This is a genomic window from Pseudomonas sp. JAI111, assembly GCF_024809425.1.
GTDB lineage: Bacteria > Pseudomonadota > Gammaproteobacteria > Pseudomonadales > Pseudomonadaceae > Aquipseudomonas.
Map to the genome: position 1 here is coordinate 1 of NZ_JANUCB010000006.1, position 114762 is coordinate 114762.

Annotated in this window: 107 protein-coding genes and 3 pseudogenes; 48 read left to right on the forward strand and 62 right to left on the reverse strand. The window is 59.5% G+C overall.

Translation table 11 applies throughout. The features are described from left to right. The first annotated feature begins 496 nt into the window (after window positions 1-496). Window positions 497-1471 carry a D-glycerate dehydrogenase gene (locus tag HNR03_RS19055; protein ID WP_259155180.1) on the forward strand — a complete coding sequence of 325 codons (975 nt, stop codon included), beginning with the start codon at window positions 497-499 and terminating at the stop codon, window positions 1469-1471. A gap of 39 nt (window positions 1472-1510) precedes the next feature. Here the strand turns inward: HNR03_RS19055 and HNR03_RS19060 are convergent, their stop codons facing one another. Then, entirely contained in the window at window positions 1511-2413 is a 903-nt protein-coding gene (locus HNR03_RS19060) for a DMT family transporter (RefSeq protein WP_259155181.1), read from the reverse strand. A gap of 292 nt (window positions 2414-2705) precedes the next feature. On the opposite strand from HNR03_RS19060, the gene HNR03_RS19065 reads away from it, so the two are divergent. After that, window positions 2706-3587, forward strand: a complete 882-nt coding sequence (locus HNR03_RS19065) for a helix-turn-helix domain-containing protein (RefSeq protein WP_259155182.1) — start codon at window positions 2706-2708, stop codon at window positions 3585-3587. Between the two features lie 125 nt (window positions 3588-3712). Here the strand turns inward: HNR03_RS19065 and HNR03_RS19070 are convergent, their stop codons facing one another. The 5 genes from HNR03_RS19070 to HNR03_RS19090 form a co-directional block, all read right to left on the reverse strand. Further along, window positions 3713-6142, reverse strand: a complete 2430-nt coding sequence (locus HNR03_RS19070; RefSeq protein WP_259155183.1) for a TonB-dependent receptor — start codon at window positions 6140-6142, stop codon at window positions 3713-3715. 214 nt (window positions 6143-6356) lie between these two features. Beyond that, the gene (locus HNR03_RS19075; protein ID WP_259155184.1) at window positions 6357-7346 is read right to left on the reverse strand and encodes a FecR family protein; all 990 of its coding nucleotides are present in this window, start codon (window positions 7344-7346) and stop codon (window positions 6357-6359) included. Beyond that, the gene (locus HNR03_RS19080; protein WP_222589844.1) at window positions 7343-7906 is read right to left on the reverse strand and encodes an RNA polymerase sigma factor; all 564 of its coding nucleotides are present in this window, start codon (window positions 7904-7906) and stop codon (window positions 7343-7345) included. Before HNR03_RS19080 ends, HNR03_RS19075 begins: the two co-directional genes overlap by 4 nt. A gap of 326 nt (window positions 7907-8232) precedes the next feature. After that, on the reverse strand, window positions 8233-8640 hold the full coding sequence (locus tag HNR03_RS19085) for an HPF/RaiA family ribosome-associated protein (protein ID WP_222589843.1): 408 nt from the start codon (window positions 8638-8640) through the stop codon (window positions 8233-8235). Between the two features lie 213 nt (window positions 8641-8853). Continuing rightward, the gene (locus HNR03_RS19090; protein ID WP_090188243.1) at window positions 8854-9801 is read right to left on the reverse strand and encodes a LysR substrate-binding domain-containing protein; all 948 of its coding nucleotides are present in this window, start codon (window positions 9799-9801) and stop codon (window positions 8854-8856) included. Window positions 9802-9937: 136 nt separating this feature from the next. On the opposite strand from HNR03_RS19090, the gene HNR03_RS19095 reads away from it, so the two are divergent. From HNR03_RS19095 to HNR03_RS19105, 3 genes are all read left to right on the forward strand, one after another. Beyond that, window positions 9938-11314, forward strand: coding sequence for an L-serine ammonia-lyase (locus HNR03_RS19095; RefSeq protein ID WP_259155185.1), 1377 nt, complete (start codon window positions 9938-9940; stop codon window positions 11312-11314). A 59-nt stretch (window positions 11315-11373) separates the two neighbouring features. Further along, complete coding sequence (locus HNR03_RS19100; RefSeq protein ID WP_259155186.1) at window positions 11374-12675, forward strand: serine/threonine transporter; 1302 nt, start codon at window positions 11374-11376, stop codon at window positions 12673-12675. A 215-nt stretch (window positions 12676-12890) separates the two neighbouring features. Next, window positions 12891-13208, forward strand: a complete 318-nt coding sequence (locus HNR03_RS19105; protein ID WP_090188252.1) for a DUF3509 domain-containing protein — start codon at window positions 12891-12893, stop codon at window positions 13206-13208. Here HNR03_RS19105 and HNR03_RS19110 read toward each other — a convergent pair. Then, window positions 13205-13705 (reverse strand): phosphate-starvation-inducible protein PsiE, encoded by a 501-nt coding sequence (locus tag HNR03_RS19110; protein WP_222589840.1) that lies wholly within the window; start codon window positions 13703-13705, stop codon window positions 13205-13207. The genes HNR03_RS19105 and HNR03_RS19110 overlap by 4 nt on opposite strands. Window positions 13706-13973: 268 nt before the next feature. Here HNR03_RS19110 and HNR03_RS19115 point away from each other — a divergent pair. Further along, a pseudogene (locus HNR03_RS19115) lies at window positions 13974-14228 on the forward strand (YebG family protein); the annotation flags it as partial. Between the two features lie 167 nt (window positions 14229-14395). Here the strand turns inward: HNR03_RS19115 and HNR03_RS19120 are convergent. The 4 genes from HNR03_RS19120 to HNR03_RS19135 all read right to left on the reverse strand — a co-directional run bounded on the left by HNR03_RS19120 (window position 14396) and on the right by HNR03_RS19135 (window position 18729). Beyond that, window positions 14396-15505, reverse strand: coding sequence for a dihydrolipoamide acetyltransferase family protein (locus HNR03_RS19120; protein WP_259155187.1), 1110 nt, complete (start codon window positions 15503-15505; stop codon window positions 14396-14398). A 27-nt stretch (window positions 15506-15532) separates the two neighbouring features. After that, window positions 15533-16522 (reverse strand): alpha-ketoacid dehydrogenase subunit beta, encoded by a 990-nt coding sequence (locus tag HNR03_RS19125; protein WP_259155188.1) that lies wholly within the window; start codon window positions 16520-16522, stop codon window positions 15533-15535. Beyond that, entirely contained in the window at window positions 16515-17609 is a 1095-nt protein-coding gene (gene pdhA / locus HNR03_RS19130) for a pyruvate dehydrogenase (acetyl-transferring) E1 component subunit alpha (RefSeq protein ID WP_259155189.1), read from the reverse strand. Before pdhA ends, HNR03_RS19125 begins: the two co-directional genes overlap by 8 nt. A 100-nt stretch (window positions 17610-17709) precedes the next feature. Then, entirely contained in the window at window positions 17710-18729 is a 1020-nt protein-coding gene (locus HNR03_RS19135) for a Glu/Leu/Phe/Val dehydrogenase dimerization domain-containing protein (protein WP_259155190.1), read from the reverse strand. Between the two features lie 186 nt (window positions 18730-18915). Here HNR03_RS19135 and HNR03_RS19140 point away from each other — a divergent pair, with 186 nt between their 5' ends. Continuing rightward, on the forward strand, window positions 18916-19719 hold the full coding sequence (locus HNR03_RS19140) for a SirB1 family protein (RefSeq protein WP_222589834.1): 804 nt from the start codon (window positions 18916-18918) through the stop codon (window positions 19717-19719). A 549-nt stretch (window positions 19720-20268) separates the two neighbouring features. Here HNR03_RS19140 and HNR03_RS19145 read toward each other — a convergent pair. The 4 genes from HNR03_RS19145 to hmgA form a co-directional block, all read right to left on the reverse strand. Then, complete coding sequence (locus tag HNR03_RS19145; protein WP_259155191.1) at window positions 20269-20469, reverse strand: hypothetical protein; 201 nt, start codon at window positions 20467-20469, stop codon at window positions 20269-20271. Window positions 20470-20848: 379 nt separating this feature from the next. Beyond that, the gene (maiA, locus tag HNR03_RS19150) at window positions 20849-21484 is read right to left on the reverse strand and encodes a maleylacetoacetate isomerase (RefSeq protein WP_259155192.1); all 636 of its coding nucleotides are present in this window, start codon (window positions 21482-21484) and stop codon (window positions 20849-20851) included. Window positions 21485-21496: 12 nt separating this feature from the next. Further along, complete coding sequence (gene fahA / locus HNR03_RS19155) at window positions 21497-22801, reverse strand: fumarylacetoacetase (protein ID WP_259155193.1); 1305 nt, start codon at window positions 22799-22801, stop codon at window positions 21497-21499. A 3-nt stretch (window positions 22802-22804) separates the two neighbouring features. Beyond that, window positions 22805-24109 (reverse strand): homogentisate 1,2-dioxygenase, encoded by a 1305-nt coding sequence (gene hmgA, locus HNR03_RS19160; protein WP_259155194.1) that lies wholly within the window; start codon window positions 24107-24109, stop codon window positions 22805-22807. Between the two features lie 165 nt (window positions 24110-24274). On the opposite strand from hmgA, the gene HNR03_RS19165 reads away from it, so the two are divergent. After that, window positions 24275-25081 (forward strand): IclR family transcriptional regulator, encoded by an 807-nt coding sequence (locus HNR03_RS19165; protein ID WP_259155195.1) that lies wholly within the window; start codon window positions 24275-24277, stop codon window positions 25079-25081. Window positions 25082-25093: 12 nt separating this feature from the next. Here the strand turns inward: HNR03_RS19165 and HNR03_RS19170 are convergent, their stop codons facing one another. The 9 genes from HNR03_RS19170 to HNR03_RS19210 form a co-directional block, all read right to left on the reverse strand. Then, on the reverse strand, window positions 25094-27505 hold the full coding sequence (locus tag HNR03_RS19170; protein WP_259155196.1) for a dermonecrotic toxin domain-containing protein: 2412 nt from the start codon (window positions 27503-27505) through the stop codon (window positions 25094-25096). A 199-nt stretch (window positions 27506-27704) separates the two neighbouring features. Next, window positions 27705-30260: a LuxR C-terminal-related transcriptional regulator gene (locus HNR03_RS19175; protein ID WP_259155198.1), complete on the reverse strand. Its 2556-nt coding sequence runs from the start codon at window positions 30258-30260 to the stop codon at window positions 27705-27707. Between the two features lie 140 nt (window positions 30261-30400). Beyond that, window positions 30401-31768: a DUF1329 domain-containing protein gene (locus HNR03_RS19180; RefSeq protein WP_259155199.1), complete on the reverse strand. Its 1368-nt coding sequence runs from the start codon at window positions 31766-31768 to the stop codon at window positions 30401-30403. 23 nt (window positions 31769-31791) lie between these two features. Continuing rightward, a complete protein-coding gene (locus tag HNR03_RS19185) occupies window positions 31792-33585 on the reverse strand; it encodes a DUF1302 domain-containing protein (protein ID WP_259155200.1) in 1794 nt (597 codons plus the stop codon). A 586-nt stretch (window positions 33586-34171) separates the two neighbouring features. Next, window positions 34172-35083, reverse strand: coding sequence for an SDR family oxidoreductase (locus HNR03_RS19190; RefSeq protein WP_090188297.1), 912 nt, complete (start codon window positions 35081-35083; stop codon window positions 34172-34174). A gap of 111 nt (window positions 35084-35194) precedes the next feature. Continuing rightward, window positions 35195-36097 (reverse strand): alpha/beta fold hydrolase, encoded by a 903-nt coding sequence (locus HNR03_RS19195; RefSeq protein ID WP_259155201.1) that lies wholly within the window; start codon window positions 36095-36097, stop codon window positions 35195-35197. Continuing rightward, a complete protein-coding gene (locus HNR03_RS19200) occupies window positions 36097-36879 on the reverse strand; it encodes a class II aldolase/adducin family protein (protein WP_222589823.1) in 783 nt (260 codons plus the stop codon). The genes HNR03_RS19195 and HNR03_RS19200 overlap by 1 nt, the downstream gene beginning before the upstream one ends. Window positions 36880-37010: 131 nt before the next feature. Then, window positions 37011-37697 carry an LrgB family protein gene (locus tag HNR03_RS19205; RefSeq protein ID WP_222589822.1) on the reverse strand — a complete coding sequence of 229 codons (687 nt, stop codon included), beginning with the start codon at window positions 37695-37697 and terminating at the stop codon, window positions 37011-37013. Then, window positions 37687-38073 (reverse strand): CidA/LrgA family protein, encoded by a 387-nt coding sequence (locus HNR03_RS19210; protein ID WP_259155202.1) that lies wholly within the window; start codon window positions 38071-38073, stop codon window positions 37687-37689. Before HNR03_RS19210 ends, HNR03_RS19205 begins: the two co-directional genes overlap by 11 nt. A gap of 96 nt (window positions 38074-38169) precedes the next feature. On the opposite strand from HNR03_RS19210, the gene HNR03_RS19215 reads away from it, so the two are divergent. Then, the gene (locus tag HNR03_RS19215) at window positions 38170-39066 is read left to right on the forward strand and encodes a LysR family transcriptional regulator (protein WP_259155203.1); all 897 of its coding nucleotides are present in this window, start codon (window positions 38170-38172) and stop codon (window positions 39064-39066) included. On the opposite strand, the gene HNR03_RS19220 is transcribed toward HNR03_RS19215, so the two are convergent. Further along, window positions 39047-39502, reverse strand: a complete 456-nt coding sequence (locus HNR03_RS19220; RefSeq protein WP_259155204.1) for a flavodoxin — start codon at window positions 39500-39502, stop codon at window positions 39047-39049. The two genes, HNR03_RS19215 and HNR03_RS19220, sit on opposite strands and share 20 nt — an antisense overlap. Before the next feature lie 100 nt (window positions 39503-39602). Here HNR03_RS19220 and HNR03_RS19225 point away from each other — a divergent pair. Together HNR03_RS19225 and HNR03_RS19230 are read left to right on the forward strand one after the other, a co-directional pair. After that, window positions 39603-40080: pseudogene (locus HNR03_RS19225) on the forward strand (PAS domain-containing protein). A 54-nt stretch (window positions 40081-40134) separates the two neighbouring features. Then, window positions 40135-40740 carry a hypothetical protein gene (locus HNR03_RS19230; RefSeq protein WP_222589818.1) on the forward strand — a complete coding sequence of 202 codons (606 nt, stop codon included), beginning with the start codon at window positions 40135-40137 and terminating at the stop codon, window positions 40738-40740. A 3-nt stretch (window positions 40741-40743) separates the two neighbouring features. Here the strand turns inward: HNR03_RS19230 and HNR03_RS19235 are convergent, their stop codons facing one another. Then, complete coding sequence (locus HNR03_RS19235; RefSeq protein WP_259155205.1) at window positions 40744-41703, reverse strand: MerR family transcriptional regulator; 960 nt, start codon at window positions 41701-41703, stop codon at window positions 40744-40746. A gap of 209 nt (window positions 41704-41912) precedes the next feature. On the opposite strand from HNR03_RS19235, the gene HNR03_RS19240 reads away from it, so the two are divergent. The 11 genes from HNR03_RS19240 (at window position 41913) to HNR03_RS19290 (ending at window position 50575) form a co-directional block, all read left to right on the forward strand. Next, a complete protein-coding gene (locus HNR03_RS19240; RefSeq protein ID WP_259155206.1) occupies window positions 41913-42485 on the forward strand; it encodes an antibiotic biosynthesis monooxygenase in 573 nt (190 codons plus the stop codon). Window positions 42486-42566: 81 nt separating this feature from the next. After that, window positions 42567-43277 carry a dihydromonapterin reductase gene (folM, locus tag HNR03_RS19245; protein ID WP_259155207.1) on the forward strand — a complete coding sequence of 237 codons (711 nt, stop codon included), beginning with the start codon at window positions 42567-42569 and terminating at the stop codon, window positions 43275-43277. 21 nt (window positions 43278-43298) lie between these two features. Beyond that, window positions 43299-43874 carry a GTP cyclohydrolase I FolE gene (gene folE / locus HNR03_RS19250; RefSeq protein ID WP_259155208.1) on the forward strand — a complete coding sequence of 192 codons (576 nt, stop codon included), beginning with the start codon at window positions 43299-43301 and terminating at the stop codon, window positions 43872-43874. 2 nt (window positions 43875-43876) lie between these two features. Further along, a complete protein-coding gene (gene folX, locus HNR03_RS19255; protein ID WP_046045886.1) occupies window positions 43877-44248 on the forward strand; it encodes a dihydroneopterin triphosphate 2'-epimerase in 372 nt (123 codons plus the stop codon). 96 nt (window positions 44249-44344) lie between these two features. Further along, complete coding sequence (locus HNR03_RS19260; RefSeq protein WP_090175413.1) at window positions 44345-44641, forward strand: DUF1244 domain-containing protein; 297 nt, start codon at window positions 44345-44347, stop codon at window positions 44639-44641. Continuing rightward, entirely contained in the window at window positions 44634-44972 is a 339-nt protein-coding gene (locus HNR03_RS19265) for a HopJ type III effector protein (RefSeq protein ID WP_259155209.1), read from the forward strand. Before HNR03_RS19260 ends, HNR03_RS19265 begins: the two co-directional genes overlap by 8 nt. Window positions 44973-45142: 170 nt before the next feature. Further along, entirely contained in the window at window positions 45143-46393 is a 1251-nt protein-coding gene (locus tag HNR03_RS19270) for an aspartate aminotransferase family protein (RefSeq protein WP_259155211.1), read from the forward strand. 180 nt (window positions 46394-46573) lie between these two features. Beyond that, the gene (locus HNR03_RS19275) at window positions 46574-47548 is read left to right on the forward strand and encodes an amino acid ABC transporter permease (protein WP_259155213.1); all 975 of its coding nucleotides are present in this window, start codon (window positions 46574-46576) and stop codon (window positions 47546-47548) included. 69 nt (window positions 47549-47617) lie between these two features. Next, complete coding sequence (locus HNR03_RS19280) at window positions 47618-48346, forward strand: amino acid ABC transporter ATP-binding protein (protein ID WP_222590340.1); 729 nt, start codon at window positions 47618-47620, stop codon at window positions 48344-48346. Between the two features lie 45 nt (window positions 48347-48391). Then, the gene (locus HNR03_RS19285) at window positions 48392-49225 is read left to right on the forward strand and encodes a transporter substrate-binding domain-containing protein (protein WP_405046063.1); all 834 of its coding nucleotides are present in this window, start codon (window positions 48392-48394) and stop codon (window positions 49223-49225) included. Window positions 49226-49291: 66 nt separating this feature from the next. Then, a complete protein-coding gene (locus HNR03_RS19290) occupies window positions 49292-50575 on the forward strand; it encodes an FAD-binding oxidoreductase (RefSeq protein WP_259155214.1) in 1284 nt (427 codons plus the stop codon). A 183-nt stretch (window positions 50576-50758) separates the two neighbouring features. Here HNR03_RS19290 and trxB read toward each other — a convergent pair whose 3' ends face one another. Beyond that, window positions 50759-51721 carry a thioredoxin-disulfide reductase gene (gene trxB, locus HNR03_RS19295; RefSeq protein WP_259155215.1) on the reverse strand — a complete coding sequence of 321 codons (963 nt, stop codon included), beginning with the start codon at window positions 51719-51721 and terminating at the stop codon, window positions 50759-50761. Window positions 51722-52036: 315 nt separating this feature from the next. Here trxB and cysZ point away from each other — a divergent pair, with 315 nt between their 5' ends. The 3 genes from cysZ to HNR03_RS19310 all read left to right on the forward strand — a co-directional run bounded on the left by cysZ (window position 52037) and on the right by HNR03_RS19310 (window position 55810). After that, on the forward strand, window positions 52037-52792 hold the full coding sequence (gene cysZ, locus HNR03_RS19300; RefSeq protein ID WP_222589807.1) for a sulfate transporter CysZ: 756 nt from the start codon (window positions 52037-52039) through the stop codon (window positions 52790-52792). A gap of 105 nt (window positions 52793-52897) precedes the next feature. After that, complete coding sequence (locus tag HNR03_RS19305) at window positions 52898-54538, forward strand: glycoside hydrolase family 20 protein (RefSeq protein WP_259155216.1); 1641 nt, start codon at window positions 52898-52900, stop codon at window positions 54536-54538. A 72-nt stretch (window positions 54539-54610) separates the two neighbouring features. Further along, window positions 54611-55810 carry a glycosyltransferase family 1 protein gene (locus HNR03_RS19310; RefSeq protein ID WP_259155218.1) on the forward strand — a complete coding sequence of 400 codons (1200 nt, stop codon included), beginning with the start codon at window positions 54611-54613 and terminating at the stop codon, window positions 55808-55810. 116 nt (window positions 55811-55926) lie between these two features. Here HNR03_RS19310 and HNR03_RS19315 read toward each other — a convergent pair whose 3' ends face one another. The 3 genes from HNR03_RS19315 to HNR03_RS19325 form a co-directional block, all read right to left on the reverse strand. After that, a complete protein-coding gene (locus HNR03_RS19315) occupies window positions 55927-57030 on the reverse strand; it encodes an NADH:flavin oxidoreductase (protein WP_259155220.1) in 1104 nt (367 codons plus the stop codon). A 161-nt stretch (window positions 57031-57191) separates the two neighbouring features. Beyond that, window positions 57192-57674: a glutathione peroxidase gene (locus tag HNR03_RS19320; protein WP_208669973.1), complete on the reverse strand. Its 483-nt coding sequence runs from the start codon at window positions 57672-57674 to the stop codon at window positions 57192-57194. A gap of 122 nt (window positions 57675-57796) precedes the next feature. After that, window positions 57797-58282 carry a peptidylprolyl isomerase gene (locus HNR03_RS19325; protein ID WP_208669974.1) on the reverse strand — a complete coding sequence of 162 codons (486 nt, stop codon included), beginning with the start codon at window positions 58280-58282 and terminating at the stop codon, window positions 57797-57799. On the opposite strand from HNR03_RS19325, the gene HNR03_RS19330 reads away from it, so the two are divergent. From HNR03_RS19330 to HNR03_RS19340, 3 genes are read left to right on the forward strand one after another with little or no spacing between them, the layout of a single operon-like run. Continuing rightward, window positions 58251-58589 (forward strand): DUF3565 domain-containing protein, encoded by a 339-nt coding sequence (locus HNR03_RS19330; protein ID WP_259155221.1) that lies wholly within the window; start codon window positions 58251-58253, stop codon window positions 58587-58589. The two genes, HNR03_RS19325 and HNR03_RS19330, sit on opposite strands and share 32 nt — an antisense overlap. 60 nt (window positions 58590-58649) lie before the next feature. Continuing rightward, a complete protein-coding gene (gene pta, locus HNR03_RS19335) occupies window positions 58650-60749 on the forward strand; it encodes a phosphate acetyltransferase (protein WP_090175429.1) in 2100 nt (699 codons plus the stop codon). Then, the gene (locus HNR03_RS19340; protein ID WP_259155222.1) at window positions 60750-61655 is read left to right on the forward strand and encodes an acyltransferase; all 906 of its coding nucleotides are present in this window, start codon (window positions 60750-60752) and stop codon (window positions 61653-61655) included. It abuts the gene before it with no gap. A gap of 169 nt (window positions 61656-61824) precedes the next feature. On the opposite strand, the gene cysN is transcribed toward HNR03_RS19340, so the two are convergent. The 4 genes from cysN to HNR03_RS19360 form a co-directional block, all read right to left on the reverse strand. After that, window positions 61825-63723, reverse strand: coding sequence for a sulfate adenylyltransferase subunit CysN (gene cysN, locus HNR03_RS19345; RefSeq protein WP_259155223.1), 1899 nt, complete (start codon window positions 63721-63723; stop codon window positions 61825-61827). 53 nt (window positions 63724-63776) lie between these two features. Further along, a complete protein-coding gene (locus HNR03_RS19350) occupies window positions 63777-64118 on the reverse strand; it encodes a four helix bundle protein (protein WP_259155225.1) in 342 nt (113 codons plus the stop codon). Between the two features lie 103 nt (window positions 64119-64221). Continuing rightward, window positions 64222-65139: a sulfate adenylyltransferase subunit CysD gene (cysD, locus tag HNR03_RS19355; RefSeq protein WP_090175435.1), complete on the reverse strand. Its 918-nt coding sequence runs from the start codon at window positions 65137-65139 to the stop codon at window positions 64222-64224. A 156-nt stretch (window positions 65140-65295) separates the two neighbouring features. Then, window positions 65296-66054: a Nif3-like dinuclear metal center hexameric protein gene (locus HNR03_RS19360; protein WP_222589800.1), complete on the reverse strand. Its 759-nt coding sequence runs from the start codon at window positions 66052-66054 to the stop codon at window positions 65296-65298. Between the two features lie 102 nt (window positions 66055-66156). On the opposite strand from HNR03_RS19360, the gene algW reads away from it, so the two are divergent. Next, complete coding sequence (algW, locus tag HNR03_RS19365; RefSeq protein ID WP_222589799.1) at window positions 66157-67317, forward strand: Do family serine endopeptidase AlgW; 1161 nt, start codon at window positions 66157-66159, stop codon at window positions 67315-67317. Window positions 67318-67438: 121 nt separating this feature from the next. Here the strand turns inward: algW and hisC are convergent, their stop codons facing one another. The 10 genes from hisC to HNR03_RS19415 form a co-directional block, all read right to left on the reverse strand. Next, window positions 67439-68491 (reverse strand): histidinol-phosphate transaminase, encoded by a 1053-nt coding sequence (gene hisC, locus HNR03_RS19370; protein WP_259155226.1) that lies wholly within the window; start codon window positions 68489-68491, stop codon window positions 67439-67441. A 1-nt stretch (window position 68492) separates the two neighbouring features. Continuing rightward, window positions 68493-69818, reverse strand: a complete 1326-nt coding sequence (hisD, locus tag HNR03_RS19375; RefSeq protein WP_259155227.1) for a histidinol dehydrogenase — start codon at window positions 69816-69818, stop codon at window positions 68493-68495. Window positions 69819-69942: 124 nt separating this feature from the next. Next, window positions 69943-70578 carry an ATP phosphoribosyltransferase gene (hisG, locus tag HNR03_RS19380; protein ID WP_007901570.1) on the reverse strand — a complete coding sequence of 212 codons (636 nt, stop codon included), beginning with the start codon at window positions 70576-70578 and terminating at the stop codon, window positions 69943-69945. A gap of 141 nt (window positions 70579-70719) precedes the next feature. Then, window positions 70720-71985 carry a UDP-N-acetylglucosamine 1-carboxyvinyltransferase gene (gene murA / locus HNR03_RS19385; RefSeq protein WP_222589796.1) on the reverse strand — a complete coding sequence of 422 codons (1266 nt, stop codon included), beginning with the start codon at window positions 71983-71985 and terminating at the stop codon, window positions 70720-70722. 22 nt (window positions 71986-72007) lie between these two features. After that, complete coding sequence (locus tag HNR03_RS19390; RefSeq protein ID WP_008070578.1) at window positions 72008-72247, reverse strand: BolA family protein; 240 nt, start codon at window positions 72245-72247, stop codon at window positions 72008-72010. A 114-nt stretch (window positions 72248-72361) separates the two neighbouring features. After that, window positions 72362-72667, reverse strand: a complete 306-nt coding sequence (locus HNR03_RS19395; protein ID WP_222589795.1) for a lipid asymmetry maintenance protein MlaB — start codon at window positions 72665-72667, stop codon at window positions 72362-72364. Beyond that, the gene (locus HNR03_RS19400) at window positions 72664-73317 is read right to left on the reverse strand and encodes a phospholipid-binding protein MlaC (protein WP_222589794.1); all 654 of its coding nucleotides are present in this window, start codon (window positions 73315-73317) and stop codon (window positions 72664-72666) included. The genes HNR03_RS19395 and HNR03_RS19400 overlap by 4 nt, the downstream gene beginning before the upstream one ends. Before the next feature lie 11 nt (window positions 73318-73328). Continuing rightward, entirely contained in the window at window positions 73329-73796 is a 468-nt protein-coding gene (mlaD, locus tag HNR03_RS19405; protein WP_222589793.1) for an outer membrane lipid asymmetry maintenance protein MlaD, read from the reverse strand. Then, window positions 73796-74593, reverse strand: coding sequence for a lipid asymmetry maintenance ABC transporter permease subunit MlaE (gene mlaE, locus HNR03_RS19410; RefSeq protein WP_090175460.1), 798 nt, complete (start codon window positions 74591-74593; stop codon window positions 73796-73798). Before mlaE ends, mlaD begins: the two co-directional genes overlap by 1 nt. After that, a complete protein-coding gene (locus tag HNR03_RS19415) occupies window positions 74593-75402 on the reverse strand; it encodes an ATP-binding cassette domain-containing protein (RefSeq protein ID WP_017336546.1) in 810 nt (269 codons plus the stop codon). The genes mlaE and HNR03_RS19415 overlap by 1 nt, the downstream gene beginning before the upstream one ends. 277 nt (window positions 75403-75679) lie before the next feature. On the opposite strand from HNR03_RS19415, the gene HNR03_RS19420 reads away from it, so the two are divergent. From HNR03_RS19420 to HNR03_RS19465, 10 genes are all read left to right on the forward strand, one after another. After that, window positions 75680-76654, forward strand: coding sequence for a KpsF/GutQ family sugar-phosphate isomerase (locus tag HNR03_RS19420; protein WP_222589792.1), 975 nt, complete (start codon window positions 75680-75682; stop codon window positions 76652-76654). Continuing rightward, window positions 76654-77178, forward strand: a complete 525-nt coding sequence (locus HNR03_RS19425; RefSeq protein WP_090175466.1) for an HAD family hydrolase — start codon at window positions 76654-76656, stop codon at window positions 77176-77178. The genes HNR03_RS19420 and HNR03_RS19425 overlap by 1 nt, the downstream gene beginning before the upstream one ends. Before the next feature lie 7 nt (window positions 77179-77185). Continuing rightward, entirely contained in the window at window positions 77186-77758 is a 573-nt protein-coding gene (gene lptC / locus HNR03_RS19430) for an LPS export ABC transporter periplasmic protein LptC (RefSeq protein WP_208669982.1), read from the forward strand. Beyond that, window positions 77745-78293 carry a lipopolysaccharide transport periplasmic protein LptA gene (gene lptA, locus HNR03_RS19435; RefSeq protein ID WP_222589790.1) on the forward strand — a complete coding sequence of 183 codons (549 nt, stop codon included), beginning with the start codon at window positions 77745-77747 and terminating at the stop codon, window positions 78291-78293. Before lptC ends, lptA begins: the two co-directional genes overlap by 14 nt. Beyond that, complete coding sequence (gene lptB, locus HNR03_RS19440) at window positions 78293-79018, forward strand: LPS export ABC transporter ATP-binding protein (RefSeq protein WP_090175473.1); 726 nt, start codon at window positions 78293-78295, stop codon at window positions 79016-79018. Before lptA ends, lptB begins: the two co-directional genes overlap by 1 nt. Before the next feature lie 184 nt (window positions 79019-79202). Then, window positions 79203-80696, forward strand: coding sequence for an RNA polymerase factor sigma-54 (locus HNR03_RS19445; protein ID WP_090175476.1), 1494 nt, complete (start codon window positions 79203-79205; stop codon window positions 80694-80696). Between the two features lie 74 nt (window positions 80697-80770). Further along, on the forward strand, window positions 80771-81079 hold the full coding sequence (gene hpf / locus HNR03_RS19450) for a ribosome hibernation-promoting factor, HPF/YfiA family (protein ID WP_095190855.1): 309 nt from the start codon (window positions 80771-80773) through the stop codon (window positions 81077-81079). Window positions 81080-81091: 12 nt separating this feature from the next. Beyond that, window positions 81092-81556 carry a PTS IIA-like nitrogen regulatory protein PtsN gene (ptsN, locus tag HNR03_RS19455; protein WP_259155234.1) on the forward strand — a complete coding sequence of 155 codons (465 nt, stop codon included), beginning with the start codon at window positions 81092-81094 and terminating at the stop codon, window positions 81554-81556. A 2-nt stretch (window positions 81557-81558) separates the two neighbouring features. After that, on the forward strand, window positions 81559-82416 hold the full coding sequence (rapZ, locus tag HNR03_RS19460) for an RNase adapter RapZ (protein ID WP_259155235.1): 858 nt from the start codon (window positions 81559-81561) through the stop codon (window positions 82414-82416). A 15-nt stretch (window positions 82417-82431) separates the two neighbouring features. Beyond that, a complete protein-coding gene (locus HNR03_RS19465; protein ID WP_259155236.1) occupies window positions 82432-82707 on the forward strand; it encodes an HPr family phosphocarrier protein in 276 nt (91 codons plus the stop codon). Window positions 82708-82814: 107 nt separating this feature from the next. On the opposite strand, the gene pmbA is transcribed toward HNR03_RS19465, so the two are convergent. After that, on the reverse strand, window positions 82815-84161 hold the full coding sequence (gene pmbA, locus HNR03_RS19470) for a metalloprotease PmbA (protein ID WP_222589787.1): 1347 nt from the start codon (window positions 84159-84161) through the stop codon (window positions 82815-82817). Between the two features lie 108 nt (window positions 84162-84269). Between pmbA and yjgA the strand changes: the two genes are divergently transcribed. Further along, window positions 84270-84794: a ribosome biogenesis factor YjgA gene (gene yjgA / locus HNR03_RS19475; RefSeq protein WP_007901505.1), complete on the forward strand. Its 525-nt coding sequence runs from the start codon at window positions 84270-84272 to the stop codon at window positions 84792-84794. Between the two features lie 50 nt (window positions 84795-84844). Here yjgA and tldD read toward each other — a convergent pair whose 3' ends face one another. The 8 genes from tldD to mreB all read right to left on the reverse strand — a co-directional run bounded on the left by tldD (window position 84845) and on the right by mreB (window position 96197). Then, window positions 84845-86287 carry a metalloprotease TldD gene (gene tldD / locus HNR03_RS19480; protein WP_222589786.1) on the reverse strand — a complete coding sequence of 481 codons (1443 nt, stop codon included), beginning with the start codon at window positions 86285-86287 and terminating at the stop codon, window positions 84845-84847. Between the two features lie 18 nt (window positions 86288-86305). Further along, window positions 86306-87154, reverse strand: coding sequence for a carbon-nitrogen hydrolase family protein (locus tag HNR03_RS19485; RefSeq protein WP_259155238.1), 849 nt, complete (start codon window positions 87152-87154; stop codon window positions 86306-86308). 179 nt (window positions 87155-87333) lie between these two features. Next, window positions 87334-91137 carry a YhdP family protein gene (locus HNR03_RS19490; RefSeq protein WP_259155239.1) on the reverse strand — a complete coding sequence of 1268 codons (3804 nt, stop codon included), beginning with the start codon at window positions 91135-91137 and terminating at the stop codon, window positions 87334-87336. Window positions 91138-91212: 75 nt separating this feature from the next. Continuing rightward, complete coding sequence (rng, locus tag HNR03_RS19495) at window positions 91213-92670, reverse strand: ribonuclease G (protein WP_090175503.1); 1458 nt, start codon at window positions 92668-92670, stop codon at window positions 91213-91215. Between the two features lie 57 nt (window positions 92671-92727). Beyond that, a complete protein-coding gene (locus HNR03_RS19500; RefSeq protein WP_259155240.1) occupies window positions 92728-93324 on the reverse strand; it encodes a nucleoside triphosphate pyrophosphatase in 597 nt (198 codons plus the stop codon). Window positions 93325-93370: 46 nt separating this feature from the next. Continuing rightward, window positions 93371-93862, reverse strand: a complete 492-nt coding sequence (gene mreD / locus HNR03_RS19505; protein WP_222589782.1) for a rod shape-determining protein MreD — start codon at window positions 93860-93862, stop codon at window positions 93371-93373. Then, on the reverse strand, window positions 93862-95016 hold the full coding sequence (mreC, locus tag HNR03_RS19510) for a rod shape-determining protein MreC (protein ID WP_259155523.1): 1155 nt from the start codon (window positions 95014-95016) through the stop codon (window positions 93862-93864). The genes mreD and mreC overlap by 1 nt, the downstream gene beginning before the upstream one ends. Before the next feature lie 143 nt (window positions 95017-95159). Further along, window positions 95160-96197, reverse strand: a complete 1038-nt coding sequence (mreB, locus tag HNR03_RS19515; protein WP_002555108.1) for a rod shape-determining protein MreB — start codon at window positions 96195-96197, stop codon at window positions 95160-95162. A gap of 210 nt (window positions 96198-96407) precedes the next feature. Between mreB and gatC the strand changes: the two genes are divergently transcribed. The 6 genes from gatC (at window position 96408) to HNR03_RS19545 (ending at window position 101629) form a co-directional block, all read left to right on the forward strand. After that, window positions 96408-96695, forward strand: a complete 288-nt coding sequence (gatC, locus tag HNR03_RS19520; RefSeq protein ID WP_007901429.1) for an Asp-tRNA(Asn)/Glu-tRNA(Gln) amidotransferase subunit GatC — start codon at window positions 96408-96410, stop codon at window positions 96693-96695. A 16-nt stretch (window positions 96696-96711) separates the two neighbouring features. After that, on the forward strand, window positions 96712-98163 hold the full coding sequence (gatA, locus tag HNR03_RS19525; protein WP_259155306.1) for an Asp-tRNA(Asn)/Glu-tRNA(Gln) amidotransferase subunit GatA: 1452 nt from the start codon (window positions 96712-96714) through the stop codon (window positions 98161-98163). A 10-nt stretch (window positions 98164-98173) separates the two neighbouring features. Then, window positions 98174-99619, forward strand: a complete 1446-nt coding sequence (gatB, locus tag HNR03_RS19530; protein ID WP_222589780.1) for an Asp-tRNA(Asn)/Glu-tRNA(Gln) amidotransferase subunit GatB — start codon at window positions 98174-98176, stop codon at window positions 99617-99619. Between the two features lie 148 nt (window positions 99620-99767). After that, window positions 99768-100142, forward strand: coding sequence for a septal ring lytic transglycosylase RlpA family protein (locus HNR03_RS19535; RefSeq protein WP_259155307.1), 375 nt, complete (start codon window positions 99768-99770; stop codon window positions 100140-100142). Between the two features lie 51 nt (window positions 100143-100193). Continuing rightward, window positions 100194-101252: a calcium/sodium antiporter gene (locus HNR03_RS19540; RefSeq protein ID WP_259155524.1), complete on the forward strand. Its 1059-nt coding sequence runs from the start codon at window positions 100194-100196 to the stop codon at window positions 101250-101252. 41 nt (window positions 101253-101293) lie between these two features. After that, window positions 101294-101629, forward strand: a complete 336-nt coding sequence (locus tag HNR03_RS19545) for a carboxymuconolactone decarboxylase family protein (protein ID WP_405046066.1) — start codon at window positions 101294-101296, stop codon at window positions 101627-101629. 138 nt (window positions 101630-101767) lie between these two features. Here the strand turns inward: HNR03_RS19545 and HNR03_RS19550 are convergent, their stop codons facing one another. The 5 genes from HNR03_RS19550 to kdgD all read right to left on the reverse strand — a co-directional run bounded on the left by HNR03_RS19550 (window position 101768) and on the right by kdgD (window position 108420). Then, window positions 101768-102709: an AEC family transporter gene (locus tag HNR03_RS19550; protein ID WP_259155309.1), complete on the reverse strand. Its 942-nt coding sequence runs from the start codon at window positions 102707-102709 to the stop codon at window positions 101768-101770. Between the two features lie 185 nt (window positions 102710-102894). Beyond that, window positions 102895-104448: a galactarate dehydratase gene (gene garD, locus HNR03_RS19555; RefSeq protein ID WP_222589776.1), complete on the reverse strand. Its 1554-nt coding sequence runs from the start codon at window positions 104446-104448 to the stop codon at window positions 102895-102897. An 11-nt stretch (window positions 104449-104459) separates the two neighbouring features. Next, window positions 104460-105827, reverse strand: a complete 1368-nt coding sequence (locus HNR03_RS19560) for an MFS transporter (protein ID WP_259155310.1) — start codon at window positions 105825-105827, stop codon at window positions 104460-104462. A gap of 174 nt (window positions 105828-106001) precedes the next feature. Then, window positions 106002-107447, reverse strand: a complete 1446-nt coding sequence (locus HNR03_RS19565) for an aldehyde dehydrogenase family protein (RefSeq protein ID WP_259155311.1) — start codon at window positions 107445-107447, stop codon at window positions 106002-106004. A 61-nt stretch (window positions 107448-107508) separates the two neighbouring features. Then, window positions 107509-108420 (reverse strand): 5-dehydro-4-deoxyglucarate dehydratase, encoded by a 912-nt coding sequence (gene kdgD / locus HNR03_RS19570; RefSeq protein WP_090175535.1) that lies wholly within the window; start codon window positions 108418-108420, stop codon window positions 107509-107511. Window positions 108421-108557: 137 nt separating this feature from the next. On the opposite strand from kdgD, the pseudogene HNR03_RS19575 reads away from it, so the two are divergent. After that, window positions 108558-109010: pseudogene (locus HNR03_RS19575) on the forward strand (phospholipase); the annotation flags it as partial. Window positions 109011-109419: 409 nt separating this feature from the next. Next, window positions 109420-109800 (forward strand): hypothetical protein, encoded by a 381-nt coding sequence (locus tag HNR03_RS19580; protein ID WP_259155313.1) that lies wholly within the window; start codon window positions 109420-109422, stop codon window positions 109798-109800. A 158-nt stretch (window positions 109801-109958) separates the two neighbouring features. Here the strand turns inward: HNR03_RS19580 and HNR03_RS19585 are convergent, their stop codons facing one another. The 4 genes from HNR03_RS19585 to HNR03_RS19600 form a co-directional block, all read right to left on the reverse strand. Continuing rightward, window positions 109959-110705 (reverse strand): FadR/GntR family transcriptional regulator, encoded by a 747-nt coding sequence (locus HNR03_RS19585; protein ID WP_259155314.1) that lies wholly within the window; start codon window positions 110703-110705, stop codon window positions 109959-109961. Window positions 110706-110927: 222 nt separating this feature from the next. Then, window positions 110928-112655: an ABC transporter ATP-binding protein/permease gene (locus HNR03_RS19590; protein ID WP_259155315.1), complete on the reverse strand. Its 1728-nt coding sequence runs from the start codon at window positions 112653-112655 to the stop codon at window positions 110928-110930. A gap of 96 nt (window positions 112656-112751) precedes the next feature. After that, window positions 112752-113312 carry a response regulator transcription factor gene (locus HNR03_RS19595; RefSeq protein WP_007901386.1) on the reverse strand — a complete coding sequence of 187 codons (561 nt, stop codon included), beginning with the start codon at window positions 113310-113312 and terminating at the stop codon, window positions 112752-112754. Then, on the reverse strand, window positions 113305-114567 hold the full coding sequence (locus HNR03_RS19600) for an ATP-binding protein (RefSeq protein WP_259155316.1): 1263 nt from the start codon (window positions 114565-114567) through the stop codon (window positions 113305-113307). The genes HNR03_RS19595 and HNR03_RS19600 overlap by 8 nt, the downstream gene beginning before the upstream one ends. Between the last annotated feature and the right edge of the window lie 195 nt (window positions 114568-114762).

Sequence of the window (114762 nt, forward strand, 5' to 3'; positions counted from 1 at the left end):
GTAATCGGCATACCGCGAGCTCAACCAATGTTGGCCAGAAGCTCAAGACAGCTTCCTCGGACAGGCCTTATACATAAATGCAACCGGGTAGCAGTATTTGAAAAGCAGGTAGTCAGTGTGGGCGAGTCCATACATAAGGGCGAAACCCTAGGTGGCCGTTACCGCAGAAATGGATATGTACACCTGAAAGAAAATGGTCGGCTATCAGGCCGCCTTCGCGAGCAAGCCCGCTCCCACAGGGTTCGGTGTACACCTGCAGGAGACTGGTCGGCTGGCAGGTCGTCATCGCTGGCAGGCCAGCTCCCACAAGGTTCGGTATACACCTGAAAGAGACTGGTCGGCTGCCAGGCCGCCATCGCGAGCAAGCCCGCTCCCACAGTTGGGCCGGGTACATCCAAGAGAACATGGTCGGCCCAAAGGCCGCCACGCAACTCGCACAAAAGCGAAGAACAATGCTAGCGTGCCAAGCATTCAAAAAGCCCCGACGAGCCCCCTCATGAAAAAGACCGTCCTAGCCTTCAGCCGCGTCACCCCCGAAATGGTCGAGCGCCTAAAACAAGACTTCAACGTCATCGTCCCCAACCCGAAAGACGGCGACATCAACGCCCAATTCAACGAAGCCCTGCCCCACGCCCATGGCCTGATCGGCGTCGGCCGCAAACTCGGACGCGAACAACTCCAAAACGCCACCCAACTCGAAGTCGTCTCCAGCGTCTCGGTCGGCTACGACAACTACGACGTCGCCTACTTCAACGAACGCGGCATCATGCTCACCAACACCCCCGACGTCCTCACCGAAAGCACCGCCGACCTCGCCTTCGCCCTGCTCATGAGCAGCGCCCGCCGCGTCGCCGAACTGGACGCCTGGACCAAGGCCGGCCAATGGCAAGCCACCGTCGGCGCGCCGTTGTTCGGCACCGATGTACACGGCAAAACCCTCGGCATCGTCGGCATGGGCAACATCGGTGCCGCCATCGCCCGTCGCGGTCGACTGGGCTTCAACATGCCGATTATCTACAGCGGCAACAGCCGCAAGACCGAACTGGAACAAGAACTCGGCGCCCAGTTCCGCACACTCGACCAACTCCTGGCCGAAGCCGATTTCGTCTGCCTGGTCGTCCCGCTCAGCGAAAAAACCCGGCACTTGATCAGCCATCGCGAACTGGCACTGATGAAACCCAGCGCCATCCTGGTCAACATCGCCCGCGGCCCGGTCGTAGATGAACCCGCCCTGATTGAAGCGCTGCAAAACAATCGGATTCGCGGTGCCGGCCTAGACGTCTACGAAAAAGAACCATTGGCCGAGTCGCCATTGTTCCAACTGAAAAACGCCGTGACATTGCCGCACATCGGCTCCGCCACCCACGAAACCCGCGAAGCCATGGCCAACCGCGCCCTGGACAACCTGCGCAGCGCCTTGCTGGGCGAGCGACCGCAAGACCTCGTCAACCCGCAAGTCTGGAAAGGCTGATTAAAACGGGCAGACGTTTTCAAGCGTCTGCCCATCAAATCAAGCCAACTTGCCATTCCCCTGCACCATCGGCGCCTTGGGTTTACGAAACACCAGCACGTTGCCCAACATCACCAGCACCAGCCCTACCAATGCCGGCGCGGTCCATTGATAGCCTTCGGCAAACGCTGACACATTCAGCGCCACGATAGGGAAAAGCACGGTGCAATACGCCGCACGCTCCGGCCCCATGCGCCCGACCAGTGTCAGGTAAGCGGTGAAACCGATCACCGAGCCCGGGATCACCAGGTACAGCAGCGAACCGACATACCGCGCGCTCCATTCGATGTCGAACGGGATGCCTTTGACCAGACACCATATCGACAACATCGCCGCGCCATAGGCCATGCCCCAGGCGTTGGTGGTCAGCGGTTTCAGACCGGCCTTCTGTTGCAAACTCGACAGCATGTTGCCGGCCGAGAAACACAGGGTTCCCAGCAATGCCAGGCCCAGCCCAAGCAAGGTTTCCGGGCTGGCGGTATGTCCGGCCAGTTCAGGCCAGAACAACAGCCCCAACCCGAACAACCCCAGCGCCCCGCCCATCAATACGTTACGGGCGATTTTCTGACCGAAAAACACCCGCGCATTCAAGGCATTCCACAGGGTGGCGGTGGAAAACACCACGGCGACCAGGCCGCTGGGAATCCACTGGCTGGCGGTCAAAAAGCACATGAAGTTGACGCAGAACAGGCACAAGCCCTGCGCCAGGCAGATCAGATGTCCTCGACGGTTCATCACTTGCAAGCGACGACTGAGCAGCAAAATCACGAACAGCACCAACGCCGCAAGGCCAAAGCGATAGACGATCGACACCGGAATCGCCACCACCCCCAGCTGCCATTTCAGGGCAATCCAGGTGGTTCCCCAGATCAGCACAGTCAGCAAATACAACGACAGGTTCATGGCAAACACTCCTCAATAGGCGTTCAGTGTCCTGCGCCACACCTTTTCGCACTTGCATAAACTTGCGCTTTTGTCGGCCCGGAGGCTGGCACGGCAAGGCCTACGGAGTAGGATGCAAGGCGTTGGAGAGAAGCGATCATGCCCGCACGAGTGTCCTGTCTCTCAAATACGTTCCTCTTGTGACGAGGGGCTGTTGCTGTCAGGCAAGGCGCCGTGACGAGTCATAGCCCGCTATGGCGAGGAGCGGCAACGCAGCATGGCGGCAACAGACACCGTCACAAAGGAACAGTATTTGAGAGACAGGACACTTGAATCACTGCAAGTCTTTCAAGCTCTTAACCGCTCGCCCAATGCTCGCCTTGAGCACAGCGCCGAGCTCGGTGACGGCATGGCTGCAGCCTTGTGGAGCAACCATCACGATGCCCAGGACTATGAAGCTCCGAGCCATCACACCTTGTCCTGTTACATCGCCGGCGGCACCGGTACGTTTCGCCGCGACCAGCCCGGCACCAAGGGCGGCCCGGACAAGCTGTGCATTCTGCCGGCCGAGCATCAATCGGGCTGGGTGATCAATGGCGACATTCGCCTGGCCCACGTGTATTTCAGCCCCGAACAATTCGCCCTCGGCTGCGTCACGCTGCTGGACCGCGAACCGCGCGAACTTCAATTGCGCGAAGCCACTTTCCTCGACGATCCGCTGCAAGCCCGGCGTTTTCGGCACATGCTCACACTCAACTGGGACGAACCCGGCGAACGCCTGCTCACCAGCAGCCTGGCCCATGAAATGCTCAGCCACGTCTTGCTCGGTCAGGTCGGCATGCGCGAGGGGTTGCGGCTCAAGGGTGGATTGGCGGCGCATCAGCGGCGGCAGTTGGTGGAGTTCATCGACACTCAATTGGCCGAGGCCATCAGCCTGGGACAATTGGCGGCGTTGTGCGCGTTGTCCGAATACCACTTTGCGCGGATGTTCCGAGAGAGCTTTGGCTTGCCGCCCCATCAGTATGTATTGGCGCGCAGGCTGAGCCGGGCGCGGGAGTTGTTGCGTTCAACGTCTCAGCCGCTGGGAGAGATCGCACTGGCGTGCGGGTTTGCCAGCGCAAGTCATTTCACCAATCGGTTTCGGCAGGCTCTGGGCGGGACGCCTGGGGAGTACCGGCAGGCGTTTTTGCGGTAATCCTGAAATTTGCAGTGAATGTCAGGCCGCCATCGCGGGCAAGCCCGCTCCCACATGGGATCTGTGGCGCTCATAAATCCTGTGGGAGCGAGCCTGCTCGCGATGAACGATGACGCGGTCTTCGATCAGAACTCCAGCGTGCTGGACAGTGAGATCTGCCGCGAATCCCCCATCGACACAAAGAACCGGCTCGCCGCAGACGTGTAGTATGTGCGATCAAAGAGGTTCTTCACGTTGAGCTGAAACTTGACCTTCTGCCCTTCGACCTTGGTGTCGTAGGTGGCGAACGCGTCGGCCACGGTGTAGCTCGGCAGGTCGAAATCGTTGACTGCGTTACCCGCTCGCTCGCCGACATAACGCGCACCCGCGCCGACCCGCAACTGATCACCGCCCACAATCGTTCCGAAGTCATAGACCGCCGACAGCGAGCCGCTGTTCTTGGCGACGTTTTGCAATTGCTTGCCCTTGTAGAGCGGGTCTTCCGTGACTTCGGCGTCGGTGTAGGCATAGCTGCCGATCATGCTCCAGCGATCACTGAGCTGGCCGCTCACATCCACTTCCAGGCCACGGGAACGCACTTCACCGGCGGCGCTGTAAATCGTCACCGGGCCTTCGGAGTTGGCCACCAGCACGTTGCGTTTCTTGATATCGAACAGCGCGATGTCGCCGGTGATGCGCCCTGGCATGTCGAGCTTGGCCCCGATTTCCCAGGACTTGGCTTCTTCCGGCGCGATGCTGCCATCGAGCACGGTGCTGCTGCCGCTCAACGGTGCGATGGTCGAGTTGGGTTTGAACGATTCGGTGTAGCTGCCGTAGAACGACAGTTCATCGGTGAAGCGATAGACCAGGCCGGCACGCGGCACCCACTTCTGCCCGTTGCCGTCGGTGTTGGCCTGGAACGGCACGCCTTTGCCGGCGTACTGGTCGTATTCCTGGAAGCGCCCGCCAGCCACCAGAATCCATTGATCCGTCAGGTGGATCGAGTCCTGCAGGAAGATCGAGTCGCTGCGCAGTTGATCGGTCTGCGCGCTGTCGGCCGGGCTGACAGTGGTCCCGGCGACTTCGCGGCCATAGACCGGGTTGACGTAGCTGAAGGTGCTCAGGCTTTTCTGGCGGATCAGGTCTTCGCGGTAGATCTTGCGGTACTCGTCATCGATGCCGACCACCACGTCATGTTGCAAGCCCAGCACATTGACGTTGCCTTCGAGACTGGCGGTGGTGAAACGGTCGGTGCTGATCGCATTCTGCGTGCCGTCCATGCTGCGGGTCAGCGTGCCGTTGTTGGTGTCGATGGCCGTAATGCGCACCTGGCTGGCGTCGTAGGTTTCACGGTTCCAGCTGTAGCCGAAGTGGGCTTTCCAGTTGTCATTGAGTTCGTGATCGGCCTCGAAGTGATACAAGTCCGAACGGCCTTCCATGTTGTTGAACGGCTCGTCCAGGCGCTCGTTGCGCGAGATGTCCAACGGGTGGTTGGTACGTGGATCGATGACGGTGCCACGGTCGAACGGGGTCAGGAACTCGCGGTGTTCGTAGGCGAACAACAGCGTGGTGCTCTCGCCGAACCAGGCCAGTGACGGCGCCACCAGCGTCTCGCGGTGGGTGCCGAAATTGCGCCAGTAATCTTCGTCTTCATGGTCCAGCACCATGCGGTAAGCAAGGCAGGAAGTGCCGAGTGCGCCGGTGCTGTCGAGGCCGCCACCGCTGCCGTTCTTGCCGTCGCCGTAGGTCGAACCGCGCAAGTTCAGGGCGTTGTATTGCTCAAGCTCGGGTTTCTTGCTGACCATGTTGACCACGCCGCCCGGGTCTTGAATGCCATACAGCAGCGAAGCCGGCCCCTTGAGCACTTCGACGCGGTCGACGCTCGCATTCATGCCACGGCCCTGCACGATCGGCATGCCGTCGCGCATGATCGAGCCGTTGCGGTTGTCGCCGAAACCGCGGGTCATCACAGAATCCTGGGTACTCGCCAGCGTGTTGCCTTGGGTGATGCCGCTGACGTTGGCCAGCGCGTCATCGAGGTTGCGCGGCGCCTGATCGCGAATGACCTGGGCCGGGATCACGTTGACGGTCTGGGGGATTTCCTGGAGCAAGGCCGATGAGCGCATCACCGAACTGGTCGGCGGCGGTTGGTAGCTTGTGGATTGATCGGCCACCGAGGTAATGGTGGTCGCGCCCAGATTCAACGTGCCGGCGGTGGGCAGCGGTTCCAGTACAAAGGTGCGGGCATCGGTAGGGCGGAAGGTCAAACCCGAACCGCTGAGCAAACGCTGCATGGCCTGCTCGGCGCTCAAAGGGCCATTGATCGCCGGAGCGGTGAGACCGTAAGGCGCTTCATCGGTATAGACGACGCTGATGCCGGTGAGGCGGCTGAAATCGCTCAGGGCCTGAGGCAGCGGTTTGGCGGCGATGGCGAAGCTGAACGGCGGGCGTTGCGGCGTGCCGGTAGCCTCAGCGGCCGACGCGATGCTCAACGGCAGCAACGCCAATGCCGAAAAGCTCAGTGCGGAGGCACCCAACCATTGTTTGACCGAACCCGATTTTGCCCTGGACTTCATTGCTCAATGACCTGTGTAGAACCTACGGAATGCGAATGACTCGCAGTTTCAGTCACTACACGGATGGGGCTCGGGTTTACCTCATCAAAATGTTGAAAATAATTTAATTGAGTGTCGGTGGTGTTGATCAGGCCCCATCGCGAGCAGGCTCGCTCCCACAGGGGAATGCATTCCAAATGTGGGAGTGAGCCTGCTCGCGATGAGGCCAGCCGCCTCAGCGCAAAATAATCAGATGCTCCATCACCTGGGTCTGCTCAAACCCCACAACCCCCTGCAACGAACTCAACACCGCTTGCGGGTCCTTGCTCGGGAAACTGCCACTGACCCGCCGCGCCGCCAGCTCATCGTTGAGCAACACGATCCGCCCCGGGTAATAACGCTGCAGATCCTGCACCACCTCGGCCAGCGTGGCCTTGTAGTAATTGAGCCAGCCCTGACGCCAGGCCAGCTGCGCTTCGCTGTCGACGGCGTGCAGTTTTTCCGCCGAGCCCTCGCCGTACGCCACTTGCTGGCCGGCGGTCAGAATTTGCTGCTCGGCTTGTTTGTCCGCAGTCACGCCGACCCGCCCGGACAGCACTGTGACCCGCGCGCCGTGCGGTTGCAGGCGCACTTCAAACTGCGTGCCCAACACCCGCGCCTGACCCTTTTCGGCGTCGACCACAAACGGATCGCCGGTGTGCGTCACGCTGAAAAAACCGGCACCGCGGCGCAATTGAACGTGGCGTTCACCGCGACTGAAATCCACCGCGATGGCGCTGTCGGCATCCAGCGTGACTTGCGACTGATCGGCTAATGTCACGGTTTTGATTTGCCCCGGTGCCGAGACATAGTCGGCGCCCAGATCGTCGATCCATCGCAACGGCTGCCATCCAACGCCGAAACCGATCATCAGCAACAGACACGCCGCCACGGCCAGCGCGCCCGACCAACGCAGCACGCTGTGGCGGCGAGAAGAATTGATGGCATTGAGGTAACCCTGCAAGGCGAACGCTTCTTCATCGGCCAGGGTTCGTGCCGGCCCTTCACTGAGTTCCCACAGCACTTGCGCCTGAGCATAGGCCTCGGCATGCGCAGGATCGGCCTGTAGCCAATGACTGAACGTGAGCTGGTCGCCGCTGCTGGGCTGGTCGTGCAGCAGGCACAGCCAAGCCAAAGCGGCCTGCTCTTGCGCGGGCGTCGGAGTGACGCGGTCGAATGGGTTCACGGTGCTTTCCCTGGCGTGCGCGTGGGCGGTTCCCGCAGGCTGGCCTTGCAGGCCTCGAGGGCGCGCATCATGTGTTTTTCCACGGCGCTTTGGGACAGGCCCATGGCCGTGGCGATCTCGGCGTATTTACGACCGTGGATGCGGTTGAGCAGAAAGATGTGCCGGGTGCGCTCAGGCAGCGCGCGCAACGCTGCTTCGACATGACGCAAATCGTTGCCCGCCTCCAGGGCGGCTTGCGGCTCACTGCCCTGGCTGTCTGGCGGGTCCGGCGCCCAGCCTTCGTTGACCCTTACGCGCGTGCCTTCGCTGCGCAAGTGATCGATGGCGATGTTGCCGGCGCAACGCAGCAGGTAAGTGCTGAGCTCCTCGACTTGCACCAAAGGTCGACGCCAGAAGCGCAGGAACAAGTCCTGCACCAGATCAGCGGCGGTCGCCTGGCAGCCGACACGCCGGTTCACCAGTGCTTCCATTTGCGAGCGCTGGGACAGGAACACCTGAAGAAAATGCGCGCGGGCACCCCGGTGTTCATCGTCGCGCAATTCCGGGGGGCTGGTGATCATCGGCTTGGCAACTGCGTCAGCGCCGCAACGCGATAGCCGCCCAGCATCCGGCAAGTGACAGCCAGTCGGTAGGAAGCGGAGAGCGTGCTGATCTTGCCTTTCATGCGTCGACCTTGAAACGGTGAGGCCGCGTGAACGTCACGCGGTCAACAAGGCCGCAATACTAATGATAAAAATTCTCATACGCAAAAACTGATTCAATTGCCGGATGCCGTCCTGCGTCGACAGGTGTTGAGCAGCCCCTCTGAACGTTCTCGACACAAACAAAAACGGGCCTGCATAAGCAGACCCGTTTGTCAGTGGAAAGGTAGAAAGTGACTCAGAACTCAGCCGTTTTGTGCAGCCTGTTCGTTTTCGAGAAATTCATCTTCCAGCAGCGCATCGGCTGTGGTTTTCTCGAATGGCACAACAGCGGCACGTGGTTTGCCCCGCAGTTTGCCGAACAGGTGATCCAGTGCATGTTCAAGTTTTTCGGCCGCACCGTCGATTGCTTGCTCCAGGGTGTCGGCTTTATGGGTGACAGAAATCGGTTGGTGGCCTTTTGGCCGCGCTTCCAGCTGGCAGCGCAAATCGTGTGGACCGGGCTTGTCGCCGTTCTCGTCCCTCAGATGAACCTCGACGCGGGTCAGGTTCTCTTCATATCGTTCGAGCGTGCTCTCAATGGTAGTACGTACCCACTCCTCCAGTCGGATGCTGCTTTGAATATGGTTATCACTGTTGACTTGGATTTGCATAGTTCATCCCTTATTTCAGCTAGCTCGCGAGAGGCCCTTCGGCTAGCCCTTGGGCGTCATCACCGTGACCTCTTGGTTACACAATCGGTCTGCTCGCCGAACATTTCAACCCCTAAAAAAAGATAAATCCGGATTCGCAGAAAAAGCCGGACAAGGAGCAAAAGCGCTGTTAAGGTCGGGAGTTGGCTCGCAGCGCTCGTTTGTCATAATTGCTCACATCTGCCGTTCCGCCAGTGGATGCAAGCTGCGAAAAACCGCCGCCTCTTCTACCAACCAGTCATGTACCGCACGCACGCCCGGATGGCTCAGCGCCCCCGGCGCATAGAGCAACACATAGCGCTTGTGATTGGGCACCGCCAGGCCAAACGGCACAATCAATGTCCCCCGCTCCAGTTCATCGTTGAGCAAAGTTCTTCGCGCAATCGCCACGCCCATGCCGGCAATCGCCGCTTCGATGGTCAGGTGATTGCGGTTGAAGGTGTGGCCGCGCCGCACGTCCGCGCCCTCGAAACCGATGGCGTTGAGGTAAAACTCCCATTCCGCGTACTCGTAACTGCCGCGCCAGGCGGTGATGTCGTGCAACAGCGGAAAGTGCACCAGATCCGCCGGACCGTGCAGCGGCGGCCGGCCACGCAACAGGCTCGGGGCACAGACCGGAAAGATCTGCTCGTCGAGCAAGGTTGTGGATAACAAGCCCGGGTAGCTGCCGTCATTCAGATCGATGGCCAGGTCGAAATCACCCTCGTGAAGCGGCACGCTGCTGTCCTCAGCCACCAGACGCAATTGAATGTCCGGAAAGCGCTGCTGCAAGCGCGGCAATCGCGGTGTCAGCCATTTGCTCAGGAATGACGGAATCGAACGCAGCCGCAGAATTCCGCTGATCATTCCCGCGTCCAGTCGTCGCAATTCCGCATCGATACTGCCGTAAGCCTCATTGACCGTGATGGCCAGTCGCTGGCCTTCTGCGCTCAACTCCACGCCCCGAGCGCGACGGTGAAACAGTCGAAATCCCAGCCGCTCTTCCAGTTGGCGAATTTGCTGACTGACCGCACCCGGCGTGATGTGCAGCTCTTCGGCGCAACGGGTGAACGACAAGTGCCGCGCGGCACAGGAAAACACGTGCAGCCAGACGTAAGTCTGGGCGTGCAATTGGCGACTCATTGTTTAGTCCTGCTAAAGGCTGTCTTAGGAAGTTTCGTTGGTCACGTCGGACCGAGGGAGGCAGTATCGCCGACATTGCGCTTGTCCTACAAAACATGGCAGCGATTCCTCTTCCATTGCTTGTATAGGCTTTAGCATGACTATCAGTGTTTTCGATCTCTTCAAAGTCGGCATCGGTCCGTCCAGCTCCCACACCGTCGGCCCGATGCGCGCCGCGGCGACCTTCGCCCAGGCACTGATTGACCAGCATTTGCTGGACGCCGTACGTCGGGTAGAAATCCGCCTCTACGGTTCGTTGTCGGCCACAGGCGTCGGTCACGCCACCGACCGCGCCTGCATCATGGGCCTGATGGGCGAATGGCCGGACAGCATCGATCCGACCACCATCGAAAGCCGAGTCCAGGCCCTGCGCGAAACCGGCGAACTGTCTCTGGCCGGCAAAACCACGATTGCCTTCAACTGGCAACGCGATCTGCTGCTGCTCGACGAGAGCCTGCCCTACCACCCCAATGCCATGTCCCTGACAGCCTTCGGTGAAAACGGCGAGTTGTCGGAGCAAACGTATTACTCGATCGGCGGCGGTTTCATCATTGAAGCGGCCGAAGCCGAGTCCGGTATCGCGCCGACCAGTGACGTGGTGCTGCCATACGATTTTTCCAGTGCCGCCGAATTGCTCAAGCTCTGCAATCAGCACGGGCTGCGGGTTTCAGAACTGATGATGGCCAACGAACTGGCCTGGCGCAGCGAAACGGAAATTCGTCAGGGCCTGCTGCACATCTGGTCGGTGATGCGCGAGTGCGTCGAGCAAGGCCTGCGTCACGAAGGCATCCTGCCCGGCGGTCTGAATGTTCCGCGCCGCGCGGCGAAATTGCACCGCAGCCTGCTGGAAATCGGCAAGCCCAATGTCATCACCTCCACCCTGTCGGCCATGGAATGGGTCAACCTGTTTGCCCTCGCCGTGAACGAAGAAAACGCGGCCGGCGGACGAATGGTGACGGCGCCTACCAACGGTGCGGCCGGGATCATTCCGGCGGTGCTGCACTACTACATGAAATTCAACCCGGATGCGTCGGACGACGACGTCGTGGCGTTCTTTTTGGGCGCGGCGGCCGTCGGCATTCTCTGCAAAAAAAACGCATCCATCTCCGGCGCCGAAGTCGGCTGTCAGGGCGAAGTCGGTTCCGCCTGCGCGATGGCCGCCGCCGGTCTGGCCGATGTGCTCGGCGCCACGCCGGAACAACTGGAAAACGCCGCCGAAATCGGCCTGGAACACAACCTCGGCCTGACCTGTGATCCGGTCGGCGGCCTGGTCCAGGTGCCGTGCATCGAGCGCAACGCGATTGCCGCCGTCAAAGCCATCAACGCCACGCAAATGGCCCTGCGCGGCGACGGCAAACACTTCATCTCCCTGGACCGGGTCATCCGCACCATGCGCGATACCGGCGCCGATATGCACGACAAATACAAAGAGACTTCACGGGGCGGCCTGGCGGTGAGCTGGGTGGAGTGCTGAGGAGCATTCCCTGCCGCAACACGTGAGCCCGAGCAAGAATAATAACGAGGCCAATACCGATGACCGATGTACGTACACCTGCTGCCGATAATCCCGCTGTAGACCTGACACGCCATACCGAAATTGCCCACAAGGGCTGGAGTAAACACGACACCACCTGGATGCTCGGCCTCTACGGCACGGCGATTGGTGCAGGCACGCTGTTCCTGCCGATCAACGCCGGCGTGGGCGGTTTCTGGCCGCTGCTGATTCTGGCCGTGCTGGCATTTCCGATGACCTACTTTGCGCACCGGGGCCTGACCCGCTTCGTGCTGTCTGGTCGCTCCGGTGACATCACCGAAGTGGTGGAAGAACACTTCGGCATCGGCGCCGGCAAACTGATCACGCTCCTGTATTTCTTCGCGATCTTCCCGATTCTGCTGGTGTACAGCGTGGCGCTGACCAACACCCTGAGCAGCTTCATGGAGCATCAGTTGCACATTGCCCCGCCACCCCGGGCGATCCTGTCGCTGGTGCTGATTCTCGGCCTGATGGCTATCGTCCGTTGCGGCCAGGGCGTGATCGTCAAATGCATGAGCGTGCTGGTTTACCCGTTCGTCGCGGCGTTGCTGCTACTCGGCCTCAGCCTGATTCCGAACTGGAACGGGGCATTTTTCGCCACCGCCAGCGAGGGGATGCCGCTGCCGTTGTTCTTCAAGACGCTGTGGCTGGCGATCCCGGTGATGGTGTTCTCGTTCAATCATTCGCCGATCATCTCTGCCTTCGCCGTCGATCAGAAACAGCGATATGGCGAGCAGGCTGAGCGCAAGAGCAGCGGCATCCTCGCCATCGCCCACGCGATGATGGTGGTGACGGTGATGTTCTTCTGCTTCAGCTGCGTGCTGGCGCTGTCCCCGGCGGACCTCGCGGCGGCCAAGGCGCAGAACATTTCGATCCTGTCGTACCTGGCCAACCACTTCCAGACCCCGGTCATCGCTTATGCCGCGCCGTTGATTGCGCTGGTGGCGATCACCAAATCCTTCCTCGGCCGTTACATCGGCGCCAGCGAAGGCTTCCAGGGCCTGATTGTGAAAAGCCTGCGCGGCCGTGGCCGAGTGATGTCATCCGGTTGGCTGAACCGCATCACCGCGCTGTTCATGATTCTCAGCTGCTGGGCCGTGGCCACGTTCAACCCGAGCATCCTGGGCATGATCGAAACCCTCGGCGGGCCAATCATCGCGTGCCTGCTGTTCCTGATGCCGATGTACGCCATCCGCCGCGTGCCGGCCTTGCGCCAGTACTCGGGGCAGGCATCGAATGTGTTCGTGGTGCTGATCGGTTTGATTGCACTGTCAGCGATCATCTACTCGTTCATGCCCTGAAACGGGCAGGCAAAAAGAAGGCGGGACTCAGTGCCCGCCTGTTTTTTGCCGGGTTTATTGTTCGACAATTTTTCCGGCATGCCCCTTGCTACATCACCTGCGAGGCAAAAGGATTTTTGAAACCTCGGCGAGCAATCTGCCAATGGTCTGGTGGGGCGAACCAACCCGATCATGGCCGGTCAACTACTGCACGTTCAATCAGGCGGTGACGCATCATGGACAACCCCTTTCAGCTCATTACCGATGCCTTTGCGCCGGACTATCAGATCAATCTGAGCATTCAAGGTCTGGACGGCAGCATCATGCTGACCCTTTCCAATAGCGGTCGTGTGGTCGCCAAACGGATGATCAGCGCCGAACAACGCAATGATCCCAAGCGCCTCAAGCGCCTGGTGCAAAGCATTCAGTTCGGCATCGCTATCGAACAGGGTCACAGCGCCATGACCATCCTCGAAGCCATGACCGACGGCGACAATCGCAACCTGCCGCCGCCCTCGGTGAAAGGCCAGGCTCGCCCGGCCAGCAGGCTTTAGAGCTCGCCCTTCTCGACTTCGGGATGTTCACTGGACCCCGCACCAATCTTGCGCTGCGGGTGTTCGATCTTCACTGAAGGGAACTGCGACGACGCGTAGCGCACCACCAGAATCGAGAACGCCAGCAGCAAAATTCCGCCGCACAGGTAGATGATGCCGATGTCCGGCGGATTGTGGTGCGAGACGTTGGAGATCAACAGTCGCGTCAGCGCCGTGATCGCCACGTAGATCAGGAAACGCACCGGCATGTGGTTGGTCTTGAAGTAAATCCCGACCATCGCCCCCAGTTCCAGGTAGATGAACAGCAGCAAGATGTCATCGATCTTGATGTGCCCTGCCTCGATCATCCCCAAAAATTCCATCACCGCCGCCCATGCGGTCACGGCACCAATGGCGAATAGCGCCATGTAATGAAAGGTCTCGACGAACAGGTTGCCCAGCGACTCGGCAAGTTGATGCACGTTCTGCCGCAGGTTCTCGGCCCAGTTGATTTTCACGATGATGCTTCCTTAGGTCGGTTCGACCGGATAATGCGGGTTGGACGTGACGGTTGTTCTGCATGCAGAAAAAAGGCCAGAGGCACCTTCGACATGATGGCGATGTGCTCCAGTGCGCGCTCCGTGGCGTTTGGTCGCACCCGCTCCCTGATTTCGGTCTACATTAAAAAGCCACTACCCAAAGACCAGGGATTCGCTTATCCTTTTCGCTGTATATAAATACAGTGGTCGAAACAGACAACTAATGTGAAGGCATGTGAGGTGGTGAATGGCCGTCGAAGTGGTATACCGCAGCAGCCGAGATCTGGAGCGCTTGTTCATGGATAAAGCCGAAGCTGACCGTCATGACAAAATGCTCGAACTGGCCGAATTGCTGGCTGAAGTGTTGCAAAAAGCCGTTCCGTCCCTGAGCGAGCAGCAAGTGGAAGAAGCCGGCATCTACATGGCGAAGAATCGCGATGTGTTTGCCAAAGCGTTCAAGAGCCAGCCGGACGCCCTGTCCGAACTGCTGAACGCACCGGCTGAAGTGGTTGAAAAGGCTGCACCGGTTGAAGCGCCTGCACCGGTTGAAGCAGAGGAAGCTGCACCCGCCAAGCCCGCCAAAGCGGCCAAGGCAACGAAGTAAGCAACGCCCGAATTGAATAGGCCCTGAGTCAAATGGCTCAGGGCCTTTTTCATGCCCGCAAAAAATCAGGCCTCGGGTTGCTCCAGGGCATCGACCAACGCCTTGAAGAACCGCGCCGCCTCACCGCCGGTCACCACGCGATGATCGAAGGTCAGCGACAGCGGCAGCACCGGATGCACCACTACCGCGCCATCGACCGCCACCGGCTCGTCGCGAATCGCGCCAGCGGCGAGGATTGCCACTTGGGGCGGCACCACCACCGGGTTGGCGTAGCGGCCGAACAAAGTGCCGAAATTCGACAAGGTCAGGGTGGCGCCCATCATTTCCTTGGGCGGAATCGAGCGTGCCTGCACGTCGGCGCGCAAACGCATGACGCCTTCTTTCAAGTCCGCCGCCGAGCGTTGGCCAACATCGCGTAGCACCGGCACAAACAAACCGTCCGGGGTGTCGACAGCGATGCCCAGGTCAAGCCGTTCGTGTTGTTTTAGCGACAGGGTCTTGCCGTCAAACGCACTGTTGAGCACCGGTTCCACCGCGCAAGCTGCCGCCATGGCCTTGGCCAGTCGAATCAACGGCTCCCGCGCCTGGCCCCAACGATGCAGGTCTGCGTCACCAAAAATCGTCACCGGCACCACTTCGGCGTGGGAGCGGGCCATGTTCAGTGCCATGCTGCGACGTACGCCGCGCAGCTTCTCGCCGCCGAACCGTTCACGATCGTTCTGGGCTGCGCTTTCCACGTCGCTGCGGATGATCAGCCCATCGTTGCCGGAACCTTTCAACCCGCTCAGTTCCACGCCCAGTTGTTGGGCGAGTTGACGCACGGCAGGTGTGGCTCGAATTGCCAAATGCTCTCGGGTCGAAGGTGCCGCGCCGATAAAAAAAGAATCCTCCTGACTGTTGCCGCCGCCCTCGAGCCGTCCGACCACGGTGCCCGCGTCCGCCTCGCCTTCGTAACCGAGCAGCGGTTCACCGACGTGAATGATGTCGCCCTCGCCCCCATAAAGTTTCGCCACCACGCCGTCATAGGGCGCAGGAATTTCCACAAGGGCCTTGGCGGTTTCCACCGACACCAGCAGTTGATCGGTCTTGACGGTGTCGCCAACGCTGACATGCCAGCGGACAATCTCCGCTTCCTGCAAGCCTTCGCCCAGATCCGGCAATTTGAAATATTTCATCGCGGCCTCCTTGGGTCAGGCGTCTCTTTAGAAGTGGTGCAGCAGGACGTTGTCGCAGGCCTGAAGAATGTCGTCGACGTTAGGCATGTACAGCGATTCCAGCCGGTACAACGGCGGCGGAATGTCCGGCGCGGTGACGCGCTGGATTGGAGCCTGCAATTCAAGCAACGCGCGCTCATACAGGCTCGCGGCGATTTCCGCGCCGACGCCACAGGAGCGCGGTGCTTCGTGGACGATCACGCAACGACCGGTCTTGCGCACCGAGGCTTCCAGGGTGTCGAGGTCCAGCGGTTTGATGCTGGCAACGTCAATTACCTCCGCCGAGACGCCCCGCTCGGCCAGTGCCGTCGCGGCTTGCAGGGTTTCCATGACGCTGGCGCCCCAGCTGATGAGGGTGATGTCGTTGCCTTCGCGCAGGGTGAAACAGCTGTCCAGCGGCAAGCGTTTGCCATCGTCGACCAGGGTTTGCGGGTTCATCCGATAGAGCCGGGTCGGCTCCAGAAACACCACCGGGTCCGGGTTGTCGATGGCCGCCAGCAGCAAGCCATAGGCCCGGGCCGGTGACGAGGGAATGACCACCCGCAGCCCCGGAATGTGCGCGAACAATGCTTCGGTGCTTTCGCTGTGATGCTCCGGCGCGCGAATCCCGGCGCCCATCGGTGTGCGCATGACCATCGGGCAGGTGATCCGCCCCCGCGTGCGATTGCGCATGCGGCTGGCGTGGGACACCAGGTGCTCCATGGCGGCGTAGATGAAGCCCATGAACTGAATTTCCACCACCGGTTTCAAGCCTTGCGCCGCCATGCCGATCACCAGCCCACCGAGCATGGTTTCGGCCAGCGGTGAGTCGATCACCCGCTTGAAACCGAAGCTGTCGCGCAGCCCTTGGGTGGCGCGAAACACGCCACCGTTGACCCCGACGTCCTCGCCCAGAACGATGACGTTGTCGTCTTCGCTCATGGCCCGGTGCAGGGCCAGATTCACCGCTTCCAGCAACGTGAACTTGCCGTTACTCATGGCCCGGACCTCCTGCCCGACGCGCCGCCCGCTCCAGTAACCAGTCACGCTGCTCGGCCAAGGCATCAGGCCAGGTTGCGTAGACGTGATCCAGTATCGATTCAGGGGCCTGAATACCCGCCGCTTCAAAGTTATCTACAGCGCGCTGCACCCGGTCCTGGCATTCGCTGATCAATGCCTGCTCCCGGCTTTCGTCCCACACACCTTGCCCGACCATGAAACGTTGCAGGCGTTTGACCGGTTCCTCGAGCCAGGCGTGCCGGACCTCGTCCGCCGACCGGTAGCGCGTGGCATCGTCCGCGGTGGTGTGATCGCCCAGGCGATAACTCACGCATTCGAGCAACACCGGGCCTTTGCCGTGGCGCGCGCGTTCGAGGGCCGCTTGCACCCGGTCGTAAACGGCGAGCAAGTCATTGCCGTCGACCTGTTCACCGTGGAACCCGGCACCGATGGCTTTCTGCGCCAGGGTCGGCGCGCCGCACTGAATCCGTCGCGGAACCGAGATCGCCCATTGGTTGTTGTTGACCACGAACACCACGGGCAACTGCCAGGCGCCAGCGACGTTGAGGGCTTCGAGGAAATCGCCTTTGCTGGTCGCGCCGTCGCCGCACGTGGTGACCGCGACCCGATGCTCGCCACGGATCTTGAAAGCGCTGGCGACGCCGCAGGCATGCAGGGCTTGCGTGGCGATGGGCACGCAAATCGGAAAGTCCTCGGCCACCGCCGGTTCAGCGAAATCGCTGCCGCGTTCATCGCCGCCCCAGTACAGCAGGATTTCTTCCATGCGCACCCCGCGCATCAATTGCACGGCGGTGTCGCGGTAGTACGGCACCAGCACGTCTTCGGCGTGCATCACGCTGCCAATCGCCACGCCGATGGCTTCCTGGCCCAAGGTCGGCGCATAGGTGCCGATGCGCCCGGTGCGTTGCAGGGCGACGGCTTTCTGATCGAAGAGGCGGGTCAGGACCATTTGCCGATAGAGGCGCGTCAGCAAATTGAAATCGTCGGCCCAGGCTGGAAGTTCGCCGAGCAACTGGCCGTCAGGGGATAAAAACCGGGTGTAGGGCAGCTCAACCTTGTGAAGCATCACAGGGCTCCTGGCACGCGGGGTCGGCGTGCGGTTAACCGGCCCGACGCTTGTGGCGCCGGGCCTGTGGAGCAAGTTTGCCGGGTAGGCTCTCGCCCCTTTATCGATACAAGACTTTCTCCGCCAACTCGTCCGCCACTCGCGCTGGTGAGCGTTTTTCCGCCTGGGCATGGGCGAACACTTCGGTCAGCCGTGAGGCGATTTTCGACAGGTGCGCGGTAATGGTCGTGAGCTCTTCACCCCGGTGTTTGAGCGACACGTAGATCAGCCCGCCGGAATTGATCACGTAATCCGGGGCATACAAAATGCCGCGCCGCTCCAGTTGATCGGCGACCTCCAGGTGAGTCAGCTGATTGTTTGCCGAACCTGCCACCGCCGAGCAGCGCAGTTGCGTCACGCTGTGACTGTTGAGCACGCCGCCCAGGCCGCAGGGCGCAAGAATGTCGCAGGGTGTGCTGAGCAGCGCGTCGTTGGCGATCGGGTGAGCGCCCAATTGCTCCATCGCCAGTTGCACCTTGCCGTGATCGATGTCGCTGACCAACAGTTCGGCGCCGGCGGCGTGCAGTTGTTCCGCCAGGGCATAACCGACGTTGCCCAAACCCTGGATGGCCACGCGCAAGCCTTCGAGGTTGTCGCTGCCCAGGCGGGCCATCGCGGTGGCACGAATACCGGTGAATACGCCCATGGCAGCGTGAGGCGCAGGGTCGCCCGCCGAGGTGGTGCTGGTGACGTGTTGGGTCTGTTGAGCGATGCAATCCATGTCCGCAACCGAGGTACCGCTGTCGATGGCGGTGATGTAGCGACCATCGAGTTCATTGACGCAGCGTCCAAACGCTTCGAACAACGCAGCGCGGCTTTCCACATGGGCGGGGCGAATGATGACGGCTACCCCGCCGCCCTGAGCCAGGCCAGCCAGCGCGGCCTTGTAACTCATGCCTTGGGCAAGGCGAATGGCATCCTCGACCGCTGACTCGTCGCTGGGATAGGCAAGGTAACGACATCCGCCCAGGGCAGGCCCCAGACGTCTGTTATGAATGGCAATGACCGCCTTCAACCCGGTGACCGGGTCGACGCTCAGATGCAGCGATTCAAGGCGAGTGCTTTGCATGAGAGCGAACATCGTAAGGCTCCCGAATCACTTCTTGTAGTCGCCCCAGTATAGGCTTGCGCCCAAAAATTGCAGAAGCGCACCGGAATAAGCAGCGCTGCGATACAGCGCTTTCAGACATAACCCGAAGCCGCCTGTGCGCAGCACTGGACGAATGCCGGAGACGGGGCTAAAACGAGGCATTGCCCGGAGATTTAGATGACGCCCCGCCAATGTTTCTTTGCCTGCCTGCAACGATCACCGCCCGCGCTGTTCGAGGCGGCGCTGTGGATGGCAGCCGAGCACGACAAGGCGCTGAACCCGGAAAAGGTCCTGGCAGACTTCAACGACCTGCAGCAGCGGGTCAGCTATGGCTTGCCGATGTTACCCGTGAGCGAACTGGCCCAGCCGCTGCTTCGGCGCATGAATGACCTGGGGTTCGCCCAAGACGACTTCACGCCGCTGCGCCCGCAGGTGGCGTTGATTCATAAGGTGCTGGAATTGCGGCGCGGCCAGCCGTTGTCGCTGGGACTGATTGCCCTGGAATTGGCCAGACGCCTGGAGATTCCTTTGGTCGGGGTCAATTTCCCCGGGCATTTCCTGCTGCGGGTGCCGGGCGCCGATCATTTGCTGGACCCCTGTGGCGGGCGTCGGTTGTACCCCAACGATTGCCGTGAACTGCTGCAACGCCAGTACGGACCGAACATGCAACTCGGCGCCGACCACTTGCTGACCGCCGACCCGGTGCAGATGCTGCAGCGCCTGTCGCGTAACTTGCGCCAGTTGCACCTCTCCCACGATGACTACATCGGCGCCTTGATCGACGCCGAACGAGTGCTCGAACTGGGCAACGCCAATGCCTCCGATTACCTGGCCCGGGCCAGCCTCTACCAACGCCTGGATTGTCCGAACGCCGAGCGCTTTGACCTGGAGCATGCGTTGCTGCTCAGTGATGACCCGATCCAGCGGCTTCGCCTGACTGAACGGCTGGGGCATCTACCGCCCAACGCAATCGTCCATTAAACGCAGATCCATTGTGGGAGCGAGCTTGCTCGCGATGGCGGTAGTAAATCCAACATCAATGTGTGAGTCAGACCGCTATCGCGAGCAAGCTCGCTCCCACATCGTAATGCTGTTCACTTAAGAACGTTTTGGGGTTGCGGGTTGCGGGTTGGGTACATATCCGTTGCTGCGGTAACGGCGGCTTAGGGTTCCGCCCTGACGGCGGGTTACTTGGAAAAGCCTGCGCGGCCCGACGCCAAGTAACCAAGCGCTTTTGCCCCTGACGTTCGGTGCCTCGCCTGGGCTCGGCATGCCCTCGCTCCGGTCCTGCTCCGTGGGCCCGCCGCCATCGGCCATCCATGGCCGGGGGCGGCTAACCCGGCATCCATGCCGGGTTGCCCACTGCGCAGAACCTCCACTCGGCCTCACGATGGGGCGTGCACTGCCAAAGCAAAACGAGGCGGCCTACCGGCCGGCCTGGTTCTTCAACGCTTGCGCGTCCTGATCGTTCCCCGGAGCGCGCGATCGTTCCCACGCTCTGCGTGGGAATGCATCCTGTGACGCTCCGCGTCACCATTGCGCAAGACTCAAACCTGGCGTTGACGGCGGAACGCAGAGCGTCCCCGGCGGCATTCCCACGCGGAGCGTGGGAACGATCAACAGCAACAGCAACAGCAACAGCAACAGCAACAGCAACAGCAACAGCAACAGCAACAGCAACAGCATCGCGAGCAGGCTCGCTCCCACATTAAGCAGACCAGACCGGCGCACAGCTTTTGCTCCTCACCACTCATCAGGTCGAGCGTTAGCTCGCCTTGCGCTTTTGATCTTGATCGTGATCTGCCCCGTCGGAAGGCCGAACGCAGGTTCTGCGTAGTGGGCAACCCGGCATGGATGCCGGGTTAGCCGCCCCCGGCCATGGATGGCCGATGGCGGCGGGCCCAAGGAGCAGGACCGGAGTGAGGGAATGCCGAGCCACAGCGAGGCACCGTACGTCAGGGGCGCGAGCGCTTGGTTACTTGGCGCTCTTCCAAGTGACCCGCCGTCAGGGCGGAACCATAAGCAGCCGTTACCCAAGTAACGGATATGCCCCCCAACCCAAACCCAAAAACGGTCTTAAGTGAACAGCATTAGCTCCCACATCGGGGCTTTAAGGGGTATCCGGCTGGTTGGCCGGGTGAGCTTTCATGAACGCCGGATGCATCGCCGCCAGCGCCGCCACTCGGCGAATCCGTGGATACGCTTCAAGTGAAATATTGAAGCGCTCGGCTGCGTACAGTTGCGGAATCAGGTAGACGTCCGCCAGCCCCGGATGATCGCCAAGGCAAAACCCCGCCTCCCCAATCAATTGTTCCACCGCCGCCAGGCCCTGGCTGATCCAGTGGCCGATCCACTCCACCACCTGCGGCTCATCGTGTCCCAATTGCCGCAGCTTGTTGAGCACGCTGACGTTGTGCAGCGGATGCACGTCGCAACCAATCAACGCCGCCACACCGCGCTCATGAGCGCGGGCAGCGAGGTCCTTGGACAGCAGCGGCACCTGTGGATAACGCTCCTCCAGGTATTCGATGATGGCCGGTGACTGGATCAGCAGTTCGCCCTCATCCGTGCGCAAGGCCGGCACGCGGCCTTGCGGGTTGATAGCCAGGTACGGCGGCTGACGATGCTCGCCGCCGGGCGGTGCGATCAGGTTGATCGGCAGCGCCTGATAGTCCAGGCCCTTGAGCGCCAACGCGATGCGCACCCGGTAAGACGAGGTCGAACGGTAGTAGGTATAGAGTTCCATGACCCGATCCTCTTAGCGCGCCGCCACGACTTTGCCACGGCACTCGCCGAAGCCGATGGACGCAAAACCATCGCGGCTGCAACGGGCGCGCAGGATGATTTCGTCACCGTCTTCAAGGAATTTACGTACCTCGCCCGAGGCCAGCTCGATCGGCTTTTTCCCGCCTTCGGTGATTTCCAGCAGGCTGCCGAACTGACCGTTCTGCGGCCCCGACAACGTGCCCGAACCGAACAGGTCACCGGCCTGCAATTGGCAGCCGTTGACGCTGTGGTGCGCAACCATTTGCGCCACGGTCCAGTACATGTGTTGGGTGTTGCTCAAGGTCAGGCGATGAGCGGGCAGTTTTTGCTCGCGCAGGCCTTCGGTCAGCAGCAGGACTTCCAGTTCGATATCGAATGCGCCCGTCGCTTGATCGCGCTTGTCGAACAGATACGGCAGCGGCTGCGGATCGCCTTCAGGGCGCGCAGGCTGAGCGCGGCGGAATGGCTCCAGCGCTTCAGCCGTTACGACCCACGGCGAGATGCTGGTGATGAAACTCTTCGAAAGGAATGGCCCCAGCGGCTGGTATTCCCAGGCCTGGATGTCGCGCGCCGACCAGTCGTTGAGCAGGCAGAAACCGGCGATATGGTCAGCGGCATCACCGATGGCGATCGACTCGCCCATCTCGTTGCCCGGGCCGATCCAGATGCCCAGTTCCAGTTCGTAGTCCAGGCGTGCGCACGGGCCAAACGTCGGCTCGGTCTGACCGGCTGGCAAGGTCTGGCCCTTCGGACGGCGAACGTCGGTGCCGGACGGGCGAATGGTCGAGGCACGGCCGTGATAACCGATCGGCACGTATTTGTAGTTGGGCAGCAACGGATTGTCGGGGCGGAACAGCTTGCCGACGTTTTGCGCGTGCTCGATACCGACGTAGAAGTCGGTGTAGTCATTGATCTTCGCCGGCAGGTGCATCGTGCAATTCGCCGCCAGAGGCAAGAGTTTGACACCCTGGGCTTCGATCTTGCCCCGCAGCGTACTGCCCTCGGCGAACAGTTCCAGCAGACGTTCGCGCAGCGCAACGCGAGCCTCGCGGCCAAGTTCGAAAAACCCATTGAGCTGACCGCCACGTGTGGCTTCGACGGCCGTACGAGCGGCGCCATCGAACAGGCCCGCGTCCAGTGCCGCTTCCAGATCAAAGATATGGTCGCCGATGGCAACGCCGCTGCGTGGTGCCGAACCGTTCACGCTGAACACACCCAGCGGCAGGTTTTGCAGCGGGAAATCGGCGTGGCCGTTGGCGGAGGCAACCCAGCTACGAGTGATGGAAGTCTGAGTCATGGGTTATCTCCGGGTCGGGTCGAAAGTGGCGGGCAGCGTGGCCCAGCAGGCATCGTAGTTGGGTTGCAGTTGCGGGCACTCAAGGGCGAACCGGCTCGGGCGCAGTACCTGGCTGGTCTCGAACATGAAAGCCATGGTGTTGTCGATTTTTGTCGGTGCGAGCTCAGCGTTGACCGCTTTGGTGCAGGTTTCACCGTCCGGTCCGTGCGCGCTCATGCAGCTGTGCAACGAAGCGCCGCCGGGCACGAAACCTTCGGCCTTGGCGTCGTATTCGCCTTTGATCAGGCCCATGAATTCGTTCATCAGGTTGCGGTGGAACCACGGTGGACGGAAGGTTTTCTCGGCGACCATCCAGCGCGGCGGGAAGATCACGAAGTCCAGATTGGCCAGGCCGTGGACGCTGGTCGGCGAGGTCAGGACGGTGAAAATCGACGGATCCGGGTGATCGAAACTGACCGTGCCGATGGTATTGAAACGACGCAGGTCATATTTGTACGGCACGTTGTTGCCGTGCCAGGCGACCACGTTCAGCGGTGAATGATCAAGCTCGCAGCCCCACAACTGGCCGAGGAATTTCTGCACCAGGGTGGTTGGTTGCTTGAGGTTTTCGTAGTGCGCGACCGGCGTCAGAAAGTCCCGGGCATTGGCCAGGCCGTTGCTGCCGATGGGGCCCAGGTCCGGCAGGCGCAGCGGCGCGCCGTGGTTTTCGGCGATGTAACCGCGAGCCTGCGGGTCGAGCAGTTCGACGCGAAATTTCAACCCGCGCGGCAGCACGGCAATTTCCAGCGGCTCCAGTTCCAGCACGCCCAGTTCGGTGGCGATGCGCAGGCGTCCCAGTTCCGGCACCAGCAGCAGTTCGCCGTCAGCGTTGAAAAACACGCGCTCCATGGAGCGGTTGGCGCGGTAGCTATAGATGCTGATCCCGGTCGGTTTGTCCGCGCCCGAGTTGGCGGCCATGCTCACCAGCCCGTCGATGAAATCGGTCGGCTCGCTCGGGATGTCCAACGGGTTCCAGCGCAGGCGATTGGGGGTTACTTCACCCAGAGGGCCGCCGGCCAGTTGCCGATCCAGTTTGACGAATGCCGGGTGATTGGCCGACGGCTGAATCCTATACATCCACGTGCGCCGGGCTTCGCTGCGAGCCATGGTGAACGCGGTGCCGGAGAACAGCTCGGTGTAGAGGCCGTAAGGGGCTTTTTGCGGGGAGTTCTGGCCGACAGGCAGTGCGCCGGGCAACGCTTCACTGCTGAATTCGTTGCCAAAGCCTGACTGGTAAGCCAGCGCTGGCGCCGTTGAATCGAGGTTCATGGAGCCTCCTGAACAGGGAGTAGGCAATGGCCTGTCACTCTGTTGCAGAGGTCTCGGCACGCCCGGGTTATTTTTATCGTAATTCGATTACGCATAACGTAATTTGATTGGTATTGACCGTCAAGCTATAAAGACGCCCATTCATCCCCGGATCAGACCACCTTCATGGAAACGCCGCGCAACAACGATAAACAGAAAGTCCGCTCGGCCGAGGTCGGTACCGACATCCTCAAGGCGCTGGCCGAGTTGTCACCTTCGACCTCGTTGTCGCGCCTGGCCGAACACGTGCAGATGCCGGCAAGTAAGGTTCATCGTTACTTGCAGGCCTTGATTGCCAGCGGTTTTGCCGAGCAGAACACGGCCACCAACCATTACGGACTCGGTCGTGAAGCACTGCGCGTAGGCCTTGCCGCGCTCAACAGTATGGACGTGCTGAAAGTCGGCGCCCTGCCCCTGGCCGAGTTGCGCGATGAACTGAACGAAACCTGTTTTTTGGCGGTGTGGGGCAATCAGGGTGCGACCGTGGTGCACATCGAACCGGCCGTGCGCGCGGTGACGGTGGTGACGCAATTGGGCTCGGTGCTGCCGCTGCTTAGCTCATCCACTGGCCTGGTGTTTGGCGCTTATCTGCCGAAACGGGAAACCGTGGACTTGCGTGACCAGGAACTGCGCAACGCCACCGACCATGCCCTGGCGGACGATCAGATCTATGCGGCGTTATGCGAACAGATCCGCAAACGCGGCCTGCATCATGTGCATGGTTTGCTCATGCCTGGGGTCGATGCGTTGTCGGCACCGGTGTTCAATGCTGTCGGGAATGTGGCGGCGGTCATGACTATTGTCGGCCCGGCGTCGTTGTTTCACGCCGATGAAAACGGCCCGGCGGCGCAGCGATTGCTGGCGGCGACGCGGGCCGTTAGTTGGCGGATGGGGTTCGAGCCCCCTCCCGCATCGAGTCCATTCAAGGATTGACCGGCAGTCAGATCAACTTACCGTGGTTTTGCTGCTCGATAAGCCGACCTCGGACAGGACGTCCTCAACAATCTCTTTTAGCACTTCGTGAGGGACGTCTCGGCCCATGGCCTGGGAAACCAGGCCTGCAACTGTCTTCGCATCCCCGGCAAGACTGATCAGTGTTTTCTGGGTGGCGGTGACTGCTTGCTTGCCAAACTCCTTGTATTTGCCATAGCCCAATGAAGCCAGATCAATCAGTGCATCCTTGAAATGAGTGATGGCTTTGTCTTTGTTTCCATCGTGATAAGCCTGTGCACCCTCCAAGATGTTCTTAGTGATTTGAATCGCGGCAACCGCCAGCCCAAGGGGAGGAATAACCAGGCTGATGACTTGCGCGGCCTGGATCACGGCATTGTAGGTCAGGCCTGTAATGATCTCGGCAAGACTGGTGGTTTGCGCATCCACATCCCTGATAACGCGCCGTACGCTGTCATCGTAAGACCTGGCGAAATCCCGGACGCGGCTGTTGTGTTCCAAATCAGGCGGCGGCACGCTGCGAGTCGACGCTTCCAATTCGTCGAAGTATTTGCTGACGGCGAGTCGATCAGTGTAGTGGACTCGCGTCGCGTAATACTCCCTCAAGCCCTTGATACGCACCGATGAAACAAAATGGCCTAGCGGGCGAAACCACGTTCCGTCTGGCGCTTGCGGCGTATACAACCAATCCTCGTTTGTTTTCCCGTTCATAAGCCGGAATACATAGACCCCTTCCACCGGACGTCGTCGACCAAGGTGAAACTGGTAAACACTGTTTTCCATCGCTGGGTAATCGCCCAATGGATCGCGCGTTTGCGAATGCTTGAGGGAACTGATGGAGTTCTGCAAGCCATTGAGTTGTTCAAAGGTCATTCGTTGCTGAAAGTATTCAGACAACGCAGCCCGGTTCATTTCCGCGAACTGACGCTGACGATGGACATCGCGCCTGAACGTGTAGCTCAACTCGGTGGGATCAAGATAAACCGAGTTCAGCATTGCAATGTACTTCTCACCTGGACGCAACGTCCGGGACCACTGGGCAAGGTGCACGATAGTGAGTTTTTTGAGCGAGGGATGCCCAGGTTCCAGTCGATACCTTGGGTAAAGATCGGGTGACGCATTTTCTCTTTCAACTGGATAGAAGACTTTTTCACTGGCAACAACAGAAGTGAGTGTGGCTTTTTCCGAAGGACTGAACTCAATCATAATGAGATCGGGATCAACGGATGCGTGCTCGCCTTGGGACTTTAATGCCTGCTCAAGGGTGTATTTTATTAAGTCATAGGCAAACTGCTGATACGAAATGAACGTATGATCTCGAGCTTCGACGGTATAAAGCGCCTTCAGTTCGGTATTGAGCCGAGCAAACTGCTCACGCCAAAAGACAGGCGCATTACGATAGTTTGCCGGGGCCAACTCAGCTGCCTCGATGGTGTCCCAGCGAATCTGTTCAGACACTACACCGAATAGAGGCTGCCCCGGTTTTGGAGATATAAACTCGCGTAACTTTACATCGTCGTCTTTCCAGAAGCGCTTATTCACCGCAAGCTCACGGAAAAACAGATGAGCGGAGTCTCGATAGCGGACACTCACCTGATCATCAATAAACGCTGGAGACTTGCTTGCCCAATCACCTACGGCATTTCCCATTGCGACGACGTTATTGAAACTGTGCCAGACCTTTCCATCGGGAGCGCCGGGCGCATATAGAATATTTCGACCTTGCGGATTCCCCCGCTCACTGATAACAAACAGGTCTTTCATCGTGGCTGCCGAGCCCGGTAAAATCACTCCGCGTAAAAACAGCGCCGGATCGCCTTGCAGGTATCGCAGAATCCAACGATCATCCAGACGTTCGAAATGGCGTTCGACGTTGGCGCAAAAAAGCGTGAACTCTATCTGTCGAGCCAAATGCTCTTGCATCGCCTCATTGATTGCTGCGGATGCACCGGAAGCCATCATGATCGTAAAGTCAGAACGAATATCTGTCGAAGAGAGCCAGCGTTGAAGGCCGGAACTTGTCAGCCCCGGAAAGACAGTTCCCGAGAAATTCAATTGTTGCAGCGTTGAGCTTTGCAATCCAAAAATAGCAAATTCGGTCAACGTCCTCTTGTCTTCTTGCGCAATCTCCCGACCACCCACGCTGAACTTATGCAGGGACGTCACTACAATCTGATCAGGCTCACACTCGACACCCGCCGAACTTTGTGCCCATGAACGAATACGATGACGTGCATAAGCTTTCAATGAAACTCGTGGCCCCATCGTTTCATTCAACTTGCTTTCACTTTCTACCAAGGCCGACTCAAGGCCCAGAAAACGCTGAACATTTTGTTCACCATAATTTTCACGCCAATAGTCCAGTCGCAACTGCCTCTGACTTGGTAATTCCTTACTTACACTCATCAAAACAATCCTTGTTGATAACGATAATGGCAACACGCCAATTATTCGACCAACAAAAACTAACTTTATTTTCTAAAATTCAAAACCCACAACATCATTCTTGTTATGTAAGTTACGACTCTTCACCCACACGAAAAGACCCGGTTATTTTTAAAAACAATAAAAAGCAAATCCGCACTACAACCAGCCAACCTCCTTTTCAATCAAGCACCCCCAGCTTCTTGGCCTTTGCAACTGCCTGAGTCCTACGCTCCACACCTAACTTTCCATGAATACGCCGAGAATGAGTTTTGACTGTATGTAACGAAATAAACAGCTGCTCTGCAATCTGCTGATTGGAATTGCCCATGGCAATCAACTTGAGCACTTCAACTTCACGCTGACTGAGTGGGTTTACTTCACTAGCGAGCACTGTGTTTTCAAGACAGAAGCCGGAAACGCCCAACGTTGATAGAAGGTCGGGCTGACGCAGTTGCAACTCGCAGAACGCTTGTCGGAGACCGCAACGATCAACCAGGTTCAAGCCCCTTTGCAAAAACTCTCTGGCCCTGACGCAATCACCGCTCAGCCATGCAACTTCAGCCCCCGCGAACAGCAATTCGACTTCCAGCGCCAACATGGCCGACCGTTGCGACTGTTCAAGCAGCGGGGCGAGTTGACTCATCGGGTCCTTGGCCTGGTGCAGATAAACCTGCGCCAATACCAGCAAGTATTCATTCCGTGCAATCAACATTAATGTTGCCGGTGGAGCCTGTCGCGCCAACGGACTACGGTAGTGGCGTAGCACCCGGCTAAGCGCTTCATGGGCCAGTTCGGGGCGCCCCTGCTGTAGCCAGAGTTGACTGCTGACCTGCAACAGCGCACCGCGATAAACGGTGTCGGGAATCTGCCGTTGCTGCATCAAGCGTTCGGCATCGCGCAGATGAACAAACGCTTGAGCATAGTCACGCTTATTGGCTGCTAACTGCGCCAATCCAAGGAAGCCATAAAGCACCCGTTTGTCATGGTTGCGCAGGCAGATCTGCAGCCCTGTTTCGAAATACTCCGAAGCCACGGCATCCAGGCCCTGAGTCAAACTCAACCGGCCACGATGCAAGGCAATCCGCCCCAGTAAAGGCTCGGCTCTTCGATGCTGCCGGGTGAGCAGGCCATGGATGTTGGCGAGCACACTTTCGGCACGTTGAGGGGCCCCGCGTTGCTCCAGCAATTGCGCGTGATCGAGTTCCAGCAGCCCTTCGAATACCAGCGAGCCTTGTGCTCGCGCCAGGCACAACGCATCGCGGTTGATGGCCTGCGCGACATCGAGCTCACCGCGCAGCAAGGCCTGTTGCGTCAAACCCGACAGGCACATCAAGCGCACGGGCCATAGGTCAGGACCGAGTACGCTCAGTGCATCGACAAAGTGCGCTCGCGATCCCTCCATGTGCCCCTGCAAATGCAGTAGCCAGCCTTGCTGGGCCTGCCAGCGCGCAATCAATTGCCGCTGAAGGAATGCCGACGGCTGAGGGGTGAATCGAGACAGATGCTCGATGCAATCAGCGGCTTGCCCGAATCGACCGGCAAACAACAAGGCAGCGGTGATCAGCCCGACCAGTTGCGATGACCCGAGCATCAGCTCTTCGCCCTGTTGTTCATGCAAATGCAACAGCAGCACGACCGTCTGTTCCTCGAACAGGTGCTCGAAACTGAAATGCTGCAACAGGCTGACCGCGACCTCGAACTCTTCAGCCAGCAAGGCATGTTCGAAGGCCGCTTTCCAATCGAGTTCGGCCGCAAACCACTGGCAGGCACGACGATGCCATGAGCGCCCTGCCGGCCATTGTTCAGCGCGCATCAATTGCGTGAGCGGTGGGAAAATCTGCAACCAGTCGTCCGTATCCCTCCAGGGCTCGATAAAACACCCCAACTCTTGCAACGTTTTCAAAAACTGCGCACCTTCACCCGCCCCAAACAGGTGATCGCACAGGCGCGCATTGAATCGCGGAAAATGCGCGAGCACCCGCCAGACTTCCGCCAGCTCCGGGGTCAGGCTGGTGAACAGTTCGTGTTCGAGGTAATCGAGTAACGTGTCCGGTCGGCTGTGCTGCGGATCGTTGCGCGACCAGTCGCATTTTTGCAGCAGCGCAACCCGCACACCGGCGCACCAGCCGCCACTGCGCTGGATGATTTTGCTGGCAGCGGTGCTGGCATCGACCGGTGACAGGTGACGCAACAGCGAAGCGATTTCCGTCTGATTGAACGCCAGCGTGGCGCGCTCGCATTCGTACAACTCGTCATCGAGCAGCAATCGTGGCCAGTTGCATTGCGGGCGACGTCGGCCGCCCAGCCACCAGGTCAGCATCGGACTGCTGACGGCCAGCATGCGGTCCAACAGGTGATCGAGTTCCGGGTTCGGAACGCGGCAATAGTCATCGACAAACAGCCAGGTCGGCGCCTGCAATCGAGCCAACGCACTGAGCACGTCCGACTGTTGCGCAGACGCCAGCCCCAATGTCTGCGCCAGACGCTGGCAAAATTCCGCGGTGCTCAATGTCACGCCTGACAGCGGCAGCCAACACACCCGACACTGGGGCGGTGCCTGTAGCAGGCAATCAGTGAGCAGCGCGGTCTTGCCACTGCCGGCGGGGGCGCAGAGTAATTTCACTCGTGCTGCCGAAGTCAGCAAAGGCTCGGTCAATCGATCACGCGACAGGTGATGCGAAGACAGACGGGGCAGAAATCCAGGACGGTCCAGACACGGGGTCATGGCGGTCATTGCGGCGTGCCTATTTATAATTGTCCGACAACCCTAGCCCTCTGAAGCCCGCTTGTTGAGAAGTATTCAGGGCGCTGATTGGCAGCCATAAAAAAGGCGACCCATGGGTCGCCTTTTGCATTGCCAGTGAATCAAGCCCCTTACCGGACGCCCTCCGCCCGCAGTGCCGATGGCGTGTAATCGGCAGACTTGGCCTCAAAGCCGAACTCGAAACTGTGTTTCTCTTCGTTCTTCATCCCCAGCGCAATGTAGCGACCGGCAATGATGTCGTAGAGCGCTTCAAGCGTGTAGGCCTGGGTCTGGTGATCGTAGTAATACTGGGCGTGACCTTCGGCCACTCGCCACAGTTGGCCACGACCGTCGTAGTGGTCGGCCAGCGCAACTTGCCAGCTGTCTTCGTCGAGGTACATGTGGCGCTTGGCGTAGATGTGGCGCTCGCTCGGCTTCACTGTGCCGATCACTTCCCAGACGCGGTGCAATTCATAGCGGGTCAGGTCCTGGTTGATGTGGCCAGCCTTGACGATGTCGTCGTACTTGAGGCTCGGCGAGTCGAGTTTGTAACTGTTGTAAGGGATGTACATTTCTTTCTTGCCGACCAGTTTCCAGTCGTAACGGTCCGGTGCGCCAGAGAACATGTCGAAGTTATCGGAGGTGCGCAGACCATCGGCGGCGGTGCCCGGCCCGTCGTAGGCCACTTGCGGCGCGCGACGCACACGACGTTGTCCGGCGTTGTAGATCCAGGCCAGGCGCGGCTCTTTCACCTGATCGAGGGTTTCGTGCACCAGCAGCACGTTACCGGCCAGACGCGCCGGCGCGGTCACCGACTGCTTGAAGAAGGTCAGCACGTTGGCGGCCTTTTCCGGGTCCAGGTCTTTCATCAGTTGCGGAACGGCGATCTCTTCTTCGAAGCGGATCGGCGTGTAGCTGCCGTTGGTCTGCGGCGTCACCTGAGTGATGATGCGGCGCAGGTTGCCGCCGTGATAACGGGTGATGTGGTTCCACAACACTTCCACGCCAGTCTTCGGGATCGGAAACGCGTAGTAGCGGTTTCCGGTGAAATTGGCCAGGCCGTTACCGTCGTTGATGCTGTTCACGTTCAGCGCACTGCGTTTGGCCGATTCGTAGATTTCCGGCGGCACGGCCACGGTACGGTGAGTCGGGTAGACCGGGATCTTGTACGTTTCCGGGTAGCGCTTGAACATCGCCACCTGACCTTCCGAAAGTTTGTCCTTGTACTTGTCGACGTTGGCAGGGGTGATCACGAACAGCGGTTTTTCGCTGGCGAAAGGGTCAGCCAGGAAGCCCTTGCTGTCGACCGCACCCGCGTTTTTCGGGATACCACCGGTCCACGCCGGGATCGAGCCATCAGCGTTACCGGCCTTCTCGGCGCCGAGCGGGGTGAGCGAGGTGCCGAGTTTATTCGCTTCTTCGGGCGATACCGCCGCCATCACGTTGGCAGCCAGCAGGCTCAAGGCCAGGGCGCCGCATTGCAGAATCATCTTGCGCATTGAATTCATCCTTCTCAGCCAAATCAGAAGTTCACGCCGAAGCTCAGTGCCAGGAAGTCACGGTCTTCCAGGGTGTTGTAGTTACCGCCGAAGAAATCGGTGTAACTCAGGCTCGCGGTATAGGTGTTGCGGTAGTCGGCATCGACGCCGACGCTGACCGCCTTGGCGCCTTCGTTGAACAGTCCGTTGGGGCCATAGCCCGCGACGTCATGCGACCAGGACAGGTTGGGTTTGAGGTTGACGCCGGCAAAGACGTCGGCATAGTCGAGAATCGCCCGGGCGCGGTAGCCCCAGGAGGTCGAGGTGACGAAGCCGTCGGTGTCGCCGCCAAAACCGTACTGGCCGTAGACCGAGTCGCGGCCGTAACGCAGACGGCTACGCGGTTCCAGACCACCGACGTGAACCACCGCCGCTTCGCCCACCAGCGTCAAGCGCTGGGCGCCCAATACCTGGTCGAAGAACTGTGTGAGGGTGCTCTGGACCTGGGTGATTTCCTTGCGGCGATAGCCTTTGTTGTCAGCGCCAGGAGTAGTGGCAATCGGTGAAGCGGCTCCGCCAGCAATCGGGTTAACCATGGCCAGGGTCAGGTCGTTGGTGTTGACCTGCACCGGAGCATTCGGGCGATAGCTGATCTCGCCACTCCACGCGGTGCCGGTAGGCAAGGTGGTGGAGAAACTCGCGCCGTAGAGACGAATGTCTTCCGGGTATTCGAGGTAGTACTGACCGCGTCCGAGCATCACGCTTTGCGCCAGCCCCGCACCGCTGCCCGGCGCCAGACGGTTGGCCACACTCACCATGCCCGGCAGGCTGGCCAGCGTCGACAGGCCTGCGGTGGTGGTGCCGACAGTCGGTGTGCGGCTGTGGTAGTTCATGAAGTACAGGCCGTACTCGGTGTCATCACCGAGCCAGCGCAACGCCGTGCCCCACTGCCCGGAATCCCGCGCATCGCGGTCGCCACCACGGGGAACGACCACGCCTTCGCGCGTTACCTGGATCGGTTGACCGAAAGCCGATGCCAAAGGCGCCAACGGGGCAATCGCCGGACTGCCGACTGTGTAGTTGTTGTTGCAACCGTCAGCCACCACGTCGTTGCCGAAGAAGGTGCCGCAGTTGTCGACGACGGTCTGGTCCCACTCCAGTTGATAGAAACCTTCCACCGAGAGCTGATCGGTCAGGCCCTGGGAGGCGAACAGCATGTTGACCGGAATCAGCCCTTCCTTGATCTCGGCGCCTGGGCGACGGAACGCGGAGACGTCGATCGGGTTGATGCTGTTGATCGAGTTGCCGATGAAGGTACTTTCACCCCAACTGACCACCTGCTTGCCCGCGCGCACGGTGCCTGGCAAATCGGCGATGGAATAGTTGTGATAAACGAAGGCATCGAGAAGCTCCGTCCCGGAAGACTTGGCGCCTTCCTTGCGGCCACTGTCACTGATCTGCTTGAACTCGCGGTCTTCGTCCTTGAGCTCGAAGTCGTACCAATACTTGCCGCGGACGAACACGCCGGTATCGCCATATTTCAGTTCGAGGTCGTGAATACCCTTGAAGATCTTGGAGAAGGTTTCGCCCTTCTTGAAGTTCAGCCGGCCGTCGTCACCGGTCGAAGACTGACCGGTCCCGCCGTTGACAGTGCCCACCAACGACTTATCAGCATCGCGCATGCCCCAACTCGCGCCGACGGACAGCGAGGAGTCAAACGATCCCTCGATTTCGCCAATGTTGAATGAAACAGCCTGCGCCTGGGCACAGCAACCCAAGGCAACCGCAGCAGCCAGCGCTTGCGGCGTGAAGATGGCGCGCATTGTTGTTTTTGTCATGCGTCTTCCCCGGTGAGTGACAGAAGGCCCCACCCTACTGCCGCACGTTGGGAGCGATAAGCGCACCAAGGAGGTATTCGCGGTGTACCTCTTAAGTATGAATGCCCGGATGGAGCGCGGGTTTGCGCGGTGTATGGATGGGCTGGATGGAGGGTTATCAGCCAGATGCATGAACAAGGGCTGATGCTGGCTATTGCCGACGGTTGCGCTCGACGGCGACTACAGGGGGAATGGCGCGGCGGGAACCGGGACTGTTGCTCAGGCTGCAACACTGCATGTCGCGAATCGCTATTTTTCCTTAGGGCTCAACGGCTTATTCTTGCCGGGCTTTCAAGGTGAACCACCGGAAAGCACAAAGCGATGAGGTGTGATCAATCCACATCATCGCCGACAGAATCCAGATGAATCGATGCTCTTTCGATTGATCGCCCTGAGTACACTGACGTTGATTTGTAGCTCCTTGATCCAACGTCTTGCTTTGGCCGCTGCGTTTGCAGCGGCCTTTTTTATGGGCGATGGTTTTGTAGCGAAGGGAACAAGCGGGGGCATGGCAGGGCTCTGAAAAGCCCTGCGCAACACATCAACGTCAGATCGAATACTTCTGCAAATTCGCCATCATTTCCTTCAGCGCCTCGATGTTGTCCTTCGGATGCGCGGCGCCTTCGAAATCACAAATCTGCTGCCAATGCGCCGCCACATCCTCCGGCGAGAACCCCTCCCGTGGATCAAACCCGGCGCCCAGGCTCCGCTCCCAACGCACTTTGCCCATCCAGCCGCCGCCGACTTCAAACAGCCCGGACGTCTCCTGGCAGGTTTCGCTGGCCAGGTACACCACCAACGGGCTCACCAGTTCCGGCTTGAGTTGCTCGAACACTTGCGGCGGAATCAGGCCTTCGGTCATGCGCGTGCCGCCGGTTGGCGCGATGGCGTTGACCAGAATGTTGTTCTTGCGGCCTTCGATGGCGAGTGTGCGAGTCAGGCCGTAGAGGCCGAGTTTGGCCATGCCGTAGTTGGACTGGCCGAAGTTGCCATAGATGCCCGAGGTCGAGGCGGTGAAGATCACGCGGCCATAGTTTTGCTCGCGCATGTGCGGCCAGGCGGCGCGGGTGACTTTGTAGGCGCCTTCGACGTGGACGCGGTAAACCAGGTCCCAATCGGCGTCGTCCATTTTGTGGAAAGTCTTGTCGCGCAGGATCCCGGCGTTGTTGACCACCACATCGATGCGGCCGAAGGCATCGAGGGCGTGCTGGACGATTTTGTCGCCGTCGGTGACGGAGTCGTGGTTGGCCTCGGCGATACCGCCGGCCTCGCGAATTTCTGCCACGACGCGGTCTGCTGCCGAAGCGTTGGCGCCTTCACCTTGCGCCGAACCGCCAAGGTCGTTGACCAGCACTCTGGCGCCCTGTTTGGCGAACAGCAGGGCGTGTGCGCGGCCCAGGCCGCCGCCTGCACCGGTGACGATCACGACTTTATCTTCGAAGCGCACAGACTCATTCATGGGGAAAACTCCAGCAGGCCAAGGACAATAAGCCCGAGTGTCAGGCACGGCGCTGCTGGTCACAATCAACAAGGGTGGGGCTGAATAGTGCTCGATAAGGCTGGGGGATAATCAGGAACAGGCCACCTTGAGCGGCGGTGAAACCAGCCGATCACGAAACTCGAGGTAATGTTTGAGCACCAGTGCCGGGGCCTCGGATTGCGGGTAATGGCCAATGTCAGGCAACAGGACGGTGTCCGGGTCGGGGATCAGTTCCCGATAGCGCTTGACCATGTGCGCACCGGAAATGGGATCGACCTCACCGTCAATCACTCGCAGCGGCACTTCACCACGCTGCATGGCGCCGACCCAGCGCTCGCGCTGGACACGCCGCTCGGGAATGTAGGTGATGAGTTTGTGCATGATCCGTGGGCCGTGATTGCTGTCGATCAAGCTCCAGAAATCATCCATCTCACTTTCGCTGGGGTGTGTTCTCGGGCCGAATATCTGCCGGAAATTCTTTACCAGTCCGTCGCGTGTAAAGGCTCGTCCGATCATCCAGCCCAAGGGGCTGAGCAAGAGTTTTTGCATCAGCACCGGACGATGGGTTTCAGGAAACAGGCCACCGTTGAGGAACACACAACTGGCGATATCCACGCGGGTCTCGTAATGCCGCGCCAACAACTCCTGGGCCACGCTGTCGCCATAATCATGGGCCAACAGGTGCACCGGCCGTTCGACATTCAAGTGCGCGAGCAAGGCCTGCTGCAGATCGGCCTGCTCCAGCAAACTGTATTCATGGTTGGCCGGTTTGGCGGAGTCACCGAAGCCGAGCATGTCGCAGGCAATCACTCGATAGCGCTGCGCCAGAGGCTGCCACAGGTAATGCCAGTCCCAACTGGCTGTCGGGAAGCCATGAATGAGCAACAGCGGCTCACCCTGCCCGGCTGTCCAGTAACGAATGGTCTGCCCACGAAACACAAACGTCTGGCCGCGTTTACGCCAGACACACAGGGGGATCTCGGCGAGTTGCATTAGAGTTTATAACCCGGGTCTTGTTGATCGAGTTTGCGCAGCAGCGCCGGCCAGGCCAGCGCGCCGCCCATCCCTTGAGCACTTTTGGTAACGCCGGCGATCATCGCCTTGGCGCCCGCCAGAATCTGCGGCTCGATGGCGATCAGTTCAGCGCCACCGCCCTGCGCCAAAACCTGGATATCGCAGGCGCGCTGGAAGGTGAACATCATCAGGAATGTATCGGCGATGGTGCTGCCACAGGTCAGCAGACCGTGGTTATGCAGCATCAGGAAGTTGTTTTGGCCAAGGTCGGCTTGCAGGCGCGCCTTCTCTTCATGGTTCAGCGCAACGCCTTCGTAAGCGTGGTACGCCAGGCTGGACAGCACAAACAACGACTGCTGACTGATCGGCAGAATGCCCTGTTTTTGCGCCGATACCGCAACGCCCGACGCCGTGTGGGTGTGCAGTACGCAGACCACATCGTGACGCACTTCATGCACGGCGCTGTGAATGGTGTAACCGGCCGGGTTGATTTCGTACGGGCTGTCCATCAGCTTGTTGCCGGCCTGATCGACCTTGACCAGGCTTGAGGCGGTGATCTCGTGAAACATCAGCCCGAACGGGTTGATCAGGAAATCTTCGGTACCCGGCACCTTGGCCGAGATGTGCGTAAAGATCAGATCATCCCAGCCATGCGCGGCAACCAGACGGTAGCAGGCAGCCAGATCCACGCGGGTCTGCCATTCGGCGGCACTGACCTGGTTTTTCACATTGTTGGGTGATTGGACGGGGGCAACATTCAAGGCAAGGACTCCTGTTCTTATTGTTCTACTGTCGTCACAGCAGTCTAGTCAGCCGTTGGATCTCGCGTAGTTGCATTAGCAGCCAGCTTGATGGCCTAACGAGTCAGTTCAGGCCAAGATCTGGATCCATGTCAAAGGACCGCCGCCAGTAACGGGGCGCAAAACAAATTCAGCAGCCCCGTCAGCACCATCACAAGTCCCGCCACCGAGCCTTCTTCACCGCCGACTTCATGGGCCCGGCTGACGCCGGCACCGTGCGCGCCAACGCCAAACAGTGCGCCCCGTGCCAAGGCGCTACGCAGTGGCAGCCACTTGAGCAATATGCCGCCGAGCATCGCTCCGAACACACCTGTGAACATCACGAACACCGCCGTCAGTTCCGGAACACCGCCGAGTTCATGAGCCAAGGGCATGGCAAACGGCGTGGTGATTGAGCGTGGCACCAGTGACAGGGTCACCGAACTGTCCAGCGCCAGCGCCTTGGCCAGACCGAACGAGGTGCCGATCGACGCCGCACTGCCCGCCAGCATGCCAAGCAGCAACGCCGACCAATGCCGCATCAGCATTTGCCGCTGCTGCCAGATCGGCACGGCAAACGCGACGGTCACCGGGCCCAGCACCCACATCAGCCAATGGGTGTCGCTCGAATATTCGGCATACGCGGTGTGCAGCGGCACCGCGAGCGCCAACAGCAGCGCAGGCACCAGAATCAGCGGTGACAACAGATATCGACCGGTGCGCCGATAGATCCAGCGACTGAATACATAGGCCAGCAGTGTGAAGGCCAGCCAGAACATCGGCATCAGCTCAAGCTTCATGGGGCCTCCTCAACCGCACCACCGCTTCCACGGTAAACGCCGTCACGAGCATTACCATCAGCGTACTCATGCCGATCACCAGCAGAATCCGCCAGCCGTCATTGCGCATCAGGCCGCCATAATCGAGCAGGCTCATCAGCGCCGGAATAAAGAACAACAGCATCTCGGCCATTAATAAACCTGCGCCCATTTGCAACGTCGCCGGTTTGACCCAACCGAAAGCGAAGGCCAGCAACAGTAATGCCATGCCAATGACGCCACCCGGGATCGGCCAGGCAAACCATGTGGCGATTGCGCAGCCGAGCAGATAAATGCCGAGCAGCACGGCCAGTTCAGTCACCAGTCGGGCCAGTTTTTTCAGGGTTGATGCATGCATGATGTCGTTCCTCTCAAGGGTTCATTTTACGGAGCGCGCTTCCATCACCGAAACGAATTGTTAGACTCGACACCATTCCAATCTGGAATCAGACCCATGGAATTCAAACAGCTACGCAGCTTCGTCGAAGTGATGCACCAAGGTGGGTTCACGCAAGCCGCCAAAACCCTGCACCTCAGCCAATCCGCGGTGAGCAAGCAAGTCGCGCAACTGGAACAGAGCCTGGGCACCCCGCTACTCGAGCGCCTGGGTTCACAGTTGCGCCTGACCGCTGCCGGCAGCGTGGTCCTGCAACGGGCCGAAGGCATGCTTCGGCTGCGCAACGAATTGCTCAGCGAGTTGGATGATTTAAGCCAACTGGCCCGTGGGGAGCTGCGTCTGGGCTTGCCGCTACTGGGCAGCGACGCGCTGTTTGCCGAGTTGTTTGCCGAGTACCGGCGGCGCTACCCGAACATCAGCATTCAGTTGCTTGAGGGCGGCAGCCTGAACATCGAACAGGCGGTATTGAGCGGTGAGCTGGAGCTCGGCGGCAGTCTTTTGCCGAAGGATCCGCAGTTTGCCTTCCAGCCCTTCTGCGATGAACCGCTGGACGCATTGCTACCGGCCGATCATCCGCTTGCGGCAAAGACCGTGATCGGATTGGAGGAACTGGCCGACACTCCGTTTCTGCTGTATCAGCGCAGCTTCGTGCTTAACGACCGATTGCTCCAGGCCTGCCATCAACTGGGATTTACGCCCAAGGAAGGCGGACGCAGCGGTCAGGCGGATTTTCTGGCGGCGTTGGTGGCCGCAGGTCAAGGCGTGGTGTTGTTGCCCAGCGTGGTGGCGCGCGGGCTGGTGCGGCCAGGCGTGGTGCGCCTGACCTTGAAAGCCCCGAGCTATCTGCGCTGGGACATCGCCTTTATCTGGCGTCAGGGTGCGTACCTGTCCAAAGCCGCGCAAGCCTGGCTCGCCCTGTTGCGCGAGCGGCCGGTCAGCCCCGCAGCGCGCTGACGAAATCAGCCAGCCAAGGCTCGGCGTCGGTTTCCGGGGTGACGCTTTCACTGGCGTCCAGACGCAGCATCGGCAGCACTTCGCGCACGCCAAGCTCACTGAACAATTCGCGCATCTGCTCGCCGCCACCGCAGAAGGTATCGCCATAACTCGCATCGCCCAGGCCGATGACTGCACCGGGCAAACCGCGCCAGGCGGCAGGCAACTGGTCACGGATCATCGAGTACAAGGGTTGCAGGTTGTCCGGTAACTCGCCCATGCCGGTGGTCGAGGTCACCGCCAAAAACGCCTGTGGGCCGAAAGCCTGGACATCGGCGAGCGTTGCACGCGGGTTGTGCCAAGTCTCGAAACCCGCGGCATTCAAAATAGTCGCGGCATGGCGCGCAACCTCTTCAGCCGTGCCGTACACCGAGCCGGAAATGATGGCAACTTTCATCAATCGATCCTGAAGCAGAGTAAAAACACAGATATTAACAGCACAGGCTCGTTTGATCTTTTAGAATGCAAATCCATATCAATACGGAAAGGACTCTCCGATGATCAACGCTCATCTGCTGCAAATGGTGATCAACGCCTCCAATGACGGCATCGTGATTGCCGAAAAGGAAGGCGACCAGGACACCATCCTGATTTACGTGAACCCTGCGTTCGAACGCCTTACGGGTTACACAAGCGAAGAAATCCTCTACCAGGATTGCCGCTTCCTGCAGTCGGGTGACCGGGATCAAGACGCCCTGGCAACGATTCGCGAGGCACTGAGCAGTGGCGGATCCTGCCGGGTGACTCTGAGAAACTACCGCAAGGACGGCACGCCGTTCTGGAACGAACTGTCCCTTTCTACAATGAAAAATCCGGGCGACGGACAGACTTACTTTGTCGGCGTGCAGAAAGATGTCACCACTCAGGTCAAGGCACAGCAACGGGTTATGCAGTTGGAAGCGCAAGTGGCACAGTTGCAGGCCGAACTTGCCGCGCTAAAAAGCGACGAACGGTAAAAACAAAACGGCGAATTAAGTGTCATTAACTACAATCACCGATGAATTTGTATCTTTTTCTTTCGAGCAAGCCATGCAGCGCGACGCACTCCTGACCCAGGATGAGCTGGATTTTATCCAGACCATGCAACACAACCCGCAGCTCAATGTGCGGGATGCGACGTCGAGTCTGCTCGTTAATGGTGGTTCGCAAATCCGTGATTTGCTCACGCGTCTCGCGGCACATGAGCAGGTCACCATCCAGGCTAACTTCGAAAACCAGCAAATGACCTTTCCGCTGCACCTGGTGGAAGACGAGTTTCATGCGCTGCATTTACGCCTGGGAGTGCCGAGTATTTACGAAGACGGGCCGATGGTCCGACCTTGGCGCCTCTCACTCGAAGAGCCTGTAGCGCTTGAGAATGCCAAGGGCCAACCCGGAACAATGTGGGTGCACGAAATATCGTTCAAAGGGGTGTTGCTGGAGGTCCGCAACAAGACCAAGCCGCCCAAGCACTTTGCATTGTGGTTCAGCCCTTCAGGTTATGAGCGCATCGCGTTGCGTGGCACCTTCGAACGTGAAACCGAACAAGGGTTTTACGCTTTCGAACTAAGCCAGACCGACAAGGACGAGACCGAGCGCCTGCGCCAGTACATCCTTCAACAGCATCGTCTGACACACCCTGCGCTGCACATCTGAAACTCAGGTATCCAGGTTTCCTGCCAGGAACTGTTTCAAGCGCTGGCGCATCACCGTCCCCTCATTCCCCAGACATCCGATCGACGATCCGGCCAGGCTTTCCTGTGCCAGCTCCGACGCATCGCCAGCCAGCAACAGCTGACAGTCCAGACTGATAGCCAGCCGGTTCAAACGTCGAGGCAACTCGGCTGCCGGCGCATGATTGGACACCAGTACCAGTGCCTTGGGTTTGATCCGCTGGCAAACCAGGGCCAACTCGTCGAATGGCTGGCCGATAGCCAACAACTGAATCGCCGAATCGACACTGCACAGGTACAACGCAGTGATCAGAACTTCCAGCTCACGGGCTTGATCAGCCAAGGCACAGACAATGATCTGCCGCGGTTGCATCACACGCACCAGCAGCAATCGTTGCAACACTCTGGAGCGCAGAAACCCGTCGAGAAAAAGCCATTCACTGGCTTGCCCGAACGTTTCATGGCGTTGAAGCAAATGTTTCCAGACCACCAGCAAAATGTCCTGGAATACGACCGTCAGGGGATAACTGGAAAAAATCTGCCCATAGACATGCTCCAGTTGCACCTCGTCAAAGGCCGTGACCGCCGCCTGGACTTGCTGCTGCCACTGGATGTAGTCGGCCTGAACAAGATCGTTGGGGATAAGGTGCGACAACACCTGAAGAGGCTCGGTCTTGGCCAGTATCTTGCCGACCTTGCTGACGGCGACGCCGCGATCGATCCAGTCGAGGATGCTGCGGACCTTCTCGATATCGGCCATCGAGTACAGCCGATGCCCGCTTTCGGTGCGCGTGGGCTGGATCAAGCCGTACCGTCGCTCCCATGCGCGCAACGTGACCGGGTTTATCCCCGTCAGGCGCGCCACCTCACGAATAGGAAAGAGATCTTCCCGCTGAAGGGAAAGATCCGCCTGTGAGGCAGAGCCAACGTCAGTCAGTACAGGCATTGATAGGCGACGTCCGTGTTTAAATTGGATCCCATTCTAACCCTCCTGCCCTGTCACTATTCAACTCATTAATAAACGACGAATGCCGTTGGTGTCATCCACACAATAAGGAATAATCCTTGCTTGTCTCAAGACGCAGTCCATCACCCCGGCGCTGCGCCTGGCGAAACTCCTATCCGGAGGGCCGCATTGTCATACGGAGATACACAATGTCTACTTCCCCCGTCACCTTGATGGTTGCACGCCGCGTCGCCGATGGACGTTATCAGGACCTGATGGTCTGGTTGCGCGAAGGCGAACAACTGGCGACTGACTTTCCCGGTTACCTCGGTTCTGGCGTGCTCGCTCCGCCACCCGGCGATAACGAATTCCAGATCATTTTCCGCTTTGCCAACGAGCACACCCTGCACGCCTGGGAGCATTCTGCTTCGCGCACTGCATGGCTAGCCCGTGGCAGCGATCTGTTTGCGCACCCTAAAGAGCATCGCGTCAGCGGCATCGAAGGCTGGTTCGGCGCCGTCGGTCAACGCCCGCCTCGCTGGAAACAGGCGGTGGCGATCTGGCTGGCGTTCTTCCCGGTGTCATTGCTTTTCAACTTTGTATTGGGGCCATTGCTTGGCGAATTGAGCCTGCTGCCTCGGGTGCTGATCAGCACCTTGTGCCTGACGCCGCTGATGGTCTACTTCTTCATTCCACTGTCGACCCGACTGCTGGCCAACTGGCTGAACAGTGCCCCCGCACGTCCATTGCCGGCCAAGCTGCCCGCCACTCAAAACCCCTGACCGCCCGCTCCTGCAAAGGCACGTAGGTGTACAACTCCCGTCGCTGGTATAGTTTTGCTCTCACCGCGACGCGAGCCGTTCATGACCTCTTCCGCAGCTCCGATCCTCATCACCGGTGCCGGCCAGCGTGTCGGCCAGCACTGCGCACAGCGGTTGCTCGAAGATGGCCATCCGGTAATCTTCAGCTACCGCAGCGAACGCCCCGGCGTGCAGGCACTACGCGACTTGGGCGCGATCGCGGTGTTCGCCGACTTTTCCAGCACTGTGGGAATCCACGCGTTCATCAGCGAATTGAAAACCCACACCGACGTCCTTCGCGCTATCGTTCATAACGCTTCCGAATGGCTCGCCGAAAACCCGGACACCGAAGCAGAAGCATTCACCCGCATGTTCAGCGTGCACATGCTGGCGCCTTACCTGATCAATCTGCACTGTGCTGACTTGCTTCATCGCTCAAGCCCGGCCGACATCGTGCACATCAGCGATGACGTGACCCGCAAGGGCAGCAGCAAACATATCGGCTACTGCGCCAGCAAAGCCGGGCTCGATAGCCTCACCTTGTCCTTCGCCGCGAAATACGCGCCGACAATCAAGGTCAACGGCATTGCGCCAGCCCTGCTAATGTTCAATCCCGACGATGACGCGGCGTACCGCGCCAAGGCGCTGGCCAAATCCGCGCTGGGCATCGAGCCCGGCGGCGAGGTGATCTACCAGAGCCTGCGATATTTGCTCGACAACCCTTATGTCACCGGCACGACCCTGACCGTCAACGGCGGGCGGCACATCAAATAAGCGGCCCCGCGAGGATGTTCCATGACGTTATCCCTGCACCACAATGCCCTGTCCCAGAGCTATCGCGAGATTCTCATCGGCCTCGGTGAAAACCCCGACCGCGAAGGACTGCAAGACACCCCGGTTCGCGCGGCCAAGGCCATGCAGTACCTCTGCCATGGCTATGAGCAAAGTGTCGAAGAGATCGTCAACGGCGCGCTGTTCGCGTCCGACAACGATGAAATGATCATCGTCGACAACATCGAGTTGTACTCGCTCTGCGAACATCACATGCTGCCCTTCATCGGCAAGGCGCATGTGGCTTATATTCCGACCGGCAAGGTGCTGGGCCTGTCGAAGATTGCGCGACTGGTGGACATGTTCGCCCGTCGCCTGCAAATCCAGGAAAACCTCACCCGGCAAATCGCCGAAGCGGTGCAACAAGTGACCGGCGCGGCAGGCGTCGCGGTGGTCATCGAAGCCAAGCACATGTGCATGATGATGCGCGGCGTCGAGAAGCAGAATTCGACCATGAACACCTCGGTGATGCTCGGCGCCTTCCGCGAGTCGAGCAACACCCGCCAGGAGTTCCTGCAATTGATTGGACGGAGCAAGTAGCAATGCCACAACTTCAACCAGGAACGGCACGCATCCGGGTCAAGGACCTGTGCCTGCGGACCTTCATCGGCATCAACGAAGACGAAATCCTCAACAAGCAGGATGTGCTGATCAACCTGACCATTCTTTACGCCGCTCAGGAAGCGGTACGTGACAACGACATCGATCACGCGCTCAATTACCGGACCATCACCAAGGCGATCATCGCCCATGTGGAGGGTAATCGCTTTGCGCTGCTCGAACGCCTGACCCAGGAAATCCTCGATCTGGTCATGGTCAACGAATCGGTGCTGTATGCCGAGGTCGAAGTCGACAAGCCGCACGCCTTGCGATTCGCCGAATCGGTGTCGATCACGCTGGCGGCGAGCCGCTAAGCTTCAAGCGGTAAGCTTCAAGCGGTAAGCTAACAGCCAACGCAATCCACTTGCAGCTTGGAGCCTGCCGCTCAAAGCTGTCTCGCAGAGACCCCCATGAACGATCAACAACGCCTGGAACTTGAAGCCGCCGCCTTTCGCCGGCTGGTCGCCCACCTGGACAGCCGCAAGGATGTGCAGAACATCGACCTGATGAACCTTTCCGGTTTTTGCCGCAACTGCCTCTCCAAGTGGTACAAGGCGGCCGCCGACGAACGCCAGATCGAGGTCAGCCTCGATGACGCCCGCGAAGTCGTTTACGGCATGCCGTACGCAGAATGGAAAGCCAAATACCAGCAAGAAGCCAGCGCCGAACAACAAGCGGCGTTTGCCAAAGGAAAACCCAATGAGTGATTTGAACACCCTGCGCGCCAGCCTCAAGAGCGGCGAACACGCTTTCGCCGACACCCTGGCGTTCATCGCCGACGGCTACGATTACCAGCCACAGGCATTCAACAACGGTGGCGTGGAAAACGCTGCCGGTCAGAACGAAGGTTCGTGCAAGACCCTGGGCCTGGCGCTGCTGGAAGGCTTGAGCGATGAAGAAGCGCTGTTGGCGTTTGGCGAGCATTACCGTTCGGTGGTGGCCACGCCTGAAGGCAGCGACCACGGCAATATCCGCGCGTTGATTGCCCATGGATTGGCCGGTGTGAAGTTTGCGCAGCAACCACTGACTCGCCGCTGATTTAAATAAAAAGATCGCAGCTTCGTTTCACGCGAGGCTGCGATTTTTTTTGATCCTCCACCACACATCCCGACTTTTAATATTGACCCGGCGACTTTATTTCGTTTGCCGGGCACCACTGCTCGCGGCTTAGATAAAAAGAAGCATCCCTTCTTCTGAGTCAGGTACCCATGAGCAGCGAAACCATCAGCCAGTCGATCAACGTCGTTCACCCCGTTACGCTCAGCCACGGCAAAAACGCCGAAGTCTGGGACACCGATGGCAAACGCTACATCGACTTCGTCGGCGGCATCGGCGTACTCAACCTCGGCCATTGCCACCCGCGTATCGTCGAAGCCATCCGCGAACAAGCCACGCGCCTGACCCACTACGCGTTCAACGCAGCCCCGCATGTGCCCTACCTCGAATTGATGGATCGTCTGACGGCGTTCATTCCTGTGGACTACGCTGTCAGTGGCATGCTCACCAACAGCGGCGCAGAAGCGGCGGAGAACGCCCTGAAGATCGTCCGCGGTGCGACCGGTCGCACAGCCGTCATTGCCTTCGATGGCGCCTTCCACGGCCGCACGCTCGCTACCCTCAACCTCAATGGCAAAGTCGCACCGTACAAACAGAAAGTCGGCGTGCTGCCAGGCCCGGTGTATCACCTGCCCTTCCCGAGCAAGGACAACGGCGTAACCTGCGCCGAAACGTTGAAGGCCATGGATCGATTGTTCAGCGTCGAAATCGACGTCGAAGACGTGGCCTGTTTCATCGTCGAACCGGTTCAGGGCGAGGCGGGTTTCCTGGCGATGGACGTGGAATTCGCTCAAGCGCTGCGCAGGTTCTGCGATGAAAAAAATATTCTGTTGATCGCCGATGAAATCCAGTCTGGCTTCGGCCGCACCGGCGAGCGTTTTGCGTTTTCGCGATTGGGCATCGAGCCGGACCTGATCCTGCTGGGCAAAAGCATCGCCGGCGGCGTTCCACTGGGTGCCGTGGTCGGGCGCAAGGCGCTGCTCGACACCTTGCCCAAAGGCGGACTCGGCGGCACCTATTCAGGCAACCCCATCGCCTGCGCCGCCGGGTTGGCGACGCTGGATGAAATGACCGATGCCAACCTGCACGCATGGGGTACGCAACAGGAAGAAGCGATTGTCAGCCGCTACGAAGCCTGGCGTGCCAGCAAGCTGTCGCCGTACCTGGGCCGCTTGACCGGCGTCGGTGCGATGCGCGGTATCGAGCTGATCAACACCGACGGCAAACCGGCCTCGGCGCAGCTCACCCAGTTGCTGGCGTTGGCGCGCGATGCAGGCCTGCTGCTGATGCCGAGCGGCAAGTCGCGACACATCATTCGCCTGCTGGCGCCGTTGACCACCGAGGCCGCCGTGCTGAAGGAAGGGCTGGACATTCTCGAGGCCTGCCTGGCGAAACTCTCCTGAACAATGCGATTTCCGGGACTGACGTAGCGAATTATGTTCGCTTGTTGTCCCGGAATCGGCGTCGTAATACTGACCAAAGACCTGAATCCGAACGGTAACAAGCACTTCGCCTGACCCTTCGGATTAGCCAAACACCCCTTTACCTAGCGAGAACATCACCACCTACAAGCTGAGGCAGACATGTATCACGACAATATAATTTATAAGAAAAAGTCCAACGATCCTCAATTCCTGCTCGGCGTAGCCGTGGTGCTGTTCCTCGGCTCCTACCTGATGAACCTGGGCAACAGCGCCCTTAGCCATTTTCTGCATCCGCTGCTGGGCAATGCGCCCGACAGCCTGACCGCACGCAACATCGCCATCGGGCTGGGCATCGCCGCACTGGGCACACTGAATTTCCACGTCCTCGGACGCCTGAAGTTCAAGGTGCAGACGACGGTGGTGTGGATCGAGCTGCTGATCCTGTTCCTGGCCTTCTTCGACACCTTCGACCTCTCCTACAGTTTCATCCTCGACAAGATCGGTTTCCTGATCATTCAGGGTGCCGCGACCACGCTTTACATTTCCGCCATCGCTATTGTGCTGGCCTTCGTGCTGGCGCTGATCGGCGCGGTGGCCAAGCTGTCGAACAACGGCCTGGCCAATGCGCTCGCTTCGTTCTACACCTCGTTCTTTCGCGGCGTTCCGCTGCTGATCCAGATCTACCTGATCTATCTCGGTCTGCCGCAACTGGGCTACGTGGTCGACGCGGTGCCGGCCGGCATCCTCGCGCTGTCCCTGTGCTACGGCGCCTACATGACCGAGATTTTCCGTGCCGGCATCCAGAGCATTCCGGTCGGCCAGTGGGAAGCGTCTCGAGCATTGAACATCAGCCCGTTCAAGACCCTGAGCCGGGTCATCATGCCGCAGGCCTTGCGCGTGATCATTCCACCCACAGGCAACCAGTTCATCGCCATGCTCAAGGACAGCTCGCTGGTGTCGGTCATCGGTGTCTGGGAGCTGATGTACCTGGCCAAGACCCAGGGCCGTGCGGACTTCCGTCACCTGGAAATGCTGATCACCGCCGCGATGATTTACTGGGCCCTGTCATTCATTCTGGAACGGGTTCAGGCGCGAATCGAAAAACGGGTCAACCGATCCGTGGCAAGGGGTTGATGCGTGATGACTCGAACCAATACCGCTGAACAACTCGACCTGGCGCCTGTTGCTCAGGTCAGCCCTTCTATGATTTCCATCACCGGCCTGAACAAGTGGTACGGCAACTTTCACGCCCTGCGCGACGTCGACCTGAATGTCGCCACCGGTGAAATCCTGGTGGTGTGCGGCCCGTCGGGCTCGGGCAAATCGACGATGATTCGCTGCATCAACCACCTGGAGAATTTCCAGAAAGGCCACATACAGGTCAACGGCATCACCCTCACCAGCGAAGCAGAAAGCGTCAGCGCCGTGCGCAGCGAAATCGGCATGGTGTTCCAGAGCTTCAACCTGTTCCCGCACTTGAGCGTAATGGACAACCTGACACTGGCCCCGCAGCTGGTTCAGGGCGTGTCTTCGGTCGAGGCAAAAAAACGCGCGCAGGTCTATCTGGAACGCGTGCGGATTGCCGAGCACGCACACAAATATCCGTCACAACTGTCCGGCGGTCAGCAGCAGCGCGTGGCGATTGCCCGGGCTTTATGCATGAACCCAAAAGTGATGCTGTTCGATGAGCCGACCTCCGCACTGGACCCGGAGATGGTCCACGAAGTTCTGGATGTGATGGGCGAACTGGCCACCGATGGCATGACCATGATTTGCGTGACCCACGAGATGGGTTTTGCCAGCAAGGTCGCCGACCGTGTGCTGTTCATGGACCAGGGACAGGTGATCGAACAAGCCACCCCGGCCGAGTTTTTCAACAACCCGCAGACCGAACGCGCGCAGAAATTCCTGTCGCAGATCATCGGTCACTGAGAAGCGCTTTACCCCGTATAACAATAACGAGAAGTGGAGATGGACATGCTCAGTAAAAAACCCGCAATCACCCTCGCAGCTGCCCTGTCACTGTTGTTCGTCGGCGCCGCGAACGCCGGAGCCGTTCTGGACAAGATCGAAAGCAGCAAGACGTTGACCGTCGCCACCTCGGCGACCTGGCCTCCGCAGGGGTTCATCAACGACAAGAATGAAATCGACGGTTTTGATATCGACGTGTCCAAGGAGATCGCCAAGCGTCTCGGCGTCGAAGCCAAGTTCATCACACCCGATTGGGATGTGATAACCGCAGGCAAGTGGAACGGTCGCTGGGACGTGTCGGTCGGCTCGATGACTGCGACCAAAAGTCGTGCGCGGATTCTCGATTTCCCCGGGACCTATTACTACGTGCCCTATGTGTTTGCGGTGCACAACAAATCCACGGTCACCGATCACAAGGCGCTGAACGGTAAAACCATCGGCGTCGAAGGTGGCACAACGTCCGAGGACTACTTCAGTCAGGCGCTGGCCATCGAAACCACTGACGTGCCGCCGGTCGTATACGACGTAAAAACCGAAAAAATGAAGACCTACGCCGGCTCCGTCGGACCGCTGGACGATCTGCGTCTGGGCGACGGTGCCCGACTGGACGCCATCCTCACCCAACGCAGCACGCTGGATGCGGCTGTCAAGAAAGGCTACCCGCTGCGGGCCGTCGACAACGCCGTGGTGTTCTACGAACCACTGGCCGTTGCCACCGACAAGGGTGACCCGGAGCTGAAGGCCAAGCTGAGTCAAATCATCGGCGAAATGCACAAGGACGGCACGCTGACCAAGCTCTCGGACAAGTGGTACGGCGTCGACTACTCGACTATCAAGTAAACGCCGCCCTTCTCTGTGGGAGTGAGCCTGCTCGCTCCCACAATGGCAACTTATCAAGGATCGACCATGTCCTTCCCCAACACCTGGTATTCCCAAACCTCGCTGCCCCGCGCGGTCAGGTCCGAGTTGAACACTGACAAAACCTGCGACGTCTGCATCATTGGCGCCGGCATCGCCGGCCTTACCGCAGCCCTTGAACTGACCCGGCGCGGCAAGCGCGTGATCATTCTCGAAGCCCATCAGGTGGCTTGGGGGGCGTCCGGTCGCAATGGCGGCGTGGTCTCACCGGGCTGGGCCGAAGGGTCTGGAGCGATCCGCAAGAAACTGGGCCTTGCGCACGCCAAAGCATTGTTTCAAATGTCGGTCGAAGGCGTAGAGATTGTTCGCCGAAACATCAGCGAACTGTCCTTGAGCGGCTGCGCGCCGTCTGCCGGCACGATCCGGGTCAAGCGCTACGACGACAGTGCGGGTGTGAAAAATCATATCGACACGATGCGCCGTGACTTCGGCTACGAACTCAACTTCCTCGACACCGCTCAAGTGCGAGAACGGGCACACACCCTGCGCTACTTCCAGGGTGTCGAAGACCCGAATGCCATGCACTTTCATCCGTTGAATTATTGCCTGGGCCTGGCTCTTGCGATTGAAACGGCGGGGGGGCGTATTTTTGAACATTCAAAAATGCTCGCCTGGCGTCGCGAAGGGGCCAATAAAATCGTCCAGACCGCACACGGCAGTGTGCGCTGTCAGGACCTGGTGTTCTGCGCTGGCGGCTACGGCGGCCCGGAACTGCAAAAACTCAGCCGCGCCTACCTGCCGATCGCCACTTACGTGGTGTTGACTGAGCACTTGGGCGATTCGATCGAAGACGTGCTCGATTGCGCGGCGGCATTCTCCGATGACCGTCGCGCCTCGGATTATTACCGTATCGTCGAAGGTGACCGCCTGCTGTGGGGCGGACGCATTACCACCCGCAATGAACAGAATGAAAAGGCCTTGGCGGCGATGCTCAAGGCGGACATGGTCTCGGTTTATCCGCAACTGGCCGCGGTCAATATCGAACTGGCCTGGTCGGGCCTGATGGGTTACTCCACCAACAAAATGCCCAACCTGGGACTGCTGGAACCCGGTGTGTGGGCCTGTACCTCATTCGGTGGTCACGGGCTGAATACCGGCTCGATTGGCGGTCGGGTGATCGCTGAGGCAGTGTGCGGGGAAAGCGTGCGACATGAGTTGTTCAAGCCGTACTTGCTGGACTGGAACGGCGGGCCGTTCGGGCGGGTTGCGGCCAATGCGATCTATCAATCGTTGAAGGTCATGGACTTCGTGCAAGAGCGGTTTCGCGGCTGATCGCAATTTCCGCAAACCCTGTTAACCCTGTGGGAGCTAGCCTGCTAGCGATGGTGTGTCAGCTACATCGATGTGACTGACACACCATCGCTAGCAGGCTAGCTCCCACAAGGGTTTATGTTGACCGCTCTTTCTGTGGGCACAAAAAAACCGGCCGAAGCCGGTTTTTTCATTTCAACGATTTCAGAACTTGACGTTCTGCAGATCGTCCAGGTAGCGCTCGGCGTCCAGTGCCGCCATGCAACCGGCACCAGCGGAGGTGATGGCCTGACGGTAAACGTGGTCAGCCACGTCACCGGCGGCGAAGATACCTTCGAGGTTGGTTGCGGTAGCGTTGCCGTCACGGCCGCCCTGCACTACCAGATAGCCGTCTTTCAACGTCAGCTGACCTTCAAACAACGAGGTGTTCGGGGTGTGGCCGATGGCGATGAACACGCCGTCGACTTTCAGCTCGTCGAAGCTGCCGTCGTTGTTCTTCAGGCGGGCGCCGGTCACGCCCATGTTGTCGCCCAGCACTTCGTCCAGGTTGGAGTTGAGCTTGAGGATGATCTTGCCTTCAGCCACTCGTGCATTCAGCTTGTCGATCAGGATCTTCTCGGCGCGGAAGGTTTCGCGGCGGTGGATCAGGGTCACGGTGCTGGCGATGTTGGCCAGGTACAGCGCCTCTTCGACAGCGGTGTTGCCGCCACCGACCACAGCCACTGGTTTGTTGCGATAGAAGAAACCGTCGCACGTTGCGCAGGCCGAAACGCCTTTGCCCATGAACGCTTCTTCCGACGGCAGGCCCAGGTAACGGGCGCTGGCGCCGGTCGCGATGATCAGGGCGTCGCAGGTATAGGTCGCGCTGTCGCCGATCAGGGAGTACGGCTTGGAGGCGAAGTCCACGGCATTGATGTGATCGAACACGATCTCGGTTTCAAAGCGCTCGGCGTGCTCTTTCATGCGCTCCATCAGCGCCGGGCCGGTCAGGCCGTGGACATCGCCCGGCCAGTTGTCGACTTCGGTGGTGGTGGTCAGTTGACCGCCGGCTTGCATGCCAGTGATCAGCAATGGCTTGAGGTTGGCACGGGCGGCATAGACCGCGGCGCTGTAACCGGCAGGGCCGGAACCGAGAATAATCACTCGCGAATGACGGACTTCAGACATGACCTGCTCCTGTTGACCGGCCCGAAACACCTGGCGCGGAACGCCGGATTGCCGGCGGGAATAAAAAAGGACCGTTGAAAGCACTTGGGGAAGGCTTGAACTCGACAGTCCTGTAAAAAGAATGGGTGCAGCGTATCGAGGGGGCGAAGATTAAGGAAATACGGTTTAACAATCCAGCTCATAGGCGGTCTCTATCCGGTCACGATGGATTTATAGGCGCCTTTGTTACAGTTAATGTCGATGTCGCTGCCGCGCTTTCGCCCGTCAGGCAAAGCCGGTAAGGTCGGCGCGTTTACCCCTTGCTCGGAGCCCGTTATGCCCGCCCCCGTTCTGTCCGGCCCGCAATACCTGCGCGAAGGCCTCAAGCTGGTCCTGAGCCCCAGCCTGCGTTTGTTCGTTTTGTTGCCCCTGGCAATCAACCTGGTGCTGTTCGTCGGATTGATCTATCTGGCCGGCCACCAATTCAGCCTGTGGGTCGATACCCTGATGCCGTCGCTGCCCGACTGGCTGAGTTTTCTCAGTTACATCCTCTGGCCGATTTTTGTCGTGCTGGTGGTGCTGATGGTGTTCTTTACCTTCACGATGCTCGCCAACGTTATCGCCGCGCCGTTCAACGGCTTCCTGGCGGAAAAAGTCGAAGTGGTGGTACGCGGCACCGACGACTTCCCGACCTTCAGCTGGGGCGAACTGATTGCGATGATCCCCCGCACCCTGTCCCGGGAAATGCGCAAGCTCGGCTATTTCCTGCCGCGAGCGATCGGGCTGTTCATCCTCTCCTTCATACCCGTGGTGAACATCATCGCCGCGCCGCTGTGGCTGCTGTTCGGGGTATGGATGATGGCGATCCAGTACATCGACTACCCGGCGGATAACCACAAACTGGGCTGGAACGAGATGCTCGCCTGGCTGCGGCAGAAACGCTGGCAGAGCATGAGTTTCGGCGGGATCGTTTATCTGGTGCTGCTGATTCCGGTGGTGAACATTTTGATGATGCCGGCAGCTGTGGCCGGGGCGACGTTGTTCTGGGTGCGTGAGCGTGGTGCTGATGCGCTGGAAAAAAGCGTCGCCTGAACATCTCAAGCGTTCGCGGTTTTGTATAACCGGCTATTGCTGACAGTAGCCAATATCAGGAATGACATCTCCAATAGATGATGAGGTCCACCTGCATGAATTCTCATGCGTTCAAGGAAGAGACGTGACCTCATTTCATGGAGATGTTGTTCAATGCGATCCCCCGCCAGCCCACCCCTCTCATCTGCCGCGAAGGCAATCCCCCCGAATGCAAACACGCCAAGCGAACGCTTTGCCTGGACCGGCCTGAGTCCGGCGGTACGGCATGCCCAGCCTGTTGCCGGCGCCGCCTGCACCCTTAACGACAGCACACGTATTCTCATCGACGATGAGCGCATCCGCCCATTGGCAACACGATTGGCATTCGGGGTTGCCGTTGCCGCCGGTCTCAGCCAACCACCCGCTGTAATGCTCGCGTCAGGCAGTCCGCAACAGAGTCGCGGTGATGTCCTGTTGAATCTGTCTGCGCCAGATACTGCGCAAGTGCCAATACCCGCCAAAGGTCTGAACGAGGCCTACCGTATGGATATTGCCGATGCCATTCGCGTCACCGCGAAAACCCTGGAAGCCATGGCCCGGGCGTTGACGACCTTGCATAAAGCGGTACGGGTTTGCGCCACACTTGCCCCCGGCGTGGTCATTGACGCCCCCGCTTATGCCGAGCGCTCTGTTCTGCTGGATGTCGGGCGCAAGTATTACAGCCCGGAATGGATCAAAAACCTGCTGCGCGAGATGGCGTGGAACCAGCTCAACACGCTGTATCTTCACCTCACGGACAATGAGGGGGCGCGGATTGTCTTCCCTTCTCATCCAGGCCTTTCCAGTGCGGATGCCTGGAACGCAGAGGAGCTCAAAGAGATACTCGACACCGCCGTTTCGTACCACATCAACGTCATTCCCGGGATTGAATCGCCTGGGCATATGAAATTCATACTGCGCAACAAGCCCGAATTTCAACTGCACCTGAGCGATGGCACCGTTGTGCCCAAAGCGCTGGATTTCAGTAATCCGGCCGCACGCCGCTTTGTCAGAGAGCTCCTCAAGGATGTGTTCGACCTGTTTCCGGACTGCACCCATGTCAATCTGGAAGCCGACGAGTATTTCCTCGCTCCGATCACCTCCGACAACACGCCACAACTGGCTGAATACGCACGGCAGGCCTCCGGAAAGCCTGGCGCCAGCTCGCGCGATGGCGTCCGACAATTCGTCAATGAGCTGGCAAGTTTCGTACACGAGAACGGCAAGACTGCACGTATGTGGAACGATGCTGTTGTTCAGGACAATCAAGTGATCCAGGTCGATACAGCCGTTGAAATACTTTGCTGGAGTATTTGGGGCAGTGTTCGCAGTGAGAAAAACGTACAAGCGCTGATTGACGCCGGGTATAGCGTGCTCAATGCCCACGGCGACTTCTACTTCGTCATCCGATCCGGCTGGAGCAATCTGGTGGATCGCAAGCATTCGCCTTATGGACTTTACGATTTCTGGCGCCCCAACCACTTCATGGACAACGCAGGACAAAGCGTGACGATCATCGATTCAAACCACCCGGCGATGAAAGGCGCAGGCATACAAGTCTGGGCCGATGAGCCCGATCACCTGTCAGCCGAGAAAATCTGGTCGCATCTGATTCCATGGATGCAACCGACGGGGCAGCGTTTGTGGGGATCACTGCACGCGGCCAACACGATGAAGGAGGTAAAACCGATAACCCGTTCGGTTGCCTTCGCTCCCCCGGAACGGTGATGACTGGCACTATCTGCCGCCCCTAATGGCCTCATCGTCATAAATCCATCATCAAAGCGCCACAATGACGACATGGCCTCAGCCGACACTGAGGTCATGACGACAGCTCTGCATATCACTCTGATCACCGAAACCTTCCCACCGGAAATCAACGGCGTGGCCAATACCCTTGGCCGCTTGTGCGATGGTTTGCGTGCGCGCGGCCATCAAGTGGAGCTGGTACGACCTCGTCAAGGTGGCGACCTGCTGGCGGCCAGCGACGACGGGTTGCTGCTGTGTCGGGGCTGGCCGCTGCCGGGTTATCCCGGCTTGCAATGGGGTCAGTCGTCGATGCACAAGTTGCTCAGGCGCTGGAAGCGGCATCGCCCGGACGTGCTCTACATCGCCACGGAAGGACCGCTGGGATTGTCGGCGTTGCGTGCGGCGCGGCGCTTGGGGATCTCCGTGGTCAGCGGCTTTCACACCAACTTCCAGCAGTACTCCAGCCAGTATGGGCTCGGCTTGCTCACTCGCCTGCTGACCCATTACCTGCGCTGGTTTCACAATCGCTCGACACTGACACTGGTGCCGAGTGTCAGCCAGCGACTGGAACTGGAACGTCGACATTTCGAGCGACTGGCGCTGCTCTCTCGCGGGGTCGACAGCCAACTGTTTCATCCCTCCAAAAGACTGACGTCACTGCGCGAACAGTGGGGATTGGGCGAGGATGATATTGCCGTCGTTCACGTAGGACGTTTGGCCCAGGAGAAAAACCTAGGCCTGCTCAAGCGCTGTTTCGACGTGCTGAAAGCCACTTATCCACAGCGCACGTTGAAAATGATTGTGGTCGGCGACGGACCACAGCGAGCGATTCTGGAACAGGAACTGCCTGAAGCGATTTTCTGCGGCTCACAACGGGGTGAAGCGTTGGCCAGCCATTACGCATCGGGGGACGTGTTCCTGTTTCCGAGCATGACCGAAACTTTCGGCAACGTGGTGCTTGAGGCCCTGGCCTCGGGATTGGGTGTGGTGGCTTACGATCAGGCGGCCGCGGCACAGCATATTCGTCATGGCTACAACGGCGTGCTGGCGATGCCCGGGGATGAGGAGGCGTTCTGCGATGCGCTGTGCTGGTTGCTGGAAGAAAGGGAAACCTTGCGCTGCGTGCGCCTGAATGCGCGCCAGCACGCGAGTCGCCAGGGATGGGCGGCGATTATCGATCAGTTCGAGGGGCAGTTGCGAGGGGCTTGTGTGCGGGAGTTGGTGGTGCCGAATGCATCGACTGTCCCCTGAGCTTTCGTTGACTTTAAGTCAGTCATCGCGAGCAAGCTCGCACCCACAGGTTTTGTGATCGACACAGAACCACTGTGGGAGCGGGCTTGCTCGCGAAGGGCCCTTCCAGTCGCCGCTTAAACCAAGGTCATCAACGCCTCACGGCTGAAGGGCAGGATGTCTTCCTCACGCCCTTCACGTACTTTCTGTGCCCAGTCCGGGTCCACCAGCAGCGCACGCCCTACCGCCACCAGATCGAACTCGTCGTTGTTCAGGCGCTCCAGCAGTTTTTCCAGGCTGGCCGGCTGCGCGATCTTGTCGGTGTTGACCATGAACTGCAGGAACTCGCCGTCCAGGCCGACGCTGCCCACGGTGATGGTCGGCTTGCCAGTGAGTTTACGCGTCCAGCCGGCCAGGTTCAGTTCGGAGCCATCGAATTCAGGCTCCCAGAAGCGGCGCGTAGAGCAGTGGAAAATATCCACGCCGGCGTCGGACAGCGGCTTGAGAAACTCGCCCAACGCTTCCGGGGTTTGTACCAGGCGCGCGGTGTAATCCTGCTGCTTCCACTGCGAAAAACGGAAGATGATCGGGAAGCCTTCGCCGACTGCGGCACGCACCGCCTGGATCAGCTCAATGGCGAAACGCGAACGGCCAGCCAGGTCGCCGCCGTATTCGTCGGTGCGCTGGTTGCTGCCTTCCCAGAAGAACTGGTCGACGAGGTAACCGTGGGCACCATGGATCTCAATGCCGTCCATGCCAATGCTCTGGGCATCTTTGGCGGCCTGGGCGAATGCGGCGATCACGTCCTGGATATCTTGCTTGGTCATGCCGTGAACCACGACCTGACCGTCCTTCAATTTTTCCGACGGGCCGTAACCCGGCACGCTGGCGTCCGGCTCGGTGCCGATGCGACGCACGCTGCCGACATGCCACAGCTGTGGAACGATCTTGCCGCCCTCGGCGTGGACCGCATCGACCACTTTCTTCCAGCCGGCCAGTGCAGCGTCACCATAGAAATGCGGCACGTTCGGGTAGCCATTGGATGCCTTGTGGCCGACGGTGGTGCCTTCGGTGATGATCAGGCCTACGCCGGCAGCGGCGCGACGACGGTAGTATTCGATGACTTTGGAGTTGGGCACGCCGCCCGGCGAAAACGAGCGGGTCATCGGCGCCATGACGACGCGGGTCGGCAATTCGAGGGTGCCGAGATGGAACGGTTTGAACAAGGCTTTGACTGGCATGGGGCACTCCACGAAAACACTATCGACGGGACATGAATTTTATGACGGCGATAATATGCGTAGATGCAGGCGATGCACAGCACTATTGATCTGGGTGATTAAGGGTCAAAAGGCAGGCATAAAAAAATCGCAGCTCGAAGGCTGCGATTTCTTTTTGCGACTCAGCTCAGCGCTTTTTCAATCGCATGAACGATCGTCGGATCATCCGGCGCCGTGCGTGGCGAGAAGCGGGCCAATACACGCCCGTCCTTGCCCAGCAGGAATTTCTCGAAGTTCCAGGTGATGTCTCCCGGAAACTCCGCGCCCTCGCCCGCCAACAGACGGTACAGCTGATGACGATCATGCCCGTTGACTTCCAGCTTGCTGGACAACGGAAAGGTCACGCCATAGTTGAGGCTGCAGAATTCCTGAATCTCCTGCTCGGTGCCCGGTTCCTGCCCGGCAAACTGATTGCACGGCAGGCCCAGCACACTGAAACCCTTGTCCTTGAATTGCTGGTAGAGGTTTTCCAGTGCCGCGTACTGTGGGGTCAAACCACATTTGGAGGCAACGTTGACCACCAGCACGACACGCCCCTTGAAAGGCGCCAGAGGTAGCTCCTGACCATCCAGGGCTGTCAATTTAAGGTCGTGAAAAGCACTCATGACGAACTCCAAATTCCCGTGTTCTACTCGAAACAGCCACTTGGCAATGCCGCCAAGGACAGCCGCGGACTAAAAAGGCGCCCTCGGGCGCCTCTCCAGTTCTCTGAGCTTAGCGCAGAAAATCAGTGGTGATGGCCACCTTCGCCATGGACGTGACCATGAGCGATTTCTTCCTGGCTGGCATCACGGATGTCGATGATCTTGACCTGGAAATTCAGGCGCTGACCGGCCAACGGGTGGTTGCCGTCGACGGTGACTTCGTCGCCGTCCAGATCACGGATGGTAACAATCTGCATCTGGCCATCTGGAGCGGAAGCGTGGAACTGCATGCCCACTTCCAGTTCGTCGACACCTTCGAACATGCTGCGGCTCAGGGTGCTGACCAGTTCGGCAGCGTATTCGCCGTAGGCATCTTCAGGTTCAACGGCAACTTTCAGCTCGTCGCCGACTGCTTTGCCTTCCAGAGCCTTTTCCAGGCCCGGAATGATGTTACCTGCGCCTTGCAGGTAAACCAGCGGCGCGCCGCCGGCGGAGCTGTCGATGACCTCACCAGCGTCGTTGGTCAGGGTATAGTCGATGGAGACAGCCTTATTGGCGGCGATCAGCATGGGGCGAGACCTTTTGCATAAGAATGAAGAAAGACCAAGTTTAGCGAAGCAATCGCCCGAAAGCGAACACAACCCGGACAGACGGAACGCGGCGAAAGGTTCAAAGGTCACAGGCTTTCATCAGGATGAGGACGGACATTGGGTTGCCGAGCTTTCCTGCGGCCACACTCAACACTTGCGTCACCAGCCACCATGGCAATCTCGCGCCTGGGTCCTGGACCCCGCGCAACGTATTGAAAAAATAGGCCAGCCCTTTGATTGTGGTTGGTGCGCACAAGGCTCGGTTAGCGATAACCTTGGCGACTGAATTTCGGTAGATCGTCAGCCATAGATGATCACCTTTGCCATGCTCCCTCAGAGAATTCGCATGCAAACTTTTTTTATCGCGCCCACCGATTTTGGTGTGGGTCTGACCTCCATCAGCCTCGGGCTGGTGCGCACCCTTGAGCGCGCCGGCCTCAAGGTCGGTTTTTTCAAACCGATTGCCCAGCCCCACCCGGGCGACACCGGACCTGAGCGTTCCACCGAACTGGTGGCGCGCACGCACGGTTTGAAGCCGCCTCAACCGCTGGGCCTGGCCCACGTCGAGCGCATGCTGGGCGACGGTCAACTGGATGAGTTGCTCGAAGAAATCATCACCCTTTATCAGCAAGCGGCCATTGGCAAGGATGTGCTGGTCGTCGAAGGCATGGTGCCGACCCGCAGCGCCAGTTATGCCGCGCGGGTCAATCTGCACCTGGCCAAGAGCCTCGATGCCGACGTGATTCTGGTCTCCGCGCCGGAAAGCGAAGCCCTGACCGAACTCTCCGGCCGCGTGGAGTTGCAGGCGCAATTGTTTGGCGGGCCGAAAGACCCGAAAGTCCTCGGAGTGATCCTCAACAAGGTCAAGACCGACGAAAGCATGGAGGCCTTCGCCTCGCGCCTCAAGGAACACTCGCCGTTGCTGCGCAGCGGTGATTTCCGCCTGCTCGGCTGCATCCCGTTCCAGCCGGAACTGAACGCACCGCGCACCCGCGACGTCGCTGACCTGATGGGCGCGCAAATCCTCAATGCCGGCGATTACGAAACCCGGCGCATGACCAAAATCATTATCTGTGCGCGCACCATGCGCAACACTGTGGAGCTGCTCAAGCCCGGCGTGCTGGTGGTGACTCCTGGCGATCGTGACGACATTATCCTTGCGGTCAGCCTCGCGGCGATGAACGGCGTGCCCTTGGCCGGCCTGTTGCTGACCAGCGACACCCTGCCCGACCCACGCATCATGGACCTGTGCCGTGGCGCGCTGCAGGCTGGCCTGCCGGTGCTGTCGGTGAGCACGGGCTCCTACGACACCGCCAACCAGTTGAACGGCTTGAACAAGGAAATCCCGATCGACGACCGCGAGCGCGCGGAAATCATCACCGATTTCGTCGCCAGCCACCTCGACGCCAACTGGCTGCACCAACGTTGCGGCACGCCACGGGAAATGCGCCTGTCGCCCGCGGTGTTCCGTTATCAACTGATCCAGCGCGCCCAGGCCGCCAACAAACGCATCGTCCTGCCCGAAGGCAGCGAGCCGTTGACCGTGCAAGCGGCGGCGATCTGTCAGGCGCGCGGCATTGCCCGTTGTGTGTTGCTGGCCAAACCGGAAGACGTCGAGGCTGTGGCTCGCGCACAAGGCATCGAGTTGCCGCCGGGACTCGAGATTCTCGACCCGGACCTGATCCGCGAACGCTACGTCGAGCCGATGGTGGCGCTGCGCAAAAGCAAAAGCCTCAACGCGCCGATGGCCGAGCAGCAACTGGAAGACACCGTGGTGATTGGCACCATGATGCTGGCGCTGGATGAAGTCGATGGCCTGGTGTCCGGGGTCATTCACTCCACCGCCAACACCATACGCCCGGCCCTGCAGCTGATTAAAACGGCGCCGGGCTGCACGCTGGTGTCTTCGGTGTTCTTCATGCTGTTTCCCGAAGAAGTGCTGGTCTACGGCGACTGCGTGATGAACCCGCACCCGAGCGCCAGCGAACTGGCCGAGATTGCCTTGCAAAGCGCTGACTCGGCGGCAGCGTTCGGCATCACGCCGCGCGTGGCGATGATCAGCTACTCCAGCGGAGAATCGGCCAGCGGTGAAGAAGTCGAGAAAGTTCGTGAAGCCACGCTGCTCGCCCACGAGCAGCAAAACTCGCTGCTGATCGACGGCCCATTGCAATACGACGCCGCCGCCAACGAAACCGTGGCCCGGCAACTGGCACCGAACAGCCAGGTCGCCGGTCGCGCCACGGTGTTCGTGTTCCCGGACCTGAACACCGGCAACACCACGCACAAAGCCGTGCAACGTAGCGCTGACTGCGTGAGCCTGGGCCCGATGCTGCAAGGCCTGCGCAAACCGGTGAACGATCTGCCGCGCGGCGCGCAAGTCGACGACATCGTCTACACCATCGCGTTGACCGCGATTCAAGCTGCCAACCGACCTTTGGATCTTTAAATGCTGGATTTTCTACCTGCACCCGTGCGCGGCGTGATTGCCTCGCTGCTGTTGGCTTTGAACACGATTCTGCTTTGCTCGTTTCTGTTCCTCGTGGCGATTTTCAAAGTGCTGCCGTTTGCCCTCACCCAGCGGTTCACCCGCTGGCTGATGAGCCATACCCATGAAGCCTGGATCAGCAACAACAAAGCCTGGATGAACCTGGTCTGCCGCACCCGCTGGCACCTCAGCGGCCTGCAAGGCCTGGACTATCAGCACTCCTACCTGATCACCAGCAACCACCAGAGCTGGGTCGACATCATGGTCCTGCAATACGTGCTCAACCGGCGTATCCAGCCGCTGAAGTTCTTTCTCAAACAAGAGCTGATCTGGGTGCCGGTGATTGGCCTGGCCTGGTGGACCCTGGGCTTTCCGTTCATGAAGCGCTACTCCAAGGCCTACCTGGAAAAGCACCCGGAGAAGAAAGGCAAAGACCTGGAAACCACCCGCAAGACCTGCGACAAGTTCCGCAGCTATCCGGTGGGGATTTTCAACTTCGTCGAAGGCACGCGCTTCACCAAGGGCAAACATGCCCAGCAGATGTCGCCGTTCAAATACCTGCTAAAACCCAAGGCTGGCGGCATTGCGTTTGTGCTGGATGCGATGGGTGAGCAACTGGAATCGATCGTCAACGTGACGATTCACTATCCGGGCGGGCGTCCGGGGTATTGGGATTTGCTCTGCGGAAACGTGAAAGATGTGGTGGTGCATTTTCAGGAATTGAAGATTCCGCCGCAGTTCATCGGCAAGAACTACGACCAGGATGGCGAGTACCGGTTGCAGTTTCAGGGGTGGATCAATCAGATGTGGGATGACAAGGACGCGTTGCTGACGCAGATGCACCGCGAGTATCCCGCCAAACACTGATCCCCTGTGGGAGCGGGCTCGCTCGCGAAAGCGGTCTGGCATTCAACATTGATGTCGACTGATACACCGCTTTCGCGAGCAAGCCCGCTCCCACGTTTGGAAATCACCAGACACAAAAAACCCGCCGAGGATTGCTCATCGGCGGGTTTTTTATTGGAGCGGCGAAGGCTTAGATCGCGCCGCGTTTACGCAGCAGATCCAGCACTTGCTTGACGCTTTCTTCCACCGACAGCGACTGGGTGTCGACCACGAGGTCGGCGTCCAGCGGCACGTCGTACGGGAAGGAATCGCCCGGGATGTTATCCCCGGCCGCGGCGTACAGGCCTTGCGGGTCACGCTCGGCACAGACTGTCGGGGAGGCCTGGACGTAGACCGTCAGCAGACGCTCCTTGCCGATCAGCTCCCTGGCTTGCTCACGACCTTCGGCACTCGGTGCAACGAACGCTGCCAGCGTCAGCAGACCGGCTTCGTTGAACTGACGCGCAACGTGCGCCGCACGACGCCAGTTCTCGGTACGACCGGCGCGATCCTGTGGCAGACCTTTGTTCAGGTCGTGACGCAGGTTCTGGCCATCGAGTACGAACACTGCACGGCCCATGTCGAACAGCTTGCGTTCAACCGCATAGGCCAGGGTGCTTTTGCCCGCACCCGACAAGCCGCTGAACAGCACGGTGGCCGGTTGCTGGCCGAAGCGCTGGGCGCGTTCTTCGGTGGCGACGTGGGCCAGTTTGCCGTGGTGCGTGCTGCTGCCATGCGCCGACGGCTGGGCGATGATCATGCCGGCCGCGACGGTGCCATTGGTCAAGCGATCGATGACGATGAACGACCCGGTGGTTCGGTTGCTCGCGTAACCGTCCAGCGCGATGGCGGCGTCGAGGCTGACCTTGACCCGGCCGATCTCGTTCAGGTTCAGCGAACTGGCCGGACCTTCTTCCAACGTGTTCACGTCAACGCGGTTGACGATGCTGGTGATCGAACCCGGCACGTAGGACGTGGCGCGCTTGATGTCGTATTTCTTGCCCGGCAGCATCGGTTCTTCAGCCATCCACACCAGCATGGCGTCGAAGGCGTCAGTCACTTGCGGCTGGTTGTCGGCATGCACCAGCAAGTCGCCGCGAGAGATGTCGATCTCGTCTTCCATGGTCAGCGTTACCGCTTGGCCAGGACCGGCGTGTTCCAGTTCACCTTCGAAGGTGACGATGGATTTTACGCGGCTGCTCTTGCCCGACGGCAGCACAACGACTTCGTCGCCCTTGTGCACGATGCCGCTGGCCAGGGTGCCGGCGAAACCACGGAAGTTCAGGTTTGGACGGTTAACGTACTGCACCGGGAAACGCAGGTCGGTGTAGTTGCGGTCGTTGGCGATCTCGACGGTCTCGAGAATTTCCATCAGCGACTGGCCGGTGTACCACGGCGAGCGCTCGGACTTGTTCACCACGTTGTCGCCCTTGAGCGCCGACATTGGCACGAAGGCCATGGTGGTCGGCTTGAAGGCGATGCCTTCGGCGAACTTCAGATAATCGGCCTTGATCGACTCGAAGACGGTTTCGTCGAAGCCGTTGAGGTCCATCTTGTTGATGGCGACCACGATGTGCTTGATGCCCAGCAACGAGGCAATGAAGCTGTGGCGACGGGTCTGGGTCTGCACGCCGTAACGGGCGTCGACCAGGATGATCGCCAGGTCACAGGTAGACGCACCGGTGGCCATGTTGCGGGTGTACTGCTCATGGCCCGGGGTGTCGGCGATGATGAATTTGCGCTTGGCGGTGGAGAAGTAGCGGTAAGCGACATCGATGGTGATGCCCTGCTCACGCTCGGCCTGCAGGCCGTCGACCAGCAACGCCAGGTCGATGTCTTCGCCGGTGGTGCCAACTTTTTTCGAGTCGCGGGTGATGGCTTCCAGGTGATCTTCGTAGATCATCTTGGAGTCGTGCAGCAGGCGCCCGATCAGGGTGCTCTTGCCGTCGTCGACGTTGCCACAGGTCAGAAAGCGCAGCATTTCCTTGCGTTCGTGCTGGCCCAGGTAGGCGAGGATGTCCTCGCTGATCAAATCAGATACGTGACTCATTGCATTCGAGCTCCAAGCTGTAAGCTTCAAGCGGCAAGCTTGTCGGCGTACAGCTACTCAGAAATTTTGTTGATCAAGCCGCATAGCATTCTTGAAAGCTCGCGGGTTTCTTTAATCCAATCGTCAGCCAGAGGATCAGCGATGTAGGCAATATCACGGCCGATGAGGACCTGAGTGCGCAACTCACCACATGAAGCTTTTGCCACCCAAAGAAAATGTACTTTTTCCTTGGCACCACAACGCTCCATCCCTTCAGCAATGTTAGAGGGCACCGAAAGTGCAGAACGGGTAATTTGATCCTTGAAACCAAAGTCGCCGCATCCCGCAAACTCTCTATAGATCCTTACCGCCAAACATTTGCTTCTCTGCCAGACAATCAGCTTCTCGAAATCCATTGCGAGTCATCCGTCACGGCTCGCAGCAACCGGCCACAAGCGCCAAACCACAACGTTACGCATACCGCCCTTAACTTGCAGCTTGCCGCTTGTAACTCAAAGCTTAGAAATACCCCTGACGTTTCTTTTCTTCCATCGAGCCTGCGCCATCGTGATCGATGACCCGGCCCTGGCGTTCGGAAGTTCGCGTCAGGAGCATTTCCTGAATGATGTCGGTCAGGCTGGTGGCCTCGGACTCGACCGCACCGGTCAGCGGGTAGTCGCCGAGCGTACGGAAGCGGACCTTCTTCTTGACGATGCGCGCCTTGTCTTCATCGCTCAGGTGATTGAGCAGGCGTTCGTCGTCGATCATGATCCAGGTGCCATTCATCTCGATGACGTCGCGCTCGGCGGCGAAATACAGCGGCACGATCGGGATGCCTTCGAGGTAGATGTATTGCCAGATGTCCAGTTCGGTCCAGTTCGACAACGGGAACACACGAATGGATTCGCCCTTGTTGACGTTGCCGTTGTAGACGTTCCACAGCTCCGGGCGCTGGTTTTTCGGATCCCAGCGGTGCTTGGTGTCGCGGAAGGAATACACGCGCTCTTTGGCACGGGATTTCTCTTCGTCGCGACGGGCACCGCCGAAAGCGGCATCGAAACCATACTTGTCGAGGGCTTGTTTCAGGCCTTCGGTTTTCATGATATCGGTGTGCTTGGCACTGCCGTGGGTCAGCGGGTTGATGCCCTGCGCGACGCCATCGGGGTTCACGTGCACGATCAGGTCCAGGCCGAGTTCTTCGACCATGCGGTCGCGGAACGCGTACATTTCCTTGAACTTCCACCGGGTGTCGACGTGCATCACCGGGAACGGCAGTTTGCCCGGGAAAAATGCCTTGCGCGCAAGGTGCAGCATCACGGCGGAATCTTTACCGACGGAGTACAGCATCACCGGGTTATCGAACTCGGCGGCGACCTCGCGGATGATGTGGATGCTTTCGGCCTCCAGCTGTTTCAGATGCGTCAGTTTGTCGACCATGGCTACTCACGAAAACGATCTTATGGACGGCCAGCGGGCCGTGTTCGAGCGGGGAATCCTAGCACAGCGACCTCTTCTAATCAGGACGCCGACTAGATCGAAAGGGTATATGAATATACCCCCTCGTTTGGGCACTGAAGACCAATGTGGTGTTGATCAGATCGGATTCGGGCAATCGATGAAGATGTGCTCCAGCGCAAAGCGTCGCGCCAGGTATTCACCCAGGGCCTGAACGCCGTAGCGCTCGGTCGCATGGTGGCCGGCGGCGATGAAGCTGATGTCGTTCTCCCGGGCGCTGTGGAAAGTTTGCTCGGACGCTTCACCACTGAGGTACAGATCGACGCCGGCCAAAACCGCCTGGTCGATGTAACCCTGACCACCACCGGTGCACCAGCCAACCCGACGGATCATCTCGCTGCCTTCAATCAACAGCGGCTCGCGCCCCATGACTTCCTGCACACGGCGGGCGAAATCCCGGGGTGTCATCGGTTCGCTCAACGAGCCGACCAGGCCGACGACTTTGAGGTTGTCCGGATCCAGCGGACCTTCGACCGTGATGTCGAGCTGACGCGCCAGTTGCACGTTGTTGCCGACGTCCGGGTGCAGATCCAGTGGCAAGTGATAGGACAACAGGCTGATGTCGTGCTTGAGCAGCGTTTTCAACCGACGCTGCTTCATCCCGGTGATGCACGGGTTCTCGCCTTTCCAGAAATAGCCGTGATGCACCAGCACCAGATCGGCGTGCGCCTCGACGGCAGCATCCAGCAATGCCTGGCTGGCGGTAACGCCACTGACAATGCGCATCACTTGCGGCCGGCCTTCGACCTGCAACCCGTTGGGGCAGTAATCGGCGATCCTGGCACTGTTAAGGTAACGGTCGGCTTCTTCGACCAGGGTGCTCAGAGCGACGGCCATAAAAGACTCCTAAATATCCCGTTCAGAGGCGCGCTGCGCCTCGTATAATGCGCAACATTATGGGCGGTCTCATACCGCCTGCAACCTTTCAGGACGTGCTTAATGCTCAAGGCGCTGCGTTTTTTCGGCTGGCCGCTGTTGGCCGGCGTGCTTATCGCTCTGTTGATAATTCAGCGTTACCCGCAGTGGGTCGGGCTTCCAAGCCTCGACGTGAACTTGCAGCAAGCCCCGCAAACCACCATGACGCAACAGGGACCGGTGTCCTATGCCGATGCCGTGACCATCGCCGCGCCGTCGGTGGTCAACCTGTACACCACCAAAGTCATCAACAAACCCAACCATCCGCTGTTCGAGGATCCGCAGTTCCGTCGCTTCTTCGGCGACAATTCGCCCAAGCAGAAGCGCATGGAGTCGAGCCTCGGTTCAGGCGTGATCATGAGCCCGGAAGGTTACCTGCTGACCAACAACCACGTGACCAGCGGCGCCGACCAGATCGTGGTCGCGCTCAAGGATGGCCGTGAAACCCTGGCCCGAGTGATCGGCAGCGACCCGGAAACCGACCTCGCGGTCCTGAAGATCGACCTGAAAAACCTGCCGTCGATTACCGTCGGCCGCTCCGACAACATTCGCATCGGTGACGTCGCCCTGGCTATCGGCAACCCGTTCGGCGTCGGCCAGACCGTGACCATGGGCATCATCAGCGCCACCGGGCGTAATCAGCTGGGCCTGAACAACTACGAAGACTTCATCCAGACCGACGCGGCGATCAACCCCGGCAACTCCGGGGGTGCGCTGGTCGATGCCAACGGCAACCTGACCGGCATCAACACGGCGATTTTTTCCAAGTCCGGTGGCTCCCAAGGTATTGGTTTTGCGATCCCGATCAAACTGGCCATGGAAGTGATGAAGTCGATCATCGAGCACGGCCAGGTGATTCGTGGCTGGCTGGGTATCGAAGTACAACCTTTGAGTCAGGAACTGGCGGAGTCGTTTGGTCTGTCGGGACGTCCGGGCATCGTGGTGGCGGGCATTTTCCGTGACGGTCCGGCGCAGAAGGCCGGCCTGCAATTGGGCGACGTGATCCTCAGCATCGACGGTGAACCGGCCGGCGATGGCCGCCGTTCGATGAACCAGGTGGCGCGGATCAAGCCCACTGACAAGGTCACGATCCAGGTGATGCGCAATGGCAAAGAGTTGAATCTCACCGCTGAAATCGGTTTGCGTCCGCCACCGGCGCCGGTCAAAGAGAAAGAAGAAGAGTAAGCAGCCAACACAAAACCACTGTGGGAGCGAGCTTGCTCGCGATGAGGCCATAACATTCAGTATCTATGTTGAATGTAAGATCGCCATCGCGAGCAAGCTCGCTCCCACAGGGTCGAGTTGTTTAGAGGTCGCCGAGGCCGTCGATCAGTGCCTGGTTCTGCTCAGGCGTGCCAATCGAAATCCGCAGGAACTGGGCAATCCGCTCCTGCTTGAAGTGCCGAACGATCACACCCTGCTCACGCAGTTTCGCCGCCACGCCAGCCGCGTCGTGCTTGGGATGACGCGCGAAGATGAAGTTTGCCGCCGACGGCAACACTTCAAAGCCCTTCCCTTCCAATTGCTTAACGACCCACTGACGATTCTCGATGACCAATCGGCAGGTCTTGTCGAAGTACTCGCGATCATCAAAAGCGGCGGCTGCACCGACATTCGCCAGGCGATCCAGCGGATAAGAGTTGAAGCTGTTCTTGATCCGCTCCAGCGCCTCGATCAAGTCCGGATGCCCCACCGCCAGGCCAACCCGCAGGCCAGCCAGCGAACGGGACTTGGACAAGGTCTGGGTCACCAACAGGTTCGGATAACGGTCCACCAGACTGATCGCCGTCTCGCCGCCGAAATCGATGTAAGCCTCATCCACCACCACGACTGAATCCGGGCTGGCCTTGAGGATTTGCTCGACCGCTTCCAGCGCCAGCAGGCAACCGGTTGGCGCATTCGGGTTGGGGAAAATGATCCCGCCGTTTGGCTTGGCGTAGTCCGCCGGGTTGATCCGGAACTGTTCGTCCAGCGGCACCGCGTCGAACTTGATGCCGTACAAGCCGCAGTAAACCGGATAGAAGCTGTAGCTGATGTCCGGGAACAACAGCGGTTTATCGTGCTGCAGCAAGCCGTGAAAAACGTGCGCCAGGACTTCATCGGAACCGTTGCCGAGGAACACCTGATTGCTTTGCACGCCGTAGTACCGGGCAACCGCTTGCTTGAGCACGTCGCTGTTCGGGTCCGGGTACAAACGCAGGTTGTCATTGAGCTCGGTCTGCATCGCCGCCAAGGCTTTGGGCGATGGGCCGTACGGGTTTTCGTTGGTGTTGAGCTTCACCAGTTTCGTCAGCTTCGGCTGCTCGCCCGGCACGTAAGGCACCAGATCCTTGACGAACGGGCTCCAGAATTTACTCATCTCAGTTGTCCTTTTTTTCGTCAACGATGCGGTATTCGGCGCTACGCGCGTGGGCGGTCAGCGATTCGCCACGGGCCAGCACCGAAGCGGTCTTGCCCAGTTCCGATGCGCCCTGCTCGGAGCAGAAGATGATCGACGAGCGCTTCTGGAAGTCGTACACGCCCAGCGGCGAGGAGAACCGCGCGGTGCCGGAGGTCGGCAGCACGTGGTTGGGACCTGCGCAGTAATCACCCAGGGCTTCAGACGTGTGACGCCCCATGAAAATCGCGCCCGCGTGACGGATCTGCGGCAACCAGGCCTGCGGATCGGCGACCGACAATTCCAAGTGCTCCGGTGCAATACGGTTGGCCACTTCGATGGCTTGTTCCATGTCGCGAACCTTGATCAACGCCCCACGGCCATTGATCGAGGTTTCGATGATTTCGGCACGTTCCATGGTCGGCAGCAGTTTGGCGATGCTGGCGGCGACCTTGTCGAGGAACTCGGCGTCCGGGCTGACCAGAATCGCCTGGGCGTCTTCGTCGTGCTCGGCCTGGGAGAACAGGTCCATGGCGATCCAGTCCGGATCGGTGTGACCGTCGCACACCACAAGGATTTCCGAAGGGCCGGCGATCATGTCGATACCGACCTGGCCGAACACGTGGCGTTTGGCGGTGGCGACATAGATGTTGCCCGGGCCGACCACTTTGTCGACTTTCGGCACGCTTTCGGTGCCGTAGGCCAGCGCGGCAACTGCTTGCGCGCCACCGATGGTGAACACGCGGTCGACGCCGGCGATGCAGGCCGCCGCCAGCACCAGTTCATTGATTTCACCACGCGGGGTCGGCACCACCATGACCACTTCGGCCACGCCGGCCACTTTGGCTGGAATCGCGTTCATCAGCACGGAAGACGGGTACGACGCCTTGCCGCCCGGCACATACAGGCCGGCGCGGTCCAGTGGCGTAACCTTCTGGCCCAGCACCGTGCCGTCGGCTTCGGTGTAGGTCCAGGATTCCTGCTTTTGTTTTTCGTGGTAGCTGCGTACGCGGGCCGCGGCTTTTTCCAGGGCTTCGCGCTGGGGCACGGTAATCCGTGTCAGCGCCAGTTCCAGGCGCTCGCGCGGCAGGATCAGGTCCGCCATGGAGGCAACGTCAAGGCCGTCGAACTGCCGGGTAAAGTCCACCAGCGCCGCGTCGCCACGTTCACGCACGGCTTTGATGATGTCCAGCACTCGCTGATTGACCGAGTCGTCAGACACACTTTCCCAGCTCAGCAGATGATCCAGATGATGTGCGAAATCCGGGTCAGCAGCGTTGAGTCGGCGAATTGCAGTCGGTGCGGTCATAGCGAGAGCCTCATAGGATTGGCAAAAACTCAGGCGCCCGAAGCTACCATCGATCCGCTTGGGCACCTGAGAATTCTGGCTATGAGGCGGATAGACGGGCGCGACTTAACGTCGCGCAGGTGAATCAGCCGCGGTGTCGAGACTCCACTGCCTTGCGCAGGGTGTCGATCAACGCCTGGATACGGGCGTGTTGCATCTTCATCGAAGCTTTGTTGACGATCAGCCGGGAGCTGATGTCGGCAATGAAATCCTGGGGTTCCAGGCCGTTGGCCCGAAGCGTGTTGCCGGTGTCGACCACGTCGATGATCTTGTCGGCCAGACCGATCAGCGGTGCCAGTTCCATCGAGCCGTAGAGCTTGATGATATCGACCTGACGACCCTGTTCGGCGTAGTAGCGCTTGGCAACGTTGACGAACTTGGTCGCCACCCGCAGACGGCCCTTGGGCTCGACATCACCGACACGGCCGGCAGTCATCAGCTTGCACAGGGCAATTCGCAGGTCCAGAGGCTCATACAAACCCTGGCCGCCATATTCCATCAGCACATCTTTACCGGCGACGCCCAGGTCCGCGGCACCATGCTCGACATACGTCGGCACATCGGTGGCGCGCACGATCAGCAGGCGCACATCGGCCTGAGTCGTGGGAATGATCAGCTTGCGGCTCTTGTCCGGATTCTCGGTCGGCACGATGCCCGCTTCAGCCAGAAGCGGCAGGGTGTCGTCAAGGATGCGGCCCTTGGACAGTGCGATGGTCAACATGGGAAACGTCAGTCCTTATCAGGCTACTGATGCCCGGTCGCAAATGGCGCCGGACACACTTCGAAGGCTTTCTCGTAATGAAAAGACACCCTCGACTTGAAACGAAACCAACGGGCGCGTCCCTGCGCCCTGCAGCAGAAACTAGCCCGGTACGCGGCGGATCTTGGCGCCGAGCATTTGCAGTTTCTCTTCGATGCACTCGTAACCACGGTCGATGTGGTAGATGCGGTCGATCAGGGTGTCACCTTCGGCGATCAGGGCCGATATCACCAGGCTGGCCGATGCACGCAGGTCAGTGGCCATCACTGGTGCGCCTTTGAGCTTCTCGGTACCGGTAACGATGGCAGTGTTGCCTTCGACCTGGATCTTGGCGCCCATGCGGTGCAGTTCGTACACGTGCATGAAGCGGTTTTCGAAGATCGTCTCGATCACCGCACCGGTGCCTTCGGCAATGGCGTTGAGGGAGATGAACTGCGCCTGCATGTCGGTCGGGAACGCCGGGTATGGGGCGGTACGCACGTTGACAGCCTTTGGCCGCTTGCCGTGCATGTTCAGCTCGATCCAGTCTTCGCCGCAGGTGATTTCGGCACCCGATTCGCGAAGTTTTTCCAGAACGGCTTCAAGGATGGTCGGATCGGTGTCCTTGACCTTCACACGACCGCCGGTCACAGCGGCCGCCACCAGGTAGGTGCCGGTTTCGATACGGTCAGGCATCACTTTATAAGTGGTCGGGTGCAGACGCTCGACGCCATCGATGATGATGGTGTCAGTGCCGGCGCCAGTGATCTTGGCACCCATGGCGATCAGGAAGTTCGCCAGGTCGATGACTTCAGGTTCGCGAGCGGCGTTCTGCAACACGCTGCGGCCCTTGGCCAGAGCGGCCGCCATCATGATGTTTTCGGTACCGGTCACGCTCACGGTATCGAAGAAGAAGTGCGCGCCGCGCAAGCCGCCTTCAGGCGCCTTGGCCTTGATGTAGCCGCCTTCGACGTCGATGACCGCGCCCATCGCTTCAAGACCGCGAATGTGCAGGTCAACCGGACGCGAGCCGATGGCGCAACCGCCAGGCAGTGCGACTTCGGCTTCACCGAAACGCGCTACCATCGGGCCCAGCACCAGGATCGACGCACGCATGGTTTTCACCAGTTCGTACGGAGCGATCAGAGTCTTGATGGTGCGCGGGTCGATTTCGACGCTGAGCTTCTCGTCGATCACAGGCTCGATGCCCATGCGACCGAACAGCTCGATCATGGTGGTGATGTCGTGCAGGTGCGGCAGGTTGGCCACGGTCACCGGGCCATCGCACAGCAGCGTGGCAGCCAGGATCGGCAGGGCAGAGTTCTTTGCCCCGGAGATGCGGATTTCGCCATCAAGACGAACGCCACCGGTAATAATCAATTTATCCATAAGAATCTCGACGCCCTTGGGCTCAGGTGCGCTCGGCCCAGGCCGCGCTGCTGAAAAATTTCATAGTGACCGCATGGATGCTGCCATCGGCGATCCATGGGTTCAAATGGGCATAGATGCTCTGCTGACGCTTGACCGGGCTCAGTGCCGCCAGTTCATCGCTAATCACGTTCAGCTGAAAGTTGCAGCCTTCGCCTTCAACTTCCACCTGGATTCCTGGCAGCTTTCCTTCAAGGAAGCTCTTAACTTCTACGGCCTGCATGCTCAACCTCAATCGGCGCCCTGTGCGCGCGGGTCGGACATCATACAAAAAAGCCCCGCGCCTGCGAACCCCGCTAAGCAGGACTCTGACGGGGGGCTTCTTTATAGATGTGGATTAGGGATGCGCCAACAGCTCGGTCAATTCGCTGACCTGAGCGATTTCGCGCATGTCTTCAGGCATCCCGCGGATGCTCAGCTTCTTGCCGGCCGCCTCTGCATCGCGTATGAAGCACAGCAGCAGGGACAAGCCCACGCTGCTGGACTTCAATACCGCCGAACAATCGACCACCAGGGTGTCGGCCTTGCTGGCCTTGATCAGCGCCTCCCCCTGCTTGCGCAGGCCGGGGCCGGTCCGGTAATCCAGCATCCCGCTAAGCCGCAGCTCGCCGGTTTCGCTCATGCGAATGGCCGACACACTCATTGGGCAGACTTCTCGGAAGCATCGGCGGTTTTTTCCTTGGCCTTGGCCACTTCCCCGGCCCAACCATTGATGGTCTTGTCCAGGTCGTTGCCATTGCGCTGCATCGCATCCGCGAATTGATCGCGGAACAGCTTGCCGATATTGATACCGTTGATGATCACGTTACGCAGCTTCCACTCGCCATTGATCTTCTCGAGTGTGTACGACACGGGATAGATCGCCCCGTTGTTGCCTTTTACGGTCATGCCAACGCTGGTGCGATCACCCGACTCATCCTTGGCAGGATCGACGGTGATGCCCTGGTTGTTGTATTCGAGCAGGGCATTGCCATAGAACTGGAACAGGCCCCGCTTGAAGTTTTCTTCAAAGGTCTTCATCTGCGCAGGCGTGGCTTTGCGCGAGTACTTGACCGTCATGATGCTTTTGGAGATGCCCTCGGCATCCACCACAGGACCGACGATGGTGTTCAACGCCGTGTAGAAATCCTGCGGATCCTTTTTGTACTTCTCTTTGTTGGCCGACAGGTCGGCCAGCATCCGGTTCGTGGTGTCCTGAACCAGTTCGTGCGCGGAAGGCGCTGCCACGGCGTTAGCCATCAACGGCAGGGCCGCCAGTATTACCAACAGGCCACGTCGCAAGGTAGAGATCATTCAAAAGCTCCTCATTTGGCGTCTTTGCTAACGGTATTGAGCAGGAATTTACCGATCAGGTCCTCGAGTACCAGCGACGACTGGGTGTCGTGAATGATCCCACCGTCCTTGAGCAAGGCGGATTCGCCGCCCACGCTGATACCGATGTATTTTTCGCCCAACAGGCCAGCAGTCAGGATAGATGCAGTGGAGTCAGTCGGTAGATTATCTACACGTTTTTCCACCTGCATGGTCACCCGACCAGTGAAACTGTCGCGATCCAGATCGATAGCCGTGACCTTGCCGATGGTCACACCGGCCATGGTCACTTTAGCTCTGACCGTCAAACCTGCGATATTGTCGAAGTAAGCATAAAGTTTATAGGTGTCTGTTGTAGCGCTCGGGGACAGGCCACTCACCCGCAACGCCAGCAACAGCAAAGCCAGGATGCCAGCCAGCAAGAAAAGGCCGACACCGATTTCCAGGGTGCGGTTTTGCATCAGAAATCTCCAAACATCAAGGCGGTCAGAATAAAGTCCAGGCCGAGTACAGCCAAAGAGGCATACACCACGGTCTTGGTAGTGGCACGACTGATCCCCTCGGATGTGGGCTCGCAGTCATAGCCTTGGAATACGGCAATCCAGGTCACGACAAAGGCAAAGACGATGCTTTTGATGATGCCGTTGAGCACATCGTCAGTGAACGTCACGCTGTTTTGCATGTTGGACCAGTAGGAACCTTCATACACACCCAGCCAGTCGACTGCCACCCAGGAACCGCCCCAGATACCCACCACGCTGAAAATCATCGCCAGCACCGGCAGGGAAATGAAGCCGGCCCACAGGCGTGGGGCAACGATGTATTTGAGCGGGTCGACACCAATCATTTCCAGACTGGACAACTGTTCGGTGGATTTCATGTTGCCGATTTCGGCAGTCAACGCGGAACCGGCGCGCCCGGCGAACAGCAATGCCGTGACCACGGGGCCCAGCTCACGCAACAGCGTCAGCGCAACCATCTGGCCGACCGCCTGCTCGGAACCATAACTGGACAGGATGTTGAAGCCTTGCAGCGCCAGCACCATGCCGATGAATACCCCGGAGACCACGATGATCACCAGGGACATCACGCCCACCGAATGCAATTGCTTGATCAGCAGGCCAAAACCGCCGCCGATGCCACCACGACCGAGCAAGGCATGAAACAGGAAAATCGCCGAACGACCGAACACAGCCAGCGCATCAATGGCGGAATGGCCGAACCGGCGCACGCGTTCTATCAGTGAAATCTTGCGCATCAACGCTTCCCCAGAAGATCTGCGCGGTAATCCGTCGCTGGAAAGTGGTATGCGACCGGACCGTCGGGATCACCTGTCATGAATTGACGAATGCGCGGTTCCTGCGAATTCATCAACTCTTCGGGAGTGCCCTGCCCCAATACTTGCCCGTCACCCACTACATAAATGTAATCGGCGATGCTCGCGGTCTCGGCCAGATCGTGAGACACCACGATACTGGTAATGCCCAGCGCATCGTTGAGCAAACGGATCAGGCGCACCAGCACGCCCATGGCGATTGGGTCCTGGCCGACAAAAGGCTCGTCATACATGAGGATCTGCGGATCGAGGGCAATCGCCCGCGCCAGCGCGACACGACGCTTCATGCCGCCGGACAACTCGTCAGGCATCAGGTCGATTGCGCCACGCAAGCCCACGGCCTGCAATTTGAGCAGAACGATGTCGCGGATCATTTCTTCCGGCAGCTCGGTGTGGACGCGCAGCGGAAAGGCGACGTTCTCGAACACATCGAGGTCGGTGAACAGCGCGCCGCTCTGAAACAGCACGCCCATGTGTTTACGCGCATCGAACAAATCGCTGCGCGACAGCTTTGGCAGGTTCTGGCCGTTGACCCAGACTTCGCCCTTGGTGGGACGCAACTGTGCGCCCATCAAGCGCAACAGCGTGGTCTTGCCACACCCGGAAGGCCCCATGATGCCGGTGACCTTGCCGCGCGGGATACGGATATCGACGTTATTGAAAATGCTGCGCGCACCGCGCTTGAAGGTCAGTCCCTTCAGCTCGACCGCGTAGGCGTTATCGGCACTCATCTAAACTCCTTGCGATGCAGCCTCTCACTCGGACGCCTGGCTCTCTGACGAAAGCACATACCTCCCCGGGCAGGCCGAACTGGCGGCGAACTATATCACTGCAAAGGGCAAGCGCCCAAGGCCCAAGCCGGGGCATGTTCAGCAAGATGACAGGCAAAAAACCTTGTTCGACGAGTATTTGGTAACCGGGAACAACAAAGCATGACGAACTTGCGTGAGGGTTTCGATCATTACCGCTATAATCGCCGCCTTTTCATCAGGCTATACGATTTCTGACATGAGCCAATCCAGCGACCTGATTCAATCCGCCCAACGCACCATCCGCCTCGAGCTGGAAGCCGTACAAGGCTTGCTGCCCCATATCGACGCAGATTTCGTACGCGCTTGCGAGATGATTCTGGCCAGCAAAGGCCGCGTGGTCGTGGTCGGCATGGGCAAGTCGGGACATATCGGCAACAAGATTGCCGCCACACTGGCCAGCACCGGCACCACGGCCTTTTTCGTGCACCCGGCCGAAGCCAGTCATGGCGACATGGGCATGATTACGCGTGACGACATCATCCTGGCCCTGTCGAACTCCGGCTCCACCAATGAAATCGTGACCCTGCTGCCCTTGATCAAACGCCTGGGCATCAAATTGATCAGCCTCACCGGCAACCCCGATTCGCCGCTGGCCAAGGCTGCCGAGGTCAACCTCAACGTTCACGTCGAGCACGAAGCCTGCCCGCTGAACCTGGCACCGACCTCTTCAACCACCGCTGCACTGGTCATGGGCGATGCCCTGGCCGTCGCGCTGCTGGAAGCCCGCGGCTTTACCGCTGAAGATTTCGCCTTTTCCCACCCGGGTGGCGCGCTGGGCAGACGCCTGTTGTTGAAAGTCGAAAACGTCATGCACGCCGGACAAGAGCTGCCGCAGGTCCAGCGCGGCACCCTGCTAAAGGACGCGCTGATGGAAATGACCCGCAAGGGCCTGGGCATGACCGTGATCCTGGAAGCCGATGGCAAACTCGCCGGCATCTTCACGGACGGTGATTTGCGTCGGACCCTGGACCGCAGCATCGACATCCACAGCGCCACCATCGATCAGGTCATGACCGCACACGGCAAAACCGCCCGCGCCGAAATGCTTGCGGCCGAAGCCCTGAAAATCATGGAAGACCATAAGATCAACGCGCTGGTCGTGGTCGACAGCGACGACCGGCCGGTCGGCGCCTTGAACATGCACGACTTGTTGCGTGCAGGAGTAATGTAATGAGCACGGACCTGCTGCAACGCGGCAAACAGATCAAACTCGCGGTGTTCGACGTCGACGGCGTGCTGACCGACGGACGGTTGTACTTCCTTGAAGACGGTAGCGAATTCAAGACGTTCAACACCCTCGACGGCCAAGGCATCAAGATGTTGATGGCAGCCGGCGTGCAGACCGCTATCATCAGCGGCCGCAAGACCCCGGTGGTCGAACGTCGGGCGAAGAACCTCGGCATTCCACACCTTTATCAGGGGCGCGAAGACAAACTGGTGGTGCTGGACGAACTTCTGGCCCAACTCAACCTAAGCTATGAACAAGTTGCCTATTTGGGTGACGACTTGCCAGACCTGCCGGTGATTCGCCGCGTTGGCCTGGGCATGGCGGTGGCAAATGCCGCCAGCTTCGTACGTGAAAACGCCCATGGCATTACCCTGGCCCGCGGTGGCGAGGGTGCCGCTCGTGAATTCTGCGAATTGATCCTGCTCGCCCAGGGCCGCCTTGATGCGGCCAACGCCGCGTACCTGTGAGCCCATTATGTTGAGCAAAAAGATTCGTAACATCCTGTTGTTCAGTTGCATCGCGGCGCTGTTCGCCGCGGTCGGCTACTGGAACATCAGCCCGGAACGCTTCCTCGATAAGCCCGTAGCCAAGGTCGACGAAAGCGCCATTGACTATTACGCCACCAACGCCCACAGCGTGCAGTACCTGCCGGACGGCAAATTGCAGTACGAAATGACGTCCGACAAGGTTGAACACCTGAAAGCGACCGAGGTGACGTTGCTGACCAATCCCGACCTGAACATGTTTCGCGGCACCCAGTTTCCGTGGCACGTCCAGAGCGAGCGAGGGGAGGTCAATCCCGACGGCACTCAGGTCGAACTGATTGATTCAGTGCGCATCACGCGTTTCGACGAGAAAAACCGCAAGACCCTGATTACCACCACCCGTATGACTGTGTTCCCCAAGGAGCAATATGCGCAGACCGATCAACCCGTTAGAATCGACGGCGCTGGCGGTGTATCGACAGGCAACGGAATGAAAGCGTACTTGAAAGAAAGCAGGATACACCTGCTATCGAACGTAAGAGGACAGTATGAGGCTCGTTAAAACTCTCCCTATTTTGCTCAGTCTGGGCGCAGCACTGGGAAGCGTGAGCGCCTGGGCTCTGCCGAACGATCAAGAGCAGCCTATCCGCATTCAGGCCGACGATGCCCAACTGGACGACAAGAATGGCGTTGCCACCTATAAAGGTGACGTGATCATCACTCAGGGCTCGATGATCGTTAAAGGCAACACCGTGACCATCACCCGCACGCCGACCGGTGAAATTGACGTGGTGACCTCGGTGGGCAACCTCGCCTACTTCGAACAATTGCAGACCGCCGGCGATACCAAGCCTGTTCAAGGCTGGGGCATCACCATCCAGTACCACGCCGCGCAAAACCGCATCGTCCTGATCGATAAGGCAAAAGTCATCGACAAGGACAACAACATCACTCAAGGCGAGAAAATCGTCTATGACACCGTCAAAAAGCTTGCGAGCGCCGGTCGCGCCACAGGCAACAAGGTCACCGAAGCGCGCCCACGCATCGACATGGTGATCCAGCCCAAGCCGAAAAACGACGCGAAAAAGGCTCCATAATGGCAACTCTGAAAGCTCAGCATCTGGCCAAGAGCTACAAGAGCCGCCAGGTCGTGCGTGACGTCAGCCTGTCAATCGACAGCGGTCAGATCGTCGGCCTGCTGGGCCCTAACGGCGCCGGCAAGACCACCTGCTTCTATATGATTGTCGGCCTGGTGCAGGCCGATCAGGGTCGTGTGCTGATCGATGACCTGGACGTCAGCCACCAGCCAATGCACGGTCGTGCAAAGGCCGGTATCGGCTATCTTCCGCAAGAAGCGTCGATTTTTCGCAAACTGTCGGTGGCCGACAACATCATGGCCATCCTCGAGACCCGCAAGGAGCTCGACAAGGACGGTCGTCGCAAGGAACTGGAAAGCCTGCTGCAGGAATTCCATATCAGCCACATCCGTGACAACCTCGGCATGAGCCTGTCCGGTGGTGAGCGCCGCCGCGTGGAAATCGCACGCGCCCTGGCCACCAACCCGAAATTCATCCTGCTCGACGAACCATTCGCCGGTGTGGACCCGATTTCGGTGGGCGACATCAAACAGATCATCTACCACCTCAAGGCCAAAGGCATTGGCGTGTTGATCACTGACCACAACGTCCGTGAGACCCTTGATATCTGCGAAACCGCCTACATCGTTAACGATGGACAGCTCATTGCCGAAGGCGACTCCGCCACAATCCTGGCCAATGACCTGGTGAAAGAAGTCTATCTGGGCCATGAGTTCCGCCTGTAAGCACTGAGGTGTCTGGCTGGTCGCCCGAGCGCTTGTCTCGATAAAAAATCAACATTTTTTTATTGTTACGGCGCTCTAGGCAAACGCTGCAGTTTCGGGCATATAATTTGCTTATGTTTGGCGCTCCGGCGCCCTGTAGTGGATGGCGCATGTGCGCCGGCGAATAAGGTGTTTAGCCCCTGCCATGAAACCATCGCTAGTCTTGAGAATGGGCCAGCAGCTGACGATGACACCGCAGCTGCAACAGGCCATCCGCCTGCTCCAATTGTCGACCCTGGACCTGCAACAGGAAATCCAGGAGGCTCTGGAGTCCAATCCGATGCTCGAACGCCAGGAAGAAGGCGACGACTTCGATAACGCCGACCCCTTGGCCGACAAAGCCGAACAACAACCCAACGCCGATGTTTCAGAGCCCTCCTACCAGGAAACCGCCCCGACGGTGGACAACCTGGAGGAAGGTGACTGGAATGAGCGCATTCCCAACGAGCTGCCCGTCGATACGGCATGGGAAGACGTTTACCAGACCAGCGCCAGCAGCCTGCCGAGCAGCGATGACGACGAGTGGGATTTCACTACCCGTACATCGGCCGGTGAAAGCCTGCAAAGCCATTTGCTGTGGCAGCTGAACCTGGCACCGATGTCCGACACCGATCGCTTGATCGCCGTGACCCTGATCGATTGCATCAACAATCAGGGCTACCTGGACGAAACCCTCGAGGAAATCCTCGAAGCCTTCGATCCGGAACTGGACATCGAACTGGACGAAATCGAAGCCGTTCTGCATCGCATCCAGCAATTCGAACCGGCCGGTATCGGCGCCCGCAACCTGGGCGAATGCCTGCTGCTGCAACTGCGCCAGCTGCCAGCCAAGACACCTTGGCTGGCGGAAGCCAAGCGCCTGGTCACCGACTACATCGATCTGCTCGGTAGCCGCGACTACAGCCAGCTGATGCGCCGCATGAAGCTCAAGGAAGATGAACTGCGCCAGGTGATCGAACTGGTGCAGAGCCTCAACCCGCGTCCGGGCTCGCAGATCGAGTCCAGCGAAGCCGAATACGTCGTCCCTGACGTGATCGTGCGCAAGGACAACGAGCGCTGGCTGGTCGAGCTGAATCAGGAATCGGTGCCACGGCTGCGGGTCAACGCCCAATATGCCGGTTTCGTGCGCCGCGCCGACACCAGCGCCGACAACACTTTCATGCGCAATCAGTTGCAGGAAGCACGCTGGTTCATCAAGAGCCTGCAAAGCCGCAACGAAACCCTGATGAAAGTGGCCACCCAGATCGTCGAGCATCAGCGCGGCTTCCTGGAGTATGGCGACGAAGCGATGAAACCGCTGGTCCTGCACGACATTGCCGAGGCAGTGGGCATGCACGAGTCGACGATTTCACGGGTGACCACGCAGAAATTCATGCATACCCCTCGGGGCATTTATGAACTGAAATACTTTTTTTCCAGCCACGTCAGCACCTCCGAAGGCGGCGAATGCTCGTCCACGGCGATCCGCGCAATCATCAAAAAACTGGTTGCGGCGGAAAATCAGAAAAAGCCGTTGAGTGACAGCAAGATCGCTGGTTTACTGGAGGCACAAGGCATTCAGGTGGCTCGCCGCACCGTCGCCAAGTACCGCGAATCCCTCGGGATCGCGCCTTCGAGCGAACGCAAGCGGTTGATGTAGAGCCACGCCACAGCGTTCCAGTGGTAGATCATCTGGTCTACCGCTTTATGCACTGGCAACGAAGGAGAAGCTGTATGCAAGTCAACATCAGTGGACACCAACTGGAAGTGACCGAACCTCTGCGCGCCTACATCGGCGAAAAACTCGAACGATTAGAGAGGCATTTCGACAAGATCACCAACGTGCAGGTCACGATGTGCGTCGAAAAGCTGAAGCAGAAAATCGAAGCCACGTTGCATATTCCCGGCAATGAAGTGGTCGCCAACGCGGAACACACCGATATGTACGCGGCGATCGACTTACTGACCGACAAGCTCGATAAACAACTCAAAAAGCATAAGGAAAAGACCCAAAGCCTGCTCCAGGGCGCTACCGGTCGTTAACACTCCCAACCCATGATCCGACTTGAAAACATCCTGACCCCCGGCCGTTCTCTCGTGAACGTGCCGGGCGGCAGTAAAAAGAAAGCCCTTGAGCAAATTGCCACCCTGATCGCCCGGGAAGTGCCGGATCTGGAGATGCAAGATGTCTTCGAGGCTTTGATTGCCCGTGAAAAACTCGGTTCGACCGGTTTTGGCAACGGCATCGCCATCCCTCACTGTCGCATCAAGGGCTGCAATTCGCCCATCAGCGCCCTGATACACCTTGAAGCCCCCATCGATTTCGACGCCATCGACGGCGCCCCGGTTGACCTGCTGTTCGTGCTGCTGGTCCCGCAGGCCGCTACCGATGCGCACCTGGAGCTACTGCGCCAGATCGCCAGCATGCTCGATCGCAAGGAAGTGCGCGAAAAACTGCGCAGCGCCCCGAGTAATGAAGCCTTGTATCAGGTCGTCCTGAGCGAGCAAAACGGTCATTAATCATGCGCTTGATCATTGTCAGTGGCCGTTCCGGCTCAGGTAAAAGTACCGCACTCGATGTTCTCGAGGACAACGGCTACTACTGCATCGACAACCTGCCCGCCGGCTTGCTGCCGGAACTCGCCGAGCGCGCGCTGATTCATACCGAGCTCGCACAACCGCTGGTCGCGGTATCCATCGATGCCCGCAACCTGCCCAGTCATCTGTCGCGATTTCCGGAACTACTGGAAGAAGTGCGCAGCCGGCACATCAAATGCGATGTGCTGTACCTGGACGCCGACGAAGAAACACTGCTCAAACGGTTTTCGGAAACCCGCCGTCGCCACCCGCTCAGTACCGCTCACCGTTCGTTGGCCGAGGCGATTCAGGACGAAACCAGTTTGCTGGGGCCGATTGCCGACCTGGCCGACCTCAAAGTCAACACCACCAACCTGAACCTGTATCAGTTGCGCGATACCATCAAGTTGCGCCTGCTGAACCAGCCGGACAGCGGCACTGCGTTCCTGGTGGAGTCGTTCGGATTCAAGCGAGGCATGCCAGTCGACGCAGACCTGGTGTTCGACGTGCGCTGCCTGCCCAACCCTTACTGGAAGCCGGAGTTGCGCGAGCTGTCCGGGCTTGATCAACCGGTGGCCGAGTACCTGGCGGGGCAACCGGACGTCGAAGAGATGTTCCAGGACATTTCCTCCTACCTGCTAAAATGGCTGCCGCGCTTCGCCGCGAGCAACCGTGCTTATGTCACCATTGCCATTGGCTGCACCGGCGGGCATCACCGCTCCGTCTACCTGACCGAACGTCTGGGCCAGGTTCTGCAACAATCCCTGAAGAACGTCCAGGTCCGCCACCGCGACCTCAGCTAAAGGATTCACATCGCGATGCCTGCTCTGGAAATCGAAATCATCAACAAGCTGGGCCTGCATGCCCGCGCTTCGGCAAAATTCGTTGGCGTTGCGGGTCAATTCAAGGATTGCACAATCAGAGTTGGACGCACGCCAGAATCCACCGTCGACGGCAAAAGCATCATGGCCATGATGATGCTCGCTGCTGGCAAGGGCACGAAGATCCACCTCAATACTGAAGGCGAGCAGGCACAGGAAGCGCTGGATGCCCTGGTGAAGTTGATCAATAACTACTTCGACGAAGGCGAATAACCGCCCCCTTTATGTAGCAGTTCGCTCCCACGGGGGCGGTGCAAGACGCAATAAAAAAGGCGCGCCACCCAATCGGGTGGCGCGCCTTTTTTGCGCTGCGATAAGCGTTAGCTACCGGCCACGGTCATCCGCTCGATCAACACCGAGCCTGTACGAATGTTGCTACGCAGCTCCAGGTCATTACCCACCGCGACGATCTGCTTGAACATGTCGCGCATGTTGCCGGCAATGGTCACTTCCTGGACCGCGAACTGGATTTCGCCATTCTCGACCCAATAACCGGCCGCGCCACGGGAATAATCGCCCGTGACCATGTTCAGGCCCTGCCCCATCAACTCGGTTACCAGCAAGCCACGCCCCATACGGCGCAGCAACGCTGCCTGATCTTCGTCGCCATGGGTGACGAACAGGTTGTGTACGCCGCCTGCGTTGGCGGTACTTGGCATACCCAGCTTACGGCCGGAATAGGTGCCAAGGATGTACGACACCAATTCGCCCTTTTCGACGAACGGCTTGGCATAGGTCGCGAGGCCATCACCGTCGAACGCCGAACTGCCCATGGCGCGCATCAGATGCGGACGTTCATCGATGGTCAGCCATTCCGGGAACAGCTTCTGCCCCAAGGTGCCTTCAAGGAACGACGATTTGCGATACAGGCTACCGCCGGAAATCGCCGACAGGAAACTACCGAACAAACCACCGGCCAGTTCAGCGGAAAACAGCACCGGCACTTCGCAAGTCGGCACCGGACGCGCACCCAGGCGGCTCGCCGCCCGTTGAGCGGCACGCTGGCCGATGCTCTCCGGACTGGCCAGCAAGTTGCCCTGACGGTTCACGTCATACCAGTAATCGCGCTGCATCTGGCCATCGGCCTCGGCGATCATGACGCAGCTCAGACTGTGACGAGTCGACGCGTAGCCGCCGATAAACCCGTGGCTGTTGCCGTAAACACGGCAGCCTTGATGGGTGCTGAGGGTCGTTCCGTCAGCATTCTTGATCCGGCTATCGGCCGCAAACGCCGCCGCCTCACAGGTCAGCGCCTGCTCGATGGCCTGCTCCGGGGTAATGTCCCATTGGTGGAACAGGTCGAAATCCGGCAGATCCCGGGCCATCAACGCGGCATCAGCCAGGCCCGACGCTTCGTCTTCCGAGGTGTGCTTGGCGATGGCCAACGCCGCAGCGACGGTTTCGCGAATGGCTTCCGGGCCACTGGCCGATGTACTGGCCGAGCCTTTGCGCTGACCGACGTACAAGGTGATGCCAAAGCCCTGATCGCGGTTGAATTCGACGGTTTCGACTTCGCGCTGACGCACCGAAGTGGACAGGCCCTGCTCCAGCGACACCGCCACTTCACAGGCACTGGCACCCTGGCGCTTGGCTTCAGCGATGATCTGCTCGACTTGTTCTTGCAGTGCCGGCAACGCTTGTGGGCCGACGCTTTCAACTGCACTCATGCTGTTCTCCACTCAAATTCTGCTTTCGGCTAGGGCCTTCGAGCGACCGGGCCGGACAAGCGGCCCCCGACTGGTTATCATGGCGGCGTTTCTTTGCGGACGGCCACCATGGTTGATTCTTACGACGACTCCCTCGATACGGGAGAAAAAAGCAAATCCCAGGTCAAACGCGAGCTTCATGCTCTGGTTGACCTCGGCGAGCGCCTTACAACGCTCAAGCCTGACTTGCTGGCAAAACTGCCGTTGACCGACGCTATGCGTCGGGCTCTGGCCGATGCGCCCAAGCACACCGCGAATATCGCGCGTAAACGGCACCTTATGTTCATCGGCAAACTGATGCGCGATCAGGACACTGACGCCATTCTGACCTTGCTCGATCAACTCGATGCCTCCACCCGGCAGTACAACGAACGTTTCCATGGCCTGGAACGCTGGCGCGATCGTTTGATCGCGGGCGACGATGCAGTCCTGGAGAAGTTCGTGCTCGACTACCCGGAGGCTGATCGTCAGCAATTGCGCTCCCTGATCCGTCAGGCCCAGCACGAACTGGCGACCAACAAGCCACCGGCATCGAGCCGTAAAATCTTCAAATACATCCGTGAGCTGGACGAGACTCAACGCGGCCTGCGTTGATGCTCGGATCGGGTGAGTCGCCAAGCGGCTCACCCGAAGCTCCATCCTGTTTACGATCCTGTGCCACCCACAGTGATCGCATCGATTTTCAGCGTTGGCTGGCCGACACCCACCGGCACCGACTGCCCATCCTTGCCGCACGTCCCCACACCACTATCCAGCGCCAGATCATTGCCGACCATCGACACCTTGCTCATGGCTTCCGGGCCGTTGCCGATCAACGTCGCGCCTTTGACCGGGGCGGTAATCTTGCCGTCTTCGATCAGGTACGCCTCGCTGGTGGAGAACACGAACTTGCCGCTGGTGATGTCTACCTGACCACCGCCGAGGTTGGCGCAGTAGATGCCGCGTTTTACCGAGGCAATGATTTCCGCCGGGTCGCTTTCGCCCGCCAGCATGTAGGTGTTGGTCATGCGTGGCATCGGCAAGTGCGCGTAGGATTCACGGCGACCGTTACCGGTGCGGGCAACGCCCATCAGGCGTGCGTTGAGCTTGTCCTGCATGTAGCCCTTGAGTACGCCGTTCTCGATCAGCGTGGTGCACTCGGTCGGGGTGCCCTCGTCGTCGACGCTCAGGGAGCCGCGGCGGCCCGCCAACGTACCGTCATCGACGATGGTGCAGAGCTTGGACGCAACCATCTCGCCCATGCGCCCGCTGTAGGCGGAACTGCCCTTGCGGTTGAAGTCGCCTTCCAGGCCGTGGCCGACCGCTTCGTGCAGCAGCACGCCGGACCAACCCGAACCCAACACCACCGGCAACGTACCGGCCGGCGCCGGGATCGCTTCAAGGTTGACCAGCGCCTGACGCAACGCTTCACGGGCGTAACCCATGGCGCGGTCATCGCTGAGGAAATAACGGTAATCGGTGCGACCGCCACCGCCATGACCACCGCGCTCGCGGCGACCGTTCTGCTCGACGATCACGCTGACGTTAAAGCGCACCAATGGCCGTACATCCGCCGCCAGACTACCGTCCGTCGAAGCCACGAGGATTCGCTCCCAGACGCCGGCCATGCTCACGGTGACTTGCTGAATACGCGGGTCGAGGGCGCGCGTCGCGACGTCGATGCGCTTAAGCAACTCGACTTTCTCGGCACGCGTCATCACTTCCAAAGGATTGTCCGGCCCGTATAACTGGGCGACATCGGCCGTGGTGAACGCCTGCACCGTGCCATTCTGCCCGGCGCGGGAGATCGAGCGAGCAGCACGTGCCGCCGCGCCCAGGGCTTCCAGCGTGATCGCATTGCTGTAGGCAAATCCGGTTTTTTCACCCGATTGCGCACGAACGCCGACGCCCTGATCGAGGTTGAAGCTGCCTTCCTTGACGATCCCGTCTTCCAGCGCCCAGGACTCGGAAATCTGCCCCTGGAAATACAGGTCGGCGGCATCGATGCCCGGGCCGGCCAGATCGCCGAGTACACCTTGCAGGCTTTCGATGGTTACGCCGCCGGGCGCCAGGAGGTGTTCACTGACTGAGGACAACAACTCGCTCATATGCTTTACGCCTTAAATTCATCGTTCTGAGGCAGGTCGCTGGGCGCCCTGCGAGAAAAAGCGCCGGTGACTGGACACCGGCATCCGCGCCCTGATGGACGCCTGTTCGCTGCTATCGCGTTCGGCCAGCAGCACGGCCTCGCCTTGATCCTGTTGCGCCAGCACGCGGCCCCACGGGTCGATGATCGCGGCATGGCCAAAGGTTTCTCGCGGCCCCGGATGCGTCCCACCCTGAGCGGCTGCGAGTATGTAACATTGAGTCTCGATGGCCCGCGCGCGAATCAGCACGTCCCAGTGCGCCGCGCCGGTCACCGCCGTAAAAGCCGATGGCGCGGTAATCAGCTGCGCGCCGCCAGCCCGTAATTCGCTATACAGCTCCGGGAAACGCAGGTCATAACACACCGTCAGGCCGACCCGGCCGACGGGTGTATCGGCTAACACCACGCCGCTGCCATGAGCATAGTCATCGGACTCGCGATAACGCCCGCGATTGTCCGCAACGTCCACGTCGAACAGGTGCAGCTTGTCGTAACGCGCCACTGTCTCGCCTTGGTCGTTCACCAACAGCGAGCAGGCATGCACCTTGGCCGTCGGTTGATCCAGCGGCGGCAACGGCAATGTGCCGGCCACTATCCATAACTTGAGGTCGCGGGCGGTCTGTTTCAACCACGGCAGGATCGGGCCTTCACCCAAGGCCTCGGCGCGACCAAGGTCGGCAATGTCGCGACGGCCCATGGCGGCGAAGTTTTCTGGCAGCACCGCAAGCTGCGCACCACCGGCTGCCGCCTGCTCGAGCAGATGACGGGCCCGGGCAAGATTGGCCAGCACATCGCTCTGGCTGACCATTTGAATCACCGCAAAAGACATGGCCTTTTCCTGATCTGGAATCAACACATACCTGTAGGGATTGTCGAGTGAAACGAGGCTGCGATCTTTTGATTTTGCTTTTTAACATCAAGATCAAAAGATCGCAGTCTCGTTTCACTCGACAGCTCCTACAGGGGACTTACGGCCATGCTACTCCATCGGCCTGAAGCGTGGCGCTGTCAAAAAGGTTTGTCGTAGGTGATTTTCGGCTCTTTCCACGGTCCTTTGACCGTGTATTTCACGCTGGCGAAACGGGCCACGCGGTCTCCGATCAACTTGTCGATCAGGAACAGCGCCCCGCCAACCGCCGGTGCGCCGACGATCAACGCGGCAATCGGCAGATTGTTGGTCACCGGCAACGTCACCATCAATTTGGCATCGATCTGGTCACCGACCAGGTTCAGCGTGCCGTTGAGCTCAACATTGCTCGAAGGTCCGGTCATCTGGATGGGCTCCTTGGTCACGTAAACGCCGTTGGTCGCAACCAGCAGGCCTTTGACCCGGTCATAACTCAGGCCTTTGCCAAACAAGTCGGAGAAGTCCAGGCGCAGACGGCGACCGATGGAGTTGAAGTTGAGCAGGCCGAAAACCCGCAGGGCCTGGGCACCGCCCTCGACTTCAACGAACTGGCCTTTGCTCAGCGATGCATCCAGGGTACCGGAGAAACGCTTGCTCGCCAGCCAGGCTGGGGAGCCCGGCCAGCGACCATCCACGTCCATACGAAACTCTTCGCTGGTGACGCTCGGCGCAAAGCCCCAGCCTTTGAGTACATCGGCAAGGTTCTTGCCACTGATTCGCCCCTTGAACCAACTGCTGGAACTCCCCGGTATCCCTTCCCAGCCACCATTGCCCTGCAACAGAATGCCCTTGAGCCCCAAGTCCAGGGTATTGAGCGCAATGCCTCTGGCGGTCGGTCGGATTTTCAGATACCAGGCACCGACCAGGTCTTGCCCCTGGAATAGCTGATTGATGGTGATATCCAGTGCAGGGATTTTGGTCGGGTCTACGGAGGCCAGCGGATCCGGCGAATTCTCGTCGGCCAGCACTTTAGGATCCGGCGCCGGCAAGCGCACGGTTTGCAGATTGATCGCAATCGGCGCGCCCTGCGCATCCGGGATGCTCGCGTTGCCCTTGACCTGCTGACTGTCGAGCTGCAGGGCCCACGCGGCGGATTTGCGGTTCAACTGCACCGACGCCTGATCGAGCGTGGTGCCGATGCCGCTCAGCTTGCCAACCTTGAAGTCCGCGCTGCTGAGCAGTTGCTTGGCACTGCCGCCCGGGTCCTGGCCGGCGTACTTGTCCGCCAAATCTTTCCAGGGGCCAACATCCAGTTCCGACAGCACGCCACGCACTCGAAGGCCTTTGGCGCCAGGCAGGACAGCAGCGCCGCCGCCGAGGAACAACTCACCGCGACCATCGGCAAAATTGCCGGGCGGCGCGGCGAACGTGAAGTTTGCCAACTCACCATAGTTGACCCAATAGCGCCGCTCCTGTCCCTGCAGGGTCATGCGGAACGTGGTGTCGCGTCCGGCTTCAGCAGTCATGCCGAACGGTGCAGGCAAATCGATAGCCACGCCTTTGAGACTGGAATTGACCATCAACTGGCTGTCAGGCCCGTCGAGGTTCAGTTGCAACTGATACGGGATCAAACCGGATGCCGGCAGCGGTTGGGTCACGTTCAACCAGTCCGTGAGTTTCTTGACCTCTACCTGACCAGATGCGCTGACACGGGTCTTGATATTACCCGGGCTGCCATCGGCAAAAATCTGCGCGGTGACCGGCCTGTCGAAGGCCCGAGCAGTAATGTTCTGTCCGCTCAACCCCTTGGTGCTGTCAAAACGGAAATCGCCTTTGAGTTGCGTCAACTCCAGCGCAGGCTCGGCCAGCTTCAAGCGGGCCTTGGCTGTCTTGAAGTCGACGAGAATTTTCGGCTGCTCGCCTTTTACCAAGGGAATGTCCAGTTTCAACTTGCCTTGCAGATCGCCATCACCTTCCCATCCGGCAAAGGTGTCAGCCGTGCCGATCGGAGCTTCCTGAAGAATCTTCAAGCCATCGCCCAATCCGCCGGCGAACCCGCCGTCGAGGAACAGGTGAACGCTTTGCCCGGCCGGCACATGGGGAATATTGACGTAGATGTCGCTGACCAGGGTGTTGAGCAACTGGCCCTTGCTGGCCAGGATCCGCACACCGCTGTCTTCGACAAACACATCACCGCTCACCTTGCTGACATGTGGCCAGCCTGGCTGAAATGCCAGTTCGGCGTCATGCACCTTGAAGAACAGGCTGATGCTGCGGGCGGTGTCTTCGGCGCCATGGTTCAGCGAGCCTTGATACTGGAAGAAACCCTGGTCTACCGCACCTTTGAGAATCGCTGTGCGCAGCCATTCGTCCAGTGCCGGGCTGAGCATGGTCGGCAGGTATTTGGCGGTGTAGCGACCGTCGCCATCCACCAGGCCAACCCGCAGGTCCATGTAGTCTTCCTGGGTATGGTCGAAATGCAGGCGGATCAGGAAGTCGCCGGCAATCTTGCCCTCTTCGCCCAGCACCTTGAGGTACGGCGCGATCAGGGTGAAGCCATCTTTGTCGAGCTTCCAGGTCAGCCGGGCATTGGCCTGGATGTATTGCCATGGCTTGGCAAAGATCGGGTCAAGGTGCAGGACAAAGTCCTTGCTGTCCATCCGCAGTTCGCCCTGACCGAGGTCGCCGCTGATGCTGCCGCTGACATTTCGCGCCGCCGGAGCACCGTGATAGGCGTCGAAGCCGACCTGGTCGAGGTTGGCGGCAAAGCTGAACTTGCTGTCGTCGGTGGCATTGGGCCGCAGATCGATCAGCACGTTGCGTAGACCACCGGTGACCTTGAGTCGCTCGATCGCGGTGGCAACACCTTCCGGTAGCGGCCCCAAGGCATTCATCAGCGGCGTGAGCGGGGTGAGATCGAGGCGATCGGCTTGCAAGTGCCAGACTTCGTCAGCCTTATCGGTCGCGATGCTCTGGCGCAGTTGCAGGTGCGATTCCCAGCGGCTCGCGCCAAGGTTCATGGCCAGGGAATCCAACGTCACCAGCATGCCTTCGGAGCTGCGCTGGAAATAGCCATTGAGCGCCAGGTTGTTGATCTGGATCGGCTTGCGTTCGGCGTAGGCGCCCTTGAGCTGTGGCGCGTTCAAGCGAATGGCAGCGCTTTGCAGCTCGCCCTTGCCCCAGGTCACCCAGAGTTCGCCACCGGCCTTGATCTCGGAGAAATTCCATTGCCGGGTCAGGCTCCCGGGCAGCCATTTCGACCAGTCGCTTTGCGGCAGGCTCAGGTACGCCTCGGCTTCGCCATCCTTCCATTCGCTGGCGCGAATACGGGTGCGCACACTCATGGCCAACGGTTGGCCATCGGGCAGGGTCAAACGGGCGTCGAGTCGCTGGCGGGACACGCCGGTTTTCAGGTTCAGGCCCACGTAGGTCAGGGTCAGCGGCGGCTGATCCAGTGGCAGCAACGTCACCTGGCTGTCGATCACTGACAATTGCGCGACCATTTGCATGCGATTGAGCAATTGCTCAGGGTCGAGCGGCTGGTCCTGTTGCACCGGCAGACCTTCCAGCGCCCATTTCCCGTCCAGGCCTTCCTTGAGGCTGATCTTCAGGCCATTGAGTTCCAGATGAGCGATGCGCACTTCGCGCGCGAGCAAGCTTTCCCAAACGTCCGGCACCGCCCGCACCTGATCCAGACGCAGGGCATTGGAGCCCTCGCCGACCGTGACATCGTGCGCCAGGAGGATCGGCGCGAACCCGCTCCAGTTGCCTTCCAGCTTACCGATCTGCAGCGACATGCCAAGGGCGGCGCTGGCTTTGGTTTCGACGTCGGCTCGATATTCGGCCACCAGAGGCGTCAACTCCCGGCCGAGGCTGACGTATAACGCCATCAACACCAATACCAACGCGCACAGGCCAAGACCCCAGCGGGTCAGTGCGGCCAAAATGCGTGTCAGACGTTCCATGTCAGTTGGCTCCCATGGCAAAAATGCTGCAAAAAGCTGAGGCCAGCCGATTTAGTGAGGTTGAAACACAACGATTCAGAGCAGCACCACGTCGTATTGTTCCTGGGAATACATGGTTTCCACCTGAAACCGGATGGTCCGCCCGATAAATCCTTCCAGTTCGGCGACATTGCCCGACTCCTCGTCGAGCAAACGATCGACGACTTTCTGGTTCGCCAATACACGATAGCCTTCCGCTTGATAGGCGCGTGCCTCACGGAGGATTTCGCGAAAAATTTCATAACAGACCGTTTCCGGCGTCTTCAATTTGCCGCGTCCCTGACAGCTGCTGCACGGTTCGCAGAGCACTTGCTCAAGACTTTCGCGGGTGCGCTTGCGGGTCATCTGCACTAGGCCCAACTCGGTGATACCGATGATGTTGGTCTTGGCGTGATCGCGCTCAAGTTGCTTCTCGAGGGTACGCAAGACCTGGCGCTGGTGCTCTTCGTCTTCCATGTCGATGAAGTCGATGATGATGATTCCGCCCAGATTGCGCAGGCGCAGTTGGCGTGCGATGGCGGTCGCGGCTTCGAGGTTGGTCTTGAAAATGGTTTCTTCGAGGTTGCGATGCCCCACGAACGCGCCGGTGTTGACGTCGATGGTGCTCATGGCTTCGGCCGGATCGACCACCAGATAACCGCCGGACTTGAGCGGCACTTTGCGTTCGAGGGCCTTCTGGATTTCGTCTTCGACGCCGTACAGGTCGAAGATGGGCCGCTCGCCCGGGTAATGCTCCAGGCGATCAGCGATCTCCGGCATCAATTCGGCGACGAACTGCGTGGTTTTCTGGAAGGTTTCCCGGGAATCGATACGGATCTTCTCGATCTTCGGGCTCACCAGGTCACGCAAGGTGCGCAACGCCAGGCCGAGGTCTTCGTAGATCACACTCGGTGCGCTGATGGTCTTGATCTGTTCGTTGATCTGATCCCAGAGACGGCGCAGGTAACGAATGTCCATCAGGATTTCATCGGCGCCCGCCCCTTCGGCGGCCGTGCGCAGGATGAAACCGCCCGCCTCCTTGATGCCTTCTTTGTCCACGCAATCGGTGACCACTTGCTTGAGGCGTTCGCGCTCCGCTTCGTCCTCGATCTTCAGCGAAATGCCGACGTGGGCCGTACGCGGCATGTACACCAGGTAGCGCGATGGAATCGATAACTGAGTGGTCAGGCGCGCGCCCTTGGAACCGATCGGGTCCTTGGTGACTTGTACCACTAGGCTCTGGCCTTCATGGACCAACGCGCTGATGCTTTCTACCGCGGGCCCTTCACGCAGGGAAATTTCCGAGGCATGTATGAACGCGGCGCGGTCCAGTCCGATATCGACGAATGCGGCCTGCATGCCCGGTAACACCCGCACGACCTTGCCTTTATAGATATTGCCGACGATCCCGCGCTTTTGCGTGCGCTCGACGTGGACCTCTTGCAGAACACCGTTTTCGACCACCGCCACGCGCGATTCCATCGGCGTGATGTTGATCAGGATCTCTTCACTCATGGCAGGGTCTCGTTCAGGCATGTTCACGATAATGGCCGCATCTTGTCAGAACGACGCTCAGCGCGCGTTAAGGGTTTGCCAACAGGGTATGCCGAAATGGCCCAGCAGCTCGCAGGTTTCGCACAGCGGCAACCCGACCACAGCCGAGTAGCTGCCATTGAGCCCGGCGACAAACACCGCGCCCAGTCCTTGAATCCCGTAGCCGCCAGCCTTGTCACGGGGTTCGCCGCTGGCCCAGTAGGCCGCTGCTTCTTCGCGACTGATGTCGCGAAAGCGCACCAGGCTGCGCACAACCCGAGACTCACAGAGTTCGCCGTCGAGCACCGCAATGGCGGTCAATACTTCGTGTTCCTGACCGGCCAACAACATAAGCATGGCGCACGCATCGGCTTCGTCCACCGGTTTGCCAAGAATTTTCCCGTCGAGTACCACGGCGGTGTCGGCACCCAGTACGCAAAAATCTTCACCTGACGCGAGCGTGCCGCGCCCGGCTTCGGCCTTGCCACGCGCGAGGCGTTCGACATAAGCCGACGGGGATTCATGTTTTAGAGGGGTTTCATCGATGTCCGCACTGATGGCGGAGAACGGCACGCCGATCTGCGTGAGCAGCTCACGCCGACGCGGCGAGCCTGAGGCGAGGTATAACTTCATCAAGACATCTCCCTTGTCTACTGCCAATACGGGCCAATGCCTGACCGAATCAAGTAATTTTGTAGCGTCGACGCAACCCGCGCAAACCGTAGCTGACCCAAGGCCAGAGCAAGGCACTGACCAGAGCAGGCAAGACCAGCGCCAGAGTCGGCTGGCGGTTGCCGGTCAAGGCGCTCAACCACAGCTGAACAAGCTGGGCGAGGCCGAAGATCACCAGGATCACCAGGCTTTGTTGCCACATCGGGAACATGCGCAGGCGCTGTTGCAGTGACAGCACCAGAAAGGTGATCAGTGTCAGGATTAACGCGTTCTGACCCAGTAATGTGCCGTAGAGCACGTCTTCAGCCAGACCCAGGCACCACGCGGTGACCATGCCGACTTTTTGCGGCATGGTCAGCGCCCAGAAGGCCAGCAGCAAAGCCAGCCACAAGGGACGCAGGATTTCCATGAACTGTGGCAGCGGCGAAACGCTGAGCAGCATGCCGATGGCGAAGGTCAGCCAGACGATCCAGCCGTTTCGCGATGCAGTCGCACCGACCATTATTCTCGTCCCCCAGTAGAGGCTGGCGCGGAGGCAGGCGGCTTGGCAGCAGGCTTCGCGGCAGCGGGTTGAGTCGCAGGCGGTTTGGTGGCCGCCGGCTGCGTGGCGGGAGGCTTGGCGGCCGAGTGTCGGGTGGTCGCGGGCTTGGCCGGGGTTGCCGCAGCCGGTGCAGCTGCCGGAACAGCCGGATTAGCCGGAGCCGCCGCGGGTGCAGCTGCCGGTGTCGGCACCAGGGCAGGCTTCGATACGGTGGCCGGGAAGATCGGTCCGCCGCCGTGCTGATCCAGGGCTTCCTGAGCCTGTGCGGCTTCATTGGCGCGCTCTTCAGCGGTACGACCGTCGCTGAACACCAGCAGCAGGTAACGACTGCGGTTCAGGGCGGCGGTCGGCACGGCGCGCACGATGGCAAAGGGCTGGCCGGAATCGTGGATCACTTCCTTGACCGTTGCCACCGGGTAACCGGCCGGGAAACGCTGGCCCAAGCCTGAGCTGACCAGCAGATCGCCTTCCTTGATGTCTGCCGTATCGGCCACGTGGCGAAGTTCGAGGCGTTCCGGGTTACCGGTGCCACTGGCAATCGCGCGCAGCCCGTTGCGGTTTACCTGCACCGGAATGCTGTGAGTGGTGTCGGTCAGCAGCAGCACGCGAGAGGTGTAAGGCATCAGTTCAACCACCTGCCCCATCAGGCCCCGGGCATCGAGCACCGGTTGACCGAGGATCACACCGTCGCGCTCACCTTTATTGATGATGATGCGATGGGTGAAAGGGTTGGGGTCCATGCCGATCAACTCGGCCACTTCGACCTTCTCGTTGACCAGCGCGGAGGAATTGAGCAACTCGCGCAGCCGAACGTTCTGCTCGGTGAGGGCCGCCAGCTTTTGCATGCGCCCCTGCAACAACAGGTTTTCGGTCTTGAGTTTTTCGTTTTCGGCGACGAGTTCGGTACGGCTGCCAAATTGGCTGGCCACACCCTGCCATAGCCGCTGCGGCAGGTCGGTGATCCAGTAAGACTGCATCAGCACCAGCGACATTTGGCTACGCACTGGCTTGAGCAGTGTGAATCGGGCATCGACCACCATCAGGGCGACCGAAAGCACGACCAGCACTAATACGCGCACGCCCAGTGAGGGGCCCTTGGTGAAAAGCGGTTTAATAAGCCGCTCCTCCCAGGCAAATTGTTTCTTTATTCATACGGCATCAAACCGGCCTGGATGCAGAGTGACAGAAGATAAACGCCAACAGGCAGCACTGCAAAGTGCCGCCTGCGCGCTCAACAGCATAGATGCGATCCGGCGACTTATTCGCTGGAAAGCAGGTCCATGGTGTGCTTGTCCATCATCTCCAACGCACGACCACCGCCGCGAGCCACGCAGGTCAGCGGGTCTTCGGCGACGATCACCGGCAAACCTGTTTCCTGGGCCAGCAACTTGTCGAGGTCACGCAGCAAAGCGCCACCACCGGTCAGTACCAGGCCACGCTCGGCGATATCGGACGCCAGTTCCGGAGGCGATTGCTCCAGGGCACTTTTGACCGCCTGAACGATGGTTGCCAGAGACTCTTGCAGAGCTTCCAGCACTTCATTGGAGTTCAGGGTGAAAGCGCGTGGAACGCCTTCGGCCAGGTTACGGCCGCGAACGTCGACTTCACGCACTTCGCCGCCCGGGTAGGCCGTACCGATTTCCTGCTTGATGCGCTCGGCAGTGGATTCGCCGATCAGGCTGCCGTAGTTACGACGCACGTAGGTGATGATCGCTTCGTCGAAGCGGTCGCCGCCAACCCGTACGGATTCGGCGTAAACCACACCGTTCAGGGAGATCAGTGCGATTTCAGTGGTACCACCACCGATATCGACGACCATCGAACCGCGCGCTTCTTCAACCGGCAGGCCGGCACCGATCGCAGCAGCCATCGGCTCTTCGATCAGGAACACTTCACGGGCACCGGCACCAAGGGCCGATTCACGGATGGCACGACGCTCAACCTGGGTGGATTTGCACGGAACGCAGATCAGCACACGAGGGCTAGGCTGCAGGAAGCTGTTTTCGTGAACCTTGTTGATAAAGTATTGCAGCATCTTTTCGCAGACGCTGAAGTCGGCAATCACGCCATCCTTCATCGGACGAATGGCAGCAATGTTGCCCGGCGTTCGGCCGAGCATGCGCTTGGCTTCGGTGCCGACAGCAACGACACTTTTCTGGTTACCGTGTGTCCGAATAGCCACAACCGATGGCTCATTCAGGACGATACCGCGCTCGCGCACGTAAATAAGGGTGTTGGCAGTGCCCAGGTCAATGGAAAGATCGCTGGAAAACATGCCACGCAGTTTCTTGAACATGGGAAAGGGACCCTAGGCAACGCGTGGGTAAAAAAGTGCGGCAAACTCTAACAACGACAGGGATTTTGGGCAAGGCGCCAATATGTTAAATTGGCCGCTTTTCTGTGCACCAACCCCCACAATCGCGGCCTTATGACCGTAGAAATGCGGTAGTGTTCCGACAATCTAACACACGGACGACGTCCGTTCTGTTTTCCACTGGAGATTCCCATGGCGCTTGAACGCTCCGACGTGGAAAAAATCGCTCATCTGGCCTGCCTTGGCCTTAATGATGCCGATCTTCCACATATTACTTCGGCCCTGAACAGCATTCTCGGGCTGGTCGACGAAATGCAGGCGGTCAATACCGACGGTATCGAGCCGCTCGCCCACCCACTGGAAGCCAGCCAGCGCCTGCGTGCAGACGTCGTGACCGAGACCAATCATCGCGAGGCCTACCAGTCCATCGCACCAGCGGTCGAAAACGGCCTGTACCTGGTTCCGAAAGTCATCGACTAAAGGGAAAGAGCCTGCAATGCATCAAATGACTCTGGCCGAGATCGCCCGCGGTCTCGCCGATAAAAAGTTTTCTTCCGAAGAGCTGACCAAAAACCTGCTGGCGCGTATCGCCCAGCTCGATCCTCAGCTCAACAGCTTCATCACCCTCACCGAAGACCTGGCGCTCCAGCAGGCGAAAGCCGCTGACGCACGCCGTGCCAACGGAGAGACCGGCGCCCTGCTCGGCGCGCCGATCGCGCACAAAGACCTGTTCTGCACCCTGGGCATCCGCACCAGCTGCGGCTCGAAGATGCTCGACAACTTCAAGGCGCCGTACGACGCCACGGTCGTCGCCAAGCTGGCCGCTGCCGGGGCCGTGACCCTGGGCAAGACCAACATGGACGAATTCGCCATGGGCTCGGCCAACGAGTCGAGCTACTACGGCCCGGTGAAAAACCCGTGGAACCTGGAACACGTTCCGGGCGGTTCGTCCGGCGGTTCGGCGGCGGCGGTTGCCGCGCGCCTGCTGCCAGCGGCCACCGGCACCGATACCGGCGGCTCGATCCGCCAGCCCGCGGCACTGACCAACCTCACCGGCCTGAAACCGACGTACGGTCGCGTTTCGCGCTGGGGCATGATCGCCTATGCGTCCAGCCTCGATCAGGGCGGCCCTCTGGCCCGCACCGCCGAAGACTGCGCGATCCTGCTGCAAGGCATGGCCGGTTTCGACCCGCAGGACTCCACCAGCATCGACGAGCCCGTGCCTGATTACAGCGCCAGCCTCAACGGATCGCTGCAAGGCCTGCGCATCGGCGTGCCGAAGGAATATTTCGGCGCCGGTCTCGACCCACGCATCGCCGACCTGATCATGGCCAGCGTCGAAGCACTGAAAAAACTCGGTGCCGTGGTCAAGGAAATCAGCCTGCCGAACATGCAGCACGCGATTCCCGCGTACTACGTGATCGCTCCGGCGGAAGCGTCTTCCAACCTGTCGCGTTTCGACGGCGTGCGTTTCGGCCATCGCTGCGAAAACCCGAAAGACCTGATCGACCTGTACAAACGCTCCCGTGGCGAAGGCTTCGGCCCGGAAGTGCAGCGCCGGATCATGGTCGGCGCCTACGCGCTGTCGGCCGGTTACTACGACGCCTACTACCTTAAGGCGCAGAAGATCCGTCGCCTGATCAAGAACGACTTCATGGCCGCCTTCAATGAGGTCGACATCATTCTCGGCCCAACCACGCCGAACCCGGCCTGGAAGCTTGGCGCCAAGAACAGCGACCCGGTCGCGGCGTACCTGGAAGACGTGTACACCATCACCGCCAACCTCGCGGGCCTGCCGGGCTTGTCCATGCCCGCCGGTTTTGTCGATGGTCTGCCGGTCGGCGTGCAATTGCTCGCCCCGTATTTCCAGGAAGGCCGCTTGCTCAACGTTGCGCATCAGTACCAGTTGAACACTGACTGGCACACTCGCACCCCAACCGGCTTCTGAGGAGAAACACATGCAATGGGAAGTCGTGATCGGGCTGGAGATTCATACCCAGCTCACCACCCGGTCGAAAATCTTTTCCGGTAGTTCCACCACTTTCGGTTCCGAGCCGAACACCCAGGCCAGCCTGGTAGACCTGGGCATGCCCGGCGTTCTGCCGGTGCTGAACCAGGAAGCGGTGCGCATGGCGGTGATGTTCGGCCTGGCCATCGATGCCGAAATCGGCCAGCACAACGTGTTCGCCCGTAAAAACTATTTCTACCCGGACCTGCCCAAGGGCTACCAGATCAGCCAGATGGAGTTGCCGATCGTCGGCAAGGGCCACCTGGACATCGCCATGGAAGACGGCACGATCAAACGTGTCGGCGTTACCCGCGCGCACCTGGAAGAGGACGCCGGTAAAAGCCTGCACGAAGAATTCAACGGTGCCACCGGCATCGACCTGAACCGTGCCGGCACGCCGCTGCTGGAAATCGTTTCCGAGCCGGACATGCGCAGCGCCAAGGAAGCCGTGGCCTACGTCAAGACGATCCACGCGCTGGTGCGTTACCTGGGCATCTGCGACGGCAACATGGCCGAAGGCTCGCTGCGTTGCGACTGCAACGTGTCGATCCGTCCAAAAGGCCAGGTTGAGTTCGGCACGCGCTGCGAGATCAAGAACGTCAACTCGTTCCGCTTCATCGAGAAGGCGATCAACAGTGAAGTTCGCCGTCAGATCGAGCTGATCGAAGACGGCGGCAAAGTGATCCAGCAGACCCGCCTGTACGATCCGAACAAGGACGAAACCCGTCCGATGCGCAGCAAGGAGGAAGCCAACGACTACCGTTACTTCCCCGATCCGGACCTGCTGCCCGTGGTCATCGAAGACTCGTTCCTCAATGACGTGCGCGCCACCCTGCCGGAATTGCCACCGCAGAAACGCGAGCGCTTCCAGGCGCAGTTCGGCCTGTCGGTCTATGACGCCAGCGTCCTGGCCACCAGCCGCGAGCAAGCCGATTACTTCGAGAAAGTCGTGGGCATCAGCGGCGACGCCAAGCTGGCCGCCAACTGGGTCATGGTTGAACTGGGCAGCCTGCTGAACAAGCAAGGCGTGGAAATCGACCAGTCGCCGGTCTCGGCCGAGCAACTGGGCGGCATGCTGCTGCGCATCAAGGACAACACCATCTCCGGCAAAATCGCCAAGGTGGTGTTTGAAGCGATGGCCAACGGCGAAGGCAGCGCGGACGAGATCATCGACAAGCGTGGCTTGAAGCAAGTGACCGACAGCGGCGCGATCTCGGCGGTGCTGGACGAAATGCTCGCGGCCAACGCCGAGCAGGTCGAGCAATACCGCGCGGCAGACGAAGCCAAACGCGGCAAGATGTTCGGCTTCTTCGTCGGCCAGGCCATGAAAGCCTCCAAAGGCAAGGCCAACCCGCAACAGGTCAACGAGCTGCTCAAAAGCAAGCTCGAAGGCTGATGAAAATGGAGCCAGCATTCAAACCTGGCTCCACTCCTTGTGGGAGCCAGCCTGCTGGCGATAGCGGTCTGACATTCAACATATCCGTGTCTGACACTCCGCAATCGCCAGCAGGCTGGCTCCCACATTTGTTTTCGGGAAACCTTCAATGAAGCGTCTGCTCAGCCTTTGCGCCCTGCTCTCTTTACTGGCCGGTTGCGCCAGCAACGACATCATCGATCCGCACGGCTACGACAAGACCGGCATGGCTTCGTATTACGGCGTTAAACATCAAGGCAAACGCACCGCCAGCGGTGAGCGTTTCAACAAGAATTCCCTGACCGCCGCCCATCGCCAGTTGCCGTTCGGCACGCGGGTGAAGGTCACCAATCTGAATAACGACAAGTCCTGCGTGGTCCGCATCAACGATCGCGGGCCGCATGCCCGTGGGCGCCTGATCGACGTGTCACATGCTGCGGCCGAGCGGTTGGGCATGCTCGGCAGTGGCACCGCGCGCGTTCGCGTGCAAGCCCTCGACGATTAACAGCCGGAGCCCAAAACCATTTTCGGACTTGATGACTTACCCCTGATCAGCCTGATTGAATTGTTCGTTGGCCTGCTGTTGCTGATCGCCGGCGCTGAACTGATGGTGCGCGGCGCCGTGCGTCTGGCGGCGCGCCTGCATGTGCGGCCGCTGATCATCGGGCTGACCATCGTCGCCCTTGGCAGCAGCGCGCCGCAAATGGCGGTCAGCCTGCAAGCTACCCTGGCGCAAAACGCCGACATCGCCGTCGGCAGCGTGATTGGCAGCTGCATCTTCAACATCCTGGTCACCCTGGGCCTTTCGGCGTTGATCATTCCGCTACGGGTTTCGCGGCAGCTGGTGCGTCTGGATATTCCGCTGATGATCGGCGCCAGCCTGCTGGTGTTCGTACTGGCCTGGAACAAAGAGCTGGATCGTGTGGACGGCTTGATTCTGTTGGCCGCGCTGGTGTTGTACCTGGGCTTGTTGCTGCGCCAGTCGCAGCATTCGGCTCGCCCGCCCTCACACGACGAAACACCGAAGGCACCGTGGGTCAGCAGCGTGCTGATGATCATCGTCGGACTGGCCATGCTGGTGTATGCCGCTCACTTGTTGCTGGGCGCCGCCGTGGCGGTCGCCACCGACCTGGGGCTGTCGGAACGAATCATCGGCCTGACCATTGTCGCCATCAGCACTTCACTGCCGGAGCTGGCCACCTCATTGATCGCCGCGTTGCGCGGTCAGCGCGATATTGCCGTGGGCAACGTCATCGGCAGCAACCTGTTCAACCTTCTGGGCGTGCTCGGTTTGACGGCGCTTGTTGCGCCTTCGCCGCTGTCTGTTTCGCCCAACGCCCTGGATTTTGACTTGCCGGTGATGCTCGGCGTCGCAGTGCTGTGCCTGCCGCTGTTCTACACCGGCTACCGGGTGACCCGCGCCGAAGGCTTGCTGTTTCTGGGGCTGTACCTCGCTTACGGCTTGCACGTGGTGTCATTCACCACCGGCATGCCGCTGGCCGGCAAACTCGAACACCTGATGCTGTTTTTCGTCCTGCCGGCGCTGGTGGCGTATCTGCTGTTTACGTCGCTGCGCGCCTGGCGTCGCCAACACCACAAGAGGGAAATGCCGTGACCGACAACAAAAAGCCTGGCGTTGAAGTCCGCCGCCAAGTGATGGGCGACGCCTTCGTCGACCGCGCACTGGGCAATGCCACCGAGTTCACCCAGCCGCTGCAGGATTTCGTCAATGAACACGCCTGGGGCAGCGTGTGGAATCGCGAAGGCCTGCCGTTGAAAACCCGCAGCCTGATCACCCTCGCCGCGCTGACCGCATTGAAGTGCCCGCAGGAATTGAAAGGTCACGTGCGTGGCGCGCTGAACAACGGTTGCACCGTGGAAGAGATTCGCGAGGCGCTGCTGCATTGCGCGGTGTATGCCGGTGTGCCGGCGGCGATCGATGCGTTTCGGGCGGCGCAGGAAGTGATTGATAGCTATCAGAAGCCGGAGTGATTATTCGAGAGTTGCGGTGACAGGTCTGCCGTCATCGCGAGCAGGCTCACTCCTACAGTAGTTTTGTGTCGATCACATACCTTGTGGGAGCGAGCTTGCTCGCGAAGAGGCCCTGAAGAACAACCCAAAATCCCTGGGCTAGATCCACCCGCCCCACTGCAACAAAAAGATCCCGATGTTGGTGGTAATCGCCGCCATCAACGTCGTAATGACGATGATCGCCGCCGCCAGTTCGTGATTGCCATTGGCCTGACGCGCCATGACGAAACTGGCGGCTGCAGTCGGGCTGCCGAAATACAGAAACAGAATCCCCAACTCCGCCCCGCGAAAACCCCATAGCCATGCCCCCAGCGTTGCCAGCACCGGCAGGCCGATCATCTTCACCAGGCTTGAGCTGAGCGCCATCGTGCCGCTCTTGCGCATTGCCGCCAGCGACAACGTGCCGCCGATGCAGATCAGCGCCAACGGCAAAGTAGTCTGCGCCAAGTACTGACCGGAGGTTTCCAGCCACCCCGGCAAACCGATCTTGAAATAAGCAAATGGCGCCGCCGCAAACACGCTGATGATCAGCGGGTTGATCATCACGCTTTTAAAGATGCTCCACGGATCGGACTTGATCACCGGGCTGTAGACCGCGAGCACGATGGTCGAGAGTGTGTTGTAAAACAGGATCACCAACGCCGCGAGAATCGCCCCGAGGGAAATGCCGTAAGCGCCATACATGCTCGCCGCCAGTGCGAGGCCGATGACGCCGTTGTTGCCGCGAAACGCGCCTTGGGTGTAGATCCCCCGGTCTTCGCGCGGGCACTTCCAGATCGCCCAGCCCCAGGCAATGGCGAAACTCACCAAGGTGGCGAGCGCGAAGTAGATCAGCAGCGCCGGTTGCAGCGCGGCGTGCAGGTCGGCATGCAGGATGCCCAGAAACAGCAACGCCGGCATGGTGACGTTGAACACCAGGGCTGACGCAGTGTGGATAAAGTTGTCGTTGATCCAGTTGATGCGCTTGAGCAGCACACCCAGAAACAGCATGGCAAACACCGGCGCGGTGATGTTCAGGGTTTCGAGGAAGATAGCCAGCATGCCGGGGGAACCTTGGGTGGGCGTCGTTAGGGGGCTAATGATAAGCCACCAAGTCCTCTGGCGTCTGTTAGACCGCTATCGCGAGCAGGCTCGCTCCCACATTTGTTCAGTGCCGAACACAAAATCTGTGTACGGCGAAAATCCACTGTGGGAGCGAGCTTGCTCGCGATGCTGGCGACTCGGTATCAGGTAATTGGCGCCGGGTTAAACAAGGTGATGTCGTTATGCAGTTTGTGCTGCTCGGCCCACGTCTGCTTTTTCCCGCTCGCCACGTCCAGGTAGTAGTGGAACAACTCCCAACCGAGGTCTTCAATCGAGGCCCGTCCGGTAGCAATCCGCCCGGCATCGATGTCAATCAGGTCCGGCCAGCGCTGCGCCAGTTCCGTGCGCGTCGAGACCTTCACCACCGGCGCCATCGCCAGACCATATGGGGTGCCGCGCCCGGTGGTGAACACATGCAGGTTCATCCCGGCCGCCAGTTGCAACGTCCCGCAGACAAAATCACTGGCCGGGGTCGCGCAGAAAATCAGCCCTTTGCGCTTGAAGCGCTCGCCAGGGCCCAGCACGCCGTTGATCGCGCTGCTGCCGGATTTGACGATCGAGCCCAAGGACTTTTCGACAATGTTCGACAACCCGCCTTTCTTGTTGCCCGGTGTGGTGTTGGCGCTGCGATCCGCTTCGCCCTTGGCCAGGTAACGGTCGTACCAGTCCATTTCCCGCACCAGTTCCTCGGCGACTTCCTTGGTTTCGGCGCGGGACGTCAGCAGGTAAATCGCGTCGCGCACTTCGGTGACTTCGGAAAACATCACCGTCGCACCGGCACGCAGCAGCAAGTCCGAGGCAAAGCCCAACGCCGGGTTGGCGGTGATGCCGGAAAAGGCATCGCTGCCGCCGCACTGCATGCCCAGAATCAGCTCGGACGCCGGCACGGTTTCCCGGCGACGCTGATCAAGCTTCTTCAAGCGGATCTCAGCCAACGCCATGATCTGCTCGATCATCTCGGTGAAACCGTGACTGGAATCCTGCAAGCGATACAACCACGGATCGCTCAGGTCCACCGAGCTGTCGTTCTCATGCATCACCTGCCCGGCCTGCAATTTCTCGCAACCGAGGCTGATGACCAAGGCTTCGCCGCCCAGGTTCGGGTTGCGCGCCAGGTTGCGCACGGTACGGATCGGAATGTAGGCGTCGGTGGCGGTGATGGCCACGCCACAACCGTAACTGTGGGTCAGCGCTACCACGTCATCGACGTTCGGATAGAGTGGCAGCAACTCTTCCTTGATGCGCTTGACCGCATGGTCGAGCACGCCGGTCACACACTGAACCGTGGTGGTGATCCCCAGAATGTTGCGCGTGCCGACGGTGCCGTCGGCATTGCGATAACCCTCGAACGTGAAACCTTCCAGCGGTGCCTGCGCGGCCGGCACATCGGTGGACAGCGGCAGGCTGTCCAGCGGTGGCGCGGTGGGCATGCGCAGTTGATCTTCCTTGACCCAGCTGCCGCGTGGAATCGGCTGCAGCGCATAGCCGATGGTCTGGCCGTAACGAATGACCTGGCCACCCTCGGGAATATCTTCTAGGGTGACTTTGTGGCTCTGCGGGACGAAGTCCACTGTCACCAGGCCATCGGGAAACTCGGTGCCGGCCGGCACGCCCTGGTCATTGACCACGATCACGACATTGTCCCGCTCGTGCAGGCGGATGTAGCGCGGCGAGTCGGAATGTTCAATCAACTGCATGACGCCGCTCCTCAGGAATGCGCTTGAGATAATTTGTTGTTGGTTTCAGGGCCGTTGACTGGCGGCTCCTTGAGCACCACACGTTTGATCGGACCGACGATCACCAGGTAGCTGAACACTGCAACCAGTGCGTTGCAACCGACAAACACCAAGGCCCATTTGAACGAACCGGTGGAGCTGATGATGTAGCCAATCACGATTGGCGTGGTGATGGACGCGATGTTGCCGAACATGTTGAACAGGCCGCCACTCAAACCGGCGATCTGTTTTGGCGAGGTGTCGGACACCACCGCCCAGCCCAATGCGCCAACGCCTTTACCGAAGAACGCCAGGGCCATGAAGCCGACCACCATCCATTCGATGTCCACATAGTTGCAGGCCACGATGCTGCTGGAAACCAGCAAACCGGCAATGATCGGCGCCTTGCGGGCGAAGGTCAGGGAATGGCCCTTGCGCAGCAGGTAGTCGGAAATCACCCCGCCGAGCACGCCACCGATGAAGCCGCAGATCGCCGGCAACGAAGCGATGAAACCTGCCTTGAGAATGGTCATGCCACGTTCCTGCACCAGGTACACCGGGAACCAGGTCAGGAAGAAGTAGGTGATACCGTTGATGCAGTATTGGCCCAGGTAAACGCCGAGCATCATGCGGTTGGTCAGCAACTGGCGAATGTAGTCCCACTTCGGCCCGTCGGTTTTCTTGCCTTTGCCTTTGTCCTGGTCCATGTCGACCATGCCGCCGTTGTCGGCGATGTGCTTGAACTCGGCTTCGTTGATCATCGGGTGCTGACGCGGGCTGTGGATAACTTTCAGCCAGATCAGCGAGAACACGATGCCGATGCCGCCCATTACCACAAACACGTGCTGCCAGCCGAAGCTGTAGACGATCCAGCCCATCAGCGGCGCGAACAACACGGTGGCAAAGTATTGTGCCGAGTTGAAGATCGCCGAAGCAGTGCCGCGTTCAGCCGTCGGGAACCAGGCCGCCACGATGCGCGCGTTACCGGGGAAGGATGGCGCTTCGGCCAGACCCACCAGGAAACGCAGCATGAACAGCGCAACGATCGCCGTGGACATGCCGAACTCACCGACATAACCCTGCAGCACGGTGAACAGTGACCAGGTGAAGATGCTCAGTGCGTAGACTTTTTTCGAACCGAATCGGTCCAGCAGCCAGCCACCGGGAATTTGCCCGGCCACGTAGGCCCAACCGAATGCAGAGAAGATATAACCGAGAGTGACCGCGTCGATGCCGAGGTCTTTTTGCAGGCTGGAGCCCGCGATGGCGATAGTGGCCCGGTCGGCGTAGTTGATCGTGGTCACCAGGAAAAGCATGAGCAGAATCAAATAGCGGACGTGGGTCGGCTTGGTCGCTTGCATGTAGATGTACTCCCACTGATTATTTTTATGCGCGGGTGAAACGGGTGTGTTCCCTGTAGGAGCTGTCGAGTGAAACGAGGCTGCGATCCTTTGATCTTAAAAAGCAAAGATCGCAGCCTCGTTTCACTCGACAGCTCCTACAGGGGATGCGGTATCGGGGGATACCGCGGTGTATCAGGAACCGATGTAGCTGGTCTTCACGACCGTGTAGAACTCTTGCGCGTAGCGACCTTGCTCGCGGGAACCATAGGATGAACCTTTACGCCCACCGAATGGAACGTGGTAATCCACGCCCGCCGTCGGCAGGTTGACCATCACCATCCCGGCCTGGGAGTGGCGTTTGAAGTGGTTGGCGTACTTCAGCGATGTGGTGGCGATACCCGCCGACAAGCCGAATTCGGTGTCGTTGGCCATGGCCAGTGCCGCGTCGTAATCCGCTACGCGAACCACGTTGGCGACCGGGCCGAAGATTTCTTCGCGGCTGATGCGCATCGCGGCTTCGCTGTCGGCAAACAGCGTCGGCGCGAGGTAGTAGCCTTCCGTGTCGCAGGTCACCAGACCACCGCCGCTGACCAGACGTGCACCTTCGGACTGGCCGATGTCGATATACTTCATGTCCTGTTCAAGCTGAGCCTGGGAAACCACCGGACCGATGTCGGTGCCGGCTTTCAGCGCGTGACCAACCTTGATCGACTTCATGCGCTCAGCCACGGCTTCGACGAACTTGTCGTGAATCCCGGCAGTAACGATAAAACGACTCGAAGCCGTGCAGCGCTGACCGGTGGAGTAGAACGCACTCTGCACCGACAACTCGACCGCTTGCTTGAGGTCGGCGTCGTCGAGAATGATCTGCGGGTTCTTGCCGCCCATTTCCAGCTGAACCTTGGCCTGGCGCGAGACGCAACTGACCGCGATCTGACGACCGACACCGACCGAACCGGTGAAGCTGATGCCGTCGACTTTAGGGCTCTGCACCAGCGCATCACCAACCACTCGACCGCTGCCCATCACCAGGTTGAACACGCCGGCCGGGAAGCCTGCGCGGGAGATGATTTCGGCCAGCGCCCACGCGCAACCTGGCACCAGATCGGCCGGTTTGAGCACGACGCAGTTGCCATAAGCCAGGGCCGGAGCGATTTTCCACGCCGGGATCGCAATCGGGAAGTTCCACGGTGTGATCAGACCGACCACACCCAGCGCTTCACGGGTGACTTCAACGTTGACGCCCGGGCGCACCGACGGCAGGTAATCACCGGACAGACGCAAGGTTTCACCGGCGAAGAACTTGAAGATGTTGCCGGCGCGGGTCACTTCACCGATGGCTTCCGGCAGGGTCTTGCCCTCTTCCCGGGCCAGTAGCGTGCCGAGCTCTTCGCGACGGGCGAGGATTTCAGTGCCGACTTTATCCAGCGAGTCATGGCGAGCCTGAATGCCGGAAGTCGACCAGGCCGGGAACGCGGCGCGAGCGGCGTCGATGGCCGCATGGACCTGGGCCAGATCGGCCTTGGCGTAGTTGCCGATGGTGTCGGTCAGTTCGGACGGGTTGATGTTGGCGCAGTAATCGCTGCCTGCCACCCATTCACCGTTGATGTAGTTATCAAAACGCTTTGAATCTGCCACGAGATGTTCTCCTCACGCAAAAGGCCGCTGATCACTCAGCGGCCTTGTTTAATCGGGTGTGTTATTGCGCACCTTGCTTGTCGATCAACGCGGCGAGCATTTCGTACTCTTCGCCGGTCAGGTCGGTCAGCGGCGCACGCACAGGACCTGCGTCATAGCCGGCAATTTTTGCCCCGGCCTTAACGATGCTCACTGCGTAACCGGCTTTGCGGTTACGGATGTCCAGGTAAGGCAGGAAGAAGTCGTCGATGATCTTGCCGACAGTGGCGTGATCGTCGCGAGCAATCGCGTGGTAGAAATCCATCGCGGTTTTCGGGATGAAGTTGAACACCGCCGATGAGTAAACCGGCACGCCCAGGGCCTTGTAGGCCGCTGCGTAAACTTCGGCGGTCGGCAAACCACCCAGGTAGCTGAAGCGATCACCGAGGCGGCGACGGATCGATACCATCAACTCGATATCGCCCAGGCCGTCCTTGTAGCCGATCAGGTTCGGGCAGCGCTCGGCCAGACGTTCCAGCAACGGTGCAGTCAGGCGGCAGACGTTGCGGTTGTAAACCACCACACCGATTTTTACCGATTTGCACACGGCTTCAACGTGGGCGGCAACGCCGTCCTGGCTGGCTTCGGTCAGGTAGTGCGGCAGCAACAACAGGCCTTTGGCGCCCAGACGCTCGGCTTCCTGTGCGTATTCGATGGCTTGACGGGTCGAACCGCCAACGCCAGCCAGGATCGGCACGCTGGTTTCGCAAGTGTCGACGGCGGTCTTGATGATTTCCGAATATTCGCTGGCCGCCAGAGAGAAGAACTCACCGGTGCCGCCCGCGGCGAACAACGCCGTGGCGCCGTATGGGGCCAGCCATTCGAGACGCTTGATGTAGCCAGCGCGATGGAAATCGCCCTGGGCATTGAAATCGGTGACCGGGAAAGACAGCAGGCCGGAAGAGAGGATGGACTTCAGTTCTTGTGGATTCATTATTCGAACACCCTGGGTAGCGACGTATGTTTGTGTGAGAAACCGTTCAGCTTTCGCCGAGTTGTAGGTCATCGTACAACTTAAAATACAACCGTCAACTGCATTTCATCGCCGATATCAAAATTTGAGTCGGAAAAGGTGTGATGCGAAAGGAAATCGCCGCGGCCAATCAGGCGTTCAAGGATGGTAAGCAGCCTTAGGGGCTATCAGGCCCTTGGAGATACGTTGTCAGAAGAGCGGAACAAGATCACCAGTGGCGGCAGTTTCGTCTCGGCCCCGTTCCCGCTGGGGCGTTACCTGAAACTAGCCGGCCAAAAATGCCGATCACTGCGCACCGACCTGTTTCCACAGGGCATTTGCGAGTGCTGCGCAAACAGTTGGCAGCGGCGGTCACGCCAAGCGATCTGGGATCGTTGATCACCCGTTTCATGCACGACGAGGACAACAAGCTCGGCCTCAATGTGCGCAATGGCAGCGGCGATCAGTGGCGAACATATGGGGACTAGCACTACTTCGATGCCACTGACAGCGCCAATCGCGCCCAGGTGAATCAAGTGGTCCAGGTGTCCGCGGATGAAGTGTTCGCGGCGATTAAATTGAAACTGGAATTAGTTTCTGGGAAATCGCTTAAGGGGGCGCCGTTGGAGTTGTGATCCAACAGGGCGCCGATGGCCTGAGGGGAGTTGTTGATAAGCATTGAAGTGTAACGTTCGATGTAAATCTGCGGTGGCTCAGTTGGCCATGCGGGTGGATCGTTCGATTCTGAAAACTGGTTGAAATTAATGGCCCCATCGCGAGCAGTCTCGCTCGCCGGCAACCACTGTGTGGAGTGACCCTGCTCCCTATGACATTCCCCAAGGCGGGGCGGAATTCTCAAGCTTTAGGATCGACGACCGCTTGTCGGAACTGACATTTCTGACAGTAGGCGAATAAAGAGGAGGCTGATCAACTGAAATAGCGTCTGGAGAGTTGCAATATTAAATATTCGGAGATAGAAATATGGACATCATTGAATTAAAGAAAACGCATAACTCTGCAAATTCAACTGATCTGAAGGCACCTACTGCCCCTCAAACAAACGGCTACCATCTCAAACTAAGCGAAATTGGTAACATCTTTGAATTGGGGTTCGAGTACGACGGAAAAGAAGTTGATCAGAAAGGTTATGTTTATATAGATATATATAATGAGAAAGAAAAGCTTTATACATGGACCGGTGGCCTGGAAATCAAAACGAACGAACTTGAAATCAGAGGTTTCGACAGCGAAATCATGTTTGAAGACATTATCAAAGAGGGCATGGCGATATTTTATTATGTAGTCGATATCGGAAGCGTAAATAGAAAGTCCGCCTCACTCTTTCTGAAGGTGTTGCGTTAGCCAGGCAGTCGACCGCTCTAGACAAGGCAGTCAATCAGAACCGACCATCGCGGAAGACGTTTTCGAAAAAAAATTTGGTCCCAGGCGCTACCGCCAAACTGCGCTACAGCGTGACCTCTGCATCCGGTGACACTGCTGACTTTCCTGGCCTGGGTGCCTCAACGCTGCGCCTGCGCCTCTTCATGCGCCTGGCGCAGTCGTTCGCGGCTGTTGGTCAGGTGCAAACGCATCGCCGCTCGCGCTGCATCCGAATCCTGGCGCGCAATGGCGTCGTAAATCTCTTCGTGCTCACGGCTCAGGCGATTCATGTAGTGCTGCTGGTCATCATGGGCCAGCCGCGCGGAATTGAGGCGGGTGCGCGGAATAATGCTGGTGCCCAGGTGGGTCATGATGTCGGTGAAGTAGCGATTGCCGGTCGACAGGGCGATTTGCAGGTGAAACTGGAAATCCGACGCCACGGCATCGCTGGCATGGGAGACGCTTTCGTTCAATGCGTCCAGAGCCGCTCGCATCAATGCCAGCTGCTCGGGGCTGCGACGTTGCGCGGCAAGGCCGGCGGATTCCACTTCCAGGCTGATGCGCAGTTCCAGAATCGCCAGTACGTCGCGCAGCGTGACAACAGTGGCCGGGTCGATACGGAAACCGCTTGGGCTCGGTGTGTCGAGCACGAAGGTGCCGATGCCGTGACGGGTTTCCACCTGTCCGGCGGCCTGCAAGCGGGAAATCGCCTCGCGAACCACGGTGCGGCTGACGCCATGGGCATCCATGATTGCCGACTCGGTGGGCAATTTGTCGCCACGTTTGAGGTGGCCGTCGCGGATCTGCTCGGACAGCACCGTCACCAATTCCTGTGCGAGGCTGCGGCGCTTGCGAGGGAGGCGGGGTGCGTCGATCGGGTTTTCCATGGTGAACGTCTTTCTCGAAAAATTCGGCTGAAACCGCATCATAGCTCAACACGGTTGTACGATCACCCGCGATCCACGGGATCAAATCGCCTGATCGCTGAAACCTTGTAGGAGCTGTCGAGTGAAACGAGGCTGCGATCTTTTGATGTTGTTTTTTAACAGAGCAAGATCAAAAGATCGCAGCCTCGTTTCACTCGACAGCTCCTACTTTGGCGGTGGTGGTTATGCGGTTACTGTTTGGTCCACCAAATGGCCGTTCTCGATTCGCACATGCCGTGGATGGAAACGCTTCAGACTGCTGCGATGGCCGACGCTGAGGATACTCAGTCCCGGAATCTCATCGATCAAGGCCTGATACAACGACCCTTCATCCTCTTCGTCCATCGCCGAGGTGGCTTCGTCCATGTACAGCCACTTCGGTGCAAACAGCAGCGCGCGGGCGAAGGCCAGCCGTTGCTGCTCGCCCGGCGACAACATGCGCTGCCAGTGATTGGCTTCGTCCAGACGCGCGACGAGGTGCGGCAAACGGCAGGTTTCCAGCACGTGCACGTAACGCTCATGCGGATACGTATCGCCGGCCTGTGGATAACTCAGCGCTTCGCGGAGCGTACCAATGGGCAGATAAGGTTTTTGCGGCAAGAACAGATAACGCGAGGTCGGCAGACGAATACTGCCGTGACCGGCGGGCCACAGATGCCCCATCGCTCGCAGCAAGGTCGATTTGCCGCTGCCGGAACGCCCGCTGAGCATCACGCGCTCGCCCTCCTCCACCGTCATCTCGGCGTTGGTCAGCAAGTGGCGACCGTCAGCCAGATCGAGACCGAGGTTGTGCACGCGCAATGCCGTACCCGCGTTCTGCACGTCGATGGCTGGCGCACGTTCTTCGTTGTCAGCCATGGCTTGGCGGAAGCTCAGGAGACGATCACAGGTGGCGCGCCACTCGGCGAGGTCCTGGTACGCACTGATGAACCAGCTGAAGTTCTCCTGCACATTGCCGAACGCGGAGTTGATTTGCATCAGCTCACCGAGCTCGATCTTGCCGGCAAAGTAACGCGGCGCCGCGACCATGAACGGGAAGATGATTGCGATCTGAGCATAACCGGACGTGAAGAAAGTCAGGCGCTTGGACACTTTCATGATGTCCCAGAAGTTGTGCCAGACCAGACCGAAGCGACTGCTCAGTCGGCGGTTTTCGTTGGGCTCGCCGTTGTACAACGCGATGCTCTCGGCATTCTCGCGGACCCGCACCATGGAGAAACGCAAGTCGGCTTCGTAACGTTGTTGGTTGTTGTTGAGGCCGATCAAACGACGACCGATCACATGCGTCAACCAGCTGCCGACAGCGGCGTAAACCAGTGCGCACCAGAACATGTAGCCGGGGATCGTGAAGCCAAACACTTCGATGCTGCCCGACACGCCCCACAAAATGATCGAAAACGACACCAGGCTGACGATGTTGCGTATCAGCCCGAGGCCCAGGCCCAAGGTGTTGGTGGTGAATTTATTGAGGTCTTCGGAAATCCGCTGGTCCGGGTTATCGGTGTAGCCGCCCTGCTCCAGCTGGTAGTAATTCTTGCTGCCCAGCCAACGGGCGAAGTGTTTTTCGGTGAGCCAGGCTCGCCAGCGAATGGTCAGCATCTGGGTCAGATAGAGCCGGTACACCGCTCCCAGGATCGCCACCGCCGCAATGCCACAGAAATACAGAATCAGCTGCCAGAAGGCTGCTTCGTCCTTCTTTTGCAGGGCGTTATAGAAATCCTTGTACCAACTGTTGATCCACACCGAAATCGCCACGCTGAACAGCGACAGCGCAATCACGGCGATCAGCAACGTCCAGGCCTTGCCCTTCTCTTCGCTGCGCCAATAAGGCGTGGTCATCGCCCAGACTTTGCGAAAAAACTGCCCGCGTACAGCATCGTTGACCGCGGAATATTCAGCGTTCTGATTCATGGATAAGGCTCAATAAAGAAAAGAACACACACGAACCGATCATAGATGATCGGTTCGGGTTACTGCGAGCGCAGGCGATGATCGTTCAGCGCCCGTTCAGCGGCGCACCGGACGCTTTTGCAGTTTGCGCTGCAGCGTGCGGCGGTGCATGCCCAGGGCGCGGGCTGTGGCGGAGATGTTGCCTTCGTGCTCGGTCAACACGCGCTGGATGTGTTCCCACTGCAGGCGGTCCACCGACATCGGGTTTTCCGGCACCAGGGTGTCGAGGTCGGCATGCTCGGAGAGCAGCGCAGCCAGCACGTCATCGGCGTCCGCCGGTTTGCACAGGTAGTTGCAGGCCCCGCGCTTGATCGCCTCGACGGCCGTGGCGATGCTGGAGTAACCGGTGAGGATCACCACGCGCATTTCCGGGTCGAGCTCGAGCAGTTTGGGCAGCAGCACCAGACCCGAGTCGCCGTCCATTTTCAGGTCCAGCGCGGCGTAATCCGGGATGTCGGCCTGGGCAATGGTCAGGCCTTCTTCGGCGGAACCGGCGGTGCTGACGCGAAAACCACGGCGGGCCATGGCGCGGGCCATTACGCGGGTGAAGGTTGCATCGTCGTCCACCAGCAGCAAATGCGGCAGTTCTTCGCCTTCAACTTGGATCTCGTCACTCATGTTCGTCTCCTCGGGCGACACGGGGCAGGCGCAGCTCGGTGAGCGTGCCGCCTTCCTCATGACTGTAGAGTTTCACTGAGCCGCCAGCGCGTGTCACGCTGGCCTTGCTCAAAAACAGGCCCAGGCCGAAACCTTTGCCCTTGGTGGTAAAAAACGGTTTGCCGATCTGTTCGGCGATGGCCAGTGGCACACCGGCGCCGTGGTCGCGAATGCTGATGGTCAGGTCTTCGGCATTCCAGTCCAGCGTCACTTGCAGCCCTTCGGGACAGGCATCGGCGGCGTTGTTGAGCAAATTCAGCAGGGCTTGCGTCAGGTCTGGCGGCGGCGCCATGCGCGGCACGGTGCCCTGACCCAGGCGCTGAAAGCGGTAACTGGCTTCCGGGCGCATCAGGTGCCAGCGATTCAGCGCCTCATCGAGCCAGTCGGTCACGTCCTGCATTTCCACCGCCAGGCGGCGATTGGCTTCCGCCGCTCGGACCAGCTGCTGCAAGGTTTCCTTGCACAACTTGACCTGGTCCTGCAGCACGCTCAAATCGTCCTGCAACAGCGGGTCTGGATGGTCCTGACGCATTTCCTTGAGCAGCACGCTCATGGTTGCCAGTGGCGTGCCCAGTTCATGGGCGGCGCCGGCAGCCTGGGTCGCAACGGCCAGCAACTGTTGGTCACGCAGGCCTTCTTCACGACGAATGGCGCGCAGTTCTTCCTGACGACGCAGTTCTTCGGCCATGCGCGCAGCAAAGAAGGTGATCACGGCGGCGGCGAGGGCAAAACTCAGCCACATACCGTATATCTGCAGGTTTTCCCGGGCGATCGGGAACGTTTCCAGCGGATAGAACCGCGCCAGCAGCAAGGTATAAAGCGCCAGGGCGATACCGGACAGCACCACCGAATAGCGCCACGGCAACGTCACGGCGGCGATGGTCAGCGGCACCAGGTAATAAGAGACGAACGGGTTGGTCGAGCCACCGGAGAAATACAGCAAGGCACTGTGGATAAACAGATCGCAGGCCAGTTGCAGGGCATATTCGAGCTCGGTCACCGGCCACGAAGTACGCAGGCGAACCGCCGTGAATGCGCACAACAGCATCGAGCAGCCGAGGGTCATCGCCAATTGCACCCACGGCAACGGCAGCAGATCGAACCAGTAGGCCAGGCCCACGGAGCCGGCCTGAGCGGCGAGCACCAACGTGCGGATGATCGTCAGCCGCCAGAGGTTCTGGCGAGTTGCGGAAGTGATTTGTACGGGGGCGAGCATGAGCTCTCCTGATGAGCGCTCCAGGCGGATCGCACGGAGTATAACCAAGCACGGGGGCTGGCAGGCAAAACTGCGGCAAACAGCCACATGGCAGAAAGGGTTGTGGCATCTATAAGGCAGCCATCGCGAAGTGGCCACCGGCCCTTCATCTGTATAGAAGTTGTAACTGTGCGAACCGGATCATTACCGCTAGAG

Coding starts and splice junctions, on each gene's coding strand:
- HNR03_RS19415 (WP_017336546.1), bottom strand. CDS start 75,402: ATGAGTGCCGATAACGCCTACGCGGTCGAGCTGAAGGGACTGACCTTC.
- HNR03_RS19580 (WP_259155313.1), top strand. CDS start 109,420: ATGGACATCATTGAATTAAAGAAAACGCATAACTCTGCAAATTCAACT.
- HNR03_RS19195 (WP_259155201.1), bottom strand. CDS start 36,097: ATGCAACTCGCCGAGATCCCCCTGTGTGTCTGGCGTAAACGCGGCCAG.
- HNR03_RS19285 (WP_405046063.1), top strand. CDS start 48,392: ATGCTCAGTAAAAAACCCGCAATCACCCTCGCAGCTGCCCTGTCACTG.
- HNR03_RS19330 (WP_259155221.1), top strand. CDS start 58,251: ATGGAGACAGCCTTATTGGCGGCGATCAGCATGGGGCGAGACCTTTTG.
- algW (WP_222589799.1), top strand. CDS start 66,157: ATGCTCAAGGCGCTGCGTTTTTTCGGCTGGCCGCTGTTGGCCGGCGTG.
- HNR03_RS19210 (WP_259155202.1), bottom strand. CDS start 38,073: ATGCATGCATCAACCCTGAAAAAACTGGCCCGACTGGTGACTGAACTG.
- HNR03_RS19190 (WP_090188297.1), bottom strand. CDS start 35,083: ATGAATGAGTCTGTGCGCTTCGAAGATAAAGTCGTGATCGTCACCGGT.
- folM (WP_259155207.1), top strand. CDS start 42,567: ATGACCTCTTCCGCAGCTCCGATCCTCATCACCGGTGCCGGCCAGCGT.
- HNR03_RS19490 (WP_259155239.1), bottom strand. CDS start 91,137: ATGGAACGTCTGACACGCATTTTGGCCGCACTGACCCGCTGGGGTCTT.
- HNR03_RS19560 (WP_259155310.1), bottom strand. CDS start 105,827: ATGCAAGCGACCAAGCCGACCCACGTCCGCTATTTGATTCTGCTCATG.
- HNR03_RS19265 (WP_259155209.1), top strand. CDS start 44,634: ATGAGTGATTTGAACACCCTGCGCGCCAGCCTCAAGAGCGGCGAACAC.
- HNR03_RS19290 (WP_259155214.1), top strand. CDS start 49,292: ATGTCCTTCCCCAACACCTGGTATTCCCAAACCTCGCTGCCCCGCGCG.
- lptC (WP_208669982.1), top strand. CDS start 77,186: ATGTTGAGCAAAAAGATTCGTAACATCCTGTTGTTCAGTTGCATCGCG.
- tldD (WP_222589786.1), bottom strand. CDS start 86,287: ATGAGCGAGTTGTTGTCCTCAGTCAGTGAACACCTCCTGGCGCCCGGC.
- garD (WP_222589776.1), bottom strand. CDS start 104,448: ATGCAGTTGATTGAACATTCCGACTCGCCGCGCTACATCCGCCTGCAC.
- rapZ (WP_259155235.1), top strand. CDS start 81,559: ATGCGCTTGATCATTGTCAGTGGCCGTTCCGGCTCAGGTAAAAGTACC.
- HNR03_RS19390 (WP_008070578.1), bottom strand. CDS start 72,247: ATGCAGGCCGTAGAAGTTAAGAGCTTCCTTGAAGGAAAGCTGCCAGGA.
- HNR03_RS19320 (WP_208669973.1), bottom strand. CDS start 57,674: ATGAGTGCTTTTCACGACCTTAAATTGACAGCCCTGGATGGTCAGGAG.
- hisC (WP_259155226.1), bottom strand. CDS start 68,491: ATGAGTAAATTCTGGAGCCCGTTCGTCAAGGATCTGGTGCCTTACGTG.
- HNR03_RS19095 (WP_259155185.1), top strand. CDS start 9,938: ATGACTATCAGTGTTTTCGATCTCTTCAAAGTCGGCATCGGTCCGTCC.
- HNR03_RS19220 (WP_259155204.1), bottom strand. CDS start 39,502: ATGAAAGTTGCCATCATTTCCGGCTCGGTGTACGGCACGGCTGAAGAG.
- ptsN (WP_259155234.1), top strand. CDS start 81,092: ATGATCCGACTTGAAAACATCCTGACCCCCGGCCGTTCTCTCGTGAAC.
- HNR03_RS19600 (WP_259155316.1), bottom strand. CDS start 114,567: ATGCTCGCCCCCGTACAAATCACTTCCGCAACTCGCCAGAACCTCTGG.
- HNR03_RS19425 (WP_090175466.1), top strand. CDS start 76,654: ATGAGCACGGACCTGCTGCAACGCGGCAAACAGATCAAACTCGCGGTG.
- folX (WP_046045886.1), top strand. CDS start 43,877: ATGCCACAACTTCAACCAGGAACGGCACGCATCCGGGTCAAGGACCTG.
- HNR03_RS19170 (WP_259155196.1), bottom strand. CDS start 27,505: ATGAGTGTAAGTAAGGAATTACCAAGTCAGAGGCAGTTGCGACTGGAC.
- mreB (WP_002555108.1), bottom strand. CDS start 96,197: ATGTTCAAGAAACTGCGTGGCATGTTTTCCAGCGATCTTTCCATTGAC.
- HNR03_RS19105 (WP_090188252.1), top strand. CDS start 12,891: ATGGACAACCCCTTTCAGCTCATTACCGATGCCTTTGCGCCGGACTAT.
- HNR03_RS19180 (WP_259155199.1), bottom strand. CDS start 31,768: ATGCGCAAGATGATTCTGCAATGCGGCGCCCTGGCCTTGAGCCTGCTG.
- HNR03_RS19230 (WP_222589818.1), top strand. CDS start 40,135: ATGCAGCGCGACGCACTCCTGACCCAGGATGAGCTGGATTTTATCCAG.
- HNR03_RS19315 (WP_259155220.1), bottom strand. CDS start 57,030: ATGCCAGTCAAAGCCTTGTTCAAACCGTTCCATCTCGGCACCCTCGAA.
- gatC (WP_007901429.1), top strand. CDS start 96,408: ATGGCGCTTGAACGCTCCGACGTGGAAAAAATCGCTCATCTGGCCTGC.
- fahA (WP_259155193.1), bottom strand. CDS start 22,801: ATGACTCAGACTTCCATCACTCGTAGCTGGGTTGCCTCCGCCAACGGC.
- HNR03_RS19085 (WP_222589843.1), bottom strand. CDS start 8,640: ATGCAAATCCAAGTCAACAGTGATAACCATATTCAAAGCAGCATCCGA.
- HNR03_RS19445 (WP_090175476.1), top strand. CDS start 79,203: ATGAAACCATCGCTAGTCTTGAGAATGGGCCAGCAGCTGACGATGACA.
- maiA (WP_259155192.1), bottom strand. CDS start 21,484: ATGGAACTCTATACCTACTACCGTTCGACCTCGTCTTACCGGGTGCGC.
- HNR03_RS19120 (WP_259155187.1), bottom strand. CDS start 15,505: ATGAAATATTTCAAATTGCCGGATCTGGGCGAAGGCTTGCAGGAAGCG.
- pmbA (WP_222589787.1), bottom strand. CDS start 84,161: ATGAGTGCAGTTGAAAGCGTCGGCCCACAAGCGTTGCCGGCACTGCAA.
- HNR03_RS19465 (WP_259155236.1), top strand. CDS start 82,432: ATGCCTGCTCTGGAAATCGAAATCATCAACAAGCTGGGCCTGCATGCC.
- HNR03_RS19235 (WP_259155205.1), bottom strand. CDS start 41,703: ATGCCTGTACTGACTGACGTTGGCTCTGCCTCACAGGCGGATCTTTCC.
- HNR03_RS19240 (WP_259155206.1), top strand. CDS start 41,913: ATGTCTACTTCCCCCGTCACCTTGATGGTTGCACGCCGCGTCGCCGAT.
- HNR03_RS19055 (WP_259155180.1), top strand. CDS start 497: ATGAAAAAGACCGTCCTAGCCTTCAGCCGCGTCACCCCCGAAATGGTC.
- pdhA (WP_259155189.1), bottom strand. CDS start 17,609: ATGCTTCACAAGGTTGAGCTGCCCTACACCCGGTTTTTATCCCCTGAC.
- HNR03_RS19420 (WP_222589792.1), top strand. CDS start 75,680: ATGAGCCAATCCAGCGACCTGATTCAATCCGCCCAACGCACCATCCGC.
- HNR03_RS19595 (WP_007901386.1), bottom strand. CDS start 113,312: ATGAGTGACGAGATCCAAGTTGAAGGCGAAGAACTGCCGCATTTGCTG.
- trxB (WP_259155215.1), bottom strand. CDS start 51,721: ATGTCTGAAGTCCGTCATTCGCGAGTGATTATTCTCGGTTCCGGCCCT.
- hmgA (WP_259155194.1), bottom strand. CDS start 24,109: ATGAACCTCGATTCAACGGCGCCAGCGCTGGCTTACCAGTCAGGCTTT.
- lptA (WP_222589790.1), top strand. CDS start 77,745: ATGAGGCTCGTTAAAACTCTCCCTATTTTGCTCAGTCTGGGCGCAGCA.
- HNR03_RS19070 (WP_259155183.1), bottom strand. CDS start 6,142: ATGAAGTCCAGGGCAAAATCGGGTTCGGTCAAACAATGGTTGGGTGCC.
- kdgD (WP_090175535.1), bottom strand. CDS start 108,420: ATGAATCCACAAGAACTGAAGTCCATCCTCTCTTCCGGCCTGCTGTCT.
- HNR03_RS19310 (WP_259155218.1), top strand. CDS start 54,611: ATGGCCTCAGCCGACACTGAGGTCATGACGACAGCTCTGCATATCACT.
- HNR03_RS19260 (WP_090175413.1), top strand. CDS start 44,345: ATGAACGATCAACAACGCCTGGAACTTGAAGCCGCCGCCTTTCGCCGG.
- HNR03_RS19135 (WP_259155190.1), bottom strand. CDS start 18,729: ATGTTCGCTCTCATGCAAAGCACTCGCCTTGAATCGCTGCATCTGAGC.
- HNR03_RS19395 (WP_222589795.1), bottom strand. CDS start 72,667: ATGAGTGTGTCGGCCATTCGCATGAGCGAAACCGGCGAGCTGCGGCTT.
- HNR03_RS19550 (WP_259155309.1), bottom strand. CDS start 102,709: ATGCTGGCTATCTTCCTCGAAACCCTGAACATCACCGCGCCGGTGTTT.
- mlaD (WP_222589793.1), bottom strand. CDS start 73,796: ATGCAAAACCGCACCCTGGAAATCGGTGTCGGCCTTTTCTTGCTGGCT.
- gatB (WP_222589780.1), top strand. CDS start 98,174: ATGCAATGGGAAGTCGTGATCGGGCTGGAGATTCATACCCAGCTCACC.
- HNR03_RS19340 (WP_259155222.1), top strand. CDS start 60,750: ATGCTGGATTTTCTACCTGCACCCGTGCGCGGCGTGATTGCCTCGCTG.
- HNR03_RS19165 (WP_259155195.1), top strand. CDS start 24,275: ATGGAAACGCCGCGCAACAACGATAAACAGAAAGTCCGCTCGGCCGAG.
- cysD (WP_090175435.1), bottom strand. CDS start 65,139: ATGGTCGACAAACTGACGCATCTGAAACAGCTGGAGGCCGAAAGCATC.
- murA (WP_222589796.1), bottom strand. CDS start 71,985: ATGGATAAATTGATTATTACCGGTGGCGTTCGTCTTGATGGCGAAATC.
- HNR03_RS19590 (WP_259155315.1), bottom strand. CDS start 112,655: ATGAATCAGAACGCTGAATATTCCGCGGTCAACGATGCTGTACGCGGG.
- HNR03_RS19090 (WP_090188243.1), bottom strand. CDS start 9,801: ATGAGTCGCCAATTGCACGCCCAGACTTACGTCTGGCTGCACGTGTTT.
- HNR03_RS19060 (WP_259155181.1), bottom strand. CDS start 2,413: ATGAACCTGTCGTTGTATTTGCTGACTGTGCTGATCTGGGGAACCACC.
- lptB (WP_090175473.1), top strand. CDS start 78,293: ATGGCAACTCTGAAAGCTCAGCATCTGGCCAAGAGCTACAAGAGCCGC.
- HNR03_RS19485 (WP_259155238.1), bottom strand. CDS start 87,154: ATGTCTTTTGCGGTGATTCAAATGGTCAGCCAGAGCGATGTGCTGGCC.
- HNR03_RS19280 (WP_222590340.1), top strand. CDS start 47,618: ATGATTTCCATCACCGGCCTGAACAAGTGGTACGGCAACTTTCACGCC.
- mreD (WP_222589782.1), bottom strand. CDS start 93,862: ATGGTCGGTGCGACTGCATCGCGAAACGGCTGGATCGTCTGGCTGACC.
- HNR03_RS19270 (WP_259155211.1), top strand. CDS start 45,143: ATGAGCAGCGAAACCATCAGCCAGTCGATCAACGTCGTTCACCCCGTT.
- HNR03_RS19215 (WP_259155203.1), top strand. CDS start 38,170: ATGGAATTCAAACAGCTACGCAGCTTCGTCGAAGTGATGCACCAAGGT.
- HNR03_RS19080 (WP_222589844.1), bottom strand. CDS start 7,906: ATGATCACCAGCCCCCCGGAATTGCGCGACGATGAACACCGGGGTGCC.
- HNR03_RS19305 (WP_259155216.1), top strand. CDS start 52,898: ATGCGTTCAAGGAAGAGACGTGACCTCATTTCATGGAGATGTTGTTCA.
- HNR03_RS19585 (WP_259155314.1), bottom strand. CDS start 110,705: ATGGAAAACCCGATCGACGCACCCCGCCTCCCTCGCAAGCGCCGCAGC.
- HNR03_RS19360 (WP_222589800.1), bottom strand. CDS start 66,054: ATGGCCGTCGCTCTGAGCACCCTGGTCGAAGAAGCCGACCGTTACCTT.
- HNR03_RS19185 (WP_259155200.1), bottom strand. CDS start 33,585: ATGACAAAAACAACAATGCGCGCCATCTTCACGCCGCAAGCGCTGGCT.
- cysN (WP_259155223.1), bottom strand. CDS start 63,723: ATGAGTCACGTATCTGATTTGATCAGCGAGGACATCCTCGCCTACCTG.
- yjgA (WP_007901505.1), top strand. CDS start 84,270: ATGGTTGATTCTTACGACGACTCCCTCGATACGGGAGAAAAAAGCAAA.
- hpf (WP_095190855.1), top strand. CDS start 80,771: ATGCAAGTCAACATCAGTGGACACCAACTGGAAGTGACCGAACCTCTG.
- HNR03_RS19545 (WP_405046066.1), top strand. CDS start 101,294: ATGGGCGACGCCTTCGTCGACCGCGCACTGGGCAATGCCACCGAGTTC.
- HNR03_RS19175 (WP_259155198.1), bottom strand. CDS start 30,260: ATGACCGCCATGACCCCGTGTCTGGACCGTCCTGGATTTCTGCCCCGT.
- folE (WP_259155208.1), top strand. CDS start 43,299: ATGACGTTATCCCTGCACCACAATGCCCTGTCCCAGAGCTATCGCGAG.
- HNR03_RS19140 (WP_222589834.1), top strand. CDS start 18,916: ATGACGCCCCGCCAATGTTTCTTTGCCTGCCTGCAACGATCACCGCCC.
- HNR03_RS19205 (WP_222589822.1), bottom strand. CDS start 37,697: ATGAAGCTTGAGCTGATGCCGATGTTCTGGCTGGCCTTCACACTGCTG.
- HNR03_RS19535 (WP_259155307.1), top strand. CDS start 99,768: ATGAAGCGTCTGCTCAGCCTTTGCGCCCTGCTCTCTTTACTGGCCGGT.
- cysZ (WP_222589807.1), top strand. CDS start 52,037: ATGCCCGCCCCCGTTCTGTCCGGCCCGCAATACCTGCGCGAAGGCCTC.
- HNR03_RS19275 (WP_259155213.1), top strand. CDS start 46,574: ATGTATCACGACAATATAATTTATAAGAAAAAGTCCAACGATCCTCAA.
- mlaE (WP_090175460.1), bottom strand. CDS start 74,593: ATGCGCAAGATTTCACTGATAGAACGCGTGCGCCGGTTCGGCCATTCC.
- HNR03_RS19125 (WP_259155188.1), bottom strand. CDS start 16,522: ATGAGTAACGGCAAGTTCACGTTGCTGGAAGCGGTGAATCTGGCCCTG.
- HNR03_RS19325 (WP_208669974.1), bottom strand. CDS start 58,282: ATGCTGATCGCCGCCAATAAGGCTGTCTCCATCGACTATACCCTGACC.
- HNR03_RS19400 (WP_222589794.1), bottom strand. CDS start 73,317: ATGATCTCTACCTTGCGACGTGGCCTGTTGGTAATACTGGCGGCCCTG.
- rng (WP_090175503.1), bottom strand. CDS start 92,670: ATGAGTGAAGAGATCCTGATCAACATCACGCCGATGGAATCGCGCGTG.
- HNR03_RS19350 (WP_259155225.1), bottom strand. CDS start 64,118: ATGGATTTCGAGAAGCTGATTGTCTGGCAGAGAAGCAAATGTTTGGCG.
- hisD (WP_259155227.1), bottom strand. CDS start 69,818: ATGACCGCACCGACTGCAATTCGCCGACTCAACGCTGCTGACCCGGAT.
- pta (WP_090175429.1), top strand. CDS start 58,650: ATGCAAACTTTTTTTATCGCGCCCACCGATTTTGGTGTGGGTCTGACC.
- HNR03_RS19100 (WP_259155186.1), top strand. CDS start 11,374: ATGACCGATGTACGTACACCTGCTGCCGATAATCCCGCTGTAGACCTG.
- gatA (WP_259155306.1), top strand. CDS start 96,712: ATGCATCAAATGACTCTGGCCGAGATCGCCCGCGGTCTCGCCGATAAA.
- hisG (WP_007901570.1), bottom strand. CDS start 70,578: ATGTTGACCATCGCACTGTCCAAGGGCCGCATCCTTGACGACACCCTG.